This is a genomic window from Pelodictyon luteolum DSM 273 (assembly GCF_000012485.1).
Classification (GTDB): domain Bacteria; phylum Bacteroidota; class Chlorobiia; order Chlorobiales; family Chlorobiaceae; genus Chlorobium; species Chlorobium luteolum.
On the sequence record NC_007512.1, the window covers coordinates 1,558,542 to 1,673,884 of the forward strand.

The 115,343-nt window shown below is 55.9% G+C and carries 113 protein-coding genes and 1 riboswitch (2 of these 114 cut by a window edge); of the genes, 71 read left to right on the top strand and 42 right to left on the bottom strand.

Going from position 1 to position 115,343, the window contains the following annotated elements; genetic code table 11:
* The 6 genes in view from PLUT_RS07145 to PLUT_RS07170 are tightly spaced (at most 57 nt apart) and all read left to right on the top strand, a layout consistent with a single transcriptional unit that may run on beyond the window.
* On the top strand, positions 1-644 hold the 3' portion of the coding sequence (locus PLUT_RS07145; protein ID WP_011358109.1) for a glycosyltransferase family 2 protein. It extends 547 nt beyond the left edge of the window; 644 of the gene's 1,191 nt are visible here — the last part of the coding sequence; its start codon lies beyond the left edge, outside the window; the stop codon is at positions 642-644.
* Positions 645-656: 12 nt separating this feature from the next.
* Positions 657-1,406: a hypothetical protein gene (locus PLUT_RS11145; RefSeq protein ID WP_011358110.1), complete on the top strand. Its 750-nt coding sequence runs from the start codon at positions 657-659 to the stop codon at positions 1,404-1,406.
* A 35-nt stretch (positions 1,407-1,441) separates the two neighbouring features.
* Positions 1,442-2,500, top strand: a complete 1,059-nt coding sequence (locus PLUT_RS07155; RefSeq protein WP_081423690.1) for an acyltransferase family protein — start codon at positions 1,442-1,444, stop codon at positions 2,498-2,500.
* An 18-nt stretch (positions 2,501-2,518) separates the two neighbouring features.
* Positions 2,519-3,244: a glycosyltransferase family 25 protein gene (locus PLUT_RS07160; RefSeq protein WP_011358112.1), complete on the top strand. Its 726-nt coding sequence runs from the start codon at positions 2,519-2,521 to the stop codon at positions 3,242-3,244.
* Entirely contained in the window at positions 3,241-4,404 is a 1,164-nt protein-coding gene (locus PLUT_RS07165) for a glycosyltransferase family 4 protein (RefSeq protein ID WP_011358113.1), read from the top strand. The genes PLUT_RS07160 and PLUT_RS07165 overlap by 4 nt, the downstream gene beginning before the upstream one ends.
* Before the next feature lie 57 nt (positions 4,405-4,461).
* Positions 4,462-6,252, top strand: a complete 1,791-nt coding sequence (locus PLUT_RS07170; RefSeq protein ID WP_041464140.1) for an ABC transporter ATP-binding protein — start codon at positions 4,462-4,464, stop codon at positions 6,250-6,252.
* Here the strand turns inward: PLUT_RS07170 and PLUT_RS07175 are convergent, their stop codons facing one another.
* Positions 6,253-6,747, bottom strand: a complete 495-nt coding sequence (locus tag PLUT_RS07175) for a metal-dependent hydrolase (RefSeq protein WP_011358115.1) — start codon at positions 6,745-6,747, stop codon at positions 6,253-6,255. It abuts the gene before it with no gap.
* A 56-nt stretch (positions 6,748-6,803) separates the two neighbouring features.
* Here PLUT_RS07175 and PLUT_RS07180 point away from each other — a divergent pair, with 56 nt between their 5' ends.
* The 12 genes from PLUT_RS07180 to PLUT_RS07235 all read left to right on the top strand — a co-directional run bounded on the left by PLUT_RS07180 (position 6,804) and on the right by PLUT_RS07235 (position 19,006).
* Positions 6,804-7,790 (top strand): acyltransferase family protein, encoded by a 987-nt coding sequence (locus PLUT_RS07180; RefSeq protein ID WP_011358116.1) that lies wholly within the window; start codon positions 6,804-6,806, stop codon positions 7,788-7,790.
* A 236-nt stretch (positions 7,791-8,026) separates the two neighbouring features.
* Positions 8,027-8,806, top strand: coding sequence for a WecB/TagA/CpsF family glycosyltransferase (locus tag PLUT_RS07185; RefSeq protein WP_011358117.1), 780 nt, complete (start codon positions 8,027-8,029; stop codon positions 8,804-8,806).
* A gap of 371 nt (positions 8,807-9,177) precedes the next feature.
* Complete coding sequence (locus PLUT_RS11765; RefSeq protein ID WP_157858164.1) at positions 9,178-9,723, top strand: DUF4114 domain-containing protein; 546 nt, start codon at positions 9,178-9,180, stop codon at positions 9,721-9,723.
* A 12-nt stretch (positions 9,724-9,735) separates the two neighbouring features.
* Positions 9,736-10,497 (top strand): PEP-CTERM sorting domain-containing protein, encoded by a 762-nt coding sequence (locus tag PLUT_RS07195; RefSeq protein WP_011358119.1) that lies wholly within the window; start codon positions 9,736-9,738, stop codon positions 10,495-10,497.
* Positions 10,494-12,449 (top strand): tetratricopeptide repeat protein, encoded by a 1,956-nt coding sequence (locus tag PLUT_RS07200; RefSeq protein WP_157858165.1) that lies wholly within the window; start codon positions 10,494-10,496, stop codon positions 12,447-12,449. Before PLUT_RS07195 ends, PLUT_RS07200 begins: the two co-directional genes overlap by 4 nt.
* Positions 12,446-13,258 (top strand): archaeosortase/exosortase family protein, encoded by an 813-nt coding sequence (locus PLUT_RS07205; protein WP_011358121.1) that lies wholly within the window; start codon positions 12,446-12,448, stop codon positions 13,256-13,258. Before PLUT_RS07200 ends, PLUT_RS07205 begins: the two co-directional genes overlap by 4 nt.
* On the top strand, positions 13,258-13,737 hold the full coding sequence (locus PLUT_RS07210) for a hypothetical protein (RefSeq protein WP_011358122.1): 480 nt from the start codon (positions 13,258-13,260) through the stop codon (positions 13,735-13,737). Before PLUT_RS07205 ends, PLUT_RS07210 begins: the two co-directional genes overlap by 1 nt.
* A complete protein-coding gene (locus tag PLUT_RS07215; protein WP_011358123.1) occupies positions 13,734-14,324 on the top strand; it encodes an exosortase-associated EpsI family protein in 591 nt (196 codons plus the stop codon). The genes PLUT_RS07210 and PLUT_RS07215 overlap by 4 nt, the downstream gene beginning before the upstream one ends.
* A gap of 135 nt (positions 14,325-14,459) precedes the next feature.
* Positions 14,460-15,602, top strand: coding sequence for a PAS domain-containing sensor histidine kinase (locus PLUT_RS07220; protein WP_011358124.1), 1,143 nt, complete (start codon positions 14,460-14,462; stop codon positions 15,600-15,602).
* The gene (locus PLUT_RS11155) at positions 15,599-17,959 is read left to right on the top strand and encodes a GAF domain-containing protein (protein WP_011358125.1); all 2,361 of its coding nucleotides are present in this window, start codon (positions 15,599-15,601) and stop codon (positions 17,957-17,959) included. Before PLUT_RS07220 ends, PLUT_RS11155 begins: the two co-directional genes overlap by 4 nt.
* Entirely contained in the window at positions 17,956-18,561 is a 606-nt protein-coding gene (locus PLUT_RS11160; RefSeq protein WP_011358126.1) for a chemotaxis protein CheD, read from the top strand. Before PLUT_RS11155 ends, PLUT_RS11160 begins: the two co-directional genes overlap by 4 nt.
* 67 nt (positions 18,562-18,628) lie before the next feature.
* Positions 18,629-19,006, top strand: a complete 378-nt coding sequence (locus PLUT_RS07235) for a response regulator (protein WP_011358127.1) — start codon at positions 18,629-18,631, stop codon at positions 19,004-19,006.
* Positions 19,007-19,961: 955 nt separating this feature from the next.
* Here the strand turns inward: PLUT_RS07235 and PLUT_RS07240 are convergent.
* The gene (locus PLUT_RS07240) at positions 19,962-20,492 is read right to left on the bottom strand and encodes a recombinase family protein (RefSeq protein WP_011358128.1); all 531 of its coding nucleotides are present in this window, start codon (positions 20,490-20,492) and stop codon (positions 19,962-19,964) included.
* 485 nt (positions 20,493-20,977) lie between these two features.
* Between PLUT_RS07240 and PLUT_RS07245 the strand changes: the two genes are divergently transcribed.
* The gene (locus PLUT_RS07245) at positions 20,978-21,460 is read left to right on the top strand and encodes an AlbA family DNA-binding domain-containing protein (RefSeq protein WP_011358129.1); all 483 of its coding nucleotides are present in this window, start codon (positions 20,978-20,980) and stop codon (positions 21,458-21,460) included.
* Here the strand turns inward: PLUT_RS07245 and PLUT_RS07250 are convergent, their stop codons facing one another.
* On the bottom strand, positions 21,461-22,252 hold the full coding sequence (locus PLUT_RS07250; RefSeq protein ID WP_011358130.1) for a hypothetical protein: 792 nt from the start codon (positions 22,250-22,252) through the stop codon (positions 21,461-21,463).
* Between the two features lie 18 nt (positions 22,253-22,270).
* Positions 22,271-23,284, bottom strand: a complete 1,014-nt coding sequence (locus tag PLUT_RS07255) for an NAD-dependent epimerase (protein WP_011358131.1) — start codon at positions 23,282-23,284, stop codon at positions 22,271-22,273.
* 272 nt (positions 23,285-23,556) lie between these two features.
* Here PLUT_RS07255 and PLUT_RS07260 point away from each other — a divergent pair, with 272 nt between their 5' ends.
* From PLUT_RS07260 to aroB, 7 genes are all read left to right on the top strand, one after another.
* Complete coding sequence (locus PLUT_RS07260) at positions 23,557-25,005, top strand: circularly permuted type 2 ATP-grasp protein (RefSeq protein WP_011358132.1); 1,449 nt, start codon at positions 23,557-23,559, stop codon at positions 25,003-25,005.
* 26 nt (positions 25,006-25,031) lie between these two features.
* A complete protein-coding gene (locus PLUT_RS07265) occupies positions 25,032-26,114 on the top strand; it encodes an alpha-E domain-containing protein (protein WP_011358133.1) in 1,083 nt (360 codons plus the stop codon).
* Between the two features lie 12 nt (positions 26,115-26,126).
* A complete protein-coding gene (locus tag PLUT_RS07270) occupies positions 26,127-26,945 on the top strand; it encodes a transglutaminase family protein (protein WP_011358134.1) in 819 nt (272 codons plus the stop codon).
* A gap of 98 nt (positions 26,946-27,043) precedes the next feature.
* The gene (gene tgt / locus PLUT_RS07275) at positions 27,044-28,174 is read left to right on the top strand and encodes a tRNA guanosine(34) transglycosylase Tgt (protein ID WP_011358135.1); all 1,131 of its coding nucleotides are present in this window, start codon (positions 27,044-27,046) and stop codon (positions 28,172-28,174) included.
* 2 nt (positions 28,175-28,176) lie between these two features.
* A complete protein-coding gene (gene rimO, locus PLUT_RS07280; protein ID WP_011358136.1) occupies positions 28,177-29,499 on the top strand; it encodes a 30S ribosomal protein S12 methylthiotransferase RimO in 1,323 nt (440 codons plus the stop codon).
* A 121-nt stretch (positions 29,500-29,620) separates the two neighbouring features.
* Positions 29,621-30,229 carry a shikimate kinase gene (locus PLUT_RS07285; protein ID WP_011358137.1) on the top strand — a complete coding sequence of 203 codons (609 nt, stop codon included), beginning with the start codon at positions 29,621-29,623 and terminating at the stop codon, positions 30,227-30,229.
* Positions 30,226-31,314 carry a 3-dehydroquinate synthase gene (aroB, locus tag PLUT_RS07290; RefSeq protein ID WP_011358138.1) on the top strand — a complete coding sequence of 363 codons (1,089 nt, stop codon included), beginning with the start codon at positions 30,226-30,228 and terminating at the stop codon, positions 31,312-31,314. Before PLUT_RS07285 ends, aroB begins: the two co-directional genes overlap by 4 nt.
* Here the strand turns inward: aroB and PLUT_RS07295 are convergent.
* Both PLUT_RS07295 and PLUT_RS07300 read right to left on the bottom strand, forming a co-directional pair.
* Complete coding sequence (locus tag PLUT_RS07295) at positions 31,301-32,113, bottom strand: type III pantothenate kinase (protein ID WP_011358139.1); 813 nt, start codon at positions 32,111-32,113, stop codon at positions 31,301-31,303. The two genes, aroB and PLUT_RS07295, sit on opposite strands and share 14 nt — an antisense overlap.
* A 23-nt stretch (positions 32,114-32,136) precedes the next feature.
* Complete coding sequence (locus tag PLUT_RS07300; protein WP_011358140.1) at positions 32,137-32,643, bottom strand: hypothetical protein; 507 nt, start codon at positions 32,641-32,643, stop codon at positions 32,137-32,139.
* A 110-nt stretch (positions 32,644-32,753) separates the two neighbouring features.
* Between PLUT_RS07300 and PLUT_RS07305 the strand changes: the two genes are divergently transcribed.
* Entirely contained in the window at positions 32,754-33,173 is a 420-nt protein-coding gene (locus PLUT_RS07305; RefSeq protein ID WP_011358141.1) for a secondary thiamine-phosphate synthase enzyme YjbQ, read from the top strand.
* Positions 33,174-33,266: 93 nt separating this feature from the next.
* Positions 33,267-33,662: a VOC family protein gene (locus PLUT_RS07310; RefSeq protein ID WP_238974570.1), complete on the top strand. Its 396-nt coding sequence runs from the start codon at positions 33,267-33,269 to the stop codon at positions 33,660-33,662.
* Positions 33,663-33,762: 100 nt separating this feature from the next.
* On the opposite strand, the gene PLUT_RS07315 is transcribed toward PLUT_RS07310, so the two are convergent.
* The 3 genes from PLUT_RS07315 to PLUT_RS07325 form a co-directional block, all read right to left on the bottom strand.
* Complete coding sequence (locus PLUT_RS07315) at positions 33,763-34,638, bottom strand: alpha/beta fold hydrolase (protein WP_238974571.1); 876 nt, start codon at positions 34,636-34,638, stop codon at positions 33,763-33,765.
* A 111-nt stretch (positions 34,639-34,749) separates the two neighbouring features.
* Entirely contained in the window at positions 34,750-36,894 is a 2,145-nt protein-coding gene (locus tag PLUT_RS07320; RefSeq protein WP_041464147.1) for a glutamine synthetase III, read from the bottom strand.
* 94 nt (positions 36,895-36,988) lie between these two features.
* A complete protein-coding gene (locus PLUT_RS07325; protein WP_011358145.1) occupies positions 36,989-37,513 on the bottom strand; it encodes an Lrp/AsnC family transcriptional regulator in 525 nt (174 codons plus the stop codon).
* A gap of 250 nt (positions 37,514-37,763) precedes the next feature.
* Between PLUT_RS07325 and PLUT_RS07330 the strand changes: the two genes are divergently transcribed.
* From PLUT_RS07330 to PLUT_RS07345, 4 genes are all read left to right on the top strand, one after another.
* A complete protein-coding gene (locus tag PLUT_RS07330) occupies positions 37,764-37,955 on the top strand; it encodes a hypothetical protein (protein ID WP_162010068.1) in 192 nt (63 codons plus the stop codon).
* A 142-nt stretch (positions 37,956-38,097) separates the two neighbouring features.
* The gene (locus PLUT_RS07335; protein WP_011358146.1) at positions 38,098-39,459 is read left to right on the top strand and encodes an FAD-dependent oxidoreductase; all 1,362 of its coding nucleotides are present in this window, start codon (positions 38,098-38,100) and stop codon (positions 39,457-39,459) included.
* A gap of 163 nt (positions 39,460-39,622) precedes the next feature.
* Positions 39,623-40,288, top strand: coding sequence for a chlorosome envelope protein H (gene csmH / locus PLUT_RS07340; RefSeq protein WP_011358147.1), 666 nt, complete (start codon positions 39,623-39,625; stop codon positions 40,286-40,288).
* A 139-nt stretch (positions 40,289-40,427) separates the two neighbouring features.
* Positions 40,428-41,888, top strand: a complete 1,461-nt coding sequence (locus PLUT_RS07345; protein ID WP_049752375.1) for a sigma-54-dependent transcriptional regulator — start codon at positions 40,428-40,430, stop codon at positions 41,886-41,888.
* 16 nt (positions 41,889-41,904) lie between these two features.
* Here the strand turns inward: PLUT_RS07345 and dut are convergent, their stop codons facing one another.
* Positions 41,905-42,351: a dUTP diphosphatase gene (gene dut, locus PLUT_RS07350; protein WP_011358149.1), complete on the bottom strand. Its 447-nt coding sequence runs from the start codon at positions 42,349-42,351 to the stop codon at positions 41,905-41,907.
* A gap of 97 nt (positions 42,352-42,448) precedes the next feature.
* On the opposite strand from dut, the gene bshB1 reads away from it, so the two are divergent.
* From bshB1 to PLUT_RS07375, 5 genes are all read left to right on the top strand, one after another.
* The gene (gene bshB1, locus PLUT_RS07355) at positions 42,449-43,198 is read left to right on the top strand and encodes a bacillithiol biosynthesis deacetylase BshB1 (RefSeq protein WP_011358150.1); all 750 of its coding nucleotides are present in this window, start codon (positions 42,449-42,451) and stop codon (positions 43,196-43,198) included.
* Between the two features lie 14 nt (positions 43,199-43,212).
* Positions 43,213-44,895 (top strand): ABC transporter substrate-binding protein, encoded by a 1,683-nt coding sequence (locus tag PLUT_RS07360; protein ID WP_011358151.1) that lies wholly within the window; start codon positions 43,213-43,215, stop codon positions 44,893-44,895.
* A 135-nt stretch (positions 44,896-45,030) separates the two neighbouring features.
* Positions 45,031-45,504, top strand: a complete 474-nt coding sequence (bchF, locus tag PLUT_RS07365) for a 2-vinyl bacteriochlorophyllide hydratase (RefSeq protein ID WP_011358152.1) — start codon at positions 45,031-45,033, stop codon at positions 45,502-45,504.
* Positions 45,501-46,505, top strand: a complete 1,005-nt coding sequence (gene bchC, locus PLUT_RS07370; protein ID WP_011358153.1) for a chlorophyll synthesis pathway protein BchC — start codon at positions 45,501-45,503, stop codon at positions 46,503-46,505. Before bchF ends, bchC begins: the two co-directional genes overlap by 4 nt.
* Before the next feature lie 10 nt (positions 46,506-46,515).
* On the top strand, positions 46,516-47,616 hold the full coding sequence (locus PLUT_RS07375) for a chlorophyllide a reductase iron protein subunit X (protein WP_011358154.1): 1,101 nt from the start codon (positions 46,516-46,518) through the stop codon (positions 47,614-47,616).
* Between the two features lie 106 nt (positions 47,617-47,722).
* Here the strand turns inward: PLUT_RS07375 and typA are convergent, their stop codons facing one another.
* Positions 47,723-49,555, bottom strand: a complete 1,833-nt coding sequence (gene typA / locus PLUT_RS07380; protein WP_011358155.1) for a translational GTPase TypA — start codon at positions 49,553-49,555, stop codon at positions 47,723-47,725.
* A gap of 154 nt (positions 49,556-49,709) precedes the next feature.
* On the opposite strand from typA, the gene PLUT_RS07385 reads away from it, so the two are divergent.
* The 4 genes from PLUT_RS07385 (at position 49,710) to PLUT_RS07400 (ending at position 53,662) form a co-directional block, all read left to right on the top strand.
* A complete protein-coding gene (locus PLUT_RS07385) occupies positions 49,710-50,555 on the top strand; it encodes a cytochrome C assembly family protein (RefSeq protein WP_011358156.1) in 846 nt (281 codons plus the stop codon).
* A gap of 121 nt (positions 50,556-50,676) precedes the next feature.
* A complete protein-coding gene (hemA, locus tag PLUT_RS07390) occupies positions 50,677-51,954 on the top strand; it encodes a glutamyl-tRNA reductase (protein WP_011358157.1) in 1,278 nt (425 codons plus the stop codon).
* A 20-nt stretch (positions 51,955-51,974) separates the two neighbouring features.
* Positions 51,975-52,916 carry a hydroxymethylbilane synthase gene (gene hemC / locus PLUT_RS07395; RefSeq protein WP_011358158.1) on the top strand — a complete coding sequence of 314 codons (942 nt, stop codon included), beginning with the start codon at positions 51,975-51,977 and terminating at the stop codon, positions 52,914-52,916.
* Positions 52,916-53,662, top strand: a complete 747-nt coding sequence (locus tag PLUT_RS07400; RefSeq protein ID WP_011358159.1) for a uroporphyrinogen-III synthase — start codon at positions 52,916-52,918, stop codon at positions 53,660-53,662. The genes hemC and PLUT_RS07400 overlap by 1 nt, the downstream gene beginning before the upstream one ends.
* Before the next feature lie 162 nt (positions 53,663-53,824).
* On the opposite strand, the gene PLUT_RS07405 is transcribed toward PLUT_RS07400, so the two are convergent.
* On the bottom strand, positions 53,825-54,367 hold the full coding sequence (locus PLUT_RS07405; RefSeq protein ID WP_011358160.1) for a hypothetical protein: 543 nt from the start codon (positions 54,365-54,367) through the stop codon (positions 53,825-53,827).
* Between the two features lie 13 nt (positions 54,368-54,380).
* Entirely contained in the window at positions 54,381-55,148 is a 768-nt protein-coding gene (gene hisN, locus PLUT_RS07410; RefSeq protein ID WP_011358161.1) for a histidinol-phosphatase, read from the bottom strand.
* A gap of 265 nt (positions 55,149-55,413) precedes the next feature.
* Between hisN and PLUT_RS07415 the strand changes: the two genes are divergently transcribed.
* The 6 genes from PLUT_RS07415 (at position 55,414) to aroC (ending at position 61,298) form a co-directional block, all read left to right on the top strand.
* Positions 55,414-56,955 (top strand): acyl-CoA carboxylase subunit beta, encoded by a 1,542-nt coding sequence (locus PLUT_RS07415; RefSeq protein WP_011358162.1) that lies wholly within the window; start codon positions 55,414-55,416, stop codon positions 56,953-56,955.
* Positions 56,956-56,976: 21 nt separating this feature from the next.
* A complete protein-coding gene (locus PLUT_RS07420; protein WP_011358163.1) occupies positions 56,977-57,345 on the top strand; it encodes an OadG family protein in 369 nt (122 codons plus the stop codon).
* On the top strand, positions 57,342-57,761 hold the full coding sequence (locus PLUT_RS07425; protein ID WP_011358164.1) for an acetyl-CoA carboxylase biotin carboxyl carrier protein subunit: 420 nt from the start codon (positions 57,342-57,344) through the stop codon (positions 57,759-57,761). Before PLUT_RS07420 ends, PLUT_RS07425 begins: the two co-directional genes overlap by 4 nt.
* Positions 57,762-57,769: 8 nt before the next feature.
* On the top strand, positions 57,770-58,906 hold the full coding sequence (locus tag PLUT_RS07430) for a sodium ion-translocating decarboxylase subunit beta (protein ID WP_011358165.1): 1,137 nt from the start codon (positions 57,770-57,772) through the stop codon (positions 58,904-58,906).
* A gap of 111 nt (positions 58,907-59,017) precedes the next feature.
* Positions 59,018-60,004, top strand: coding sequence for a porphobilinogen synthase (hemB, locus tag PLUT_RS07435; RefSeq protein WP_041463863.1), 987 nt, complete (start codon positions 59,018-59,020; stop codon positions 60,002-60,004).
* Positions 60,005-60,104: 100 nt separating this feature from the next.
* Positions 60,105-61,298 (top strand): chorismate synthase, encoded by a 1,194-nt coding sequence (aroC, locus tag PLUT_RS07440; RefSeq protein WP_011358167.1) that lies wholly within the window; start codon positions 60,105-60,107, stop codon positions 61,296-61,298.
* Here aroC and cysE read toward each other — a convergent pair.
* Positions 61,262-62,104 (bottom strand): serine O-acetyltransferase, encoded by an 843-nt coding sequence (gene cysE / locus PLUT_RS07445; protein WP_011358168.1) that lies wholly within the window; start codon positions 62,102-62,104, stop codon positions 61,262-61,264. The two genes, aroC and cysE, sit on opposite strands and share 37 nt — an antisense overlap.
* A 275-nt stretch (positions 62,105-62,379) precedes the next feature.
* Between cysE and PLUT_RS07450 the strand changes: the two genes are divergently transcribed.
* Entirely contained in the window at positions 62,380-62,817 is a 438-nt protein-coding gene (locus PLUT_RS07450; RefSeq protein ID WP_041464150.1) for a 6-pyruvoyl trahydropterin synthase family protein, read from the top strand.
* 61 nt (positions 62,818-62,878) lie between these two features.
* On the opposite strand, the gene PLUT_RS07455 is transcribed toward PLUT_RS07450, so the two are convergent.
* Positions 62,879-63,691: a cation diffusion facilitator family transporter gene (locus tag PLUT_RS07455; protein ID WP_420825873.1), complete on the bottom strand. Its 813-nt coding sequence runs from the start codon at positions 63,689-63,691 to the stop codon at positions 62,879-62,881.
* On the opposite strand from PLUT_RS07455, the gene PLUT_RS12185 reads away from it, so the two are divergent.
* On the top strand, positions 63,579-63,857 hold the full coding sequence (locus PLUT_RS12185) for a hypothetical protein (RefSeq protein ID WP_420825884.1): 279 nt from the start codon (positions 63,579-63,581) through the stop codon (positions 63,855-63,857). The two genes, PLUT_RS07455 and PLUT_RS12185, sit on opposite strands and share 113 nt — an antisense overlap.
* 46 nt (positions 63,858-63,903) lie before the next feature.
* Here the strand turns inward: PLUT_RS12185 and PLUT_RS07460 are convergent, their stop codons facing one another.
* From PLUT_RS07460 to PLUT_RS11555, 4 genes are all read right to left on the bottom strand, one after another.
* Positions 63,904-65,145, bottom strand: coding sequence for a cytochrome c3 family protein (locus PLUT_RS07460; RefSeq protein ID WP_011358171.1), 1,242 nt, complete (start codon positions 65,143-65,145; stop codon positions 63,904-63,906).
* 4 nt (positions 65,146-65,149) lie between these two features.
* A complete protein-coding gene (locus PLUT_RS07465; protein ID WP_238974572.1) occupies positions 65,150-65,665 on the bottom strand; it encodes a hypothetical protein in 516 nt (171 codons plus the stop codon).
* Between the two features lie 696 nt (positions 65,666-66,361).
* Positions 66,362-67,627 (bottom strand): hypothetical protein, encoded by a 1,266-nt coding sequence (locus PLUT_RS07470; RefSeq protein WP_011358173.1) that lies wholly within the window; start codon positions 67,625-67,627, stop codon positions 66,362-66,364.
* Between the two features lie 66 nt (positions 67,628-67,693).
* Positions 67,694-68,131 carry a c-type cytochrome gene (locus PLUT_RS11555; RefSeq protein ID WP_081423692.1) on the bottom strand — a complete coding sequence of 146 codons (438 nt, stop codon included), beginning with the start codon at positions 68,129-68,131 and terminating at the stop codon, positions 67,694-67,696.
* A gap of 450 nt (positions 68,132-68,581) precedes the next feature.
* Here PLUT_RS11555 and PLUT_RS07480 point away from each other — a divergent pair, with 450 nt between their 5' ends.
* Entirely contained in the window at positions 68,582-68,890 is a 309-nt protein-coding gene (locus PLUT_RS07480) for a DUF4282 domain-containing protein (RefSeq protein ID WP_041464154.1), read from the top strand.
* Between the two features lie 7 nt (positions 68,891-68,897).
* Here PLUT_RS07480 and PLUT_RS07485 read toward each other — a convergent pair whose 3' ends face one another.
* Positions 68,898-70,511, bottom strand: a complete 1,614-nt coding sequence (locus PLUT_RS07485) for a carbon starvation CstA family protein (protein WP_011358176.1) — start codon at positions 70,509-70,511, stop codon at positions 68,898-68,900.
* Positions 70,512-70,899: 388 nt separating this feature from the next.
* On the opposite strand from PLUT_RS07485, the gene PLUT_RS07490 reads away from it, so the two are divergent.
* The 9 genes from PLUT_RS07490 (at position 70,900) to PLUT_RS07530 (ending at position 77,908) form a co-directional block, all read left to right on the top strand.
* On the top strand, positions 70,900-71,166 hold the full coding sequence (locus PLUT_RS07490) for a hypothetical protein (RefSeq protein WP_041463864.1): 267 nt from the start codon (positions 70,900-70,902) through the stop codon (positions 71,164-71,166).
* Positions 71,156-72,244, top strand: a complete 1,089-nt coding sequence (locus tag PLUT_RS07495; protein ID WP_011358177.1) for a hydrogenase small subunit — start codon at positions 71,156-71,158, stop codon at positions 72,242-72,244. The genes PLUT_RS07490 and PLUT_RS07495 overlap by 11 nt, the downstream gene beginning before the upstream one ends.
* 14 nt (positions 72,245-72,258) lie before the next feature.
* Positions 72,259-73,977, top strand: a complete 1,719-nt coding sequence (locus PLUT_RS07500; protein ID WP_011358178.1) for a nickel-dependent hydrogenase large subunit — start codon at positions 72,259-72,261, stop codon at positions 73,975-73,977.
* A 12-nt stretch (positions 73,978-73,989) separates the two neighbouring features.
* Positions 73,990-74,673 (top strand): Ni/Fe-hydrogenase, b-type cytochrome subunit, encoded by a 684-nt coding sequence (gene cybH / locus PLUT_RS07505; protein WP_011358179.1) that lies wholly within the window; start codon positions 73,990-73,992, stop codon positions 74,671-74,673.
* Positions 74,674-74,754: 81 nt separating this feature from the next.
* Positions 74,755-75,231: a HyaD/HybD family hydrogenase maturation endopeptidase gene (locus PLUT_RS07510; RefSeq protein ID WP_011358180.1), complete on the top strand. Its 477-nt coding sequence runs from the start codon at positions 74,755-74,757 to the stop codon at positions 75,229-75,231.
* A 14-nt stretch (positions 75,232-75,245) separates the two neighbouring features.
* On the top strand, positions 75,246-75,926 hold the full coding sequence (gene cbiM, locus PLUT_RS07515) for a cobalt transporter CbiM (RefSeq protein WP_011358181.1): 681 nt from the start codon (positions 75,246-75,248) through the stop codon (positions 75,924-75,926).
* 8 nt (positions 75,927-75,934) lie between these two features.
* Entirely contained in the window at positions 75,935-76,258 is a 324-nt protein-coding gene (locus PLUT_RS11770) for a PDGLE domain-containing protein (RefSeq protein ID WP_041464155.1), read from the top strand.
* 10 nt (positions 76,259-76,268) lie between these two features.
* Entirely contained in the window at positions 76,269-77,102 is an 834-nt protein-coding gene (cbiQ, locus tag PLUT_RS07525) for a cobalt ECF transporter T component CbiQ (protein WP_157858166.1), read from the top strand.
* Between the two features lie 68 nt (positions 77,103-77,170).
* Positions 77,171-77,908 carry an energy-coupling factor ABC transporter ATP-binding protein gene (locus PLUT_RS07530; RefSeq protein ID WP_420825881.1) on the top strand — a complete coding sequence of 246 codons (738 nt, stop codon included), beginning with the start codon at positions 77,171-77,173 and terminating at the stop codon, positions 77,906-77,908.
* 22 nt (positions 77,909-77,930) lie between these two features.
* On the opposite strand, the gene hypE is transcribed toward PLUT_RS07530, so the two are convergent.
* The 9 genes from hypE to PLUT_RS07575 all read right to left on the bottom strand — a co-directional run bounded on the left by hypE (position 77,931) and on the right by PLUT_RS07575 (position 88,807).
* Positions 77,931-78,974 carry a hydrogenase expression/formation protein HypE gene (hypE, locus tag PLUT_RS07535; RefSeq protein WP_011358185.1) on the bottom strand — a complete coding sequence of 348 codons (1,044 nt, stop codon included), beginning with the start codon at positions 78,972-78,974 and terminating at the stop codon, positions 77,931-77,933.
* Between the two features lie 5 nt (positions 78,975-78,979).
* Positions 78,980-80,068 carry a hydrogenase formation protein HypD gene (hypD, locus tag PLUT_RS07540; protein WP_011358186.1) on the bottom strand — a complete coding sequence of 363 codons (1,089 nt, stop codon included), beginning with the start codon at positions 80,066-80,068 and terminating at the stop codon, positions 78,980-78,982.
* 11 nt (positions 80,069-80,079) lie between these two features.
* Positions 80,080-80,352: a HypC/HybG/HupF family hydrogenase formation chaperone gene (locus PLUT_RS07545; RefSeq protein WP_011358187.1), complete on the bottom strand. Its 273-nt coding sequence runs from the start codon at positions 80,350-80,352 to the stop codon at positions 80,080-80,082.
* Positions 80,353-80,458: 106 nt separating this feature from the next.
* Positions 80,459-82,762: a carbamoyltransferase HypF gene (gene hypF / locus PLUT_RS07550; RefSeq protein WP_041463865.1), complete on the bottom strand. Its 2,304-nt coding sequence runs from the start codon at positions 82,760-82,762 to the stop codon at positions 80,459-80,461.
* The gene (gene hypB, locus PLUT_RS07555) at positions 82,759-83,565 is read right to left on the bottom strand and encodes a hydrogenase nickel incorporation protein HypB (RefSeq protein ID WP_011358189.1); all 807 of its coding nucleotides are present in this window, start codon (positions 83,563-83,565) and stop codon (positions 82,759-82,761) included. Before hypB ends, hypF begins: the two co-directional genes overlap by 4 nt.
* Before the next feature lie 4 nt (positions 83,566-83,569).
* The gene (hypA, locus tag PLUT_RS07560; RefSeq protein ID WP_011358190.1) at positions 83,570-83,923 is read right to left on the bottom strand and encodes a hydrogenase maturation nickel metallochaperone HypA; all 354 of its coding nucleotides are present in this window, start codon (positions 83,921-83,923) and stop codon (positions 83,570-83,572) included.
* Between the two features lie 260 nt (positions 83,924-84,183).
* Positions 84,184-85,122 (bottom strand): radical SAM protein, encoded by a 939-nt coding sequence (locus tag PLUT_RS07565; protein ID WP_011358191.1) that lies wholly within the window; start codon positions 85,120-85,122, stop codon positions 84,184-84,186.
* A 35-nt stretch (positions 85,123-85,157) separates the two neighbouring features.
* Entirely contained in the window at positions 85,158-86,507 is a 1,350-nt protein-coding gene (locus PLUT_RS07570) for a BCD family MFS transporter (protein ID WP_011358192.1), read from the bottom strand.
* An 80-nt stretch (positions 86,508-86,587) separates the two neighbouring features.
* The gene (locus PLUT_RS07575) at positions 86,588-88,807 is read right to left on the bottom strand and encodes an SF1B family DNA helicase RecD2 (protein WP_011358193.1); all 2,220 of its coding nucleotides are present in this window, start codon (positions 88,805-88,807) and stop codon (positions 86,588-86,590) included.
* A gap of 102 nt (positions 88,808-88,909) precedes the next feature.
* Positions 88,910-89,006: riboswitch (TPP riboswitch) on the top strand.
* 74 nt (positions 89,007-89,080) lie between these two features.
* On the opposite strand from PLUT_RS07575, the gene thiC reads away from it, so the two are divergent.
* A complete protein-coding gene (gene thiC, locus PLUT_RS07580; protein ID WP_011358194.1) occupies positions 89,081-90,778 on the top strand; it encodes a phosphomethylpyrimidine synthase ThiC in 1,698 nt (565 codons plus the stop codon).
* A 98-nt stretch (positions 90,779-90,876) separates the two neighbouring features.
* On the opposite strand, the gene tpiA is transcribed toward thiC, so the two are convergent.
* The 5 genes from tpiA to trpE all read right to left on the bottom strand — a co-directional run bounded on the left by tpiA (position 90,877) and on the right by trpE (position 95,629).
* Positions 90,877-91,629, bottom strand: coding sequence for a triose-phosphate isomerase (tpiA, locus tag PLUT_RS07585; protein ID WP_011358195.1), 753 nt, complete (start codon positions 91,627-91,629; stop codon positions 90,877-90,879).
* A gap of 12 nt (positions 91,630-91,641) precedes the next feature.
* Positions 91,642-91,866: a hypothetical protein gene (locus PLUT_RS07590; protein WP_011358196.1), complete on the bottom strand. Its 225-nt coding sequence runs from the start codon at positions 91,864-91,866 to the stop codon at positions 91,642-91,644.
* Positions 91,867-91,954: 88 nt separating this feature from the next.
* A complete protein-coding gene (greA, locus tag PLUT_RS07595; protein ID WP_041464157.1) occupies positions 91,955-92,434 on the bottom strand; it encodes a transcription elongation factor GreA in 480 nt (159 codons plus the stop codon).
* Positions 92,435-92,574: 140 nt separating this feature from the next.
* On the bottom strand, positions 92,575-94,074 hold the full coding sequence (locus PLUT_RS07600) for a DegQ family serine endoprotease (RefSeq protein ID WP_011358198.1): 1,500 nt from the start codon (positions 94,072-94,074) through the stop codon (positions 92,575-92,577).
* Between the two features lie 64 nt (positions 94,075-94,138).
* Entirely contained in the window at positions 94,139-95,629 is a 1,491-nt protein-coding gene (gene trpE, locus PLUT_RS07605) for an anthranilate synthase component I (RefSeq protein WP_011358199.1), read from the bottom strand.
* A 142-nt stretch (positions 95,630-95,771) separates the two neighbouring features.
* On the opposite strand from trpE, the gene PLUT_RS07610 reads away from it, so the two are divergent.
* On the top strand, positions 95,772-96,209 hold the full coding sequence (locus PLUT_RS07610) for a hypothetical protein (RefSeq protein WP_011358200.1): 438 nt from the start codon (positions 95,772-95,774) through the stop codon (positions 96,207-96,209).
* Here PLUT_RS07610 and lepB read toward each other — a convergent pair.
* The 4 genes from lepB to def all read right to left on the bottom strand — a co-directional run bounded on the left by lepB (position 96,203) and on the right by def (position 100,630).
* Complete coding sequence (gene lepB / locus PLUT_RS07615) at positions 96,203-97,009, bottom strand: signal peptidase I (protein ID WP_011358201.1); 807 nt, start codon at positions 97,007-97,009, stop codon at positions 96,203-96,205. The genes PLUT_RS07610 and lepB overlap by 7 nt on opposite strands.
* A 145-nt stretch (positions 97,010-97,154) precedes the next feature.
* Entirely contained in the window at positions 97,155-98,972 is a 1,818-nt protein-coding gene (gene lepA / locus PLUT_RS07620; RefSeq protein ID WP_011358202.1) for a translation elongation factor 4, read from the bottom strand.
* A gap of 82 nt (positions 98,973-99,054) precedes the next feature.
* Positions 99,055-99,999: a methionyl-tRNA formyltransferase gene (gene fmt, locus PLUT_RS07625; protein ID WP_011358203.1), complete on the bottom strand. Its 945-nt coding sequence runs from the start codon at positions 99,997-99,999 to the stop codon at positions 99,055-99,057.
* Between the two features lie 58 nt (positions 100,000-100,057).
* Positions 100,058-100,630 (bottom strand): peptide deformylase, encoded by a 573-nt coding sequence (gene def / locus PLUT_RS07630; RefSeq protein ID WP_011358204.1) that lies wholly within the window; start codon positions 100,628-100,630, stop codon positions 100,058-100,060.
* A gap of 237 nt (positions 100,631-100,867) precedes the next feature.
* Between def and PLUT_RS07635 the strand changes: the two genes are divergently transcribed.
* Complete coding sequence (locus PLUT_RS07635; protein WP_011358205.1) at positions 100,868-101,374, top strand: Fur family transcriptional regulator; 507 nt, start codon at positions 100,868-100,870, stop codon at positions 101,372-101,374.
* A gap of 28 nt (positions 101,375-101,402) precedes the next feature.
* On the opposite strand, the gene PLUT_RS07640 is transcribed toward PLUT_RS07635, so the two are convergent.
* On the bottom strand, positions 101,403-103,586 hold the full coding sequence (locus PLUT_RS07640) for a cation:proton antiporter (RefSeq protein WP_011358206.1): 2,184 nt from the start codon (positions 103,584-103,586) through the stop codon (positions 101,403-101,405).
* A 202-nt stretch (positions 103,587-103,788) separates the two neighbouring features.
* Between PLUT_RS07640 and PLUT_RS07645 the strand changes: the two genes are divergently transcribed.
* From PLUT_RS07645 to PLUT_RS07670, 6 genes are all read left to right on the top strand, one after another.
* Positions 103,789-104,115, top strand: a complete 327-nt coding sequence (locus tag PLUT_RS07645) for a DMT family transporter (RefSeq protein WP_011358207.1) — start codon at positions 103,789-103,791, stop codon at positions 104,113-104,115.
* Entirely contained in the window at positions 104,105-105,211 is a 1,107-nt protein-coding gene (proB, locus tag PLUT_RS07650) for a glutamate 5-kinase (protein ID WP_011358208.1), read from the top strand. Before PLUT_RS07645 ends, proB begins: the two co-directional genes overlap by 11 nt.
* A 37-nt stretch (positions 105,212-105,248) precedes the next feature.
* Positions 105,249-105,587 carry a zinc ribbon domain-containing protein YjdM gene (locus tag PLUT_RS07655; RefSeq protein WP_011358209.1) on the top strand — a complete coding sequence of 113 codons (339 nt, stop codon included), beginning with the start codon at positions 105,249-105,251 and terminating at the stop codon, positions 105,585-105,587.
* A gap of 49 nt (positions 105,588-105,636) precedes the next feature.
* A complete protein-coding gene (locus PLUT_RS07660; protein WP_011358210.1) occupies positions 105,637-106,926 on the top strand; it encodes a glutamate-5-semialdehyde dehydrogenase in 1,290 nt (429 codons plus the stop codon).
* Positions 106,923-107,630: an ABC transporter ATP-binding protein gene (locus PLUT_RS07665; protein WP_011358211.1), complete on the top strand. Its 708-nt coding sequence runs from the start codon at positions 106,923-106,925 to the stop codon at positions 107,628-107,630. The genes PLUT_RS07660 and PLUT_RS07665 overlap by 4 nt, the downstream gene beginning before the upstream one ends.
* A gap of 72 nt (positions 107,631-107,702) precedes the next feature.
* Positions 107,703-108,968 carry an MFS transporter gene (locus PLUT_RS07670; RefSeq protein ID WP_049752426.1) on the top strand — a complete coding sequence of 422 codons (1,266 nt, stop codon included), beginning with the start codon at positions 107,703-107,705 and terminating at the stop codon, positions 108,966-108,968.
* A 22-nt stretch (positions 108,969-108,990) separates the two neighbouring features.
* On the opposite strand, the gene PLUT_RS07675 is transcribed toward PLUT_RS07670, so the two are convergent.
* The gene (locus PLUT_RS07675) at positions 108,991-110,103 is read right to left on the bottom strand and encodes a DegT/DnrJ/EryC1/StrS family aminotransferase (protein ID WP_011358213.1); all 1,113 of its coding nucleotides are present in this window, start codon (positions 110,101-110,103) and stop codon (positions 108,991-108,993) included.
* A 101-nt stretch (positions 110,104-110,204) separates the two neighbouring features.
* A complete protein-coding gene (locus PLUT_RS11560) occupies positions 110,205-110,825 on the bottom strand; it encodes a pentapeptide repeat-containing protein (RefSeq protein WP_011358214.1) in 621 nt (206 codons plus the stop codon).
* Positions 110,826-111,076: 251 nt separating this feature from the next.
* Between PLUT_RS11560 and PLUT_RS07690 the strand changes: the two genes are divergently transcribed.
* The 3 genes from PLUT_RS07690 (at position 111,077) to PLUT_RS07700 (ending at position 114,463) form a co-directional block, all read left to right on the top strand.
* Positions 111,077-112,504, top strand: coding sequence for a UDP-N-acetylmuramate--L-alanine ligase (locus tag PLUT_RS07690; protein WP_041463867.1), 1,428 nt, complete (start codon positions 111,077-111,079; stop codon positions 112,502-112,504).
* Positions 112,505-112,632: 128 nt separating this feature from the next.
* Positions 112,633-113,637, top strand: coding sequence for a type I glyceraldehyde-3-phosphate dehydrogenase (gene gap / locus PLUT_RS07695; protein ID WP_011358216.1), 1,005 nt, complete (start codon positions 112,633-112,635; stop codon positions 113,635-113,637).
* 175 nt (positions 113,638-113,812) lie between these two features.
* Positions 113,813-114,463, top strand: a complete 651-nt coding sequence (locus tag PLUT_RS07700; RefSeq protein ID WP_011358217.1) for a flavodoxin domain-containing protein — start codon at positions 113,813-113,815, stop codon at positions 114,461-114,463.
* 85 nt (positions 114,464-114,548) lie between these two features.
* Here the strand turns inward: PLUT_RS07700 and dnaJ are convergent, their stop codons facing one another.
* On the bottom strand, positions 114,549-115,343 hold the 3' portion of the coding sequence (gene dnaJ, locus PLUT_RS07705) for a molecular chaperone DnaJ (protein WP_011358218.1). Its footprint extends 354 nt past the window's final position; 795 of the gene's 1,149 nt are visible here — the last part of the coding sequence; its start codon lies beyond the right edge, outside the window; it ends in the stop codon at positions 114,549-114,551.

Genomic DNA, 115,343 nt, shown 5'->3' on the forward strand with positions numbered 1-115,343 from the left:
ATGTCTTCAACCACCTGCGTCTGGCAGGATCCTTCATACTCAGCGGATCAGCGGCACTGAAAGGCAACGGCATGGCATTCAGAACCCCAGTACTTGAACGGTACGGTTGGCCATGCCATTCCATCGTCGAGGATCTGGAATTCACACTTCGTCTTCTCCAGGACGGCACTGTAGTGTACTATAACCCGGACGCTATTGTGACCAGCGAAATGGTGACCAAGGGCAGCCACGCAAGCAGCCAGAGAACCCGTTGGGAAGGCGGACGGTTTGGCCTGGTCAAAAGCATGAGCATGCCCCTCCTGCGTCTCTTTATGAAGACCGGCAACCCGAAGTTTCTCCATGCATGGGCAGATCTTGCAATTCCGCCCCTCGGACTCCTTGTTCTGCTCTTCATTCCAGGAACTCTGGCGGCAATCCTGCTTAGCGGCCTCTGGATCTGGATAGGAGCGGCATACTGGCTCATCGTCATATTCTATCTGCTATCGGCCCAAATCCAGAGAAAAGCCCCATTCTCGACGTGGGTTTCACTTCTTGCGGCACCGATCTACATACTCTGGAAAATCCCGATCTACCTGAAAATGATCATCGGAAAACAGGGAAAAGGTTGGGTTCGAACCACCAGAGAAACTCTGCACAATAACTAGATCCACACCTCAATGTCTAACGAGATAAAAAAAAGCATCATTTTCATGACCGGCTGCATCGATCCCGGCGGGATGCATATGACCGTCTTGACCGATACGGCAAAAAGAAAGGTCCAGTACATCGATGCCATTCGGTTTTACCTGAATTCAGCAAGTGTTCCTGTGCTTTTTATTGAAAATTCCGGTAATGACATCTCAAGCGAGTTCAGAAAAGAAATCAACGAAAAAACGCTTGAGATCGTAACGTTCAATGGCAACGATTACGACAAGAAAAAAGGCAAGGGATACGGCGAAATGCTGATAATCGAAGAAGCCATCCGTTCTTCATCGCTCTTTGATCAGGCGGATTTCATCTTCAAGGCAACAGGTCGTTACAAAGTCCTGAACGTCCGCTCGTTTGTGGAATACGTCAATGAAAAGCCTGATGCGGCAGAGCTCATGGTAAATCTCCTGCCAACCCTCGCCGATGCCGACTCCCGCTTCTTCGGGGCCAAGCGTGATTTTTTCAGGGACTTCCTCATCGGATACCGTTCACGACTCAATGACCAGGAGTGCTTCTATTTCGAAACGGCCCTGGCAAGCGCTGTTCACATGGCCATCGTTGATGGATACCGGTACTCAGACCTGCATCACTATCCAAGATATTCCGCCGAGTCGGGAACTGGGGGTGGAGTCTATAACGACTCGTGGAGTCGATGGGTGCTTAAAGATCTTCTTCTCAAGGGACAACATCGGCTGCAGCAGGCCTTCAAAATCCGTTAACCCGTCGAGGAACCCATAAACAGCCCCCAAGCCTCATGGCAAACAAGAGAAAATTTCTTCGACACATCCATTATTTCCGTGGTTTTGCGATCGTAAACGTCATGATCGTACATATCTGGAGCGCCCCAATGGGTGAAGGTGCGGCATATACCCATGCGGCCGCTATGATCAGACTCTTCCAGCAGGTCTTTTTTCATGACAGTACCATCTACTTCATCTTTGTTTCCGGCTTTCTCGTCGAATACCTCTCCGCAACCAAGAATCCACTCGACTACTACGGAAAAAAACTATCAAATGTCATAGTGCCCTACCTCATCATGAGCACACTATGGTTTCTGTGGGAAAGTTCGAAAATCCCTCAATCAGCTGAAGATCTACCGTCTCTTGCCGGCACCTACCTCTCAATGCTGACCTATGGCAAGGCACAGATACAGTACTGGTACATACCCTTCATCGCCGTCGTCTTTCTGCTCAGTCCATTGATCCTGAGAATCCCTAACCCGGCATTCAACAGAATTACGCTTGCCGCAAGCATTCTCCCCCTGCTCGGAACACGAACCGGCACTGAAATCTCTGCATTTCAATTCATATATCTCCTTCCCGTTTATCTCCAGGGTATATATGTAGCAAGAAACCATGACAGAGTGATCAATCTTGCAAAAAAGCATCAGCCCCTTCTGGCGTTCATAGCGCTTGCCTGCACCATCGCCCTAATGTACCTACATGGAAATTCTATTATCTTCGGCCCAACAAGCCTCTCCGAATCCATACACTACATCCACAAGTCGAGCATCATGTTCATAGTGTTGCCATTTTTGGCTTCACTAGAGCAAAAAAGCATAAAAGCTCTGGACCTTTTCGCGACATACAGCTTCGCAATCTTCTTTACCCACGTAACGGTCTCCATGTACCTTGTATGGAAAATACTTCCTCCAGAAACCATCTATTCCCTTCCCCTTATCAGCGCATCATCGTATACGCTAATCATGGGCTCGATTCTCTACCTCTTCATCAAAATATTTGCAACGCTATTCTGCTGCATAGCAGCAAAAAAAGTACTAGGCTCCACATCCCGATTCCTCATCGGAGCATAACAATAGAACAAGACAGGCATGGCCATGAACTTTCCGGATCATTTTGACAGGATCTCCGTGATCAACCTTCCAGATCGAACGGACAGGAAACGAGATACACTTAACGAATTCAGCAGGGCGGGCTGGGACCCAAATGATAAAATGATATCGTTTTTCCCGGCTATCCGCCCAGAAACGGCTGGAGGCTTTCCTTCAGTTGGCGTGAGAGGCTGCTATACAAGCCACATGGAAGTACTGCGGAGGGCAAAAGAAAACAACTGCGCCAATATCCTTGTACTCGAAGATGACATCTCATTTATCCGGGAGATAAACCAGATAGGGAATGCCGTTATGGAGCAGCTCGAAGGAAAAAAGTGGGGGTTCATCTACTTTGGCCACGATCGTCCGGCAGGCGACAAAAACTCCCTTGGAATCGAACTGCTTAAAGAACCGCTTATGCTGGCGCATTTCTATGCAGTCAATGGGCCGTATCTTGAACGATTCCTCCATTTCCTTGAGCAGTTGCTGAAAAGACCTGCGGGCCATCCCGACGGGGGCCCTATGCATTACGACGGAGCCATTTCGACATTCAGGATGCAGAATCCTGACATCCCGACGTATATCATCTATCCGAGCCTCGGTTCCCAACGTAGTTCACGAACAGACCTTCACGCACTTCCCATCTGGGATCGATGGCCATTACTTGCCCCCCTGACAGGCGGAGTGCGTCAGCTAAAAAATGCATTGAAAAGGAGACTGCCATGAACTATCTGCCGGTTCTTTTCGGCTATGAAGCTTCCAATATCGGCAACAGCCATGTTGCGCTTTCTCTCTGCCGCCATTGGCATGAAAGCGGCAGGGCTGTCCAACTCACTCTACCCGGAGCAGTAAAAGGGCTCGAATACCCGTGGCTCAGAACAGCAATGAAGGGCCTCCGCCAGAAACTGACCTATAAATTCGGGACCAACATCCAAGCTCGAACCATGGCCGAACAGCTTTTCTATAAACATGAAAAGGATGCAGATATTGTCTATCTATGGGCCGGCCTGTCTCTGGAGATTTTTGAAGCCTTTCATAAGCGAGGAAGCCGCATTGTCATCGAAAGGATCAACTGCCATAGGAAAAGCTCATGGAGAATACTTGAAGCAGCCGCAGATACATGGAACATCCCCTACAGGATCAACACTGATGAAAAGGCAGCCTTGATTGAGGCAAAAAAGCTGGAAATAGCCGATGCAGTCTTCTGTCCGAGCCCAATGGTCCGAAAAAGCATGCTGGAAAACGGCGTAGAGGAAACCAAGCTCCTCTCAACCAGCTATGGCTGGGCTCCAGAACGATTTCCGGGAAGAAATGACGAAAAAAAACATGCGGAACGCCCGGTATTCCTGTTTGTCGGCAGCATCTGCCTGCGAAAAGGCATCCCGCTCCTGCTCGAAGCATGGAAAAGAGCGAAGCTCGATGCTGATCTGGTATTATGTGGCAACATTGCGCCGGAAATACAAGAACACCTCCCGCCACTCGAAACCTACCCCAATGTCCGCCACATCAGCTATACCCACGACATGGGAATGATATACCGCAGTGCGGACGTCTTCGTCTTTCCTAGCCTTGAGGAAGGTGGACCAATGGTCACCTATGAAGCCATGGCTCATGGAATTCCCTGCTTGGTTTCAGAAATGGGCGCAGGAGCAATAGTGGAAAAAGACATCAACGGCATAGTCCTTCCTGACATGGATATTGATGCATGGGCTGAAGCTCTGACATCAATGGCCTTGAACAGGCAGGCGAGAATCGACATCGGACAACATGCTCGACAACGCGCGGAGTGCTTTACATGGAAAAACGTTTCCAATCAACGTGCGGAACTTTTGGAACAACGTTATCCGATGCTGTGGAAAGATCAGGGAAATGCAACTGACCACTGAGGGATGCCGGTAACCGGACGCCTGAACAATGGAATCAAAGACAAGAAAACAACGATAATGAAGATACGAGTCCCCAATCTCAAATATCTCAAGGACATCCGCACCATTCTGTCAGAGAGGGAGCGCAGAAACAGTCTGGGGATACTTTCAATGATGGTGATTGCCGTCCTCCTTGAAACATTGGGAGTCGGCCTGGTAATACCTGCGCTTGCACTCTTCACTGAAAAAGATTTTGCCGGGAAACACCCTGTTGCCAAACCGCTCATCGACTTCTTCGGCAACCCAGACCAGACCAGCCTGGTTTTTGGCGGGCTCGGCCTGCTGTTCAGCATCTATCTCATAAAAGCCCTCTTTCTGCTATTTATGACGTGGAGACAGAACCATTTCATCTACGCGATAGGTGAAAGGCTTTCACAACAGCTCCTCAAAATCTATCTGCATCAGCCATATACCTTTCATTTAGAACGCAATTCCGCACAGTTGATAAGAAACGTCACCACGGAAGTCGAGGTACTCGCAACAAATGTACTAACCCCTATCCTGCAATTGAGCGTAGAAACCCTGACGTTGCTGTGCATTTTCTCTCTTCTACTCATCGTTGAGCCACTAGGGACCCTGAACATCCTCCTCGTACTTGGGTTGACAAGCATTTCTTTTGTCATGCTGACCCGGCAAAATGTCGCCAAATGGGGAAACGACCGCCAGCATCATGAGGGACTCCGCATGCAACATCTTCAGCAGGGACTTGGAGGAATCAAGGATGTCAAGATCCTTGGAAAGGAAGACTACTTCCTGTCCCGCTATGGATATCACAACACATCCAGTACAAAAGTAAGAAGAAAAAATACGACCATTCAGCAAGTCCCCCGTCTCTGGCTGGAATTGCTTTCAGTAACTGGCCTGATCGTCCTTGTGCTCACCATGATGATGCAAGGCAAGGATATGGACTCTATCGTTCCCAACCTTGGATTCTTTGCCGTAGCAACATTCAGGATGATGCCCTCCGTCAACCGTATCCTCAATGCGCTGCAATCACTTCAGTACTGTCTGCCTGTCGTCGATATCATCAGTAGAGATTTTTCGCTTCCCTTCCATGAAGAACCACAGGAGAAAACAGGTGCAATACGCTTCAAATCGTCGCTTCATCTCGAAAACATCACGTATGCCTACCCGCAGGCCAACAGGCAAACCATCGAAGATATCACGCTGACGATACAGAAAGGAGAATCAGTCGGATTCATCGGGCCAAGCGGCTCAGGAAAAAGTACGCTCATCGACCTATTGCTCGGACTGCTGGCCCCGAATCACGGAACGATAAGCATCGATGGAAACGACATCAGAACTAATATGCGGGGCTGGCAAAACATAATCGGCTATGTTCCGCAATCAATCTACCTGACTGATGATGACCTGGAACACAATATCGCTTTCGGTCTGTCCGACGAGCAGATTGACAGGGATAAAGTTTTGTATGCCGTCGAAGCAGCCAATCTCGCTGCTTTCGTCAAAGGACTACCTGACGGCCTTGCAACCTTCGTCGGGGAACGAGGCATCAGGCTTTCCGGCGGACAAAAACAACGCATCGGCATCGCTCGGGCACTCTACCACAACCCGGAAGTCCTTGTTCTTGACGAAGCCACAAGTGCACTCGATATGGAATCCGAAACTGCCGTCATGGAGGCGGTAACCGCGCTGCACGGCAGCAAAACGATCATCATCGTCGCCCATCGCTTAACCACCGTCGAGCACTGTGACCGAATCTATCGCCTCGAAAATGGAAAAATAACCTCACAAGGCTCCCCTGCAGAGATGCTCACACGACACAACAGAACCCTGCAGAGCTCATGATCATGAAATTTTCGAGAGTAAAACAGAGAGCTGCTCCTTTTTCCATACGATCAGCGCCCCCAATACAATAAAAAGCTCGAGAAAAAAAGGATCCCACAGACCATACTCGGCCAGTGAAATCTTTTGCCGCACGAACGAAATCGGTGCCAACAGAAAAAGGTGGCCGGTAAACATATCAAGAACGGTGTGGATGACCCCCCCAAAGAAAAACACCACGGCAAACGCTGAAGGGGTATGCTGGAACCGGGCAATCAAAAGCCAGAGGACTGAAAAAACAAGCAGTCCCAGCCATAACAGCGGATAGTGGGTGGGATACTGGTGATGGTCGCACAAGCGTTGATGAAGGTGGAAGCACCATACAAAATCGAAATCGGGAGCTATCGAACCCAGCATACCCCAGAACATGAAGGTGTTGCTCCGAAGAGGCGTTCGGCACAACCTGCCGTCAAGCAATCGAGCGGTAATATAGCCAGCAGGAAGATGTGCAAAATACATGGGCAGGTATTGGAACGGAAAGGTTCAAGCCGCTGAAACTAACACTGAAATCAGTTATGATAGAAAAAACCAGCACGCGCAATATTCCGATCGATACGCTGAGAGGCATCGCATGCATCATGCTCGTTGCCTACCATGTTATCGGCATATCACCGGAAAGCGGACTCAGGCTGAGTGAGGGACTCCTGAAAGATACGAATGAAATGTTCGCCTATATCCGCATGCCTTTATTTACGTTTCTTTCGGGTCTCGTCTATGGCTGGCGACCATTCGCTGGAACATGGAAAGCTTTTATGAATGGCAAGATCCAACGACTGATCATTCCGATGTTGTTCGTCGGAACCGGCTTTGCCATTCTTCAAGCCGTCACTCCCGGCACAAACAACCCTATTGAAGATTGGAAATATCTGCATATCAAACCAGTTGCCCATTACTGGTTCATTGAATCGCTTTTTATCATCTTTCTGATCATTCTCGCGCTCGAACACTTCAAAGTGCTCGCCACCAGACGGGGCTTTGCGCTGGCCTACCTGGGATCGGTCACAGCTTTTCTATCCAACATCGGAACAATATGGTTTTCCCTTGCCGGGGTCTTCTACCTCTTGCCCTATTTCCTTGCCGGTCTTTATTGCACCCGATTCCCCCTGAAATTCAAATACTCTCAAATAACAGGGTTCATCATCATCATAGTGACCGTACTCTTCCTGATACTGTACAGCCAGCAGTATATCGATGACCGCCGCTCTTTTCTGGCTCTTTTCGTTGGCACGGTTGCATGTATCGCACTCCTGCTTACGCAAAGCCGCTCGGAATGGCTTGCCAGCATCGGCTATTACTCTTACTCCATCTACCTCTTTCATGTATTCTTTACTGCAGCAGCAAGAATAGGGCTTATGCATATCGGAGTTTCAGATATCACATTCCTTTTTCTTGCAGGAACAGCTGCAGGAATTACCGGCCCCATACTGACAGAAACCCTGGCAAACAAACATAACCTGCTCAGAACAACACTTCTGGGAAAGAAACCCCTGCCAAAGAATTGAACATCACGAATACATGGTGTATCAAGCTCCCCGCACATCCTGATGCTCCCGGCAGGATCCCTTATTGCTCTCATTTTGAAAGTGCATGACAGCAGATCCTCTCAATACCGCTTCCGCAGCAAGAAACCAAACGACCCGAAAGCCTTTAAGGGTGAGGGTTCTGGCAGTACACACCATCGGGCACGGGATTTGCATGAGGGTGAATAGGCAAGTAGTACACAACAACCCCCATAGCCATGCCACAGGAACATACACTCATCCAAAAGAAAGCGATATCGATACTTAATATCGACATCAAAAGCATTACCGAACCAGAACTGCTTTGCAAACTTGAACGCGGCATGCTGGTCACCCCGAATATAGACCACCTTTTCCACCTCCAGAAAAACAGGAAATTTTACGAAGCGTATCAATCAGCAGAATGGGTCATCTGCGACAGCCGGATCATTTACTTCCTTTCGAAGCTTTTTCCGGAATCGCTGCCGGAAGCCATTCCAGGATCAAGCTTCCTTCGCTCATTCTACATGCATCATAAAAATGATCTGGAATGCAAAATCTTCCTTCTTGGAGCAGCAGAAGGTGTAGGCCGAAAGGCTATGGAGAACATCAACAGGAAAGCCGGAAGGAAGATTGTCATCGGAGCGCACTCACCCTCCTATGGATTCGAGAAAAATGAAACAGAATGCGATGAAATCGTCAATCTCATCAACAACTCAGGGGCAACCGTCCTTGTGGTGGGAGCCGGAGGGGTAAAACAGGAAATCTGGCTTGCACAGTACAGACATAGAATGCCAAATGTCAAACTTTTCATGGCACTCGGGGCAACAATCGACTTTGAAGCCGGAAATGTCAGGAGAGCGCCCATGATGATTCGAAAAATCGGCATGGAATGGCTCTATCGACTGATGATGGAACCGAAAAGAATGTATAGGCGCTACCTGGTCAACGACCCGATATTCTTTTTTCATTTCGCAAAACAATTGCGAGGCACCTATATCAATCCGTTTAGCGCATAACGATCGGAGAACTATACATACAAACAACGATGCAGCAAGTCATTGTCACATCTGAAACAAAAACAGACCGCACAGCAAAAAGGTCAATCATAGCAGCCATGGCCATGATCTTGATTTTGGCCATGGCTGGGCCACGAGCCGCCAATGCAGCGGAAGAATCCAGCATTCAGTCAGACGCCCGGCCGTTCGGGCTGGACATTGCCTCGCCAGTTTATGCGTCAGGGTCGGATGAGAATGCGACGACATTCTTGGAATACTACTCAGAGACGCTGGTTCCCTGGGTCAGCACGAACCTACCCGAGTACACAAACAACTATACCACGAGCCTCCGCATTGACCCATCGTTGCTCACTCTTGCAACAGACTCTGATGTGAGAATATATTTTGTAGGAGAGGGGGCCGGATATGACAACACTCTCGGATTCACCAGTACGACGGGCGATCGAAGCCTCATATTTCCCGAGGCCTCCGTCAATCCATCATACAACAACGCAACCGATCTCACAAAGGCCGCAGCCAATGTGAACTTTCCTCTCGTACCGGGAGACTTCGTCGACCTGGGCAGCTTTGAAGCAGGCGCACAACTCGACTTTTTCCTCATCGCCAACGGCGCCAACGGCGGCACGACGACCTTTTCCACAGACGCAACGACAAGTCCCGACGGCTTGACCCATGCCATATCATGGGCTCCAGCTGACAGCCCATACCTTCTGATCGGATTCGAAGACCTTCTTGGTGGAGGTGACGGTGATTTCAACGATCTGCTGTTCGCCGTTGCGATCCAGCCGTTGACAACCGCGCCAGAACCCTCGACCATGCTTCTTCTCACCAGCTTCCTGCTTGTCGTTCTCTATCTGCGGCATAGCAGCCGGTTTTCTCCGCATAGTGATCCAGAACAATACCCTCGAATCAACTAACTCCGCCCCAATATGCATCCCTCAATAGCAGCAGATGGACCGGTTCCGAACAAAGCAGTCAAGAAACTCCCCGCAACCCTCCTCCTTGCGGGACTACTCCTTGCAGGCCCGCTTTCAGCAACCGGACTCACAGCAACTGATACGGATCCCTTCAATGCGACCTATCTGGAAACATTGCAAGACAATCTTGGTCTAAACCTTTACGAGAGGGAAAGCATTGGTGACATTCCTCTCGTCAGTCTGGACCCCTCGAGTATCAGTCTGACAACGACCTCCGGTGTGAGGGTCTATTATATAGGCACGACCTCCAATTATATCAACACATTGGGATACAGCACCAATGATGGAGCTGTCGCACCCATTTTCAAGACGAGCTTCAGTACATTCGACAGAAACCGCCTGATGCCGGGGGATTTCATTGATCTGGGTAATGTGGAAGGTGGTTCACAGCTCGATTTTTACATGACCACCAATCTGGGCTTCACCCGCACCAATACCGTTTCCACAAGCGACATGATTGAGCATGCCGTCGCCTACGCAATAAGTGACAGCCCCTATCTTCTCCTCGGTTTCGAGGACACCATCAGCGACTGGATTGGAGGAGCGGACTTCAACGATCTGCTCTTCGCCGTTGATATCGGAGCAGCGAATGTCTCCGCCATGACCGCCGCGCCTGAACCCTCGACCCTGCTCATTCTCGGCAGCTTCCTGCTCATGGTGGCATTTCTCAGAAACCGCCAGCGCATCGTGGCCCCTAAATGCTCCCAGGCATGAAACAGCACCGGACCGTGCGGCTCATCATCATCGGGGCCCTCATCCTCTTGACGGGTGGCGGCGTGTATTTCGGTCTTCCCGCCATACGCGCAGTCATCAAGGAATCAAGAGACAAAACTGCATACACAGAGGCAAAAACCTTTCTCAACGACCAAAGGGCGGCAAAAGCATTCGAGATCATCCGGATGAGGGACAGCTCCGTTCCCGACAGTAACAGCGAATGGCTCCACCTCGAAATAGAGGCCCTCAGTGCACTCGGCAATGTTGGGCGCCTGAGCGCTCTGTACGATCGCCATCCCGAAGCGTTCATGCAGCACGAAAAGGGATCGATGATTGTGGCCCGCGCGATGCTTGCAACCGGGGACATGAAAAGCTATGTCACATTCAGAAAAGCATGGGAATCGCAGGAAAAGCAGCCAGAACTCTGGTTTGCTCTCGATGTCGACGCCCTCATCCTTCAACAAGACACGGCCGGAGCCCTGAAGCTCTTGCGCTCCAGATCTTTCGAAGGTCAGGCTGATGCGGCAAGGCTCAACAGGCTTGCTCTGCTAACGGCAGGCGGGAACCTGCAGCAAGCCTGGCAATATCTGGAGCAGGCCTACAGCGTAGCCCCGAAAAATCCTGATGTCCGTTCTTTCAGGGCACAGATACTGGAGCGGATGGGTAAAGAAAAGATGGCCCGGGTTGAATATGTCGCAGCCCACCTCGCCCTTCCGGACAATCCACTCTATCGGGATCAGCTCGCGGAATTCTACCGCCGCCGCGGGCAGATCGGCCTTGCAGTGCAGACATGGGCACGGGATCTCAATGAACGCTCAGCCGATTTCATCAGGCTGAAGGCTCTTTTCTGGAGCAGGGTGACGACACCGGCATCGATTGGCAAAACCGATCCTGCTGACATATATGGAGAGCTTGCGCCACTCGTCATCTACCTGCAAGAGCTTCCTGAGGGGCAATTCTGGGATGATGGCCTGTTCGAAAAAGAAGTTGCCAAAGGCCAGATGGTGCTCGAAAGGCGCCAGGAAGCCTACTGGCTGCGCATCCTGGAAGCTCTCCGGAACAAAGAGGAAGAAAAATGCTACGACATCATTCTCGTCCACCCGTTCAAACGATCGTCCTGGAACCCCGATCTCGAGAAGGCACTGGAACGGCTCCTTGCCTACCGGCTCGAGAAACCCCAGCCGATGGATGCAAATGCGTTTGGTGCAAGTGGCCGCAACACCGAACAGAGACACCAGCTGTTCGAACAGTTGGAACGGATCGCTATGAGGGAAAAACCCGACCCCAAGCTTGACCGCCTCCTGCATAGCGATGAAGCTTTTGCTGCGGTCTTCATGGCAGGCGGCTGGATGGAAGCCGCCCTGCAATTGCGGGGCAAGGGAGCCATACCGGAAGGCATCCCCGACTGGTACATTTACGGAGTGACGCAGTCTCTACGCTTCAACAGGGATGCGAAAGCAGCTCTGGCGTTTGCCCGCAGCCAGCGGCCCACACCGGAAATGACACTGCTGACCGGAGAGATCCTGCTCGCAAACAAGGAGAGAGCTGCCAGTATCGAAATGCTCGAGCCACTGACCAAGAGCAAATCTGCGATTGGCTACCGCGCAGCATGGCTGCAGAGCCTTGCCTATCTGGACCAAAAAGCGACCCTCAAAGCCCGGAATGCACTCCAGCGCCAACCCGAACTATTCAGCAGTACGGCAGGCAAAGAAATTCTGGCCCGCATCGCGCTTGCTGAAGGAGAACCCGAAAAAGCCCGCGCCATCTATACATCGCTGGCAGACCGGTCGGCCGAAGCCAAAGCCTACCTGGCCATGCTCGCATACCGCCAGAAAGACTGGAATACCTGCAAAATCCTGACCATGGAGCTGATCAAAGAGTTTCCAGACAGAATGGAGCTTCAGGCCAACCTCGCGGCCATCAACAAAGCCGAGAAGGAGAACCGGCAATGACAGCTCGCGATTACCCAATCATCGCTGCGCTCTTGATTCTGGCCCTCTTCATCTGGATACACGATCTATCATGGATGATGCAGCCGGCCGACACCCTCCCCATTCTTCTGGCCATACCCTGTATGTTCTGGCTCGGAAGCCCCTGGAAATTCCTTCCCGGAGCGTTCCGTGTGCCGACAGGAGGCCTTGCCGTCACGACAGGGGCTTTCATTACCGGCATCGTAACAGGCTGGATGTTTCTTCTGGCCATCAGCTGGACCGTTCTGCTCTGGAGCTGGCTCTCAATCCGTATCGAACCCGCGGACCGGCGACGGATCGCAAAACTGCTGATCCTGCCGATGATGGCGTTCCCATGGCTCCTGCTGGACGCTCAGGCCGTTGGCTGGTGGTTCAGGCTTTCTGGCAGCTGGGCAGCTGGAGAGTTCTTCTCTCTTACAGGGTTCCATGTGGTCCAGGACGGAACCAGGCTGCTGATACAGGGCCTGCCTGTTGAGGTGACGGCCGCCTGCTCGGGAATGCATTCCCTGCAGTCGATGCTGATTGCCGGTTCGGCACTCGCCTATATCATTCTCGGCCACCACCCGATTTACTGGATCAACCTTCCGCTGCTGGTCGTCATCTCATGGATTGCCAACACGGTGCGCATCGTAGCCATCGCTCTGGCGGCTCTTGCTGTGTCGCCCGAATTCGCTGCAGGCCTGTTCCATGAATGGGGCGGCTGGGGCGTACTGATCCTAATGTTCGGGCTATGCTGGGCTATCTTCACCCTGCAGAGAACCCTTCTGAATAATAAAACCGCACAAGCATAATGCGAGACCACTGGATCATCGCACCGCGACTTGCCATCACGCTCTGGTGCATATGGCAGGCACGCGACCTTCTTGCGGCATGGGAGCACTCCGGATACGACCAGTATGGATGGATAACGTTGCTCGTCTGGTGTCTTCCGGTCTTCATGTCAGGGACCTCGGCACTGTTAGGTGCAGGAGCGCGCCAGTATGGTACAGCCATGCTGACAGCGGCACTCCTTCTTGCCCTTCTCGGTCAGGCCGGATCGCTCCACATGCTCCAGCATGCCGGACTGGCCCTGGCTCTTGCGAGCTGGACTCCATTCTCACCGCATCAGTTGCTGTGGCTGCTCTCATCGATATCATGGATGCCCGCCTTCGGCTGGATCGGCAGCCGCCTCTTCTTCGGCCATATCCTTCCGGCAAGGCTCCTATTGGCCCTCACCGCAGCGGGCTGGCTTGCCGCTGTACTTAGAGGCAGGAGGATGGAACGGCGATGAACGACAGGCACAACAACACGATGCTCTGGGCGCTTCTGGCCATGGCGGTACTCTTCGGCACTGCGGCGGAATGGCACACTCCAGGGGTCAGCACGGATCGGCTAGCAGCACTCCGCAAGAATGGATCGCTGTTTGCATCCCGCCCCCTTCCATTCTCCCCTGAAGAAACCGCATTCTACGGAACGGTTCGCGTTCTCAAACGTTTCTATCAGTGCTGGAACGGAGCGTTCATCCTGATTGCCATAGATGGATCGGCGAACCGGCATGCCGTTCATGATCCACTCTACTGCATCAAAGGGGCTGGGTGGGAGATTACGGAAAGCAGACGACTCGTTGTCGACGGAGGAACGGCAACCCTGCTCTCTCTCACCAGGAAAGGACAACAGAGAGAGGCCGTCTTCTGGTTTTCCGACGGCTCATCCCGCCATAGTTCCGTCCTCCGGTACTGGCTTCAGACCACTCTCCGGAGACTGACCTTCGGCGCATCGGGCAAGGAACCGGTCTTGTTGATCCTGCAGTCCATCGAGCATGATCGTCCTGACTGGCAGTCGCTCTTGGAGCGATGTCTTTTCCTTTTTGAAGTTTAACCCGCAACGCGCATAAAAACGAGATCCATGTTGTTATATTACAGCCATATATCGCACAAAAATGATCCACTTTAACCCCGAATCGAAACCGATACCACCCTCATTTCTGAAACATTACATCTATACGACAGCGCCATGTCACAAGAAACCCAATCAAAACCCGACACCATTCTGTTCAAGCACGCACCGGCGCCGATGTGGCTGCAGCAGGGCAGCATAGTCATTGATGCCAATTCCCGGGCGCTAGACCTGTTTCAGGGACCCGGCAGTGAAGGACTCATCGGGACCGACATCACCACTCTTCTTTCCGACTGCGGACAGGATGGAGGCGATGCATCTCTTGAAGCTTTGGCGCTGTTCAGGGATGTTGAAAACGGAAATGATGCAACCGCAGACTGGCGCTGCCGGAAGCCGGACGGAAGCCAGATGGATCTCCACACTGAAATGAGCCCTGTCGACCTTGATGGCCAACGATTCATCCTGATCGTAGCGTTCGATCAGACCCGACTGAACCGCGACCGGGAAGCGATGCAGACACAGCGGCGGCAGATGCAGGACTTTATCGGGAATTTCTCTCATGAACTCCGCACATCGCTCTTCAGCATTCTCGGCTTTACCAGTGTCCTCCGTCAGGATGAAGCCGTGCTGGACACGGGACAGTTCAGGGAGTTCCTATCCATTCTCAACATCGAAACCCTGAAAATCTCATCCCTCGTAGAGGATGTACTCTCTCTTTCCCGCATCACTGCCGGTGCGGGCGTACTGAAAAAGAGACCGGCAGATCTCATAGCCATCCTTGAGGAACTCGCTGGCACCATGGCCGGACAGGCTACCCGCAACGGCGTCACCCTGAACCAGAAGTTACCCGATGGCCCACTGACACTCTTCATGGATCCCGATGCCATCAAAAGGGTATTTTTCAACCTGATCGACAATGCTGTAAAACACACACCGATGGGAGGCTGGATTGAGTTACGCGCTGATGCAGATACCTCCCGTTCCTCCATCATCGTAAAGGTCATCGATTCAGGACTCGGGATTCCTGCACGCGACCTGCCGCATGTTTTTGAACAGTTCTACCGCGTCGAGCGATCCGGATTCACCCCTAACGGCTACGGCCTCGGACTCTCTATTGCCAAGCAGATCGTCGATGCCCATGAAGGCTCCATTGCCATCGAGAGCGATGAAGGTGCCGGAGCGACCACAACAGTCGTAATCCCCTTCAGCAATGGCATCGATGGCATGGCCTCGTTACCCATAAGCGAAAGTGTTTCATGATCTGCACACCCCCCGAAGCACCCCGAAGGCGCTCCTACGCTTTCCTTCAGGAAACCATTTCGTCGCTCTGCGCCTCATTCCCGGAAAACATGCGCAGCCTGACACGCAGGGCATGTGAGATGAGCGACTGCCCGGCATCTCTCTACATCAGGATCAGGGAAGATGGCAAAACCCGGTACCTGGCTGCAGGCCATGCTGTCAGCAAAGGGCTTTTGGGCATAACGATGCCGCAGGAGCACGAAGGGCCTGCCATGGACCACTGGATCCTTGAACATACAGGCTTTGAACATACATTGAGCTTTCCCGTCTCGCTGAGAAGCGGAAGGTATGCATACCTGACCATGCTCGCAGATAAGCCCCGTCGGCTCACCATCAAGCAGTATGATGCTCTTGAAGTCATCACCCTTGCGCTCACGCACGCCGAAGAGCTCCAGGATGCTTCGCGGGGAAACCTCACCCAAGAGCTCTTCAGCAGTAGCCAGGAACGCGCCAGAGAGCAATGTGGCGAAACCCTGCTGACGAGCGTATGCCGGGAACTGGTTGAACAACACGGAGCCGAAAGTGCCTGGATAGCCCTTGTTGACCGTACACGGGTTCCCGATGGCCGATTCTTTCATGCAGGGTTGACGACCGATGAAACCGCCCGCCTCGACACCATGCTTAAAGAGGGCAAGATCTCCGGGTGTGCGTCACGTTCCATGAACACCGCAGACGGGCAGGTTATCAGTTCACCCCGCTTGAAATGCAGTGCATGCCCCATGTCGGAAGACTTTGACGGATTCGGACACCTGAGCATCGGGATCTGCTTTAACGATCAACCGTACGGATGGCTGACAGTATCGGTTCCGAGCAGATACATTTCAGACCATATCCAGCATGCCGTACTTCAGGACCTTATCGCTTCACTCGGTATAAGCCTGCATTCGAGAGAGCTTGACCGACAGAACCTCGAAACCCAGAAAAGCCGGGAACGCATGCTGAAGCACTTTGAGCGGCTTTCGGCATTCCGGATAAAACAGGTGGAAATGATGAAGAACGCTTCCGTCAGGAAGATCCTTCAGGCAACAATCGACGAAGCTGAAGAGTGGACGGAAAGTCGAATCGGTTTTTTTCATTTCATCGAAGCGGAACATGAAACCATATCCATGCAGGCCTGGTCAACGAGGACGATTGAATCCATGTGCCGCATGAAAGACATGTACGGGCATTACCAGCTCGACCATGCCGGAATATGGGCCGATGCCATCCGTGAAAAGCGCACCGTCACCCATAACGATTACGCCTCAGCTCCGAATCGTAAAGGTCTGCCGGAGGACCACGCAGAGCTTTTGCGGGACATGGCAGTTCCAATCATCCGAAACGGCAGGGTCATGGCGATCCTCGGCGTTGGCAACAAATCGCGATACTATGACGAGGATGATGCCTTCTGGGTAGCAGCCCTTGCTGACCAGACCTGGGAGATCATCGAAAACAAACTCTTTGTTGAACATCAGGAACTGATGCGGCATCAGCTTGAGCATGCAAAGAAAATGGAGATGATCGGCAACCTCGCATCAGGTCTTACCCACGAAATCAATAATCCACTTAATTTCATCCGCCTGAATATTGCAAACCTCGATGAGGACTTCCCCAACCTTACCAACCTTGTCACCCTCTACCGACAGTTGCTTGAGGGTATGGAAAGCATAGATGCATGCAGCCCTATAACCAGAGAAATCCGTTCCCGGGAAGAAGCCATCGATATTGATGGCCTGATGGAAAACCTTTCAGCAGTAATTGCATCGACACGGCACGGGGTGGAACGCATTACCGGCATTACCCGGAGCATGCGAAACTTCTCCTTCAAGAACCTGACTGATACACACATCAACTCAAACATCAATAAAACAATTCAGGACACCCTGTTGATCGTCAACCATGAGAGCGCCGACACCGCCGATATCCGGACTGACCTCGGTAAAATCCCCGCGGTGGCGTGCAATCCGTCTCAAATCGGCCAGGTTGTCCTGAACCTCCTGATGAACAGCCTGCAGGCCATCAGGCAACAGAAAAGAACCGTCAAGGGACAGATAGGAATAAAAACCTGGGCTGACACCACACGGATCTACTGCTCGATTACCGATGACGGTCCGGGCATCGAGCAGTCGGTTAGGCAGGAAATCTTCACCCCGTTTTATACGACAAAGGAACGCGGAATCGGTACGGGTCTCGGACTGAGTATTTCCTATGACATCATTGTTCATAAGCATCAGGGACAGCTCGACTTTGAATGTCCCCCGGAAGGGGGAACGGTCTTCACCATGGCATTACCGCTGCAACAGGAAACTGCCTCCAATCAAAGAGAGGTCCAATCATGAAGAAAACTGCGAAGACAGATACGGAGGACGCCTTCAAGTTCCGGAGTACATTTGGAGAACATTATTATGACGGATACGGTGCCCGGCATGAAACACCGCACATCGTCGCCTATACCGGCGAGGTTACAGCGGCAGGTCCCGGCAGAGTGCTGATTTCCAGCCCCCTTGGCTCATGCATAGCCGTCTGTGCATACGATCCGGGAACTCGAGTCGGAGGACTGGCGCATGTCATGCTGCCGGGAGTCCCTCCGGCACATGCTGAGACAGGAAAGGACCGCTATGCCGCCCATGCCCTCGAAACGCTCTTCAGCGTAATGCAGAACGAAGGGGCAGACCCGGGAAATCTTCTCATTTGCCTTATCGGCGGTGCCAATGTCCTAAGGCGCGAACACGATACCATACATATTGACAACCTACGATCACTGACCAGCCTCATCCTGCAAAGAAATCTCCCAATCTGTCGAACCATGACAGGAGGCAGTGAGCGGATGATGGCTAGAATGGAGACAAAAACCGGCAGAATTTTCCAGACCACAGGAAACAACCCCGAAGAGATGCTTTTCGATTACTTCACCCACAATATCGAGAACCCCGACAATTAGGATTTTCATCACGGCATCGTTAAGTTCAATTAAATTATGCAGTAAGTATCACAAAGACATCATTACCATGGCCCAGCAAACAATCCTTCTCGTTGAAGACGAACCACATACAAAAAGGCTGATTTCCTACGTCCTTGAGTCAAAAGGCTTTCATGTCATGGTCGCAGAAAACGGCAGTGTAGCCCTTGATATATGTAAAAACAACGTGCCCGATCTCATTCTCTCTGATGTAATGATGCCGGTTATGGACGGACTTGAGCTCCGCAGAAAAGTGCTTCAGGACGCAGCACTGTCCGCAATTCCGTTCATCTTCCTTTCCGCCAGGGCACAGACGCATGAAATCATCAATGCAGAGAAACTCAACCCGATTGCATATATCACGAAGCCTGTCGAACCGGATGAAATCACTAATATCATTAATGGTATCCTCAAAAAAAATTCATGATGGGATGCATTGAATGGGGAGGGCTTAAGCCAGGATTAAGTATGATCGGGTAACAGCGGCGTATTACTACGCCACCGTCCCCTCAGAACCCGGCGTACGACTTTCACCGTACCGGGCTCAAGCCTCGCAAAAGCACACAAGTGCACCCAGTAAGGATATAGTCCTTACCTCTACAGTAGAACCGCAGCCTGCTTGATCACAATGATCTTGATGGCGCACACATGGATATAAATCCACGTACATTTGCTTTCCATCATAATGCAGGTTCTCCGGCATTTCTGTAGCGCGAGACCTCAAGGAAGTCTGCCTGCTTTCGCATGGGGTGATGTTGCAACCCCTATCTGGTCCATTACAGGCCAGCATTCGCTTTCTCCTTGATCTTCTGCCCACAGCTCCATGGTCATTCCTTGCGGTTTGATTGCCTTACAAATTGTAAGGCGGAACTATGGGTTTACCGTGTTCCGCAGATTGAACATGCGAACGAGTTAGGCCCCGTCTTTCCGCCGGCGGGAGTTATCGACCGTGTAGAGGAACACCGGTTACCTCTATCCAACCCGCTTACCTTTTGGTTCGAGTGTTACAGTAGCTTTCACTCGTCACACTTTACGGCAGTTACGACGATTCACATATGTTGGCCATATCGCGCTCCCTCTTGCCCCTCTCCGCCTGCTACTGGCAGATTCAGCGTTCCCTCACGGGTCGGCCTACAGTTTTTCTGCGGGTACGTTTATCCGAGAGCTTCACACAAGTTGGTTACCCTGCTTGCATGTCTCGGTGAGGGCAACAGACGGCACTGCTGGTTCAAAGAACAGTTCAATTCTGCGACTTCACGTCGCACCCGGCGCAAGTGTACTAACGCCTCTTATGCGGACCGGCAAGGTTCTAAACTTTAGGGATGAGCGGGTTACGGCCTATGACGAGAAGGCTGGCAGGAGGTATACCGTCAGTCAGAAGCTCACCCGACACTGATGCTGAGGTTCTTGCTCATTTTCTTTGCCATCTGCACCTTCGGATCATCAGCAGTGATCTTCGGCCGCCCCCCCTTCTTGCCTTTTGACCGGGCGGCCTTCAACCCTGCCTGCGCCCGCTCCTGGATCAATCGCCGCTCGAATTGCGCCAGGGTAGCGAAGATGTTGAACACCATCTCGCCGGACGCGGTGGTGGTATCAATACCGCCGTCACTGATTGAGCGGAACCCTACTCCCCGGCCCTTCAGCTCTTCGACGATCTCGATGAGGTGTTTCAGGGACCGGCCGAGTCGGTCCAGCCGCCAGATGACGAGCGTATCCCCTGCCTGCAGTTCCGTCATGCAGGCTGCGAGACCCGGCCGTTCCGTTTTTGCTCCACTTGCCTTGTCGATGAAGATGAGTTTGTCAGGTATGCCGGCTTGCTTCAGGGCATCAAGCTGCAGGTTGAGTTCCTGACCGGTAGTCGAGACTCGGGCATAGCCTATCTGCCTTCCGGTTTTTGTTGTTGTATCGGTCATTCTTTAAAACGGCTTGTTTTTATGGGTAGATGGACTATAGAAATACAGTACGCATTTATAAGACAGATGCGGCCCGGAAAAGGGGGCATTTCTACCCCCTTACCAGCTGTCTCATAACACGACCGCTTCGCAATGACACTGCTCGGCATTTGAGGGGCCTTCCAAAGGCGCCTGAAAATGTCGCGAAACTCATTCATCACATAAAAGTCCGGAAGGCAGAGGCTTTGTAAATTCAATGTACGGGCTCATCACGGGCTTATTTGACCCTCATCCGGGTCACAGGCACAAAAAAAGACAACGCCAAAAGCATCACCGCCGCCGCGTGAGGGCCAATCGTGTCTTTTCTGCAACAATGAAGGTGGCGGTTCAGGGATTCAGGCTCCCAGCTTGTTTTTCTCAAAAGCCCTGCGTATGATGAAGGAACAGGTAGGGAAATGCCGCCGCCCGCGGCAGGAATTCCACGAACCCCAAGACGGAGGAGCACCATGCATCTCATCCGCCGCCCGCATTCCGCACGCCCCCTTCTCGAGCTCGTAGGAGAAGGAGAGGGACTATACACCGAATTCAAGCGGAAAGTCCACTCACCCCAGAAAATCGCCCGTCCAATAGCCGCATTCGCCAACACCGGCGGAGGCGTCATGCTCATCGGCATTGACGATGACGGAAGCATTGTCGGCATCCAGAGTGAAAAAGAAGCGCTTGAAGTCGTCTATGAGGCAATCCGCCACCATATCGACCCCGTCCCCGACGTCGACGCCTACATTGAAATGCACCGCCGGCGTATGGTTCTGGCCATTGTCGTCCCCGAAAGCGCCCGGAAGCCCCACTTCCACCTCAGCACGGCCATCGACAGCAACACGGGGAAATCCTGTACGGTACGGAAGGTCTATTTCAGGGAAGGGAGCCGCAGCAGGGCGATGACAGACGAAGCCGCCTTCCGCATGAAGTCAGCGGCCGGCTGCAGGTGATCAGGCACCGACCATGGCTTCAAAAAAGGAGATGGACTGTTGCAGGCAGGCAAAGTTATGCTGTTCAAGAGGCGGTTCGAGGGTCAGGCGGAACAGCATGAACCGGCCTGCAACCGTCGTCAGCTGAAGCACGCTGATGGCATCGCCGACTGCATATACTTTCGCCAGGAGGCCTGGCTTTGAAATGTCCCTGATCACCCTCGCATCTCCATAGATCCTTGCCATATCCTCCGTAGCTGCATTGAACTCCTGATGGACCGGTTCAGGGGTCTGCCGGATATCGAGCGCCACCAGTTCCTTGTCGTAGACAAAGAGGGTGCCCCTCATCTGGGGCCCATCATAGGAAACGCTCACCCCGAGACCGGGATTTTCCACCTCGTTGTCGATCATGCCGGTATAGTGAACCCAACCGATTTCGTAGGGAAGAGAGAGGGCTGCCCGATCCCCCAGATAGATCATCGGGATCGGCGTCTTTTCGGATGGAGAAACAGCTCTGGACACATCAAAGTAAACGCTGCGCGTTTCGATGATTACCTGTTCTCCCTCGACACGCTTGACCTCATAGTCCAGCTTCTCCACGTCGCCATGAAGCCCTCTGGCAACCTCTTTATGGACAGTATTCCAGTACAGCCCGAGTTTGGAGGAAAGCGCGTGGACCACTTCCATCTCCACCCTCGCTGCCACCATGGAATCCGTCACATCGACAATCACCGGATCGTCATAAGCCATACCGGACCCTCCCGATATGGGGAGGTCGCGTCCGGTTGCGTTCTTAATGATTTCCCTCAGCATGCAGCAGCACTTGAATTGTCAGCCGTTGATGCCGTAGTACTCACGATACCATGCAACAAACCGCCTGATACCGTCATCAACGGTGGTTGAAGGCTTGTACTGCACATCCTCGATCAGCTGGTCCACATCGGCGTAGGTGTCGGGCACGTCACCGGGCTGGAGCGGAAGCATCTCCTTTTCAGCAGTCCGGCCGAGCTCTCGCTCAAGGGCTGCGATATAGTCCATCAGCTCGACGGGTTTACTGTTGCCGATGTTGTATACCCTCCAGGGCGCGCGGCTGGAACCGGGATCGGGTTTTGCCCCCGACCACAGCGGGTTCGGCTCTGCCACATGGTCGAGGGTACGGATGACCCCCTCGACGATGTCGTCGATGTAGGTGAAGTCGCGACGGTGTTTGCCGTAGTTGAAGACTTTGATCGGCTTGCCCTTCAGGATGGCGTCGGTGAAAAGGAACAGCGCCATGTCGGGCCTGCCCCACGGGCCGTAAACGGTAAAGAAACGCAGGCCGGTTGTCGGGAGCCGGTAAAGGTGGCTGTAGGTGTGGGCCATCAGCTCGTTGGCCTTCTTGCTTGCGGCATACAGCGAAAGAGGGTGGTCGACATTGTCATGCACCGAGAACGGCATGGTTTCGTTGGCGCCGTATACCGAGCTCGATGAGGCATAAACCAGATGCCGGACACCGTTGTGCCGGCACCCTTCAAGGATGTTGATGAACCCGACGATGTTGCTTTCGATGTAGGAGTGCGGGTTGGTGATCGAGTAGCGCACGCCGGCCTGGGCTGCAAGGTTGACGACCCGGTCGAATTTCCCCCGGGCAAACAGTTCCTCCATCGCCTTCCTGTCGGCAATATCGGCCTCAACAAAGGTGAATGCCTCGTGCGGGGTAAGCTGTTGGAGGCGGGCCTCCTTCAGCGAGACCTCATAATAGTCGTTCATGTTGTCGACCCCCGTTACACAATCGCCTCGCTCGAGCAGTCTCCCCGAGACGCTGGAGCCTATAAATCCGGCAGCGCCGGTCACCAGTACATTCATTGCAATGCAGTCGTTTTGTGCGTTATGCCCCGTCGGGCGGAGTGATCGGCCAGTACTCAAGTATAGGAACAATTATGGGGCCCTACAAGGCAAAAAAAGCCCCGAAACAATGACCGGAGAGGGCAAAAAAAGATGAACGCTGTCGAGAGAGCATCATATTTTCTTCATAAATGTAATTTTTTAAGGCTCATAATATTTATTTCCATAAAAAATTAAGTATATATAGGGCGAGGGTTGCAAAAGTCCCCGCAAACAATAGTAAACAGACGGACATGAAGCGTTTTTTCGACAACTACGATGCTGATGCATCCCGGTTTTTCGACGAGCTTGTCGCGCGGGAGGGAGGGCCGAGGCCCCATTATGAAAAGCTGCTCCGGCGGTTCGCCATGTTTTCACAGGAGGATGTGAAAACAAGGAGGGAGATGACGAACATCTTCTTCCGCAGCCAGGGCATCACCTTCACCGTCTACGGTCTTGAGGAGGGCATTGAGAGGATCTTCCCCTTCGACCTCATTCCGAGGGTCATCCCGGCGGCGGAATGGGCGCTTATCGAACGGGGGCTCGCCCAGAGGATTGCGGCGTTGAACCTCTTTCTCTACGACATCTACCATACCCAGAATATCCTGCGCGACAAGGTCATTCCGGCAGAACTCATACTCGGCAGCCAGCATTTCCGCCGCGAGTTCGTCGGCGTCACCCCGCCGCAGGGCATATACATCCACGTTGCCGGCAGCGACATCATCCGGGACGGGGAAGGCCGGTATCTGGTGCTTGAGGACAACCTCCGGACCCCGAGCGGTGTCTCCTACATGCTGCAGAACCGTCAGGCGATGAAACGGGCCTTCCCGGTTCTTTTCAGCCAGTACAAGGTGCGCCCCGTGGAAGACTACCCGCAGGAGCTGCTCCGCACCCTTCAGGAAGTGAGCCCGCCGCTCCAGAGGGAACCCAACGTCGTGGTGCTCACCCCGGGCATCTATAACTCCGCATACTTCGAACACAGCTTCCTTGCCCGTCAGATGGGCGTGGAGCTCACCGAGGGCCGTGACCTCGTCGTAAACGACAATGTCGTCTACAAACGGACCACACGGGGACTTGAACGGGTCGATGTGATCTACCGGCGCGTCGACGATGCCTATCTCGATCCGCTCTGCTTCAGGCCCGACTCCAAGCTCGGGGTCGCAGGGCTCATCAATGCCTACCGGAAAGGCAATGTGACTCTGGCTAATGCCATCGGCACCGGCATTGCCGACGACAAGGTCATATACAGCTTCGTGCCGAAGATGATCAAATACTACCTCGGGGAGGACCCCGTGCTCGAAAACGTCCCGACCTGGCTGCCGGGAACCCCGTCCGACATGAAGTATATCCTTGAGCATCTTGACGAGCTGGTGGTCAAGTCCGCCAACGAATCCGGCGGATACGGCATGCTGATCGGACCCGAGTCGACTGCGCAGGAGCAGGAACAGTTCAGGGAACTCATCGTGGCAAATCCCCGCAACTACATCGCACAGCCGACCATATCGCTCTCGCGCCATCCGAGCCTCCTCAACGACTCTGAGATGTACGGATGCCACATCGATCTGCGCCCGTATGTGCTGACCGGAAAAAAGACCACGATCGTACCCGGTGGGCTGACCCGCGTGGCGCTCAAGCGAGGTTCGCTGGTCGTCAACTCCTCGCAGGGCGGGGGCAGCAAAGACACCTGGGTCGTCGACGAATAAACGGAACACCAACCAACCACCCCATTATGCTGAGCCGTGTCGCCGAATCACTTTTCTGGATGAGCAGGTACGTTGAACGTGCAGAGAACACTGCGCGCTTTCTGGACGTGAACTTCAACCTCCTGCTTGACCTCAACCGCATCACGACGGTTGAAACCCCCGACTGCTGGATCGCCCTTATACTCGTCACCAGCGACCGGGAGAAGTTCGACAGCCTGTATGGCCAGTACGGAGCCGAAACGGTCACCGACTATCTCGTCTTCAACCGCAACAACCCGAACTCCATCATCTCCTGCATCGGTCTGGCCAGAGAGAACGCCCGGAGCGTGATTGAGAGCATTTCAAGCGAAATGTGGGAGCAGATCAACAACCTCTACCACTACCTGCAGACCGTCACCCCGCAGAGCGTGCAGAACGATCCGTTCAGCTTCTACCGTGAGATCAAGAACGCCTCGCACCTCTTCCAGGGCATCACCGACAGTACCTTCCCGCGAAACGAAGGCTGGGACTTCGTGCAGATCGCCAAATACCTGGAACGGGCTGATAACGCCGCCCGGTTGATCGACGTGAAATACCACATGCTTGAAACAAGCCATGCCGGCCACGGTGACGTGGTCAGCGGATCGGTGGACATCATCCAGTGGATGGCGGTCCTGAAAAGCTGCAGTGCGCTTGAAGCCTTCCGGAAAGTATATTTCGCGCGCATAAAGCCGCAGAGCATCCTGGAGTTCCTCATTCTCGACCGGACCTTCCCGCGCAGCATCAACTTCTCCGTCTGCGCCGCAAAAGATGCGCTCTGGCGACTCTCGGGCGGCTCTGCGGGACGCTCGTTCAACAGTGCAGACCGGCTCATCGGAAAAATGGAGGCGGAGCTGAGCTACACCACGATGGACGATATTGCCTCTAAAGGCCTCCACAGCTATCTTGCAGGACTTGAACAGGGAATCATGGATGTCGGCGAGCAGACCCACCTTACTTATTTCGCCTACCACACCCCGGAAATAGAACCGGTCGAGGAGGGGCTCCGCACCACATTCAGCGGCAACGGAGGAAAACGGGCCGAATGGAGCCAGGCCCAGCAGCAGCAACAGCAGGCATACTGCCGATAACAAGAGAGGACTATGATACTCAAAGTCGAACACAGGACGCTTTTCGAATACGACGTCCCCATCTATGAAACGGCAACGGAGGTTCGCCTGCACCCGCACACCGGACAGACCTCGAGGCAGCGCTGCACCAGCTTCACCCTGCAGCTTGACCCGCCCGCGCCGATTTTCGAGTACACCGACTTCTATGGCAACAAGGTTCACCACTTCAATCTCCTGCAGAGCCACAGACGGGTCAGCATCTTCGGCACCTCGGTCGTAGAGACCGGAACCGGACGGGCAGGAAGGGAGGAAAACGAAGAGATCCTCCTTCTGGACTTTTCCGCCGAGAGCCGGTTCGTTCACTTCGATGCCGCAATACGCTCCTTCATAGAAGCTCTGCCGCACACCGATGAGCCTGAAGCCCTTGCCGCATCCATCTGCCGCAAGATCAACGACACGTTCATCTATGAACCCGGAGCAACAGACGTCCACAGCACCAGCACCGTAGTGATGGCGCTCGGCCGGGGCGTCTGCCAGGATTTCGCACACATCATGCTCGCCGCATGCCGGAGTCTCGGCATTCCTGCGCGCTATGTGAGCGGCTACCTCTACGGCGGAAGCACCCCTGAAGGGCATGACGAAGCCAGCCATGCATGGTGCGAGGTCTGGTGCGGGCCCGAAAAAGGATGGGTCGGCATGGACCCCACCCACAGCTCGATCATTGCGGACGAACGCTACATCAGGATCGGCTCGGGCCGTGACTATGCCGACGTCCCACCGGTGCGGGGAACATGGAAAGGCAATGCCAGGGAAACGCTCGGCGTATCGGTTCGGGTGACGGAAATCGGGTAGCCGGAATAACCGGGGGCATTTCCTATTTTATTTCTCTCTTCGGCTGGTTACCTTCCTTGGTAACCAGCAACAGGCCCATACGACCAGCCCCCTCCTCCATGAACTTCCGCCTCCAGAGCACCGACCCCCGATCCGCCGCCCGGACGGGCATCCTTTCCACCGGCCATGGTGATATCCCGACCCCCGTCTTCATGCCGGTCGGAACCCGGGCAAGCGTCAAGTCGGTCGAGCCGCATGAACTGCTTGAACAGGAAGCGCACATTATCCTCACGAACACCTATCATCTCTACCTGAAACCCGGCAACCACATCATAAGGAAAGCCGGAGGGGTGCACCCGTTCATGGACTGGCATGGACCGCTGCTCACCGACAGCGGCGGCTACCAGGTCTACTCGCTCTCAGAACTTCGCAGAATCAGTGAAGAAGGGGTAACATTCAAATCGCACCTCGACGGCAGCATGCTGCAGTTCACTCCTGAAAATGTCGTTGACACCCAGCGCATCATCGGCAGTGATATCATGATGCCCCTCGACGAATGCCCCTCATCCAAGGCGGATCGTGAGTACATCCGCAAATCAGGCGAACTGACCATACGCTGGGCCGAGCGTGCGCGGCGCCACTTCAGTGCAACTGCCCCCCTTTACCATCACCCGCAGATGCTCTTCGGCATCACCCAGGGAGGCACGCACAGTGACCTGCGTGCCCTGTCAGCCAAAGCGCTTGTCGACCTCGACTTCGACGGCTATGCCACCGGCGGCATGGCGGTCGGCGAACCGGCCGAAGAGATGTATCGCATCCTTGAGCTCTCCCATACGCTCCTACCGGAACACAAGCCACGTTACCTGATGGGAGTCGGCACCCCGGAAAATATCCTCAACGCCATTGAGCGGGGCATCGACATGTTCGACTGCGTCATCCCAACCCGCGAAGGACGCAACGGAAGAGTCTACACCCGAAAAGGCAAAATGAACCTCCGCTCGGCAAAATATGCCGAAGACTTCTCCCCTGTTGACGAAGGGTTCGGCAACCATGTGTGCAAACATTACAGCCGCGCCTATATCCGCCATCTCCTGAACGTGGGCGAAATCCTCGGCCTCAAGCTCTGCACCCTGCAGAACATCTCGTTTTTCATGTGGCTGACCAGAACCGCCCGCCAGCGGATTGAAGAGGGATCGTTCCTCGAGTGGAAGGCCGGGTTCCTTGAAGAGTTCAACAGAGGAGAAGCATAGCAATGCCCCACCCCGAACACAACACCAGCGTCTTCCTTCTCAGCCTCGGCTGTTCGAAAAACACCGTCGACAGCGAACGGCTCCAGGCACAGGCTGAAGCTTCCGGAATCACCTTCACCCAGCAGGCGGAGGAAGCCGAAGTCATTCTCATCAATACCTGCGGGTTCATCGAAGATGCCAAGGAGGAATCAATCATGGAGATCCTTGCAGCCGTCGATATGAAAAACGCAGGAACCGTGCGGCAGGTCTATGTGATGGGCTGCCTCACCGAGCTCTACCGGAACGAACTGCAGGAGGAACTCCCGGAAGTTGACCGGTTCTTCGGCACGAGAGAACTGCCGGCAGTGCTTGACGCCCTCGGCGCCCGCTACCATCAGGAACTTTACGACCATCGCTCACTCCTGACACCGCCCCACAGCTCATATCTCAAGATCGCCGAAGGGTGCAGCCGCGCCTGTTCGTTCTGCTCCATACCCAAAATCCGGGGCCGCTACCTGAGCCAGCCAATGGAGCAGCTCCTGAGGGAGGCCCGACTGCTCCAGGAGAACGGGGTAAAGGAACTCAACCTCATCGCCCAGGATATCACCGTCTACGGCGTGGACCTTTACGGAAAACAGATGCTCAACGACCTGCTCATGCGGCTATCCGACATGGAGTTCCGCTGGATCCGCCTGCTCTATGCCTATCCGGTCGGCTTTCCGCTTGAGGTCATCGACACCATCGGGAACCGAAGCAATATCTGCAACTACCTCGACCTCCCGCTCCAGCACTGCAGCGACCCCATCCTCCGCTCCATGAACCGCGGCATCACCAAAGAGCAGTCTCTCCGGCTTATTGAGGAGATCCGCAACCGGAACCCAGACATCCGCCTCCGCACCACCATGATTGCCGGTTACCCCGGCGAAACCCGCAAAGAGTTCGAGGAGATGCTGGAGTTCGCCGGAAGCGTGCGGTTCGACCGTCTTGGCTGCTTCCCTTATCGCCACGAGGAACACTCCCCCGCATACAGCCTCATAGACACCGTACCGGAAGAGGAGAAACAGGAAAGGGTGAGCGAACTCATGGAGCTTCAGGAAGAGATTGCCCGAAAGAAGAACGAGGCCTTTGTCGGCAGCCTCATGACCGTCCTTGTCGACCGGCCTGAAGAGGGCGAAGAGGGGCTGATCCTCATCGGGCGCACAGAGTTCGACGCACCCGAAGTCGACAACGAGTGCCTGCTCGAGTCTGGATCCCCGGAGCCCTCACCCGGAACGTTCGTTCAGGCCCGCATCACCGGTTCAACTGCCTACGAGCTCCACGGAACAGTCGAATCGCTTATGGAGTAGGGCTCCCTCAGCCGCTCCCTGAAGGGCTTTTTCACCATTTTTGACTATATTTGCCGCTAAGTACGCGCCCGAACGGGCGCAACCGGAACGCGTCGCCACACGCAGAATCGAAACCGTTGGGATGGGACAGGACACGATAACAAAACAGCACTCGTTGATTTTCCTGACCGGTTTCAGCGGTTCGGGAAAGTCGACCATAGGCCCCCTTCTGGCCAACTCCCTCGGGTACGAGTTCCTCGATGTCGATCAGGCGGTTGAACAACGTGCAGGCAAACCCATTACCCGCATTTTCGCAGAAGAGGGTGAAGCGGCATTCAGGGAGCTTGAGCTCCAGACCCTGAAAACCGTAGCCGGAGAAAAGGAGATGGTCGTCTCGCTCGGCGGCGGAGCACTCCAGTATGACCCGTCCCATGCATTCATTGCCGGAGCCGGCACTCTGGTTTATTTGAAATCATCAGCCGCGAACCTTGCAAAAAGGCTGGTCAACAAACGCGACCGCCCCCTGCTCCGTGGAGAGAACGGAAGAAAGCACTCCAGGGAAGAGCTTGAAGAAAAGATCCGCCGGATTCTCGAAGAACGGGAACCCCGTTACCAGCAGGCAGCCCTCACCGTACAGACTGACCAGAAACGGATCGGCTCGACAGTGGAGGAACTGACAAGGAAAATAGAACGGCTTGTCCGCAAAGCCCCGCAGATCGGGGAGGACGGCCAGCAACCAGAACAGCCGTGAGCACCATCATCGTTTCGAGTCCGGTGACCGCCGGACTTGCATCACGCTTCAAAGCCCACGGGCTGAAGCTGAAAACCGTCGTCCTTTTCGACACCAACACCCGGAAGCTCTTCGGTGAGCAAGTGCTACGAACCCTCGCCGATGAGGGATTCATGGTCCACGAACTCGTTGTCCCCGCCCGTGAAGCATCGAAAAGCTTCAGCACGGCCTATAAGCTATACGGCGGCATGATTGAAGCCGGTGTCGACCGGAGCTGGAACCTGCTTGCCGTCGGAGGCGGCGTGGTCGGAGATCTCGGAGGGTTCATTGCAGCCAGCTACTACCGCGGCATCCCGGTCATCCAGCTCCCGACCACCCTTCTGGCCATGACCGACAGTTCAATCGGAGGAAAGGTTGCCATAAACCATCCGCTCGGCAAAAACCTCATCGGTTTTTTCCATCTGCCGGAACTGGTGCTGATCGACCCGTCGTATCTCGGGACCCTGCCGGAACGGGAGGTCTACTCCGGCCTGTCGGAGGTCGTCAAATACGGATTCATAGCCGACTCAGCCCTCCTTGAACGGCTCCGCTCACACTTCAGCAGCATCGTCGCGCTCGAAGAGCCCTATCTGACCGACGCCATCCGGCGCAGTGCGGAAATCAAAGAGGCAGTGGTACGGGAGGATTTCAGGGAGATGAGCGGGCTTCGTGCCACCCTGAACTTCGGGCATACGTTTGCCCATGGACTCGAAAAACTTGCCGACTACCGCTTCATCCGCCACGGGGAAGCCGTCACCATCGGCATGGCTGCTGCGCTTTCGCTCTCCCGCCGCCTCGGGTTCCTGGACCGGCCTTCGCTTGAACAGGGGCAGTCCATCATTGCAGAATTCCGCTTTCCCCGCGGACTCCTGAAAAAGCGGTTCCTCGACATCGACGCTCCGGCGCTTCTGGAAAACATGCTCTCCGACAAGAAAAAGCTAGACAGCCGCCTCCGCTTCGTTCTCCTGAAAGCACTCGGAGAAGCATTCCTCCTCGAAGAAGACGTGGATGACCGGGAAGTGCTCGGGGCGATTGAGGATGCGAAGACGTTCTTCAGGAAACAGTAATCCGGTTCAGCTCGAAGAGGTAGCGGGCACCTCTCGATACGGCATGGGGATCAAGCAGTGGCGGCATCTCCATCATGGACACGATGAGCGGTGCACGGCCACCGGTGGCCACAACCCGCGCGTAGCCTTCTCCATGTTCACTGCGGAGCCACCCCCGGATCTTCCGCACGAGGCCTTCCACCTGCAACACGCACCCCCATACCACGCCGCTCCGGATGCAGTCAGCCGTAGAGAGGCCCATGAGCCGTTCAGGCCTTGAGACCTCAACCCTCGGCAGCTGGGCCGTGCGTTCATGAAGCGCCGAGGCCATCAGCTCCAGACCAGGCATGATGAGCCCACCGAGGTAGCTGCGGTCTGCTGAAAGCACGTCGAATGTGATGGCGGTTCCGATGTCAAGGGCTATGACGGCGGCCTCTTCTTCAAGCATGCAGCATCGGGCACAGAGCGAAAGGCGGTCGGCACCGAGCGCAGAGGGGGGATCGTAGCTGATCCTGAAGGGCAGATTGAGGGTCGAATCGACAGCAAGCACCCTGCCGGGAAGTATATCCAGAAGCCAGCGGCCGGCAGCTTCTCCGGCACGGGGAACGACGGAACTGATGACGGCGTCAGCCGCAAGGGAATGGCGGGCGAGAAGCGGCTGAAGAAGTTCCCCGACCGCTTCGGGTGAAGAAAGAGCTGCGGTCGCAACCTGTAGAGAGTCGATAGGGTCAGTGCCGCTGAAGACGGCAAACATGGCCGTGGTGTTGCCGATTTCGGCAACAAGCAGCGGCGTGGAGGAGGGATGCGCCATCTGTTCCATGATTGGCCCCGTTCCGGGAAACACTACCGTAGTTCGGCCTTTACGCCGGTTTTTCGGGACAGCTCATGAAGGAATCGCCGGTAATCGGGCAGTTTTTCCGTCACATACACGGAATCACGGCCTGTAGGGGTTGTGGCGACAATGAAGATTTTAGGGGGCGGATTGTAGGTCACCCCCTCCTGCCGGATGGCCTCTATTTCCGAAAGAGGGAACGTCATCACCCTGCCCTTCCGGTCAAGGTACTGCAGCCGGTCCCCTTCAATGCGGACCGAGTCGCCGTCCTGGCCGTGCTCGGCAGCAAACTTCGTATTGTAGTACATCGGCAGGCCGAGCGTCACGGTGAACAGGAGAAGCATCATGGCCGTTTTCCAGAAACATCCGAGGTTGATGGCGTAGGTGAACCTGCCATAACGGAAAAACAGCCCCCAGCCGACAGCAAGAATGAGCATGGAGAGAAACCATGACGCGTAGTAGTAATAGTCCAGCCAGAGGGCCGGATAGGACATGGGGTACTGGAACGCTTCGGCCATATCGACTCGGGATCTTGTGTTCGTTGATGCTGGTGCGACAGTGAAAATAAGTCTTAACTTTCTCTATCCAATAAAATACAGAAAATCACCCGAAACCGATCCTCTGCATCATGAAAGCCTATCATAAAGAACTCTGGCTGAATATCCCCGAACGGATGGGGTTCCGGAACATCACACGCGACGTCGAAGGTGCGCTCCAGGAAAGCGGCATCAAGGAAGGTCTCTGCCTCGTCAACGCAATGCACATCACCGCCTCCGTCTTCATCAACGATGACGAACCGGGCCTGCATGAGGATTACCGCCAGTGGCTTGAAGCGCTCGCCCCGCATGAACCACTCAGCCGATACCGCCACAACCGGACTGGCGAGGATAACGGTGATGCCCACCACAAACGCCAGATCATGGGGCGGGAGGTCGTAGTTGCCGTGACCGGAGGGAAACTGCACTTCGGCACATGGGAACAGATTTTCTACGGGGAGTTCGACGGGCGGAGGAAAAAACGGGTGCTGGTGAAAATCATCGGAGAATGAACATCCCATCCTCCCTCGAATTATTCACTCCCCGATGGTGTTGGTCGGTAAGGAAGCAGAATCATCCCCCGTCAACGATGAAAAAAGGAGGACATGATGGTTACCGAGAAAATGGAACACAATCCGGTTGGATGGTTCGAAATCCCCGTCCACGACATGGAACGGGCAAAGACCTTTTACGAGGCAGTCTTCAACATGCCCATCGAAGTACATAGCATGGATGACGGCATGGTGATGGGATGGTTTCCGATGAGTGAAACAGGCTCGGGCGCCTCCGGGTCGCTGGTAAAAGCAAAAGGCTATATCCCGACGCATGAAGGGACACTCATCTATTTTTCAGAACCCGCCATCGAAACAGCGCTTGAGCGGGTACGCAACAATGGGGGCAATGTCCTCAAGGAAAAAACCGACATTGGCGAATACGGTTTTATCGCCTACATCGAAGACACTGAAGGCAACCGCATCGGCCTGCACAACATGACGTCGTAGCGGCTCGTTCCCGGCACACCGGTTCACTCAAAGGAACCCAGAGGAGTCAGGCGATGCATGCGGCCGGCAGCATACACAGCAGGGGTCTTCTCCGATTTCCTCAGCAAACCCTCTGCATGAAGGCCTTCACTGCTGCGACAAAGGCTTCCGGCTGCTCCTCATGAGGCAGGTGGGCGGAGTCGCCGATCACCTCAAGGTCGGCAGTGGGAACCTCACGGGCAAGACGGAGGCTTTCCTCAACCTTCACCGTACGGTCAAACTCACCGGTGACCACCAGCACAGGAAATGTGATCGAGCCGACCTTTTCATCAAGGTGAAGATGGTGCGTCTCAAGAAATACCTCCCAGAACCCTCTCCCCCAGTTCCCGGCCATCATGTCGGCGCGATAGGCCGAGAGGGTTTCGACGGGCAGCATGGACGGGTTATGCCAGAAACTCAAGAGCAGGCGGTCGAAAAACTTTCTTATGAGCAGCTTCATCAGTCGGGAAAAGACGGGGCTTGCGGCCTTCAGGAAGGGCTTCATAACAGGCGGGATGCCGCTGGCTGCATAGGCGCTGTAAATCATGGCATCAACGAGCACGAGCCCGGAAACCTTATCTGGATGGCGGAGCGCCATGAGCATGGCGAGTGTCCCGCCGGTCGAGTTGCCGACGATGACCGCCTTATCGATACCAAGCTGTTCGAGGAAGGCTGCGGCAAGATCGCTCTGCGCTTCGGGTGCGTAACTTACACCATTCAGCTTCGTCGGAACCGGGCGGGAGGTACGGCCGAATGCCGGCCTGTCGAGAGCGATCAGCGTCGCCATTTCAGAAAGAGGGCCGACCACATTGCGCCATGAACGCATACTGAGGAAACTGCCATGAAGGAGAAGCATGAAGGGCGGCTCCCCGCTGCCATGGATCCTGTAATGCAGTCTGAACCCACGGCAGTCAAGGAACCGGCTGTCGGAATCGGACTGAAGGGATGGATGACTCATAGTAAGTGACATAGGGTTGACTTGCTGCAATAAGAAAAAGCACCTGAGTCGCTATAATACAGAAAGGCCCGGAATACGGGCCTTTCTGGTTTACTTCTTACGAACGGCGGATCAATGTTCGAAGAGCATTTCCGAGTAGGTCGGAAGCTGCCAGCGACTGCGGTCTACCATAAGCTCGAGGCGGTCGGCCACTTCGCGGACCTTCAGCATGAAGGGCAGAATGGTGTCGGCACAGTAGTCAGCCTTTGCGAATTCGCCATCAAGCGTTTCGAGCTTCTCGACCACCTCATCCAGTTCGGACGTGAGGTCGATGAGGAGCGAAAGGTTCTCTGCAAGAGTCCTGTAGTGACCAGCCTGACTCTTGAGGGCAGCCTTCGAAAGACCGATCTCGTCCGAAGCCGAGAGCAGATTGTTGAAGGAGCTGCCGATGTCGCCCTGGTACTCGCTAACATCGGGGATGACAAGGGTTTTCAGCATGAGCTGCAGGGTGCGGGCCTCGATGTCCACGCCCTTCACATACCGCTCGAGGCGGATGTTCAGACGCGACTCGATCTCCTCGACGCTGAGCACGCCGTATTTGACGAACACCGACTGCACGTCCTTGCTCTCCAGTACTCTGAGAGCCTCCGGGGTGTTCTTCAGGTTCGGCAGACCACGCTCTTTTGCTGCCTGCTGCAGAGCATCGCTGTAGTTGTCACCCGGGTAGCGGATCGCTTTGGTTGCGGTGATTTCCTCGCGGAGGGTTTCAAGGATTGCCGAATCGCGGTCTTTTCCGGCCTTGATCTTGGCTTCAATCGTGTCGGCCATATCGTCGACGGCTTCGGCCATGAGGGTGTTGAGCACCATGTTCGGCACGGAAACAGCCTGGCTGGAACCGACGGCCCGGAACTCGAACTTGTTGCCGGTGAAGGCGAAGGGCGAGGTACGGTTTCGGTCAGTGTAGTCCTTGTTGACCACTGGAACCTGCGAGAGTCCGAGGTTCAGCACCTGCTTTTCCGTCTTCAGATCTATCTTGCCGCTCTCAATCGCATCAAGTACTCGCTCAAGCAGGTCGCCAAGGAAGACGGTGACGACTGCCGGAGGAGCCTCGTTGGCACCAAGCCGGTGGTCGTTGCCGATGCTTGAGATGGACATGCGGAGCACGTCGGCGCGTTTGTATACGCCCTTCAGGACGGCGACGAGGAAGACGAGGAACTGGATGTTCTTTTCGGGGGTATCACCCGGATCGAGCAGGTTGACGCCGGTATCGGTACCGATGGACCAGTTGTTGTGCTTGCCCGAACCGTTGATGCCGGCAAACGGCTTTTCAAGCAGAAGAAGCGCAAAGCCTTTCTTCTCTGCGATCTTGCGCATCACCTCCATGATCAGAAGGTTGTGGTCTGTGGCAACGTTTGCCTCCTCGAAAAGCGGAGCGATCTCGAACTGGTGCGGAGCCACCTCGTTGTGGCGGGTCTTGGCGGGAATGCCAAGCAGGTAGAGCTCATGCTCGACCTCCTGCATGAACTCGAGAACGCGGTCCGGAATGGCGCCGAAATAGTGGTCCTCAAGCTGCTGGCCCTTCGGCGGCATTGCACCGAGCAGGGTGCGGCCGCACATGATGAGGTCGGGACGCTCGCTGTAGAACTTCTTGTCGATGAGGAAGTATTCCTGCTCGACGCCGGCAAAGGTCTTGACGCGGGAAACGCCCTTCGTACCAAGCGTTTCGAGAAGACGAAGGGATGCCTTGCTGACGGCATTCATGGAGCGCAGGAGCGGGGTCTTGGCATCAAGTGCCTCTCCGTTATAGGAGATGAAGACAGTCGGGATGCAGAGCGTCACGCAGTTGCCGCCCTTCATGAGGAAAGCCGGGCTGGAAGGATCCCATGCGGTGTAGCCGCGGGCTTCGAACGTGGTGCGCATGCCGCCGGAGGGGAAACTCGAAGCATCAGGCTCGCCCTGGATGAGCTGCTCACCGGAAAAACGCTCTATCGGGGTACCGTCGCGATCGATGGAAAGGAACGCGTCATGCTTTTCAGCCGTCGAGCCTGTCATCGGCTGGAACCAGTGGGTATAGTGGGTGGCGCCGTTGTCCATCGCCCACTCTTTCATGCCGTGGGCTACGACGCCCGCAATCTCTTCAGTAATCTCCCTGCCGGCCCTGATGGTATCCTGCAGTGCGGTAAAGACCTCTTTGGGGAGTCTGGCCCGCATGGCTTTCTGGTCGAAGGTCATCGCCCCGAAATAGGACGAAACCACATTTTTATTCTCGATGCTCAAGAGAACCTCCTTGTTGGTTTGCTTGGTGTTGCCTGTCAAAATCGAATACGTAAAACAATAAATGAATGCTGCCTAAAGGAATGCTGCCCTCCGCCTATTTCCTCGACTTCTTCTCGTCGTAGGTGATCAGCACCTGGCGGTCCTGCAGATTGTTGCGGATGATGTCCGCTCCTATTTTCCTCGTCTTCTTCAGCTGGGAAAGCACAAAGCTCGTATTCGTGCTCATCACTCCCGGCCAGCTCTGTATGCGTGAAAGGAACTTCTCGAGCGATCCGGTGTTGTGGGTCATGACCCGGAGGATATGCGACCCCTCGCCGGTGACGGAATAGCACTCCATGATCTCGTCCTCCTTCATCACATGCTCCATGAAGGACTTGTAATGCTTGGAGGAATCAACCCGGACCCGCACGAACGCCTGGATATCGAAGCCGAGCTGGCGTTCGTCAACATCCATCGTAAAGCCCTTGACAATGCCGTTTTTCTGCAGCTTGTCAAGCCGTTCACTGACGGACGGGATGGAAAGGCCCACGACCTCGGCGAGTTCGCTCAGCCGGATCCGTCCATTCTCCCCCATGGACTCGATGATTTTCAAGTCGATCAGATCAAGATGTCCCGACATAACGGTGGCGGATTAAATTCAATTTTGTAAGAAAATTACACATTTCTAAGAAATAAGCAATGATTTTCTTAAAAAGAAGGCATATGATCGCATTATTTCTTAAATAATTTAGGGATGGGAGCGTAAAACACATTTCCCGGGAACAGGAAAAGCGCGTATCGGGTTGTTTCGTATTGCTTTCCTTCAAGTGATTGTGCAATTTATTCAATTCGCCGAAAGAGTCCACTGAAAAATGACACACCCCCAGGTAATGAGCAACTATCAGATAGAGCGGCCGAACCCTCGCCCGGAAGAAAGAAAAACAATAGAAAAAAAAGTGTTCATAGAGCCCACCGCGAGAGTGGCGGCCGATGACCTGCGCTTCGTCGTCAAAGAGGGACTGAAGCTCGGCGTGCGGATCATTTCGGAAATTGACAGGGCACTGCGGGCGCTCACTCGCTGAGGGCCTAAGGCAGAAGCGTCAGCATTGCCGAATCCCGTCTCAAATCCCTATATTCACGTTTGAATTGCAGTGCACGGACGACAAAGAGCGACCGGAGAGAGAGAGAGAGAGAGTTTCCAACCATTTAGATATCTGTTGAACGGTGAAAATTGCCATTTTCGGCGCAGGAGTCGCAGGGCTCTCAGCCGCCATAGAACTTGTTGAACGGGGCCACAGCGTTGAAATCTATGAAAAGCGCAAGGTGCTCGGCGGAAAGGTCTCGGTATGGAAAGACAGTGAGGGTGACTCCATCGAATCGGGCCTCCATATCGTCTTCGGCGGATACAGCCAGCTGCAGGAGTACCTGAAACGGGTCGGAGCTGAAGACAACTACCTCTGGAAGGAGCACTCCCTCATATACGCAGAACCCGACGGGGCCCAGTCATTCTTCAGGAAAGCCAACCTGCCGAGCCCCTGGGCCGAAGTGGTGGGCGGCATGCAGGCCGACTTCCTCACCATGTGGGACAAGATTTCACTCATCAAGGGCCTCTGGCCTGCACTGGCCGGAAACGAGGAGTATTTCCGCAGCCAGGACCACATGACATACTCGGAATGGCACCGGCTGCACGGAGCCTCTGAGCACTCTCTCCAGAAACTCTGGCGGGCCATCGCTCTGGCAATGAACTTCATCGAGCCGAATGTCATCAGCGCACGGCCGATGATCACCATATTCAAGTACTTCGGCACCGACTACGCAGCGACCAAGTTCGGCTTTTTCCGCAAAAACCCCGGCGAGTCGATGATTGAGCCGATGCGGCAGTATATCCAGAGCCGCGGAGGGAGGATATTCGTGGACGCCCGCCTCAGCCGCTTTGAGCTTGAAGGCGACGAGACAATCAAGAGCGCCGTGCTCCGCGACGGCCACACCATCGAAGCCGATGCCTACATCTCCGCCCTGCCGGTCCACAACCTGAAAAAGGTCCTCCCGGACGAATGGCTCCGTCACGACTACTTCCGCAACCTCCATCAGTTCACCGGAAGTCCGGTCATCAACTGCCAGCTGTGGTTCGACCGCAAGATCACCGATACTGACAACCTCATGTTCTCTGAAGGCACCATTTTCGCCACCTTCGCCGATGTCTCCCTGACCTGCCCCGACGACTTCCAGGCCGGCATGGGCACCGCAAACGGCGGCAGCGTCATGAGCCTCGTACTCGCCCCCGCGCACCAGCTGATGGACATGCCGAACCATGTCATCACGGACATGGTGATGAAAGACATCCATAACCGGTTCCCGAAATCCCGCGATGCGAAACTCCTGAAATCGACCATCGTGAAAATTCCCCAGTCCGTCTACAAGGCCGTTCCCGATGTCGACCGGTACCGCCCAGACCAGCTTGGCCCCGTGAGAAACCTGTTTCTGGCAGGAGACTATACCGACCAGCACTATCTGGCGTCCATGGAAGGCGCCGCCCTCAGCGGACGGCAGGCGGCAGAAAAGCTGATGGCGAAATTCGGGGGCTGAGACGGTTTGCGGCCAAGGGGGGACAGGCCCCTGGATGTCATGAAAAACAGTGACGTGATATGACAACGAATTACTGCCGTCACTTAATGACTTGGTGCTGGGATTGCGTATATTGCGAAAATACCACTAACACCAACAACCATCCATAAAACAATACAGCATCATGGCAGAAGAGCTCAACAAACCGGCGGCACCGGCAAAACAGGCAGACATGCAGGGAGCCAATGTCGGCAATGGCGACATGGCACATCTCATCGGCAATATGGGCCTGCTCATCGATTCCACCATCGAATCGGTGCAGGGCGTGATCAATTCGGTCAGTTCGGCCACCGGCCAGCTGATTGAGGGAGTCACCACCACCATAAACTCCGACCAGGTCAAGGAAATGATCAGCACCGTCAGCTCGGCCACCGGCCAGCTCGTCGACGGCGTAACATCCACCATGAACTCCGACCAGGTCAAGGAAATGATCAGCACCGTCAGCTCGGCTACCGGCCAGCTCGTCGACGGCGTCACGGCAACCCTGAACTCCGAGCAGGTCAAAAGCTCATTCCAGGAGCTCGGCAAGCTCTGGACCAACATCCTCGAGAGCCTGAACACGACCGTTGCGACCGGTCAGGTTCAGGACCTGTTCAACAATGTCAGCGCCGGACTCGGCCAGCTGATGGGCAGCGTCATGCCTGGCGGCATGCCGGGCGCCATGCAGATGGGCGGAAGCGGTGACAAAGCGAAAAAAGAGATCAAGCAGATCCCCTTCTCGCAGAAAGAAACCGCCGCACCTGCGGCTCCTGCTGCACAGCTGCCCGGTACGCCCGGCCAGCAGAACTGAAGAACCACCCCCTCTTATAGTCGCCTGCCAGAATAGCGGCAGAACTGAATGCTGAAAATCCCCCGAGATCCCCCAACAGGGGGGTTTTCAGCCTTCCTTTACCGGAAATCTTCCCCCCGGCTTGAAAAGGAATACTGCAGTGAAAAAGACATGCCATACCATCCCGCCGTCGGACAGGAAACCGGCAGCGCGAAAAAATACCGTGCTCATTGCCGATGATGACGAAACCTCGCGGAGGATCTTCAGTCATTTCGTCAGGAAAATGGGCTACACGGCTCTGGTCGTGCAGAACGGCATGGAGTGCATCGAGAGCATCACGGAACAGTCGCCCGATGTCATCCTGCTCGACATCAACATGCCGGGCAAGGACGGATTTGAAGTGATGCTGCACATGAAGACAGAGCACATCAAAACCCCGGTCATCATCATCACGGCTTCGCACGACATTCCCCAGGCGGTCAAATGCATCAAGCTCGGCGCCTATGAATACCTGACCAAGCCACTGAACATCGACCGGCTTGAAATCGTCATGCGCAACTCCCTTGCCGAATCGGCGCTGCAGATCGAAGTCAAAAACCTGAAGAAGGAACTCCGGACGCGTGACATCTTCCAGCACATCATCGGCAGAAGCAGGGCCATAAAGGCATCCATGGAACAGGCCGTCCAGGTCATGGAAACCGACCTGAACGTCCTGATACTCGGGGAAAGCGGCACAGGCAAGGAGCTCTTCGCCCAGGCGATCCATCAGGGCAGCAGAAGAAACTGCGGACCATTCGTCTCGGTCAACTGCGCCGCCATATCCAGCACGCTGGCCGACAGCATACTCTTCGGCCACGCAAAGGGGTCGTTTACCGGCGCAGCCACCGACCACACCGGTTTTTTCGAGCAGGCTGACAAGGGCACCATCTTCCTCGACGAGATCGGTGACATGGAAGCAGACATCCAGGCAAAGGTGCTCAGGGCAATACAGGAGAGGAAAATCCGCCGGGTTGGTGAAAAACACGAGCGTTCGGTCGACTTCCGGGTCATTTCGGCAACCAACAGGAACTTCGCCGATGCCATACGCTCAAACCAGTTCCGCGAGGACCTCTACTACCGGCTGGAAGAGTTCCCGCTCTTCCTTCCGCCGCTCAGAGAAAGGCCCGAAGACATCCCTTTGCTGGCGCGCCATTTTCTGGATGAGTTCGCCAGTGCCAACAACATCGAAAAGCTCAGCTTCACCGATGAAGCGCTCGCGGGGTCCAAAGAGTATCACTGGCCGGGGAACATCCGTGAGCTCAAAAACGCCGTCCAGCGGGCGGCCGTTACAAGAAAAGGAGATGAGGTCGATTCCCTTCGCCCGATCCTCAAGCACGGAAACGGCAGCACAGCCGGACACCCCGCATCTGCGCTCGCGGGTTCAGCCGCACAGCGCTCGGCTGGCCATGGACCCGACATGCAGTCCTACTCGCTTGAGGAGCACGAACGGGAAGCGATACTGAAAGCATACAAGGCCTCGAACGGCAACCTCACCAAAACTGCACGGATGCTCGGCATCGGAAGGGCAACCCTTTACCGCAAACTCGACAAGTTCGGCCTGGAATACCTCAAGACCGGCTGAAAATAGGGATCGACCCTTACCCTTGCCCCATGCCGGTGTGACCGAACCCGCCCTCACCGCGCTCCGTATCGCCGAGCGTGTCGACTTCAACGAAGGAAACCTGCTCGACACGGGCGACGACCATCTGCGCAATGCGGTCACCGTGGCTGACCTTGAACGGGTCCCTGCCGTGATTGACGAGAATCACCTTCACCTCACCTCGGTAATCAGCATCGATCGTTGCCGGAGAATTGGGAAGGGATATGAGGTTACGCAGAGCAAGCCCGCTGCGCGGTCGCAGCTGGGCCTCATATCCTTCGGGAAGCTCTATGGCCAGTCCCGTCGCAATAAGCTCCGCCGAGCCCGGCGCCACAACAACCGGAGCCTCAAGGCAGGCGGAAACATCCATGCCTGCGGCGTGTCGTGTAGCATAAACCGGCAGAAACGCTTGTTTGTTAAGCCGCACAATCTTTACTTTCAGCATCTGCAGTACTTTTTATCATTACTGGAACAGTCCATCAGGCCGCCCGGTACACGGGAAACTCCTCGAGGGCGCATCCAGAGCCCGGAGGCAATATACGATGCAAATGGAAAGTGACGGCTCCCGTGTTTACGCCCTGGCCTTCGGCGCCCATCCCGACGATGTCGAACTCTCATGCGGTGCGACGCTGCTTAAAATAATGGGCGAAGGCAGCAAGGTCGCCGTCTGCGACCTCACCCGCGGGGAAATGGGCACGCTCGGCACTCCCGAAACCCGTCGGAAAGAGGCCGCGGAAGCCGCGAAAGCCATGGGCTACCGTGAACGCGTGCAGCTCGACCTCGGCGACTCGAAACTTTTCTACAACGAAGAGAACCTCCACGCCGTCATAGCAGTCATCCGCCGCTTCCGCCCGCAGGCGGTCTTCTGCAATCCGGCCGAAGAGCGCCACCCCGACCATGTGAAAGCCTCGAAGCTGGTGACTGACGCCTGTTACTATTCCGGGCTCCGCCAGCTGAAAACCACTGACGGGGGCACCCCGCAGGAACCGCACCGGCCGCGCCACATTTTCCACTATATCCAGTTCAGGGACCTCGCTCCGGACATGATCGTCGACGTGTCCGATACTTTCGAGGCCTCACGCCATGGGCTCCTCTCCTTCACCTCCCAGTTCTGGCAGGAGGGCGAGAGCGGTTCGCCGGCCACACTGATCAAACGCAAGGAGTTTCTCAGCGGCCTTGAAGCCCGGGCACGCGCGCTCGGCGAACAGATCGGCGCCCAATACGGCGAAGGGCTCATAGAAACCACAACCCCGGCCGTTCGAACCTTCACGGCCTGCTTCCCCGACATCTAACACCTCTTCCCCCCATGCAGAGAACCATCACCGCACTCCTCGTTGTCCTGCTCTTCCTCGGCACCCTCACCTCCTGCCGGCAGAACAATGCCGAAGCCCGGAAAGAAACCATCATCGCAGCGGTATCGGCAGATTTCGACCATCTGAACCCGCTGCTCATCCAGCTTTCGATGTCGCGTGAAGCCTGTGCCCTCATCTACCCCTCACTCGTCAAGCCGTCCTATGACATCGAAAAAGGCACCATCACCTTCCTGCCTTCAGCGGCTGAACGCTGGGAGTTCTCGGCGGATGGCCGCACGGCGACATTCCACCTGCAACCCGGAGCGGTCTGGGAAGACGGGGAAAAGCTGACAGCGGAAGACTTCAAATATTCCTACACCCTTTATGCAAATCCCGCAACGGCCAGCACAAGGCAGCACTACCTTGAGGATCTGCTTTTAAACGCCGATGGCTCCCCCGACATCGCCCGCTCGGTCGAAACCCCGAATGATTCTACCCTGGTGCTCCGTTTCCGCCGTCCACTCTCCCCCGCCATCATCCTCGACCACTTCAACGACCTGATGCCGGTGGCCGAACATGTGTTCCGGAAGTACAGCCCCGACGAGATCCGCAGCCGTGCCGCAGAGATCCCGATTGTCGGAGCAGGGCCCTACAGAGTGCTGAAATGGGCGCGACAGGAAAAGCTGGTGCTGGAAAGCAGTCCCTCCTCAACCCTTCCGCACCCCGCCGTGACACGCCAGCTGATCTTCCTCGTGGTCCCCGAATACACGACGCGCCTGGCCATGCTCCGCTCCGGCCAGGTTGACGCGATGCTCTCCGCCGGAGGCATCAACCCGAAAGATGTCCCGGACCTCTCCACCATGGCAAAGGACGTCGTCATCCGGCCGGTGAAAGACCGCTACTTCGACAGCATCGTCTGGCTGAACATCGACGGCGAAGTATGGCGCCGGCAACATCTCGTAAAACCCAACCCGCTCTTCGGAGACAAAATGGTCCGCCGTGCGCTCACGCTCGCCATCGACCGCCAGTCGATCATCGACGGGTTCATGGGTCCAGAACATGCCGAAATCGTCAACACATCGCTCTCTCCGGCCTACCGCCAGATCACCGACACATCGCTCGACCCGTATGCCTACGACCCGGGCAAAGCCTCGGAGCTGCTCACCGCGGCTGGATGGACACCGGGCCCGGACGGCATCCTCCGGAAAGCAGGCAGAAGGTTCACTTTTGAACTTGCCGCACCTGTTGGCAACCCAAGGCGGAACTACGCGGCCACCATCATCCAGCAGAACCTCCGCCAGATCGGCATCGACTGCCGCCTCCGGTTCGATGAAAGCCTCATTTTCCTGAAGAACCAGAACGAGTTCCGCTATGAAGCGGCCCTGTCGGGGCTGGCTGCCGAAACCCTTCCCTTCCAGCTGATCATCTGGGGGTCCGACTTTGAAAAACGCACGTTCAACTCATCGGCATTCCAGAACCAACGGCTTGATGCAGTCATCGAAGCACTCAGCGGCCCGCAGCAACCAGCCCTCGAACTGGCTCTCTGGAAAGAATACCAGCAGATCCTCCACCGCGACCAGCCGAGAACATTCCTGTACTATTATGACGAACTTGAGGGGTTCAGCAGTCGGGTGGAGAACGCTGACGTCAACCTCATCGCAACCCTCTGGAACGCCTATGACTGGAAGCTTCGCTGAATGAGCTGAGAGACCCGGCCATCCGACATTGGCCAAGGTATATTTTCATCGAATTGCTATATTTACCTGCTTTCCGGGGAAGGGGCCGAACGGCCCGTTTCCCCTGTTCCCTATACCCGTGAAACCATTCGTCCCATGCCCCGTTATACACCCGAGCAGCTCCAGCGCCGCAACGCCTCCGTCTGGACAACCGTACAGGCCATTCTGGCGCCCATCCAGTTCGTCATGTTCCTTCTGGGCGTCACCATCACCTACCTCTACAAGTACGACATCTGGATAGACAACTTCGCATGGGTCACCTTTTTCGTGACCCTGAAAACCTTCATGCTCTTCCTGATATTCATCACAGGCGGCTTTTTTGAAAAAGAGGTCTTCGGAGCGTTTGCCTTCGCTCCTGAATTCTTCTGGGAGGACTTCGGGAGCTCCATCGCCATGGTGGTCCATGTATCCTACTTCATTCTCTTCTACATGGGCCTCGATGAGTCGATCCTGCTCTGGACGGCACTTGCCGCCTACCTCAGCTACCTCATCAACGCTCTGCAGTTCGTCATCCGCCTCTTGCTTGAAAAGCGCAATGAAAAGAAAATGAAGGCAGGGGAGGCCGCATGAAATCAAAAGCCATCGTCTTTACCGGCGTGCGGCAGATAGAGCTCCGGGAAGTGACCCTCAAACCGCTCTCCTCGACCGACGTCCTTGTTGAAACCTGGTGGTCATCCATCAGCACCGGAACGGAAAAGATGGCCTTCAATGGCCTCATACCCTCCCCGCCCTTCATCTATCCGTTCATTCCGGGCTATGAAACCGTCGGCAAAATCACCGAAGTCGGCGCTCATGTCAACCGTGAACTCATCGGCAGGTACGCCTACATCGCAGGTTCGTTCGGCTATGAAGGGGTGAACGCCGCTTTCGGGGGAGCGTCGCAGTTCGTTGCATGCCCGGTGGAGAGCCTCACCGTGCTTGAGGGCATAGAAAACCCGCAGTGCGGCATCGCCCTTCCGCTTGGCGCAACGGCTTTGCACATCGTAGATCTGGCAGCCGTAAAAGGAAAGAAAGTGCTGGTGCTCGGCCAGGGGGCAGTCGGGCTCCTGGCCGCGGAACTTGCAAAACTCATGGGGGCTGCACTCGTTGCCGCCACGGAACCCTCCCAGAACCGCCTCCGCCACTCACCGGCCGACATCAGAATCAACCCTGACACCGAGGACGTGATGGCTGCGCTAGCAGGCCATGAGTTCGACGTGCTCATCGACAGCACCGGCATCATGAGCGCGATCGACACCGGCCTGCGCTTCCTCAAATTCCATGGGCAGGTCATATTCGGCGGCTACTACCAGCGCATGAACATTGATTACTCGCAGGCTTTCCAGAAGGAACTCTCCTTCATTGCCGCAAAGCAATGGGCCAAGGGCGACCTGGAACGTGTCCGCAAGCTCATAGCCGAAGGGCGGCTCAACACCGAAAAGATCTTCACCCACCACCACCCGGTGGACGATGCCATCACAGACGCCTACATGCAGGCATTCAACGACCCCGACTGCATGAAGATGATCCTCACATGGAAAAAAGAAGCCGAAGAGGGCGGAACACCCTGCCACACTGCCCCGAAACCCTGAGCACACCCGAATGGCAGCACGCACTCTGGCGATATACGGAAAAGGTGGCATCGGCAAAAGCTTCACGACGACCAACCTTGCAGCAACATTCTCCCTCATGGGAAAACGGGTGCTGCAGCTTGGCTGCGACCCGAAGCATGACTCCACGACCTCGCTCTTCGGCGGCATCTCCCTGCCGACAGTCACCGAGGTGTTCACTGAAAAGAACGCCCGGAACGAGGAACTTGAGATCAGCGACATCGTCTTCCGCAGAGACATTCCCGACTTCCCCCAGCCCATATACGGTATCGAGCTCGGCGGCCCCCAGGTTGGTCGCGGATGCGGCGGGCGCGGCATCATATCGGGATTCGATCTGCTTGAAAAGCTCGGGCTGTTCAAATGGGACCTCGACATCATCCTCATGGACTTCCTCGGTGATGTCGTCTGCGGCGGCTTTGCCACACCTCTGGCCCGTTCGCTCAGCGAAGAGGTCATCCTGGTCACCAGCAATGACCGACAGTCGATCTTTACGGCAAACAACATCTGCCGTGCAAACAACTATTTCAGGACGATTGGCGGGCGCTCCCGTCTGCTTGGGCTCATCATCAACCGCGACGACCAGAGCGGTATGGCTGAGAAATATGCCGCGGCGGCGGGCATCAACGTGCTCTTGAAAGTGCCCTACAACATGGAGGCGCGCGACCGTGACGACAGTTTCGACTTCGCTATCCGCATACCCGAAATCCGCAGCTCTTTTGAAAAGCTTGCCGACGACATCATCCATGGGCGCATCACCCCGTCAGAAGGTGCCGGACTTGAATTCCATGACTTCGTCAACCTCTTTGGCGAAGTAAGCACGTCTCTTCCCCTTGCGGCAACCGCCGGTGAACTTTTCGGCAGCAGCCTTGAACCCACAGGGAACAATGCGGCTGCAGGCACCGGAGACGAAGCGAGAATGGAGAAGTGCATCGATCAACTTGAAGAAAACCTGCAGGCGGTATGGCGGATGCATGAAGAGGAGGGCAGAGAAACCGATGCCATTGCCGAAGCACTGCACTGCAGCGAACCCGAAGCCGGGGAGCTGCTCAGGAAGGCCCGCAAGGAACTCAAACGGCTCTTTTTCAACACATAGGATGCTCTCTTCGGCAGCCTGAGCGGCTGAAGGACACGAAACAGAAAACCCCTGCACATCACTGAAGGATATGCAGGGGTTCTCCATTTTCTACCGGGGTGGTGGGTTACTCCCCCACTTTGGCGCGCTTGACGGCCTTGGCCCTCATGTCAGCATCGAGAATCTTCTTGCGGATCCTGATGCTCTGGGGGGTCACCTCGAGGAGCTCATCGTCGTTGATGAACTCAAGGGCCTGCTCAAGGGAAAGAATCCTTGGCGGAGTGAGCCGCAGCGATTCGTCAGTACCCGAAGAACGCATGTTCGTCAGCTTCTTGGTCTTGCAGACGTTCATGGTGATATCAAGACCTCGCGTGGATTCACCGACAACCATGCCTGCGTACACCCGGGTGTTCGGAGAGACGAAGAAGGTGCCGCGATCCTCAAGGCTGCTGAGCGCATAGGCGACGCAGACGCCGGTTTCAGCGACGACCAGGGCGCCGGTTTCACGGCCGGGAAGCTTGCCCCTGAACGGCTGGTACTCGTGGAAGACGTGGGCCATGATGCCCTCGCCCTTGGTATCGGTGGTGAACTCAAGGTTGTAGCCGATGAGGCCGCGGGTCGGGATCTCGAACTCGAGACGAACCATGCCGCCGCGCAGCGTGCCCATATGGGTCATTTCCGCCTTCCTGCGACCCATCTTTTCAATGATGACACCGGTGTACTCATCGGGAATGTCGATGGTGACGTGCTCGATCGGCTCAAGCACCGCACCGGACTCGTCCTTGTGCAGGATCACCTGCGGTCGGGCAATAGCCAGCTCATAGCCTTCGCGGCGCATGGTTTCAATGAGTACGGAAAGGTGGAGTTCGCCCCGTCCTGACACGCGGAAGGTATCGGCGCTCTCGGTCTCTTCGACATTGAGGGCGACGTTGGTCATGACCTCCTTCATCAGGCGCTCGCGGATCTTGCGGCTGGTAACCTCTTTGCCCTCCTGGCCTGCAAACGGCGAATCATTCACCGAGAAGAGCATGGAAAGGGTCGGCTTGCTGATCACGAACGACTCGAGCACTTCCGGGGAATCGGGAGCGGTCAGGGTAAGGCCGACGGATGCATCGGAAATACCGGCAATGGCGACGATGTCGCCCGACGATGCCTCCTTGACCTCCACGCGCTGCATCCTGTCGAACTGGAACAGCTTAGTCACCGTCCCTCTGCCGACGATGCCCTCGGGCTCGACGACGACCAGCTGGCTGCCGGGAGAGACCTTGCCGCGGTAAATGCGGCCGATGGCGATTTTACCGATATAGTCATTGTAATCAAGGCTGGTGACAAGCATCTGGAACCCGCCCTCGTCGTTGTCCGCCGGCGCAGGAATCTCCTTGATGATAATGTCGAGCAAGAGATCCATGTTGCCATCGGGGTCATCCATGCTGTACTTGGCGATGCCGTTTTTGGCGGAGGTGAACAGGTAGGGAAAATCGAGCTGATCCTCATCGGCTCCGAGAGCGATGAAAAGGTCGAGCACCTGGTCGTGGACCTTGACCGGGTCAGACTGCGGGCGGTCAATCTTGTTGATGACGACGATAGGCTTCAGCTTCAGCTCAAGCGCCTTGCGCAGCACGAACTTGGTCTGCGGCATGGGGCCCTCGAAGGCATCGACAAGCAGAAGGACTCCGTCGACCATCTTCAGGATGCGCTCAACCTCGCCGCCGAAATCGGCGTGGCCGGGGGTATCGACGATATTGATCTTATGGTCTTTGTAAATAGCGGAGGCGTTCTTCGAAAAGATGGTGATACCGCGCTCACGCTCCTGGGGGTTCGAATCCATCACACGGACATCGACCTGCTGGTTATCCCTGAAAACGCCGGTTTTCTGGAATATGGAATCGACCAGGGTGGTTTTGCCGTGGTCAACATGGGCGATGATGGCAATATTGCGGATATTCTTTTTCCTGTTCATCTTTTTATCCTTGTAAATAAGTATATTTATGTTCCGTGACGGGCGGAATATACATCTTTTTCTTTGCTTTCCGAACACACTTGAAGGCCGCACGGATTCCCCCTGCAATTTTGGCCGATCCACTTAACGACCGGGCTCTACCGCATAGCGCACGATGAATAATATAATCCTCGACAACACCCCGCTTTTCATCCTGACGCAGGTCGTCTCGATGCTCTATATCGTCACCACCATCCTCTACGGCGCCCACTTTTTCAAAGATTCGCAGTCCGCAAAGAAATACAAACAGCCGGCCCTGGTGCTCACCGTGCTCACGCACCTCGTCTACCTCGGCCTGTTGACCTCGATAGCCGGATACCGGATCGGCTACTCTACATTCAACATCATGACCATGGTGGCCCTCACCCTGACCACCACCTATTTCTTCATAGAATTCACCACAAAAAGCGACAAAACCGGCTTTTTCGTCATCGCCTTCGCAACAGGTGCAGAGTTGATCTCATCCATCATGACTGCCCAGACGTCATCCACAAGCCCCAGTTTCACAGGCATCGGTATGGGAGTCCACCTCATCGCAGCCATTTTCGGATTCAGCGCCATCGCCATCGCAGGGCTCTACAGCTTCCTTTACCTGCTGCTCTTCCGCCAGATCCAGCGAAACCGTTTTGAGCTGCTGTTCCAGCGCCTTCCGAACCTCGAGGTGCTCGAACGCCTCATCATGCACGCGGTCGCATTCGGGTTCATTTTCCTCTCCGTCACACTGTTTGCAGGCATGGTGGAGCAGAACGCTACGGGCGGTGTCATCAACATTTCAGACCCGAAACTCGTCACGCTCGGCCTCATATGGCTCATCTACGGCACCAGCATATTCATCCGCCCGCTGCTCGGATGGGATATCAAGCATATGGCATACCTCCTCATTTTCCTCTTCGTTTTCATCACGCTGCTCATCACGCTGATGGCCGTATTTTCACCGACCTTCCACAGCATCTCCTTATAAAATGCCCCTATATTTGAAAATATGGGGCTGTTGCGATATATTTAAGACTCAGCAATATGCCGGCACCGGAGGATTACCTACCCTCCTGCAAGCATAACCGGTTCACTTAAACAGCCCTGCTATGAACATCATTTCAGTTGGTGTCAATCATAAAACTGCACCTATTGAAATCCGGGAAAGAATCTCTCTTTCAGAAGTTCAGAACAAGGAGTTCATCACCGGCCTCATTTCCGGAGGGCTGGCACACGAAGCGATGGTGCTCTCGACCTGCAACCGCACTGAGCTCTATGTCGTACCCGCCATGCACGAAGTCACCGGCGAGTATCTCAAGGACTATATCATCTCGTTCCGTGACGCCCGCAAGGATGTCCGCCCCGAACACTTTTTCAGCCGCTTCTACTGCGGTACCGCACGCCATCTTTTTGAAGTCTCCAGCGCAATTGATTCCCTGATCCTCGGAGAGGGACAGATCCTCGGCCAGGTCAAAGAGGCCTACCGGATCGCTGCCGAAGTACAGGCGGCCGGCATCCTCATCACCCGCCTCTGCCATACGGCATTCAGCGTCGCCAAGAAGGTCAAGACAAAGACCAAGATCATGGAGGGCGCCGTTTCAGTCAGCTACGCCGCCGTCGAACTGGCACAGAAGATCTTCTCGAACCTCTCCATGAAGAAGATCCTCCTTGTCGGCGCAGGTGAAACCGGCGAACTGGCGGCCAAGCATATGTTCGCAAAGAACGCGCGCAACATCGTCATCACCAACCGGACCCAGTCGAAAGCCGAAGCACTTGCAGAAGAACTCGGAACCAACCGGGTCCTTCCGTTTGAAAGCTACAAGGAGCATCTGCACGAGTTCGACATCATCATCACCGCAGTCAGCACCAAAGACTACATCATCACCGAGGCCGACATGCACGGGGCCATGCAGAAGCGCCGCCTGAAGCCGGTCATCATCCTCGACCTCGGCCTGCCTCGCAACGCCGACCCGGAAATAGGCAAGCTCCAGAACATGTTCCTGAAGGACATCGACGCACTCAAGCACATCATCGACAAGAACCTTGAGCGCCGCAGCCTTGAGCTCCCGAAAGTCCACTCCATCATCGACGAGGAACTTGTCGCATTCGGCCAGTGGATCAACACCCTGAAGGTACGGCCGACCATCGTCGACCTCCAGTCGAAGTTCATTGAAATCAAGGAGAAGGAACTTGAGCGCTACCGCTACAAAGTCTCCGAAGAAGAGCTCCGCAGAATGGAGCACCTGACCGACAGGATCATGAAAAAGATCCTGCACCACCCCATCAAAATGCTCAAGGCGCCCATCAGCACCTCTGACAACATGCCGAGCCGGGTTGATCTGGTCCGCAACGTTTTTGATCTTGAAGAGCCCAACCAGTCCCACTAATTAACAAATCCGTAACCGCCTTGAAAAAACAGCTTATCATCGGCACCAGGTCCAGCCCCCTCGCTCTCTGGCAGGCAGAGTTCACCAAAGCGGAACTCTCCAGGCACTTTCCTGATCTTGAAATCACACTGAAACTGGTCAAGACCACGGGCGACGTGCTTCTCGACTCTCCCCTGTCAAAGATCGGCGACATGGGACTGTTCACGAAAGACATCGAAAAGTTCCTGATTGCCAAGGAGATCGACCTTGCCGTCCACAGCCTCAAGGATGTTCCGACCGCAACCCCTGAAGGGCTGATCATCAGCGCCTTCACCGAACGCGAAGACACCCGCGACGTCATCATATCCAAAACGGGCGCCAAACTGCTCGACCTGCCGAAAAACGCCAAGGTAGCGACCAGCAGCCTTCGTCGCATGTCACAGCTCAAAAGCCTCCGCCCCGACTTCGAGATCTGCGACATCCGCGGCAACCTCAACACCCGTTTCAAGAAGTTCGACGAAGGCGAATTCGATGCAATGATGCTTGCCTATGCCGGCGTCTACCGCCTGAACTTCAGCGACCGCATCTCCGAGATCCTGCCGCATGAAATCATGCTGCCTGCCGTCGGTCAGGGTGCGCTCGGCATAGAGACCCGTGTCGACGACGAACAGACCCGCGAGATCGTCAAGGTCATGAACCACAGCACCACCGAGTACTGCTGCAAAGCAGAGCGCGCGCTGCTCCGCCACCTCCAGGGAGGATGCCAGATCCCGATCGGCGCCTACGCGTCGTTCAAGAACGGCACCCTGCACCTTCTGGCGTTCGTAGGCTCCACCGACGGCACCATCGGCATCCGGGACGAAATCACCAAAACAGGACTCACCTCGCCGAGCCAGGCTGAAGAAGCCGGCATTGAACTGGCCAAGGAGCTCCTGAAGCAGGGCGCCGAAAAGATCCTTTCGGAAATCCGCAAGAGCTGCTGATGCCAAACGTCCTGGTAACCCGCCCGGAACATCAGGCAGCAGCATTCGTCAGAGAACTTGCAAGCCACGGTCTGGATTCGGTTGTCTTCCCGACAATCGAAATCAGGCCTGTCGGCGGCTGGACTGTACCCGACCTCTCGCCCTTCAGCGGCATCTTCTTCACGAGCCCCAACAGCGTCGGAGAGTTTATGCGGCGCATGATGGAGGAACGCCCTTGCGAGCTTGAAAACCTCAGGAAGGCAACAGTCTGGGCTGTTGGAAAGACTACGGAAAAAGACCTCGCCGCCTACGGGGTAACGACAGAACCTGTCCCGAAGATTGCTGATGCCGTGAACCTCATGGCAGACATCCAGAGTGAAGACATTGAAGGCAGGACATTCCTCTTTCTTCGCGGGAACCTCTCGCTCGGCGTCATTCCAGACGTCATACAGAAGCGGGGAGGAACCTGCATTGAACTTACCGTGTACGAGAACCATCCGCCGTCTCTGGAAGACTCGGCGAAGATACGCATGATGCTTGAGGGCGGCCAGCTCGACTGCCTCTCCTTCACCAGCCCATCAACTGCCGTCAATTTCTTTGAAGCAATGGGCTCGACGGCACTGCCCGAAGGCAGCCTCGTTGCAGCCATCGGCACCACAACGGCCGGAGCGCTCAAAAAGCTCGGCGTGAGGGTGGACGTCATTCCTGAATACTTCGACGGGCCGAACTTCGCAAAAGCTATCGCAGAAGCACTGAAGCAGCGCTGATGCCCCGATAGAGTAGCCGCGAAAAGGCAGTTACCCCCTTACTATACCCCTTTCAGCAAACCTACCACCGGAACTCCAAACATACGCACCTGCAACAACAGATGCGCATTGAGGGCATAACGCTCAATGCGTGTATCCGGAATCTGTCGGCTGTACTATCGGCTAGTCGACATCAGGAAGGTCATCGGCAGCATAGACCCGAATCATGTCCTCCTCAGGAGGGGGAACAGGATCCGGATGCACAAGGCGCAAAGAGAGCGGAGCAGCGGCAGCGGGTTCGGCAAAAAGCGCCAGCTGGCCGCGGTCTTCTTCACGGACCTGCATGGGTTCATCCCCATCGTCGACAGAAGTGCTCTCAGGGAGGACAGCGGAAGGCTCTCTCTGGGCATCTCCGGTGTCAATGGAAGGAGGATTGCTGATGCTGTGCGGGGCCTGGCCTTTCCGCCCCTGCGACCGGCGCTTTGTACCTGCTGCGGCAAGAGAGCTGACCTCCTGCTCAATGGATTCACGCAGCGACTCTTCAAGCTCGATCTTCATTGCGTGGAGCAGCTGCATGGAATCAACACGCTGCTGCGCCATCTCGCGGCGAAGTTCACGGCCGATTTCTTCGACCGCCTTCCGCTCACGGCCCGGCCAGCCGGTGAAAAGCATCACGAAGATGGCAAGGAGAAGGCCAAGAGCCAGGAGAAGCAGAATGAGAATCATGGCGGAAGCGGGTTCAAAGCGTTTCGCTTATGGCTCGGAGAAGTGAAGAACCGATGGGTCCGTTCGCACTCACAAGCCCCTCTCCCGAAATGGTGGCCATGCCCCGGTAATCGAAAGAGCGGCCTCCGGCCTCCTCTACAATGGGAATGACGGCGGCGCAGTCCCATGGGCTCATGATCTTGTCGACGGCCACTTCAGCCCGGCCTGAAGCCACCAGCATGTGGCCGTAGCAGTCGCCCCACCCGCGGACAAGTCCCGCCTCAAGGCGCAGCATGTCGACCGGATGGGCCGAAGGGGGATCAAGCAGATACTCTTTCTCAGTGAACACTATCGTGGCGGACGACGTATCGGCAATCGAGGAGACCGAGACCGGATCATCGTTCATGAACGCACCGCCACCCCGTTCTGCGTGGTAGAGCTCCCGGAGCGCAGGGAAATTGATGACCCCGAGCTGCATTTTTCCGTCCACCTCAAGCCCTATCATGACGCCGTAGAGCGGGACACCGTGGATGAAGGCGCGGGTACCGTCAATCGGGTCGATGATCCAGCGGCGGCCGGTACCGGAAGGCTGCTCATCGAACTCTTCCCCGAACAGTCCGTCATGCGGATGCTGTGCCGCAATCCCCCGCCGGATGAGTTCCTCCGCTCTCCGGTCCGCTTCCGTGACCGGTGAAGAGTCCCGCTTGGTATCAACCTTGAGCGACTTGCGGGAAAAATATTCAAGCGTCAGATCCCCCGCCTCACGGGCAAGGTGCATCGCCAGATGCAGGTCAGAATGCATAGGTTTTCACGGCTGTTTGACAGCAAAAAAAAGAAAAATATAAGATTATTCGCCCCACTGCGGCAACAAAGGCGGTTATTCCCCTTTTTTTTTGAATATTCAATGCAACAGAGCGGAACCGCCATGGAACCGCGAACCCCTCATGCAGCGACTCTGCAAACCCGGAACACCAGATGGCTCCCCAGTCCACCATGTTCAGCATCAACGGTTGTGCAGATCTCACGGCACCTGCCATAGAGCATCTCAATCATTATCCCACAACACCATGAAACGCTTGATTGCCGAACGCGAAAAAGCCCGCCTCGGAGGCGGTGAAAAGCGCATTGAAGCACAGCACGCCAAAGGGAAATTCACGGCCCGCGAGCGCATAGCAATGCTCCTGGACGAAGGAAGCTTCGAAGAGTACGATATGTTCGTCACCCACCGCACCACCGATTTCGGCCTTGACAAACAGCACTACCTCTCCGACGGCGTCGTCACGGGGTACGGCACCATCGACGGCCGACCGGTCTATGTCTTCTCACAGGACTTCACGGTCTTCGGCGGCTCCCTCTCGGAAACCTATGCCGAAAAGATCTGCAAGATCATGGATCAGGCCCTGAAAGTCGGCGTGCCGGTCATCGGCATCAACGACAGCGGCGGAGCCAGAATACAGGAGGGTGTGCGCAGCCTTGCCGGCTACGCAAGCATCTTCCAGCGCAACATCATGGCATCCGGCGTGATTCCGCAGATTTCAGCCATTTTCGGCCCCTGCGCCGGCGGTGCGGTATACTCCCCCGCACTTACCGACTTCGTCCTTATGGCCGAAAAAACCAGCTACATGTTCGTCACCGGCCCGAAGGTGGTCAAAACCGTGACGGGTGAAACAATCACCGAAGAGGACCTTGGCGGAGCTTCAGTCCATGCCACCAAATCCGGCGTCACCCATTTCGTGGCGGCCGATGAAGAGGAAGGCATCCTGCTCATCAAAAAACTGTTGAGCTACCTGCCACAGAACAACCTCGAAGAACCCCCGCTGGCAATCTGCGACGACCCTGCCGACCGCCTCGAGGAGAGCCTGAACACCATCATTCCCGAGAAACCGTCCCAGCCATACGATGTAAAGGACGTCATCCAGGCCATCGCCGATAACGGGGAGTTCCTCGAAGTGCAGCGCCAGTACGCCCGCAATATCGTCATCGGGTTCGTCACCTTCAACGGCATTTCGACCGGCATCGTGGCCAACCAGCCCAAGTACCTCGCCGGATGCCTCGACATCGACGCGTCAAGGAAAGCCGCCCGCTTCATCCGCTTCTGCGATGCCTTCAACATACCCATCGTCTCCCTCGTCGATGTTCCAGGGTTCCTGCCCGGCAGCGCCCAGGAGTTCGACGGCATCATCAGTAACGGCGCTAAACTCATTTTTGCATACGGTGAGGCCACCGTACCAAAAATCACCGTCATCCTCCGCAAAGCGTATGGCGGAGCATACTGTGTAATGAGCTCCAAGCACCTGCGCGGAGACGTGAACTATGCCTGGCCGAATGCCGAAATCGCCGTCATGGGGCCGGCAGGCGCCATTGAAGTGCTCTACAACCGTGAACTGAAAGCCATTGAAGACCCTGAAGAGCGGGCCCGGTTCGTCGCCGAAAAGGAATCCGAGTACAGGGAGAAATTTGCCAACCCCTATGAAGCAGCAAAGTACGGGTATATCGACGACGTCATCGAGCCCCGCAACACGCGGTTCCGCATCATCAGGGCCCTGCAGGTACTCTCAACAAAAAAAGACGGGAACCCCCCGAAAAAACACTCAACGCTCCCGCTCTGACAACGGAAAACAGCAAAACCCATGTTCCCAGCAGTTTCATTCAACCTTTCGGCAATACAGGCTGATCACCTCATGCTCGCAGCCACGGGCTACGGGGTGGTGTTCATGTCGCTGATCATTCTCTATCTCGTCTTCAGCGTACTTCCACACCTGCTTGAGGCCCGGTTCGGAAAAAAAGCCAACGACACGGAGCCGGCATCGGCCAGAGCTCAGGTGGCCAGACAGAGCGGAGAAGTCAATGCATCCATCGCCATGGCTCTGCACATGTACTTCACCGAGCTCCATGATCAGGAAACCGCCATCCTCACCATCAAAAAGGCGGCAAAAAACTATTCCCCCTGGAATTCCAAGATTTACAATGTCATCAATTTCAAAGGCACAGTGAGATGAGGCGATACACCTTCAAGATAAACGGAAACAATTACAGCGTTGAGATCAAGTCGATTGAAGAGAACACCGCTGAAATCGAGGTCAACGGAACAGCGTACCAGGTAGAGCTGGGTCGTGAAATGAAAGCCCCGCAGCCGCCAAAGCTCGTCCGCTCCGCGCCGAGCGCACCGCCAAAGGCACCCACACCGCTGAACACGTCCGGACTGAGCCAGATAAAGGCTCCCCTGCCGGGAACCATCCTGCAGATCATGATTGCACCCGGAACAGCGGTAAAACGCGAACAGCCGCTGCTGGTGCTCGAAGCCATGAAAATGGAGAACAATATCCTTGCCGAAAAGGACGGAACGGTCAAGACCGTAAAGGTCCGGGAAGGCGATACCGTCATGCAGGGCGACGTCCTTGTTGAAATAGATTAACCACCACCATGCAGGGAATACTCCGTTTTCTTGAATACTCCGGGTTTATGAACGTCACGCCCGGACACGTGCTGATGATCCTCATCGGCATCCTTTTCATCTATCTAGCCGTTCGGCACGAATACGAGCCGCTGCTTCTGGTGCCGATCGGGTTCGGTATCCTCATCGGCAACACGCCCTTCCTTGAGAACGCCGGACTGCAGCTCGGCATCTACGAACAGGGCAGCGTCATGAACTACCTTTATCAGGGTGTGCTCAAAGGCATCTTCCCTCCGCTCATCTTCCTCGGCATCGGGGCCATGACCGACTTCTCCACACTGCTCTCGAACCCGAAGCTCATCCTGCTCGGCGCGGCTGCCCAGCTCGGCATCTTCCTCACCTATCTCGGTGCCATTGCCCTCGGGTTCACGAACCCGGAATCGGCTTCGATCGGCATCATCGGCGGTGCTGACGGTCCGACGGCCATCTTCATCTCCTCGCGACTGGCTCCGCACCTCATCGGATCCATCGCCATCGCCGCCTACTCCTACATGGCCCTCGTGCCGGTCATCCAGCCGCCCATCATGAGGCTCCTGACCACTCCGGAAGAGCGCAAAATCAAGATGAAACCGCCCCGCTCCGTCTCTAAAACCGAAAAGGTTGTATTCCCGATTGCCGGTCTGCTCCTGACCGGGTTCATCGCCCCCGGCGCTCTGCCGCTCCTCGGCATGCTCTTCTTCGGCAACCTCCTGAAAGAGTCGATGGTCACCAAACGCCTTGCCGACACGGCCCGCAACGCCATGATCGACACTGTCACCATCATCCTCGGCCTCACCGTCGGAGCATCGACCCAGGCCACAACGTTCCTTACCCCGCAGTCGATCCTCATCTTCGTGCTCGGCGCCCTGTCGTTCATGATATCGACCGCCGGCGGTGTGCTCTTTGCAAAACTGATGAACCTCTTCCTCAAGGGCGACAACAAGATCAATCCCCTCATCGGCGCAGCCGGAGTATCGGCTGTTCCCGACAGTGCCCGTGTAGCTCAGATCGAAGGACTGAAGGCCGATCCCACGAACCACCTCCTCATGCACGCCATGGCACCCAACGTAGCCGGAGTCATCGGTTCAGCAGTGGCAGCGGGCATCATGATCAGCTACCTAATGTAAGCCGACAGAGGCCCTGATTTTCGATCGGGGCACTTCGCAGTGTCCACGGATTTTTTTATTTTAAGGTTTTTTGAGCCGCACTGCATTGTCAACCATAATCCGTCATCATTCATGAGCCAGCTCGACCTCCTCAATATCCCCCAACGCCCCAGAAGGCTCCGCAGGACTGCGGCCATCAGGAACCTTGTACAGGAACGGACCCTCACCGTCAACGATCTCGTCTACCCGCTCTTCGTCATGCCCGGCACGAACGGCAAAGAAGAAGTAGTATCCATGCCCGGCAGTTTCCGCTACACCATCGACAATGCAGTCCGTGAGTGCCAGGAACTCTGGGATCTCGGCATCCAGTGCATCGACCTGTTCGGCATCCCCGAACAGAAGACCGAGGACGGCAGCGAATCCTACAATGACAAGGGCATCATCCAGGAAGCCATCCGCGCCATCAAGGCCAAGGTACCCGATCTCTGCATCATGACCGACGTCGCCCTTGATCCGTTCACACCCTTCGGCCACGACGGCCTCGTCAAAGACGGCATCATCCTCAATGATGAAACCGTCGAGGTGCTCTGCAAGATGTCCATTTCGCATGCCAACGCAGGCGCAGACTTCGTCTCTCCCAGCGACATGATGGACGGCCGCATCGGCGCCATCCGCGAATCGCTTGACGATGCAGGCTTCTCCGACGTCGGCATCCTCTCCTATGCGGCCAAATATGCATCCAGCTTCTACGGCCCGTTCCGCGACGCGCTGCACAGCGCCCCTCAGTTCGGCGACAAGAGCACCTATCAGATGAACGCCGGCAATACCGATGAGGCGATGAAAGAAATTGAGCTCGACATCATGGAAGGCGCAGACATCGTCATGGTAAAGCCCGGTCTGGCCTACCTTGACATCGTCTACCGCACGAAAGAGCGCTTCGATGTACCCGTGGCCATCTACCATGTCTCGGGTGAATATGCCATGGTCAAGGCCGCTGCAGCCAAAGGCTGGATCGACGAAGAGCGCGTGATGATGGAATCGCTTCTCTGCATGAAGCGTGCAGGCGGCGACATGATCTTCACCTACTACGCTAAAGAGGCCGCCAAAAGACTCCGCTGAGCCTCTTTCACCCGAGCAACCGTCAGGACCACAAAGAAAGGCCCGGCAGGATGTCACAGAAGGCACCGGCCGGGCCTTTTTCCAAGATAACACGAAGCCCATGATACGATACTTTACCGCAGGAGAATCCCACGGCCCGGCGCTATCGGCCATTATTGACGGCATTCCGGCCGGTGTTGCCATTACGAAAGAGGACATCGACCGCGAGCTCCGGCGCCGCCAGCAGGGCTACGGCCGCGGGGGGCGCATGAAAATAGAACAGGACAGTGCCGAGGTGCTCTCCGGCATCCGCTTCGGCAAAACCATCGGCTCCCCGATTGCCCTCGTCATCCGGAACCGCGACTGGGAAAACTGGACCGACAAGATGGCACAGTTCAGCTCGAATGAAGAGACGACGGAAAAAATCAGCATTCCACGCCCCGGACACGCCGACCTTGCCGGACGCCTGAAATACGGCTTCAACGACATCCGCCCCGTCATCGACCGTTCTTCAGCGCGAGAAACCGCTGCCCGGGTTGCTGCGGGCTCACTTGCCCGCACCTTTCTGCGTCAGCTCGGCATCGAAATCGGCAGCAGGGTCGCCTCCATTGGCTCCGCGGAGGATACCGGCTCTGAAGGGCCCTTACGTTCACTGCTTGAACATGGTGCTGAAACCCTATCGGAAGCTGCGGACCGTTCGGAAGTCCGCATGATCGGGGAAGCAGCTGGAATAGAGGCGATGGCCTCTATCGATAGAGCGAAGGAGCAGGGCGATACACTAGGCGGTGTCATTGAAATCTTCATTACCGGCGTTCCGGTCGGGCTCGGCAGCTATGTCCAGCATGACCGCCGGCTCGACAGCCAGCTAGCTGCAGCCGTCATGGCTGTTCAGGCAATAAAGGGAGTGGAGATCGGCCCTGCATTCGACAATGCGCGCAAACCCGGCTCCGAAGTGCACGATGCGTTCACCCTTATGAAGGGAGAAGGCGTGAGGAGACCGACCAACCGGTCGGGAGGCCTGGAAGGAAGCATGTCGAGCGGCGAGGTCATCCATATCCGGGCAGCGATGAAACCCATCTCGTCACTGCAGTCGCCGCTGCAGTCGTTCAACCTCGACACGCTTGAGCCGGTCCTCTCGCGCTTCGAGCGCAGCGACACCTGCGCCGTCCCGGCTGCCGGCGTCGTGATCGAAGCCGTAGTGGCACCGGTCATCGCCAATGCCCTGCTCGAGAAACTCGGCGGCGACCATATGGATGAGATCCGGGAACGGCTCGAGCGCTACCGCGAAGCCTTGCGGTCTGCTTTTACCGGCTGATTGCCATCACTCTCGTTATAGCGGCCGACCAGGCGCTGGTTCATGTCCAGTGAAGGCTCCTGCACCTCCGTACGGCCCACTATCTGGGCCGGCACGCCGGCTACCGTGTAATGCGGCGGAACATCGTCCAGCACCACGCTGCCCGCACCGACCTTTGCCCCCTCGCCGATGACCACGTTGCCGAGGATCTTCGCACCGGCACCGATCAGCACCGATTTATGCACCTTCGGATGGCGGTCGCCCGTCTCCTTGCCGGTACCGCCGAGGGTCACCTCATGCAGCAGCGACACGTTGTCGTCAACGACAGCCGTTTCGCCGATAACAAGACTTGTGGCATGGTCAAGCAGTATCCCCTTGCCGATTACCGCCGCAGGGTGGATATCGACGGCAAAGACCTCTGAAATGCGGTTCTGGATGAAGTAGGACATGGTCTTGCGGCCGTTTTTCCACAGCCAGTGTGAAAAACGGTAGGCCTGAAGTGCCTGATAGCCTTTCAGGAACAGCATGGTTTCGAAATAGTAGACAGCCGCAGGGTCACGGTCCTGGGTTGCAACAAGATCGCACACCGCATAATCCACCCTGTCGGGGCAATCCCTGTAGAAATCCTCGAACAGTCCCTGCAGGACCGGAGGAGGAAAGTGCTTGGAACCCAGCTTCACGGCAAGCAGCATCGCCAGCGATGAGGCGAAATCGCTGAACTGAAGGATATGCTGCTCAAGAAACATGCTGATGTCAGGATCGCGCCTGCATTCAGCGGAGGCTTCCGAAACGATGATTTTCCAGATTTTGTCAGCATCTGACTGCATGGCGGAAAACGGCTTTGGCCGTGGAATAATTTACTGAAAATGACGGGACCCGGTGGAGCATGAGGAACAGTCAACAACCTTACCCCCCTAAAAGGTCCGCAGGCATGCACCGGGGAACCGGCAGCAGGCGTCACCTAATGTAGGAAAATTATCCGTTCCTCAGCCCGGCAGGATGCATTCATCCACTACGAGTGAATGGCCAACACTTTTGAAACAGGGATTTTTTGTGTACACTTTTGCTTGCTGACCTGAGCCAAACCCCATCGCTGACCACCATGCAGATATCACGGAAAATCGAAATCGATTACGGACACACCCTTCCGAACCACTTTTCGTTCTGCAACCAGCTGCACGGCCACCGCGGTGTCGTTGTCGCCACCGTCGAAGGACCCGTCATTGAGCGCAGCGGGGACTCTGAAGAGGGTATGGTGATGGACTTCCGGTTCCTGAAGGAGATCATGGTGGAGCACATCCACAACCGGCTCGACCACGGGTTTGCCGTCTGGCGTGAAGATCATGAAGATCTTGAGTTCATCCTGAAACGCAACACCCGGGTGCTTGTCACCGACGACCCCCCTACTGCTGAATACCTCGCCAAATGGGCTTTCAACGAGATCCGCACCCATCTGCCTGAAGGCATAAGCCTCCACAACGTGCGCTGGTATGAGACGCCGAACAACTGGGCTGATTATGATGGGCAGATAATTAAGTGATTGTTTAATAAAGCCATATAGGCCGAGCCCCGCCTATGATGTACATTCATCCCTGACCAAGTCACTGGTCTGAGGGTTCGAGGTGAGTCGTCACGTAGGTATGAGGCAAAATCTTATGCAGATGAGCCTCTATAGATTCGCAACAGTCATGGCCCTGCTGAACGCTCCAATTTCCAGGTACCATGACATCCAGTGTTATGAAAACAATGCTCCCACCCATACGCGTTTTCAGGTTATGGCAGCTCACCCCGTCCAGGGATATATCCTTCAATGCCGTCTGGATCTCAGAAAGCTGCTCGGGAGGCAATGATGCATCCATCATCCCCTCCGCAGTCCGTTGCAGCAGGTGCCAGCCGGTTCGGAGGATATTGATTGCGACCGCCAGAGCGATGACAGGATCGAGCCAGGTCCATCCGCTCCACCAGGCCAAAGCAACACCGGCAATCACTCCGACCGATGTCCAGACATCGGTCATGAGGTGGTGGGCGTCGGCTTCCAGCGTGATCGAATGCTCCCGCCTGCCCACGGTCAGCAGGGTACGTGCCGTAAAGTAGTTGACCATACTTGCGCCAGCCGATACCAGAAGCGCAAAACCTACAGCCTCAAGTTCCCGAGGGTGAAGCAGGCGATCGACAGCACTGAATCCGATAGACAATGCGGCGATGAGGATCAGCAGTCCTTCGAAGCCGCTTGAAAAATATTCCGCCTTTCCGTGACCGAACGGGTGCGAATCATCTGCCGGTCGTTCAGCCAGAGTGATCATGGCCAATGCCATCATGGCGCCAGCAAGATTCACGAATGATTCGAGGGCATCTGAAAGCAATCCCACCGACCCGGTCAACCGCCAAGCCAGCATTTTCATTACAATGGTCACGATTGCTGCGGTAATCGACAGCAGGACGAAAGGTTTCAGGGATTTTTTTGGGCGAGAAATGGAATGCATTACTGATGTATTGAATTTATGCAAGGCGATTGCATCCGGTAAAGTGGGTAGATATCGCCATAATGCGTTGAAGGGGCCTCATGTTGTATTACAATAAGATGGTACTCCAGGTAACAGATTCAAGCCTTTGGCCCCACGGAGTTTCAGTCTTCATCACTACCGCTTTTATGGCATCGCATACAGTTCTGATAGTTTCTGATTCCTTCCTCACGATGCTCGGAGGCAATGTTCGACGCAGTGTGCTCATGGCATCCATAACAGGTGTACTTCTTAAAATCGGAAGAATCATTATGGCAGGTACTGCAGCTTGCCCTATGGTCGCGGTCGAGACGGAAATATCGGTCATGATCGAAGCTTGCGGGCTTCCATGCCATGGTGCCATGGCAGGTGCTGCAGTTGGCGCCAGCGCTTGAGTGGAGGCGGTCTTTGGGCACCTCTCCTTTATGGCAGTCGATGCAGCGTTGAGCTGATGCAACTGTCTTGTGATCGAAGCTTGCCGGTTTCCAGCCGCTGGTACCATGGCAGGTGCTGCAGTTGGCACCGGCGCTTGAGTGGAGGCGGTCCCGGGGCACATCTCCTTTATGGCAGTCTATGCAGTTTGTACCGGATGCCAGCGACTTGTGATCGAAGCTTGCGGGTTTCCAGCCGCTGGTCCCATGGCAGGTGCTGCAGTTGGCACCGGCGCTTGAGTGGAGGCGGTCCCGGGGCACATCTCCTTTATGGCAGTCTAGGCAGCGTTGAGCTGATGCAACTGTCTTGTGATCGAAGCTTGCCGGTTTCCAGCCGCTGGTCCCATGGCAGGTGCTGCAGTTGGCACCGGCGCTTGAGTGGAGGCGGTCCCGGGGCACATCTCCTTTATGGCAGTCTAGGCAGTTTGTACCGGATGCCAGCGACTTGTGATCGAAGCTTGCGGGCTTCCAGGCTCTGGTTGAATGGCATTCTCCACAGCTCCGGGTTGCGTAGTCGTGGAGTTTATCCTTTGGCTTTTGAACATCATGGCAAGAGTTGCAGTTGGCTCTGAGGTCAAAACTGATGCCTTCGTGCTTGAATGCGCGGACGGCTCTTGTCGAGTCACGACCCTTGTGATCGGTATGGCATCCGATACAGCTGTTCGCAGGCAGCCCCCTGTGGAACGATATTTTGCTGTCCTTCCGGAGAAGAGCCATTCCTTTGACGTTTTTGATGCCTATTTCCTCAGGCTTATGACAGCTCGTGCATTGCATAGCGAGTGCCCCCCTGAAAGGCCGGTGACATGAGAGGCAGTTTTTCTCTATATGAGCATGCCCCTGCATCAAAGGTCCAGGATTGAGCAGGTAATCCGGAAATGCAAGGACGAGGCCGACGACAATGGCGAAGAACGCAATGACAAGGATAACCAGTTTCATTTTTTCACATCCAGTTTGCCCGGTTTGAGAAAAACAGGATTGAAACTACATGCACGAGAGTCAGGATTATCAGGAATGCGACCAGGGGCATATGCACCATTCTCCACTGGTTAAGGGCTTTCAGGGTCACTGCATTCCAGAAAAGTTGGCGGTCAAGGGCATCGTCTGGAGGGGTGAGGATACCGAGTTGCTGCTTTTTCAGCTTCGCCTCGTTCCTGAATCTCCGTACGAGATGCTGTCCGACATGGCCACTTGCTGTCACAATCATCATAAGTACCGTCGCTGCCCAGGGCAGAAATGCGTTGAAATGGATTCCGGAATGGACCAGTATCAATAGTGTTGCTATCCAGCCGGCGTGGCAATGCAGCTGGAGGAAGCGCTTCAGAGGTCCTTTCGGTATGATCTGTTTTTTTCTGGCCGAATAGAGGAAAGATAGCAGGAAAAATATGGTTCCAGCAACACCGAGGTACCGGCCGGCCAACTCTATTTGCAACTGGTGCAGCAGATAGTCGAGAGCCATCGATGCGACGATAAGCAGCAGATATGAAGCCGTCAGGGGTAAGGCTTTCCGGATCAGGATGGATTGCCCACATTGGCGGATCAGGTTACTGGTTTTTTGATTCCAGTACAAAGATATCCCTGATTCCTTAAACGAGCCTTAAGCCCGGCTTAAAAGTGTCTTAAAACAGCCCAGCCAACGGGTGCTATACATCCAGAAGGAAAGACCCGCTTGAACGGGACCCATTCCCACTCGTTCCAGAACGAAGGGCAATCGAGCAGAAATTTTTGATTTTGCTGACAATAGAGAAGGGATCACTCACACCCGGAAGACCCTGCCGAAATTGCCGGAAGCTATTTCTCACTGAAACCGAATCTGTTGTTTTCAGCACTGCACACTTCGAATTTTTTAATCCGTTCGCCGTCCATGAATCGATCAAAGTGCCTTCGAGCGAATGCTTGATGGAATTGGAAAAGAGATGCATCAACATGATTTCAAGCAGTGACGCATCGAAAACAATCAATCCCGAAGAGGGCGACGGCAAGAATAAGAGGGGGGACGGCAGAGGAAATAAAAGAGCCGGCCCCAATCCTGTTCCGCCACACACACAAACGGAACCAGACCGGGGCCGGCATAAAAGCAATCAAGAGATAAACGGGGGGCTTACCTCCTGACTACCGCTGAATAAACCCGCCGGAAAGCGGGAATGCTACTCCATCAGAATGCGCTGTACAGCATCACTGTTGTCAGGTTGTCGCCCTTCGCATCAAGGTTGGCGTCATACGAGTAGAAGCTGTGGTTGATCTGCACGGTCACGTTCTTAGCAACCAGATAGTTCATGCCGAGCGTCACAGCATCTTCCCCATCCAATGTTGCTTTTCCATTGCTGGCCGAACGGTATGCAGCACCAAGGGTGAGTTTGTAGGGAATAACACCCAGTTCCGCAGCAAGAGTCAGTGCTTCGGCACCTTTTGTATAAATATTGGTGGCAGCGTTGTCTGCCGATCCATAAGTCAGATAGACGCCAAGCGGCAGTTCACCCACATTACCCTGAGCCTGCGCGTCGACTGCCCATGCATTGGCGCTTTGGCTCGTTTCTGGATAGGTTGTCGTAACCGGATCCGTAGTCGCATCCACAACCGCTTCTGTATATCTGGCGTCACCGTTCCACACCTGGAAACCGGCAGCAAGATCCCAACCGCCGATGGTCGGCGTCACCGCACCACGGAGATAACTGAACATCTGTCCGGAAGAAAAGATAGGATCCGCATTCGATCCTCGCTTGACATACGGCGAGAAGTTCAGGTAACCATACTTGTGGTAGGCTACCAGCGCTGCGCCTGTAGCTGCTGTAGCAGTGCCGATGTACTGCTGGGCAGATGTTTCAGTCCGGTTTTCGAAGGCGCGGCTGAACCTGACCGCTCCGGTATTGAGGAGTTCAAAACCGTAGGCCGGGCCCTGGGTATCGGTGGTGAAGGGAATGACGTTGGCGATGAACTCCTTTCCCAGGTCGAACACGAAAGGCATCTTGAAGGCAGCGAACACGCCGCCGGTACTCACGTTGGCAAGGTTGAGTTCAGTCTGGAATCCGATATTCTCAGCCACCCTGCCTCCTACGGACAGAAATGCCTCGTCGGGGATCTGGAACTCTCCATCATTGAGCATACCATCTGGGCCCGTTGTCGTGGTGCCGTTCTTCTTCTGGTAACGCAGCTTGGTCACCAGTCCAAGATTGAGGCTAGAAGGAATGGACAGATCCTTGTCCTCGATGGTCTGCTGGGACCCCTTCATGACATAGCCCCTCGCCTTGAAATCACGACCGAATGCGTTGAGCATAGGGAAGCGCTGGAAATGGCATGCGGTGCAGGACATGCCGGTCTGCCGTGCAAAAACCGGCGTTGCCTCGGCATCCTGAGGGAGTGCAAGCAGCAGGGCGGAAACCGCCCCGCCAGCAAGCACCCCAAGTGCATTTTTAAACTTCATACGGTACTCCTTGTTGTGGTTGGTTGGTTGGTTGGGAAAAACGGGACGAATCCCGTCAATGCAGCATCAGAGGCTTTTGGTCACCATGAAGGCAACAGCATCTGCAATCTGGGCGTCAGTCAACGACTGCTTGCCTCCACGGGCAGGCATTCCTTTGAACCCCTTGATGGAATTAGCCAGCACGGGAGCAAAACCACCCGCAACTCTGGCACTCCATGCCACCTTGTCGCCGGGTTTTGGTGCGCCCATGATGCCGTTATTGTGGCAGACCGCACAGGTGGAATTGTAGATCGCAGCTCCTTTGACAAGATCATGCTGCGCCTTCAGGGCTGCAGGATCGGGAGACGCTGCCTGAAGGGGCTGCTGAGACAGCAACAGGGAACAGGCGAATACTGCTGAATAAAAGATTCTTTTCATGGGGATGATCTCCGGACAGGTTAACAAATGCCTTTCGTGAATTGGGTCACGAAAGGTGAAGAGTGTGCTGGTGATAATGACTTCCATGACAACGGAACATCAACAAAAATCTACCGCACTGCGATATTCCGTGAATTGCATATGGATAAAAACCGTGGACGATATTAACAATCGTTAATCCTCCCCATAAAAAAACAGGGAGGTTATCCCTGCATCACCTGCATCACCTGCAACATATGCAATATAACAATTGTTTACTCTTATCAAAAAAAAACACCGGCCTCGGACGGTGACAACCGGGCAGTTCCCGACAGAATTCCGATAGAGATGGGAGTCCTTGACATTTTGCCGCCATCATTCAGTCACTGTCCGGATTGCAGCATACAGGAAAATGATCCAAAACGTCCCGCTTTGGCATACATTCCCTACCCCATCCATGCGCATCCAGAACAATCGTACTGAAAACTCCCAGTGATGGCATAGGACTTGCGGATTATTATGATAACAGAGTCAATCAACAACAAAAAAGGAGCTACCATGCAGAACGGATCGCTAATGGGCAAACTGTTCGACTTTTCATTCAAGGAGTTCATCACCCTCCAGATCATCAAATACCTTTACATTATGGGGATCGTCTTTGCCGCCATCACTGCCCTCAGCACAGTCGGGGCAGGCTTTGCCACGATGCAGTACAGCTTCTGGAGCGGCCTTGGCGGAATACTGATGGCGCCAGTCGTCTTTTTCCTTCTCCTGCTTATCGTCAGATTACTTCTCGAAGCGCTTGTGGCGACGTTCCGCATCGCAGAGAACACCACAATCCTCGTTGAGCGGAACGCAAAGCTGTAAGGCCGCTTCAGGCGGAGGCTTTCTTCCGGACCACGCGGATGCTCTGCAGAAGCATAAAGAGCGCAAGGGCGATAAGTACGATGGCAATTGCAGCCAGCAGGTCCTTGCGGGGATCGGCCGTCATGAACTCCCATGTTTTTACCACGAGAGCGCTGAGGGTGGTGAGAAGCATCAGGACCGCCGGTACGGCCGTCAGCTTCCAGTTCCCGCCTCTCCTGAAGAGCCATACGCTCGTGACGATGAACACCACGCTTGCGACCAACTGGTTGGCTGAACCAAAAATGGGCCAGATTGCCTGCCAGTTGCCGAGGGCAAGCATGGCGGCAAGAAACCCGATCAGGAGCGTAATGCCATATTTGTTTTTCATGCCGGGGAGGCCGAAGGTTTCCCCAAGCAGTTCTGATCCGACATAGCGCGTGATGCGGGTGGCCGAGTCAAGCGTCGTCATGACAAAAGTCTTCAGCATGGTGATGCCGACAAGGGCGCCGAAGGTGCCGAGCACCGGCTTTGTCACCTCACCGTAGCCAACGCCGAAGGTTTTGATCCACCCACCTTTCTGAAACACCTCCTGGTAAACGAACCCGTGCTGTCCGACTGGCAGCTCTTTCCAATAGAGACCTGCCGTAACGGAAACGATTGCAAGAACAGCAAGAGCCGATTCGGTGACCATGGCGCCGTAACCGACCGCCCTGACATCCTTCATGGTTGGCAGCTGTTTTGCTGTAGTGCCGCTGGCAACAAGACTGTGAAAACCCGATACCGCTCCGCAGCCGATGGTAATGAACAGCATCGGGAACATCCAGCCCTGATCGCTTGAAAAAGCCACCACCGGAGGGGCATGAAGCTCCGGACGCGAGAGCAGGAGGCCGAGAAATCCGAAAAACATCCCTGCAAAAAGAACGAGAGCGGCCAGATGGTCACGAGGCTGCAGGAGAAGAGTGACGGGCGTCACAGAGGCCGTCATGCCATAAAAAATGAGGATCACCGTCCACCACTGCTCAGGGTTCGGTACCGGAAGGCTCAGGGGGTAGCGGTAGCCAAGAACGATGAGACCGAAAAGCATGGCAACGCCGAGCAGCGAGGAAAGCGGAATGGAAAAGCCCCGATGATACATCAGCCAGCCGATGAGCGATGCCACGGGGATGAGGCCGATGGTCGGCAGTACCACTTCAGGCGTATTGGCAAGCGTCTGGCCGGCAATGGCGGCAAACACCGCGACGATGAGGATGAGGGTCAGGAAAACAAAGAGGCTGAAAACAATCTTGGAGTTCCGGTCGAGGATGTTCTCAGTCAGGTCGGCAATCGATCGGCCCTCGTTTTTTGCCGAAATAGCCAACGAAGCGAGGTCGTGGACCGCACCCATGAAGATGCTTCCGAAAACGATCCATGCAAGAGCGGGCAGCCATCCCCAGTAGAGACAGGCTATGACAGGACCGATGATGGGAGCCGCACCGGCAATTGAGGCGAAATGATGACCAAAAAGGATCAGCCAGTGCTTGGCAGGCACAAAGTCGACGCCGTCATTCTGCTTTACTGCCGGAGTCTCCTCAGCCTCGTCAATGCCAAGCTGCCGGGCGAGAACCGGGCTGTAGTTTATTGGAAACCCGTTTCGCGACATCATCCAAAAATCACGCCGGTGTTCATTGAAGGAGAGGGAGAAGTTGAGGGTTAATTAACAGAAAAGTAATCAATTCCGTCGATATCTTCCATATTACACCGCAGGAAGCCGTACCGACTGGACGTCAAAAAAAGAAGTACCGTACCGTCGCCAACACTCAACCATTATAAAACAGGAGAGGATATGACCAGAAAAGTTCTTGTAGTGTGCCTGCTGATGCTGATGACCGGATGTGCAGTCCACCTTCGTAACAACCATGACAACCGTGACGAACGCAACAGGACAGAAGAAAAACGCGACAGGAAATCCAGAGACACCGACAGAGAGAGGCAGGATGATCATGATAGAAACTATTATTACCAAAGGTGATTGAGAGCCGGATGGACAACAAATGAAAGAGAGGGTAATTGTTACTGCTGAAAAATTAAGTGCTGAAGCGTTTTTTCTGATTAGCTTATTTATAAACAACAAGAATACGATGAAATCCGGACGGGGCGGGTCTGGAAAAATCATGCGCTTGTTTTTTTTTGTTGCTATATTAGTAACAATCGTTATGGTGGCGGCAGAGCGCCAGACTCTTCGTTTTCCAGCAGTACAGTACGATGTGCTTTCTCACAATCCGGTTTGCTTAAAAGGGAGGTTGTATGATGCAGTGTAAACAGACCTTTGAAGAAGTATTGAACGAAAGGGGGATCAGCCGCAGGAGCTTCCTGAAATATTGTGCACTTACGGCTGCCGCTCTCGGGCTCTCTCCGCTTATGGCCTCAAAAATCGCCCACGCCATAGAAACCGGACCAAGGACACCCGTTCTCTGGCTTCATGGTCTTGAATGCACATGTTGCTCAGAATCCTTCATCCGCTCCTCCCATCCCACCATTGAAGACATCCTCTTCAACATGATTTCTCTCGATTACGATGATATCCTGAGTGCCGCGGCTGGTACCCAGCTGGAGGAGGTGCGAAGAAGGATCATGAAAGAATACAAGGGAAAGTACATCCTTGCCATCGAGGGCAACATTCCGACAAAGGATGACGGTGTTTACTGTCTGGTAGGCGGGGACTCCTTCCTCAACACCGTAAAAGAGACCGCAGCTGATGCGGCCGCCATCATCGCCTGGGGAAACTGCGCCTCGTTCGGCTGTGTACAGAATGCCCATCCCAATCCAACAGGAGCGGCTCCTGTTTCAGACATCATAAAAAACAAGCCTATTGTCAAAGTACCGGGATGTCCGCCCATAGCAGAGGTGATGACCGGTGTTATAGCACACTTCCACACTTTCGGAACGCTCCCGGAACTGGATCGCCTCGGCCGCCCAAAAGCATTCTACAACACCCGCATACACGACAAATGCTATCGTCGCGCGTTTTTCGATGCAGGAATGTTCGTGGAAAGCTTTGATGACGAAGCAACAAAAAAAGGCTGGTGCCTCTACAAGATGGGGTGCAAGGGGCCAACGACCTACAACTCATGCTCAAAAATCCAGTGGAACGGTGGCACCAGCTTCCCCATCGGCTCCGGGCACCCCTGCATCGGATGTTCCGAGCCAGGTTTCTGGGATAATGGGCCCTTCTATGGAAGGCTCGCAAAAGTACCATTCCTCGGCAGTGACAGCAATGCAGACAAGGTTGGCATAGTCGCCGTTGGGGCCGCAGCTGCCGGCGCAGCGGCGCATGCGACCGTTACAGCCCTGAAAAAGGCAAAACAAGGCGGTGAAGAAAATAAAGATAATGCTTAATCCGGGAGCATCTCATGGCAAGAAAAATAGTTATTGATCCAATCCCCCGCATCGAGGGACACCTGCGTATAGAGGCAACACTCAACGACAGCAACGTCATCGAAAACGCCTACAGCACCGGCACGATGTGGCGGGGCATAGAGGTCATCCTCAAAGGACGAGACCCGAGGGAGGCATGGGCATTCACCGAACGCATATGCGGTGTATGCACAACCGTACATGCTCTTGCGTCCGTGCGCTGCGTTGAGGATGCCCTCGGCATAACAGTCCCTAAAAATGCCCAAATCATCAGGAACCTGATGAACGCAACGCAGGTGACGCAGGACCATCTGGTCCACTTCTACCATCTGCATGCGCTCGACTGGGTTGATGTAACGAGCGCCCTGAAAGCCGACCCGAAACAGGCTTCTGTCATAGCCCAGAGCCTTTCGGCATGGCCGAAATCATCACCGGGCTACTTCAAGGACCTCCAGAAGCGGCTCGGGGGCTTTGTCGAAAGCGGTCAGCTCGGGATCTTCTCCAACGGATACTGGGGCCACCCGGCTTACAAGCTCCCGCCTGAAGTCAACCTCATTGCTGTAGCCCATTACCTTGAGGCACTTGACTTCCAGAAGGAGATCGTCAAGATCCATACGATTTTTGGAGGTAAAAACCCCCACCCGAACTATCTGGTAGGCGGCATGGCATGCGCCATCGACCCTGAAAAGGATACGGCCATCAACATCGAACAGCTTGCAATGGTCAAGAAGATCATTGATGACACCATTACATTCATCGATCAGGTATACATTCCCGACCTCATTGCCATTGCGGGATACTATAAGGGCTGGCTGCATGGCGGCGGTCTCGGCAACTATCTCAGTTATGGAGACTTCCCCGAAACCACGCTTGAGGATTTCCGGACACTTCTTTGGCCGAGAGGCGTCATCCTCAACAAGGATCTCTCCACGGTCCTCGATGTTGACCCCAGAGATGTGTCACAGATTACCGAGGAGGTAAGCCACAGCTGGTACACTTACACCGGCGGGGATGCAAAGGGGCTTCATCCATGGGAGGGTGAGACCAGCCCGGCCTACACCGGCCCCAAACCTCCTTTCAAGCACCTCGACACCGACAAGAAGTACAGCTGGCTGAAAACACCGCGATGGAACAACCATGCCATGGAAGTCGGACCGCTGGCACGCGTCCTCATCGCTTATGCAAAGGACGACCCGATGATCAAAGACACCGTCGGCCTTGTGCTCAGCAAGCTGGCGGTCGGCCCCGAAGCGCTCTTCTCGACCCTTGGCCGGACAGCCGCGCGCGGCATAGAGTGCAAACAGACCGCCGGCTTCATGCGCCACTACTACGATCAACTGATTGCCAACATCAAGACCGGAGATTATCAGACATTCAACAGTGAGCGCTGGGAACCGTCTAGCTGGCCTAAAGAGTGCAGGGGATTTGGTTACACCGAGGCCCCGAGGGGTTCGCTCGGTCACTGGATAGAGATAGAGGACCAGAAAATCAAGGAGTACCAGATTGTCGTACCATCCACATGGAACGCCTCACCCCGAGATGCAAACGGCGTTGCCGGAGCATACGAATCCGCACTTGCAGGCACTCCGATGATCAAGCCTGCCGAGCCCCTTGAGGTGCTCCGGACCGTGCACTCATTTGATCCCTGCCTGGCCTGCGCATCGCATCTCTTCGACATGAACGGCAACGAGATCACAACGGTTACAATCGTTTAAACGGAGTCTGCCATGGGGAGAATCATTGAAGAAATCTATGTCTGGAGGCTGCCGGTAAGGCTCTATCATTGGATTAATGCGATCTGCATCACGGTACTTTTTGCAACCGGTATCTACATAGCATCTCCGGTTCTTGTTCATCCGCCGGGTGAAGCTGTATGGCAGAAAGGTATGGCCTGGTGGCGATATGTCCATTTTGCGTCAGCCTTCATCTTCATCGCCAACTTCCTCTTCCGCATGTACTGGGCTGTGTTTGGCAGGGACACTTACGCCCGCTTCGGCGGTTTCAGGCCGTGGTCGCCTTCGTGGTGGGGCAAACCCTTCCGTGAACAGCTTGAATCGTATCTGTTCCTGCGTTCCGACGAACCTAACTATGCCGGGCACAACCCGGTAGCCGCACTGGCACACTTTCTCTTCATCTTCTGCGGCTCCGTGTTCATGATTCTCTCCGGTCTGGCCATGTTCGGCGAAAACAATCCCGGCGGCGCCATGTCCACTTGGTTCGGATGGATGCTGCCGCTCTTCGGCGGCAGCTACGGACTGCATTACGCACACCATATAGTCACCTGGATTTTCCCATTCTATCTTGTCGTGCACCTGTATGCCGTGCTCCGTCACGATGTGGTCGACCGCACCAGTGTAACATCCTCCATCATAACCGGATACAAGCACAAGGTAGAGGAAGAGCCCACCTGAAGGAGGCCCTGAAGCCCGCTACCGAACCGGCAGCGGGACATTTCCCGCGGCGAACGCCAATGAAACAATTCCCCATCCAGCGTGAAGTACGATCGCATAAACATCCTCGGACTCGGCAACATCCTCCACTCTGACGAGGGATTCGGCATCGCCGCCCTCAACAGCTTGAGGGACTCCACCGATTTCCCTAAGCAGGTATGCACCATCGATGGAGGAACTCAGGGGATTTACCTGCTTGACCACATCCAGTCATGCGATGCACTTCTTGTATTCGATGCCCTTATCCCCGTCGAATACGACAGCAGGGTCTACGTCTACCGTAACGATGATCTCCCCGACTTCATCCACCGTAAAATGTCCTCCCACCAGATGGGCTTCAGCGAACTCCTCGGAGTTGCCAGGCTTCAGGGGAAAATCCCCCGGGAGATCGTCCTGATAGGAGTCCCCCCCCGAGACCTTCAACTTCGGATCGGCCTCAGCCCGGAGGTATCCTCCCTCCTTGGCGAGACCGTCGAACGGGCAACTTTGGTCGTTGAGAGCTGGCTGAACGAAAAATAATATCCGGAGAACCCATGCACATCCCTGACGGATACCTGAGCCCGGCAACCTGCGCGGTATTCGGAGCAATCATGGTACCGATATGGACCGCTGCTTCGCGCTCTGCAGGCAAAACCCTGAAGGTCCGGCAGGTCCCCTATCTGGCAATCGGCGCCGCCTTCAGCTTCGTGATCATGATGTTCAATGTGCCCATTCCAGGGGGTTCGACAGGCCATGCGGTCGGGGGGGTACTGGTGGCAATACTTCTGGGGCCGTGGGCGGCCTGCATTGCTGTTACCGTTGCCCTGTTGATACAGGCGCTCCTCTTTGGAGACGGGGGCATCACCGCCTTCGGCGCAAATTGTTTCAACTTGGCGTTTGTGCTCCCCTTTACCGGCTATTATGTATACCGGTTCATTGCATATGACAGCACAACAAGCTCTGGACGGCGTATCATTGCAGCCGGTGCCGGAGCATATGCCGGAATATGCATGGCCGCTCTAACGACAGGAATCCAGTTCGGAGTTCAACCTGCATTATACCATACATCAAACGGTCAGGCGCTCTACTCTCCCTACGGCCTTCACATTGCCGTTCCGGCAATGCTTGTGGGACATCTTGTATTCTTTGGCTGGGTCGAGGCTATCGTAACGGCGCTTGCCGTGAAGTATCTGCAACAGGAGGGCACAGTGCTGTTCAATGGAGATCAGCGATGAAACTCGCCATGAAATTATGGATCGGCATCGGGATTTTAGCCCTCATGTCCCCCCTCGGCTTGATCCTTCCCGCTTATTTCAGGGCTGAAGCAGCATGGGGAGAGTGGGGAGCTGACGAGATCCGCCAAATGAATGGCTATCTTCCGGAAGGCCTTGCACGGCTGACCGGGTTATGGAAGGCTATGATACCCGACTATGCTTTTCAGGGATGGGAGGAAAAAGGCTTGCTTCTCACAAGCATTGCCTATGTATTTTCCGCCATAACCGGCATTGCGCTCATAACCGCAACAACCCTGATTATCGGCAAGATCCTTGCGAGAGGTTATGATTAAACCGACCCGGATGAAACGGGATTTCATTGCGAGTTCAATGCTGAGAGCCCTGGCTTTCCTGAAAGACGCAACCCTGTCAGAAGAACATGCCAACCGCCAAGGCTTTCTGCAGTCGCTAGACCCCAGAATCAAGACCCTGACGATGCTGGCACTCCTCGTAACCGCCGTCTCGCTTAAAAGCGCCGGCCTTATTGCCCTCATCTATCTCTCGGTTTTGGCGCTCGCCATCTTTTCGGCAATTCCGGCCACCTACTTCCTGACCAGAACCCTGCTCTTCATCCCGCTCTTTTCGCTGCTGATTGTGCTGCCGACAATCTTCAGCCAGATAACACCGGGCCAGACGGCATACTCCATCCAGCTTCTGGGGTTCCATGCCATCATCACCCGTCCAGGTCTGGATGGAGCCATACTCTTCGTCACCAGAACAGCCACATCGGTTTCGGTAGCCGTGCTACTGTCGTTGACGACAAGGCACGCCGAGCTGCTGAAGGTCCTGAGGATATTCAGGATCCCTCAGGTGTTTGTTCTGACGGTTGCAATGTGTTACCGCTATCTTTATCTTTTTGCAACAATGGTGGAAAATATATTTACCGCACTCAGAAGCCGTGTCGGCATCGTATCCCGGAGCCGTCATGGACGGCATCTGGCAACAGGGAATATCGCCACAACATGGAACCGCACGACTGCAATGAGTGAAGGGGTATACATGGCGATGCTTTCCAGAGGATATACCGGTGAACCGCGTCTCCTCACCCGGCTTCATGCAACTCGAAAGGACTGGGTCTGGCTGCTGGCAACAGCGACCGCCTGCGTTGCCCTGCTCCACGAAGGGGGAATCCCGTGAGCAGCAATATTTTCGAACTGAACGATGTCAGTTATGCCTATGCAGGTAAATTCCCGGCACTAGATGGTGTGAATCTCGTTGTTCGTCCTGGTGAAAAAGTGGCCATCATCGGAGCCAACGGAACCGGTAAGTCAACACTGCTGCACCTTCTCGACGGGCTTGTATTTCCTGACCATGGTGATGTTCTGGCCTTCGGGGAGCCGTTGCGGGAAGTGTCCCTCTGCGAAGTGGAAGCAGCACACCGGTTCAGGAGGAGGGTAGGCCTTGTTTTCCAAAATGCGGACATCCAGCTCTTCTGTCCATCGGTGAGGGAGGATATCGCCTTCGGACCCTTACAGCTTGGCGTGGATGAAGAAGAGGTGCTGCATCGTCTCGACGCAGTTGCCGGAATACTCGCTATAGGCCATCTGCTTGACAGGGTCCCGCATCAATTGAGCATCGGAGAAAAAAGAAGAGTAGCCATAGCATCAGTGCTTGCCATCGACCCGGAAGTCTACCTGTTCGATGAACCGACGGCTGGACTTGATCCGTCGACCGTCCGTCAAGTCATCGATTTCATCCTCAAGGCCAACAAGCGAGGCAAAACCATCATCACGGCTACCCATGACCTGCATATCGCAGGCGAAATCGCCGATACAGTGCATGTGTTTGGGAGGAACAGGCGCATCGAACGAAGCGGCACGCCTGAATCCGTGCTCTCCGACACCGCTTTCCTTGAAAAGCATAATCTGGTACACAGCCATCAGCATCGCCATGATGGATCCTCACACACCCACACTCACCGGCCAACCGAACTGCACGGCTGAACCAGCTGAACGTTGAGGAGGGTCAGCAGATCCTCGGAAGCTGCTCACCGGGAGGAAGGTCAATGATGCGGCGGCTTCCTAATGCTGTCTGCATTACTACCATGCAGGGATGCTCTTCGACGATGCGCCCGATAAGGGCTGCATCCCGGCCCTGTTCGCTTGAACGCATCACCGCCAACACCTTCACAGCATCATGAGCCGCAACCACAAGAACCAGTTTTCCCTCATTGGCCACATGCAGCGGATCGATGCCAAGCAGTTCAGCGGCCCCCCTGACATCGTCCTTGACAGGAATTGCAGCTTCATCAATCTCGATGCCAACCGATGAGGATGAGGCCAGTTCGTTGAGGGTGGCGGCCACGCCGCCACGTGTGGGGTCTCGCATCGCATGGATTGAGGGAACCTCATCGAGAATTGCTGCAATCATGGCGTTGAGCGGAGCGGAGTCGCTGGTGATGCGCGAGTGGAAAGACAGGCCTTCGCGCGAGGTCATTATGGCCATACCGTGATCCCCGACCGTTCCCGAGAGGATGACAGCATCGCCCAGCTGAAGGTTCCTACAGGAAAGAGCCGTATTATTGCGGATGAGGCCGATGCCTGATGTATTGATAAATATCCGGTCGCACTGTCCCCTACCAACCACCTTGGTATCGCCGGTCACAATCATCACCCCTGCTCTGCGGGCGGCCGCAGCCATGCTCCGGACAATCGCCTCCAGTTCCGTGAGCGGCAATCCCTCCTCAAGCACAAAGCCCGTACTGATGTAGAGTGGTGTTGCTCCACCGACAGAAAGATCATTGACCGTGCCGTTTATGGCGAGTTCACCGATATTGCCGCCAGGGAAAAAGACCGGACTCACCACATAGGTATCAGTGGTAAAGGCTATTTTGCCTGGAGGAAGGTCAAGCTTGGCCTGGTCGTCCAGTATGTCGAGAAAAGCATTCTGGATATGCGGCATGAATACCCGCTGCATAAGTTCCTGTGACAATCTTCCGCCTGCGCCATGCGCCATCTGGACGGTTTCATGCTGCATAAGGGGTGCAGGGCAGGCCGAAAGAATGTTCATGGACTTCAGAGGTTGCGGTGATAGTTGTAGTATGCGGCACATGCCCCTTCTGAAGAAACCATTGTCGCACCAAGGGGGTGCTGCGGGGTGCACTCCGCGCCGAAGGCGGGACATCCATCAGGTTTCATTACCCCCTGCAGGATGCTGCCGCTCATGCAGAGGGGCGACTCCTCGGTGCTCATATGGGAGAGGTGAAACCTTTTCTCAGCATCGAATCCGGCATACTCCGACCTCAACCCCAGACCGCTTTCCGGTATAAGGCCGACGCCTCGCCACTGACGATCAACAACCTCAAAAACCTTGTCGATTGTCCCACGCGCAGCCAGGTTGCCCTCCCGGCTCACAACCCGGCCGTAGCTGTTCACCACTTCCGGCTGACTGTCCTCAAGCAGTTCAACCGTTTTCAGTATCCCGGCAAGCAGGTCAACCGGCTCGAATCCGGTAGGGACAATGGGCACATGGAATTCGGCCGAAAGAGGCAGGTACTGCTCATATCCCATGACGGCGCACACATGGCCGGCAGCAAGAAAGCCCTGGACGCGGTTGGCCGGCATTCGGAGAATGGCACGCATCGCCGGAGGAACCATGACCTGGCTGACGAGGATGCTGAAATTGCCGATACCTTCGCGCGCAGCCTGATGGACCGCCATAGCATTGGCAGGTGCGGTGGTTTCAAACCCTACAGCAAAAAAAACAACCTCCCGAGAAGGATTGTCTCGGGCAATCTGGAGTGCGTCAAGCGGAGAGAAGACAACGCGGACGTCACCCCCTTCGCTGCGAACCATGAAGAGGTCACGGGAGCTGCCCGGAACGCGAAGCATATCGCCGAAGCTTGTAAAGATCACCTCTTTCTTTGAAGCAAGAAGAAGCGCCCGCTCAATGGACTCGAGCGGCGTGACGCAGACCGGGCATCCCGGTCCATGTACCAGCTCTATGGTATCCGGCAGCAGCTGGTCTATCCCGTTGCGGATGATCGAGTGGGTCTGACCTCCGCAGATCTCCATAATGGTCCAAGGTCGGCTTACCCGTCTCCTGATCGCCTCAAGAAGGGTCCGCGCAAGCCTGGGATTGCGGTACTCATCGATATATTTCATAAGATTCCGCCTTACATGGCAAGAGGGGACGGAGGATCCCCGTCAATGTCGAAAGCGCCACGGTCGATCAATTCCGTCCATAGCCGGAGACTCTCGGCAGCCTCCTCTTCGTCAACAATCTTCAACGCAAAGCCCGCATGGATAATGGTATACTGGCCAACCCGAATATCAGGGAGATATTCCAGGCAGACCCTTGTTGTTGTGCCGTTCACATCAACAAGACCCATCCTGAGACTGTTTTCATCGAAAATCTCAATGAGTTTTCCTGGGATTGCAAGACACATCTCTCATCACTTTTTCAGGTTAGGGGCTGAGGGCTCCATACGGTTCACCACTGCTGCGGCTGCGGACATGAATGAAAATAAATATAGCGAGAAAAAAGAGCCGTGCCTAACCGACACCCTCATAGTGACCTGCAAGATAACGGCGCCCGATGATCGCCTGGCCGAGAGATATGCCGCCATCGTTTGCAGGCAGCCGCGAATGGGTCAGGACCCGGTATCCTGCCGCTTCAAGTTCAAGGGAGAGTGTTTCAAAAAGCAGCGGGTTCTGCCATACGCCGCCGCTCAGGGCAACAGTCCTAATGGCGCTCGCCCTGCTGGCTTCAGCTATGGTAGCCTTGAAGCAGTCAATGAGGGTACGGTGAAAACGGCGGCTGATCTCCCGGGATGGACAGCTCTGCCGCACTGCGGCAGCAACATCCTGAATGATGGGAGAAACAAGCATCAGCCATCGACCATGATGCTCCTCCAGGCCGAACCGGAATGCCTTCTTGCCGGTCTCCCCTCCCGCGGCTTCCGTCAATGCAATGGCAGCTTCGCCCTCAAAGCTAATAGTTCCGCATAGGCCGGCAATAGCGGCAACGGCGTCAAAAAGCCTGCCGCAGCTGGATGTTTCATAACTGCCTACCCCCTTCTGCAACAGTTCAAGCACCTGAAAAACCTCCCGTCCCTGCATAAACGGCAGCTCCGGCAGGACGGGGCAGCTACGGAAGAGGTAGCCGATGCCGGCACGCCATGGCTGTTTGATGGCAGTCTCGCCACCGGGCAGGGGCATCGGCTCCAGAGAGGCAAAACGAACGGCGCCCTGAGCGTCACCGATCAGCACCTCGCCACCCCACACCGCACCGTCGGTCCCATAGCCGGTCCCGTCAAGCAGCAGCCCGATGGCAGGACCATCCTCCATGTTTTCAGCGAGACACGACGCAAGGTGGGCATGATGATGCTGCACGCCGAGAATCGGCACATCCTGCCTCATGGCCCACTGCGTGCTCATGTAGGAAGGATGCATGTCATGTACGATCAGTTCGGGCACCGCCTGGAAAAGATGCTGCAAATGGGAGGCAGTCTGCTCAAAATGAAGATATGCCCCATAGTTTTGCACATTACCGATATGCTGGCTCACCAATGCCTGCGATCCCTTGAGAAGGGCAACGGTGTTTTTCAGCTCGCCACCCGTCCCGAAAACGACCGGCCCATCGTTGCTGATGGAAATCGGAGCCGGGACATATCCCCGACTCCTCCTTATCTGCCGCAACGTTCCCGACAGGTGGATGGTAACGGAGTCATCGCATTTCGTCAGAATCGGCCGGTTATGCATGAGGAACAGATCCGCCATCCCTTTCAGGCAATGCAGGGCTTCATCATTGTCGCTGACGATAGGCTCCTCACTGACATTGGCGCTGGTCATCACGAGAACTTCAGGACCCTGCTCAAAAAGAAGCTTATGCAGCGGGGTATAGGGCAGCATGACCCCCAGCCTGTCATTGCCAGGAGCTACGCTATCTGCGAGGTGGCTTCCCGCCCTCTTTTTCAAAAGGACGATCGGTGCCTCGGCGGATTGCAGTGCAATAAGCTCCGCCTCGCAAGCGTCACAGTAGTGCAGTACGGTGGCAGTACTGGGCATCATGACGGCAAAGGGTTTCGCCTCCCGTCCCTTGCCATCCCTCAGCCGCTTTACAGCTGAATCGTTGAGGGCATCGACCGACAGATGGAACCCCCCAAGACTCTTGATTGCCACAACCGCGCCGTCGCGAAGGCGGGATGCGGCAAGAGCGGCTGGATCGGGATGCGGATCAACAGAAAGAGGATCCCCGTAGGCATCAAGAAGAGAGAGGACGGGGCCGCATGTGCTGCAGGCGTTCGGCTGTGCATGAAATCGCCTGTTCAATGGATCGCTGTACTCCCGTTCACACTCTGGGCACATAGTAAAGCCCTGCATCGATGTCCAGGGGCGATCGTAGGGGAGGCGATCGACAATGGTGTATCGGGGGCCGCAGTTGGTGCAGTTGATAAAGGGGTAACGGAAACGGCGGTCCCCGGGATCAAGAAGTTCACGGCGGCAGTCGGAGCAGAGGGCGATATCAGGAGGAATGAGTGTTTCGACTTCATCAGCTGCAGCAGAACACCCTATCACAAATCCATCTTCCCTCTCAAGAGGGATTGAGCTCTCCTGCATGGATGCAATCCTGGAGAGCGGCGGAGCATCATCCAGCAGGGCATCAGAGAAAAGTAGAAGGCGGGAAAGCGGGCCCTGAACCTCAATCAGCACGCCGGAAGGGGTGTTGCGGATGAAGCCTTTAAGGGCATGGCTGTTGGCCAGACGATAGACAAACGGACGAAACCCTACCCCCTGGACGATCCCATTGACCAGAATGCGCTTCCGTTCCTCGGGGCTGTAATCGCTGAAGCTCAGTGATCTTTCAGTTTATGTTCAATCCACTCCTGCAGTGGAGCCATACCCGCTCCGGTTTTCGCCGATACCTCGAACCACTGCAGATGGTGGTTGACCTGCATGGCGTTCTGTCGGCATTTGAGTGCATCAAACTCGACATAAGGAAGCAGGTCCGTCTTGTTCAGGATGCAGACATCCGACTCATGGAACATATTGGGATATTTCAGCGGCTTGTCGTCACCTTCCGTAACACTGATGATTACGACCTTCAATGCCTCGCCAAGATCGAACATTGCCGGACAGACAAGATTGCCGACATTCTCGATACAAAGCAGGGTTCCATCGGGAAGCGGAAGTTCCCTGATGGCCCGGTTGACCATCATGGCGTCAAGGTGGCACCCCGAACCGGTATTGATCTGGATGACCGGCACGCCAAGGGCATGGATACGGTCGGCATCATTGGTAGTCTGCTGATCACCTTCTATGACAGCAACAGGAGTGCTGGCCTGAAGCGCCGGAATGAGTGCTTCAAGCAGTGAGGTCTTCCCCGAACCCGGAGAGCTCAGGAAATTGAGAGCAAAAATGTTCCGCGCCTCAAAAAAGCCCCGGTTCCGCTCGGCAAGCAGGTTATTCTGCTGCAGCACATCCTGCTCAAGAAGAACCTTCCTGCTGCCGGGATGGTCGTGGTTATGGTCATGCGGATGGTCGCCGGAGGCATGCTCATGACTGTGACTCTTCAGGTCCATATGGATATGTCCCCCGGTCTTACCCGGCATGCGAAGTACAGCTTCGCCCTCTGTTGAACAACCGCAGGTATCGCACATGTTCTTATTCCCCCTCTTCGTCAATAATGATGGATTGAATCAGAAACTCTTCGCCCGACACTATCACAATGCGAAGAGAGCCACACTCAGGACAGCGGGCGTAATAGAAGTCAACAGAAAATTCATGTCCGCAATCACTACACCTGCCACGTCCATCAGGCTCATCAATCACCAGTTGTGCCTGCCCGGCAAGACTCCCTGTCGCAGCTGCTGAAAAACAGAACCGCAAAGCCTCAGGCAGAATGCCGGCAAGTTTTCCAATCTTCAGTTCAATCAACGAAATACGAACAGCGCCCTCCGCCCTCGCCTTTGCATCAACGGCGTCGACAATAGACATCGCAATACTCATTTCATGCATGTATGCTACCTTCTGTATTACACCACTGCTTCATCAAGAGAAGGCCTATTCATACCGTGCGGGTGGACATGACCCCCTCCGGAGGAACATGAACGAACGGGAAATACGGACGGGAAATAATGCTGTACATATCACAATAATAACAAATTCCGTCTCTATACGCCGCTCTTCGGCAAAGAAAGAATGCGGGATAGGAGTCAGAAGGAAAGACGAAGCAACTCAGCGCGACATCTACCGCTGAAAAGGAACGTAGCGGCGTATCATGCCTCTCTTTTCGTCCAGTAAGGCTCTCCTCCCTGCTCGATGAGGCTGAACCTCCCGGTGGCGAACATTGCACTGAGGGTTTCGGCGGCTTTGTCCGGCAGGTCGGGAAAACAGGCTTCAAGGGCCGAGAGAAGTTCTCGCTGCTGGACGGGATGGCGAAGGGTGATGGCCGTCACAGCTTCCAGAAGGTCAGCGGATCGGGTGAGGTCCATAGAGCCTTTCACCGGATGGACCAGCGGTGCGACCTCAGCAAGGATGGCGGCTGCACGCTCTATACGCTCTTCGTCCGGCAGAAGAACGTCCTTCTCGGTCGATGGCCGGGTAGGAATGACGAGATGCACCATGTCGGGATTGATGCTCCTGAGCGCAGAGGCGATATCCTGCAGGGCCTCATCGCTGTCGTTCACCCCGCCGAGCAGCATGACCTCCACCCAGAGACGGCCGCTGTACTCCCTGCGGAACTGGCGAAGCCCTTCGAGATGAAGCGAAAAAGTAAACCCCGGAGCCGGACGGCTGATTCTTTGGTGCAGTTCCTCCGACCCGGCATTGAGCGAGGGCAGGACAGCATCGGCATGCAGCAGTTCGCTGCGGACTTCGGGTAAAGAGAACAGCGAGCCGTTGGTGATCACCGCCACGGGAATATCCGTCATCTTTTTTACTTCGTCAATAAGGCGACCGATGCCCTGGTAGAGCATGGTCTCCCCTGAACCGACGAAGGTGATCCAATCGATCCGCGCTCCGGAGTGAAGCGCCTCCTGTATTTCAAGCAGGATGTCTTCAGGCGGGTAGAACTCCTTCCTCTCCAGCGTGTACGCCCTTGTACGACCGAGCTGGCAGTAGATACAGTTCCAGGTACAGCTCTTAGGAGGCAGAAGGTCGACGCCAAGCGACTGGCCGAGGCGCTTTGAGGATACCGGTCCGAACACATGCTTCATGGGCGTTAGGCTGCTGGTTGCAGGGTTAAGGAGGGCTAGTCGATGCCGCTGTTTTTGAGCACCTCAGAAAACTTCACCCGGCTCTCCTCTTCAAACTCCTCCTTTGAAATCCTCGGCAACAGCAGGCTTGCCAGACCGAAAGCAAGGATTTCAAGTCCGAAAATCGCACTGTAGGCCATCATGTAGCTTCCACTGAAGGCGTGCACCACATCGCGGATGACGCCCGCGCCGAAATGACCGAGGAACATTGCAAGGCTCTGTGCCGTCCCCCAGAGACCGATGTAGACACCGCTGCGTCCCGCCGTCATGGTCATCATCATGGTGATGTTCGACACGCTTGACGCGCCGAGGCCGATACCGGTGACCACCAGGCCGATGCGGAGCAGTGACTCATCCCGGGCAAAGCCGGAGAAGATGATGATGGAAAAACCCGCCATGCAGAACAAGTTGCCGATGAGGGCCCCGTTCTTATTGCCGATGCGGTTCAGGAGGAAGCCCGTGATCAGCATGAAGACCAGCTGCATGCCGCCCATGGTGGGACGGAACAGTTTGGTTGTCACTCCGACCGGCATACCGAAAACATCGGCACCGAAAGGCTCCATGACGATCTCGTTGGAAAAGAGAGCAAAGATGGAAAGGAAGATATAGAACGCGAAAAACATCGTTTTCGGCGACTGCGAGAGAAGGCGGATCGACTGAACAAAGCCGAGCGACTCCTCCGCGTGGCCTTTCTTCCCGACGGCGTTTCGCTCCTCGACACCCACAAAGGCAATAAGGCCGAGGACCAGTGCAACAAGGCCGCCGGCAATGCCCACGTTGATAAGCCGTTCCGGCGTATAGACATCAAGATAGGTGCCGACGACACGGGCAGAAATGATCGTGGTGAGCACCATGAGGGTCCAGCTCGAAGAGGTGACCTTGCCGATGTGCTTGTCACCTACATAATCGGCGATGAGTGCGTAATAGGCGGTGGTTGCAACCTGAAGACCGAAACCGAAAAGGAGGAACACCACCATGAGCTGCCAGAGACCGATATCAAACAGGACAGCCGGAAAGAGGGTGGCGAAATCCGTTCCGCGGACCTGCACGTGGTAAGCCGCCACGGGTGCATACATGAAGGCCACGACACAGCTCACGAGCCCGAGAAGAATGTAGGGCGAACGGCGGTAGCCGAGAATCTGTGAACGGTCGGACAGGCTACCGGCCCATACCTTCACGCCGAACACGGCCAGCAGCTCCTTGAGGCTGATGAGCCCGAACACGATAGTGGAGGCAATGCCGAGCTCCTTGACCATCACCCGGTTGAGGGTATCGTGCAGAAAACCCAGCATGATGCCGAAACCCATCTGGAAAAGTGCGAGGCGGACCAGATTGAAAATGCGCATTGCAGCAGAAAAGAATGTTAGGGAAACGGGCGGACTTCGGGCCGGTGCACGGCGGGAAATATAACAAAAAGGAGTATCAATCAGTGCACATGCCCCTTGAGGGCATCGGCGAGGCCGGTGAGGCGACCTTTCGAACTGCACTTCCCCACCGCAAGGCGGAGGGCCTTTTCCTCCCCAATGACCATGACCAGCTTCCGCCCTCTGGTGAGCGCCGTGTAGATGAGGTTGCGCTCCAGCATCGGGTAGTGCAGCATCGAGAGCGGGATGACCACCGCTGGGTATTCCGATCCCTGGCTTTTATGGATGGTGATGGCCCACGCAGGAGCCATTTCATCAAGTTCACCCGTCTGGTAGCGCACTTCGCGGCCGTCAAAAAGCACCTGAAGCTCTCCCTCTTCGTGGTCGATGGCCGAAATGATTCCGATATCGCCGTTGAAGACCTCTTTTTCGTAATTGTTCACGGTCTGGATCACCTTGTCCCCCCTGCCGTAGGCGACCCCGAACCGCTCGATCCGCTTCCCGCCTCCGCCGTTCAGCCGCTCCTGAAGGAGGACATTCAGCGACTCTGCACCGAGAGGTCCCCGGTTCATGGGGGTCAGTACCTGAATGTCATCCAGCGGGTCGAGCCCGAAGCGCTCAGGGATCCGTTCCGCGACAATCTGCACCAGTTTTCTCCGGATGTCGTCGGAACTCGAGGACTCCACGAAATAAAAGTCACCGAGCCCCGGGCCCTCATGACGAAGGAGCCCCTCCCCCCGGTTGACACGGTGAGCGTTCTGGATGATGAGCGAAGTTGCCGCCTGGCGGAAAATCTCTGTAAGGCGCACCACCCGTACCGTTCCGGAACTGATGAGGTCACTGAGCACGGCACCCGGGCCGACAGGCGGAAGCTGGTCCACGTCGCCGGCAAGGATGAGGGCGGCGTTCTTCGGTATGGCCGGAAGCAGCCGGTTCATCAATACCACGTCGATCATGGAGGCTTCATCGACAATCACCAGATCCGCCTCGAGCGGATTGTGTGCAGAGCGCTTGAAATCGAACGTTGCCGGGTCGAATTCCAGAAGGCGGTGGATAGTTCGACCCTCCCGGCCGGTCGCCTCGGAAAGGCGCTTGGCCGCCCTGCCGGTTGGTGCGGTAAGCAGCACCTTGAGGCCGAACACCTCCGGAATGGAAAGCAGGGTACGGATGATGGTGGTCTTGCCGACACCGGGGCCGCCGGTAATGATGAGCAGCTTGTTGGAAAGCGCCAGCCGCACGGCTTCCCGCTGCGACACAGAGAGTTCCAGGCGTGAACGCTCTTCAGCCTCAGTGACCGAACGTTCTACGTCCAGCCTGCCCCAGGGAAGCTTCCCTCCGGCAATCCGCCGGATGCCCTCGACCACGCCCTGCTCTGCCTTCCAGAGGTACTCCAGATAACAGTACCGCTCCTCTCCCTCCAGGACGGCTACAATGCGCCCCGCGGCACATTCAACCTGGAGAGCCTCCTCAAGGACGCTGTCGGGTATCTGCAGCAGCTGACGCGCAGCATCGAGAAGCATCGGTTCGGGAACCCTGCAGTGACCCTTGGAAGAAAGTTCCTGCAGCACCCAGCTCATCCCGGCCCGTGCGCGCAGCGGTGAATCCGCTGCAATACCGATGCTTTGGGCAATGGCATCGGCCGTCCTGAACCCGATGCCCGCAATATCTCGGCTGAGCCGGTAGGGATCACGGTTGATGGCGCCAATGGAGTCAGCGCCGTAGACCTTATAGATTTTCAACGCCCTCGTCGTACCAACGCCGTGCGACTGGAGAAACATCATGATCTCACGCACCGCCTGATGCTCGCGCCACGACTCCACGATGAGTGCCTGTTTTTTCGGCCCGATACCCGGAATGTCGCGAAGCCGTTCCGGATCGGTTTCGATTATCTGGAATACATCCGTTCCCCAGGCGCTCATCATGAGGGAGGCCAGGTGGGGCCCCACCCCTTTAAGCATGCCGGAAGCAAGATATCGCTCCATCCCCTCCCGGCTCTCGGGGGCAATCACCGACAGGCTTTCGGCCTTGAACTGCCGGCCCCAGTTCCTGTCGTCCTGCCACCGGCCGAGCGCTTCGACGTGCTGGCCCGGAGAAACGGACGCAATGCAGCCGACCACGGTCACCAACGGATCCTCTTCATCATTGGCGATGCGAAGCACCGAGAAGCCTGATTCAGGGTTGAAGAACCGGACCGTTTCAACAACTCCGCTGAGCCGCTCTGTTGCCGTGACGCCTTCAGGCTTTCCGTCTTCAGGCTTTCCGTCTTCAGGCTTTCCGTTCATGGGCTGTCCTTGAATGTAATGTGCTCGCGCGGGGGCTCTCTCTCTACCCGCACCCTTGCGGATTTGCAATTCAGGGTGAATTTAAGTATTGTGAGGCGAAGATACTCATCTTGGGGGTGCTGCTTTAAGGGCAGCTGAGATCAAACCCTTGTAACTTGATGCAGGTAATGCTGACGCAAGGAAAGATGAAGCAGGATTCCAGAGCCGTTTCTCCCCCCCGCCCGCTCCCGCTTCACCGCTTTAGCGCACCGCCTGCAGCCATAACGACCAGCCATGGCCCACTCCAATCAGGATCCGCACTGCCCCGAACACCGCCTGTACGGGAACTCGTCCAGAAAAATCCATGTCGACGGCACCCTCTGGCCCCTGCGGGTCGGCATGCGTGAAATCACCCTATCAAGACCATACCTTTCCGGCGGACAAGAGTTCACCAGCTTCCCCATCTACGATACCAGCGGGCCCTATTCTGATCCATCAGTCACCTTCGATCCTGAAAAGGGTATCCCCCCCGTAAGGGATGGCTGGGGATTCATTGCACGGGAATCCGACAGAGCCGCCGCAACCGCGCCCGAAGGCTCCATGACGACACGCATACCCAGAAAAGCCAAAGAAGGCTCAGGCATTACGCAGATGCACTTTGCAAAAAAAGGGGTCATCACACCTGAAATGGAGTATGTGGCCATACGGGAAAACCAGAGGCTTGAAGAGTGGACGCTATCCCACGGCCGCGGAGCCGTCCACGCCACACCCGTCACACCGGAATTCGTCCGGAGCGAGATCGCCCGGGGAAGGGCCATCATACCCGCCAACATCAACCACCCCGAACTTGAGCCGATGATCATCGGCCGGAACTTCAGGGTAAAGATCAACGCCAACATAGGCAACTCCGCACTCAGTTCCTCCATTGCCGAAGAGGTCGAAAAGTCGGTTTGGGCCTGCCGCTGGGGCGCCGATACCGTGATGGACCTCAGCACCGGAAAAAACATCCACACCACAAGAGAGTGGATTCTTCGAAACTCCCCCGTCCCCATCGGCACCGTACCGATCTATCAGGCACTTGAAAAAGTAGGCGGAATCGCCGAAGCCCTCACCTGGGAGCTCTATCGCGATACCCTCATCGAGCAGGCGCTCCAGGGGGTCGACTATTTCACCATCCACGCAGGAATCCTCCGCCGCCACCTGCCGCCTGCCGAAAAGCGCCTGACGGGAATTGTCTCCCGGGGCGGCTCCATCATGGCAAAGTGGTGCAAGGCCAATGGCAAAGAAAACTTCCTTTACGAACATTTCGAGGAAATCTGTGAGATCCTGGAGACCTATGACATCGCCGTTTCGCTCGGCGACGCCCTCCGTCCCGGCAGCATATCTGACGCCAACGACGAAGCGCAGTTCGGAGAACTCAAAGTGCTAGGAGAACTGACAACCGCCGCCTGGCAGCACGATGTGCAGGTGATGATTGAAGGGCCCGGCCATGTGCCGTTCCACATGATAGAGGAGAACATGCAGAAACAGCTTGAGTACTGCCATGAAGCCCCCTTCTATACCCTCGGCCCGCTTGTCACCGACATCGCCGCCGGCTACGACCATGTTAACTCATCAATCGGCGGTACCCTCATTGCCTTCCATGGCTGCTCGATGCTCTGCTATGTCACACCGAAGGAGCACCTCGGCCTTCCGGACAGGGATGATGTGCGCGAAGGAGTGGTAGTGCACCGGATTGCCGCCCACGCGGCCGATATTGCCAAGGGAAGTCCTGCGGCATGGCTGCACGATGAACTTATGAGCCAGGCACGGTACGCTTTTGCATGGGAAGACCAGTTCAACCTTTCACTTGATCCCGAAAAGGCGCGAAAGCTCCACACCGAAAGCTTGAAAGCAGCCGGCCATACTGGTGCGGACCCCGACTTCTGCACCATGTGCGGGCCCGACTTCTGCTCGATGAAAAAGTCGAAGGAAGCAAAAACCCTGCATTGAGCGGGAAAAGGAAGAAAAAAGAGCTTCTAAAGCCCAATAAAAAAAGGCGCATCACATGCGCCTTTTTTTATTGGGTTCAACTTGTCCGTTACTGCTCTTCAGCAGCCAGCCTTGACGATGGCTGCGAAATCAGCAGCGTTGAGGCTGGCACCTCCGATAAGTCCGCCGTCGATGTCCGGCATGGCGAAGAGTTCCTCGGCGTTTGAAGCCTTGACGCTTCCACCGTACTGGATGCGCACGGCCTCGGAGACTTCAGCGCCGTACATTCCCTTCACCGTATCACGGATCAGGCGGTGGACTTCCTGAGCCTGATCGGAAGAAGCGGTCTTGCCTGTTCCGATGGCCCATACCGGCTCATAGGCGATCACGAGATCGGTAATGTCTGCAACGCCTTTCAGCCCCTCGGTCACCTGCCGTGAAACCACGGTGCCGGTTACCCCTTCTTCACGCTCAGCAAGCGTTTCGCCGACGCAGAGGATAACCTTCATGCCGGAAGCGAGCACTTTCTTGATGCGGAGATTGACGGTCTCGTCCGTCTCCCCGAAATACTGGCGGCGCTCGGAGTGGCCGATGATGACGTAGCTGCAGCCGACTGCCTTCAACATGCCGGTTGAGACCTCTCCGGTGTATGCCCCGTCGTCTTCATAGTGACAGTTCTGGGCCACAAGCGCGATGCCGCTGCCCTCTAAAGCACGCCCGACGGCGTCAAGTGCGGGATAGGTCGGGGCAATGCCGGCCTCGCAGGCCGAACACCCGTCACCAAGCGCAGCGATGACCGCCGTGGCAAGTGCAGTCGACTCTGCGACCGTTTTGTTCATTTTCCAGTTGCCGACAACGATTTTTCTGCGCATAGCTGTATGTGGTTAGTACTCTGTTTTGATATCTGAATAGATTTTCTCAATCTCGGTGATGCTGAAGCGGTGGCGGCCGGAACGGGCATCCTTCAGTTCGACTTCCGAGGCGCCGACCAGGGTCAGGATACCGTGCCAGACCCTTGCTTCACGGGTGACCAGGTTGACTTCACGGTTCACCAGTTCCTGGTTGTTGGCAATCCGGTCCGGACGATAGATGATTTGACGCTTGCCCATGAGAGAAGTGGTTGAAATTGATTGTTGCAGTTAACAAAAATCCGTGTCGATTTCCTATTGCTATCGTGTTACAAATGCCTGAGGGCAGTTACTTTACGAAGATTTTAAGGATTTCATAGTGCAGTTCGCCCTTCGGAACGACGATGGTGACCTTGTCACCGGCTGTTTTGCCGATAAGCGCTCTGCCGACTGGAGAGCGGACGGAGATCTTTCCGAGGTCGCTGTCGGCCTCTTCTGAGGAGACAAGGGTGTACTCTATGATTTCCTTAGGAGCGTCGAGGTTGCGGAGCTCAACGGAGGTGAGGATGTAGACTTTGTCGGTCTTGATCTGCTTCGGGTCAAGGATGGTAGCCGATGCCAGCTTGTTTTCAAGGTCGGCGATGCGGGACTCGGTCTGGGACTGCTCCTCCCTTGCGGCATCATATTCTGCATTTTCGCTTAAATCCCCGTGTGAACGGGCCTCGGCGATCTTTTCGAGGACCTCTTTTCTGGTTTCCTGCACCAGCACCTGCAGCTCCTCTTTCAACCGGTTGTATCCATCTCTGGTCAGGTACACTCTCTCACTCATCTCTAGGCTGTTTGTCGTTGGGAAGAAACCGATGGCCATGCTGCAGTGCATGGAAAACAAAAAAAAGTAAAGTCAGCTGCTCTGGGGCTGACTTTACTTAAGGAAATGTACAACACGGAAGCGCTTAAGGCAAAAAAAACTTACAGGTTGAAGGCAAAATATATCTTGTTCCCCTGGCGGTCGACGAGAAGAAACAGCAGTTCTCCCTCTTTGATGCTCCTGACTGCGGTGCCGAATGCAGCGAACGATTCCACAGGCTTACGGTTGACGGCAAGGATCACGTCACCCTTGCGCAGACCTGCCCGGTAAGCGTTGCCGGCCTGTTCGACAGAAGTTATGACGACCTTGCCCGACCCGGGGCCGAGCCTGCGGGCCTGTTCCGGGGTGAGCGGAGCAGCGGTGAACCCGAGAGCACGGTTGGACTGCCCGGGGGCACCCGTAACGACCGGTTCGGGTGCGGGCTGCTGACCCAGGCGCACGCGGACGGTGCGCTTCCGGCCCTCGCGCAGGAACGTGAGGGATACCTCGGTTCCCGGCGCCAGGCCGGCGATGGTGTTGCGAAGCTCCACGCTTCCTTTGACCGGAGCACCGTTGAAGGTGGTGATCACATCTCCGGTCGCGATTCCCGCCGCGGCCGCAGGGCTCGAAGCGACAACTGTTCCGACGAGCGCACCATCCGCCCGCTCAAGCTGCATCGCTTTGGCGAGGTTGTCATCGATATCCTGTATGCTGACCCCGAGGTAGCCGCGGGTCACCTTACCGTTGGTGATGAGGGCGGTCATGACCCTCCTGGCCATGTTCGAAGGGACGGCAAAGCCGATGCCCTCGAACCCGCCCGTCCGGCTGGCGATGGCGGTATTGATGCCGACGAGTTCCCCGTTGATGTTGACGAGAGGTCCGCCGGAGTTACCGGGGTTGATGGCCGCATCGGTCTGGATGAAGTCCTCATAGTCGGCCAACCCGACATTGGCCCGCCCCTTTGCGCTCACAATTCCCTGGGTGACGGTTCTGGCAAGGTTTTCGCCGAGAGGACTGCCGATGGCGATGACCCATTCACCGACCCGCAGCTGATCGCTGTTGCCGAGGGCAATGGGCTTCAGGTTCCCGGCTGTCACCTTTATGACGGCCAGGTCGGTCTTGGGATCAGTGCCGATAACCCTGGCGTCCAGCCGGCGGTTGTCGGAGGTTCGGATAAAGACCGTATCGGCACCGTCGATAACGTGGTTGTTGGTGAGGATGTAGCCATCATCCGTCACGATGACGCCCGAACCGATTCCATGCTGGATCTGCTTCCGACCCTCACTGCGATCCATTCCGGGGAAGCTGAAAAAGTCATCGAACTGATGGCCGAAAAAGTCGAACGGTGAGATCATGCGTCGGCTGACGGTCTTTTCAGTATAAACAGTCACCACCGACGGCGTAGCAGACTCTGCAATCTGCACAAAGGCCTCGTTGAAGCTCTTGAGGGACTGCACGGGGTAGTCCTCAATGGTGTTTTTCGCTTCAGCATAACGCGGCCCCCCCGAAAACGACAGCTCTTTTCCGGAACTGGAACCGAAGCCCGAAAAGGAGAATTCAAGGTTGCTGAAGACCATTGCGCCGATGGCGATCCCCGCAAGAACCAGCAGCAGGGGTTTCATTATAGACGGTTTCCTGTTCATCATTGGGACTGTCTTATGGTTTATCTGTACGATATTGCAGTGGTTACATAGGTGACTCGAGACGCTCTACGGCAGTGAGACCCGCCTTCATCTTGTTCATGGTTTCCTGGTACTCGGACTCAGGCGTCGAGTCGGCGACGATGCCGCCGGCCGCCTGGAAATAGATGGTATCATCATGCACCACCATGGTGCGGATGGCGATGGCGGTCGTGAGGTTCCCCTTGAAATCCAGGTACCCGACAGCCCCGCCGTACAGACCGCGTTTCTCTTTTTCGAGTTCGTAGATGATCTCCATTGCGCGGACTTTCGGGGCGCCGGTGAGGGTCCCGGCGGGGAAGCACGACCAGAAGGCGTCCATGGTACCCAGTTCGTCCTGCAACTCACCGCGCACATTGCTGACGATATGCATCACATGGGAGTATTTCTCGATGATCATCTTCTCATTGGTCTCCACGGTCCCGATCTTGGCAATCCGGCCGATATCGTTCCGGCTGAGGTCGATCAGCATGAGGTGCTCGGCGCACTCCTTCTCGTCTTTGAGAAGTTCTTCAGCGATGCGGGCATCCTCCTCGTAGGTCGCTCCGCGGTGGCGGGTGCCGGCAATCGGCCGGGTATCGACGATCCTCCGGCCGGAGGCATCACACTCCACCTTCACCAGCAGTTCCGGCGAGGAGCCGACGATCTGGAAATCGTCGAGTTCGAAATAATAGAGGTAGGGTGAGGGGTTGACGGTGCGAAGCATCCGGTAGACGTCGAACGGCCGGGTGTTGAGGTGACGGCGCAGCCGCTGCGACACCTGTACCTGGAAGATGTCGCCCGCCATGATGTGCTCCTTGGCCACCGCGACTTTCCGGAGGTATTCGTCTTTTTCAGTGTTCGAAACCACCGGCTCCGGTTTTTCGGGCCTGAAGGCGATCTCATCGCGCTCGAGCGGACGGAAAATCCGCTCTACAATCACTTCGATCTTTCCCTCCGCCGCCGACCGGTCCGTTTCGTCGAGATGATTGGAAACGATGAAGAGCCGGCGCATGATGTTGTCGAAAACGACAAGGGTGTCGCAGAAAAGGAGGCATACGTCCGGCATGCCGGCAGGATCAGGTTCCGCCGCTTTCGGGATCCTCTCGACAAGATGCATCGCATCGTAGCCGAAATAGCCGAATACACCGGAAGTGATCATCTGTGCTGAGCCGTTCTTCCGCCCCGGAATGCTTTCGGTATCGAACGCATCGAGGCACCGGTCGATCATCTGACGGAGGCCGGTTTCAGGAGCAGCGGCATCCAGCAGGCCGCTGAAACGTTGGTCGAGAACCTCCACTCCGGCCGGCCCGTCGACGGAACCGCGAAGGATGGCAACTGGATCGAGCGCGATATAGGAAAATCGTGCAAGCCGCTCTTCGCCCTCGACCGACTCAAGCAGACAGGTGTTGGGGCCCTGGAGCTTCATGTATACGGAAACCGGAGTTTCGGTGTCGGCATGGATTTCCCGGACCAGCGGTTTGAGAAAATATGGGGCACGCCCTCGGGTATCTGGCATAGATCAAAGAATGAGCGGTGGGCCTTGGAAAGAGCCCGATTGAGAAAATTTTCGTATCATTGAATCGAACTGGACAATAAGAAAGAACGACCGCAGGCACCGTCCTGAAACATTACCGGGATCCGGAATACAGAGAGAGAACATGGCCTCCCGCCCTCCCAACCCGCACGCCCTCAGACACTGGTTCAAAGCGCTCGCACTCTCACCGGGTGTCCTGTTCAGCGCAACCTACCTGCTGCTGCATCTTGGTGCCGCAATCTACCTCAACACGGCCTTCATTTCCGACCTCAGGGCACTGGTTCTGCAGCAGACGAACCGGCAGATGGAACTCACCGTGAGTTCCCTCACTGCGGGACCTTCTCTGAACTCCATCACCCTCAAGCGTATCGGGCTTCATCCCGCCGACGGCAACAGCCAGGCACGGCCGCAAGCAATCCTCAGCATGGCGTTCCCCTGCCCGGATCTCGGCCGGCTGGTCTTCAGCGGCCCGATGCGTGAGGCAAGACAGAGAGCGGTCTGCGACAGTATTCTCACCTACTGCGCTCCCCCGCCCCAACGTTCCGGCGGCCCGGCTCAGTGAATGACGAGCCCCGCCCGCTGCCATCTTATTGAGGCCAGTTTCTCAACCGGATCGGTCAGCAGCGAAAGATTGGGATTCCAGGACCAGTAGACAAGCAGTGCGCGCCCGAGGATGTCCTTTGATGGGACAAACCCCCAGAAACGGCTGTCGAGACTGTTGTCGCGGTTGTCGCCCATGGCGAAATAGTAGTCGTCCCCGATGGTGTATGACGAAGCCGGAACGCCGTCAATAAAGACTGTGCCGCTGTGTATCCCGACCGAATGTCCCTCATCGGAGATCAGCCAGGCGTACATCGGCAGCGTCTGTTCGTTAAGGGTAATGACATCGCCCTTTCCGGGGATTCTGACCGGTCCGTAATTGTCTTTGTTGAAACCCGAAAATCGCGGGAAAATCATCGAATCGCTCTCTCCAGGCTGCATCTCAATGCCGATGAACTGTCCGTCAGGGGGAAGAGCAGCCTCACTGCCGTTGACATACAGGTGTCTGTTGCGGATTTCGAGGGTGTCACCGCTTGTTGCCACGCACCGCTTGATGTAGTTGAGTGAACGGTCATGGGGATACTTGAACACAAAGATATCGCCACGTGACACGCCCTCGACACGGGGAAGCTGGAGATCGGTGAAGGGTACCCTGGCTCCGTAAATGAACTTGTTCACGAAAATGAAGTCGCCCGCCATGAGGGTTTTTTCCATCGAACCGGTAGGGATCCGGTAGGACTCGACGACAAACACCCGCAGAAGGGAAGCAAATATCGCGGCAATGATGAGCGCTTCCATCCACTCTCTCGAATGCTTTTTCATGCGGCTGTTCTCTGCTGTATTCAAGTGGCTTATTGGGTTACGATTGCTGAAATGCGGAGTAATGACACACCGATTTTTTGACGTTTTTTTCGGGACGATCCTGCGTCATACCGCTCTTTTTCATCCCTCGATCTATCGTTCCGGCTTATTCGTCGATGTTGAGGATCGCAAGGAACGCCTCCTGGGGCACTTCGACACGTCCGACCTGCTTCATGCGCTTCTTGCCCTCTTTCTGCTTCTCGAGAAGCTTGCGTTTGCGGCTGATGTCACCGCCGTAACACTTGGCAAGCACGTTCTTGCGCATCGCTGAAATCGTTTCGCGAGAAATGATCCGGCTGCCGATGGCCGCCTGGATGGCAACCTCGTACATCTGCTTCGGAATGATGCCCTTCAGCTTTCCGCAGAGCTTGCGACCCCAGTCGTAGGCTTTCGAGCGGTGCACGATGATGGAAAGGGCGTCGACCGGCTCGGCGTTGAGCAGGACATCGAGCTTCACAAGGTCCGACTCGCGGTACCCGATATACTCGTAATCCATCGACGCGTAGCCTTTCGAGATCGACTTCAGCCGGTCATGGAAATCAAACACGATTTCGGCCAGGGGGAACTCGAAGTGCATGTTGACGCGCTGGGTGTCGAGATAGTCGGTGTTCCGGTACTCGCCCCGGCGCTCCATGCCGAGCTTCATGATGTTGCCGATATAGTCCGCGAGCGTGATGATCTGCATGCTGACATAAGGCTCCTCCACATGAGCAATGCGCGTTGTATCGGGCATTTTCGACGGGTTGTCGACAATGACAGTCTCACCGTTCGTCATAATCACCCGGTACTCCACATTCGGCACCGTGGTGATGATGTTCATGTCATATTCACGCTCGAGCCGCTCCTGGATGATCTCCATATGAAGCAGGCCGAGGAATCCGCAGCGGAACCCGAAGCCGAGAGCTACGGAGGTTTCCGGGGTATAGACGAGCGAAGCGTCGTTCAGGGAGAGCTTTTCGAGCGACTCCCTGAGATCCTCAAACTCATTCGAGTTTACAGGATAAAGGCCGCTGAACACCATCGGCTTCACATCCTTGTAACCCGCAAGCCGTTTTTCGGCAGGCACTTCCGCGTGGGTAACCGTGTCGCCCACCTTGGCGTCCTTCACATCCTTGATGGAGCATATCAGATAACCGACGTCACCCGCCTCAAGCACCTCTTTGGGCTGACGTTTGAGGGCCATGGTACCGATCTCGTCGGCAAGGAAGATCTTGTCGTTGGCGAAGAAGCGGACCTTCTCGCCGCGACGAAGCACGCCGTCAACAATACGGAGGTAGACCACCGCGCCGCGGTAAGGATCGAACACGGAGTCGAAAATGAGAGCGCGGAGGGGCTGCTTCCTGTTGTCAGCCGGAGCGGGAACGCGGGCGATGATGGCCTCCATCAGCTCGGCCACGCCGAGCCCTGCCTTCGCCGACACCTGCAGGATCTCCTCACGCTCGATGCCGATGAGATCAATGATCTGGCGGGCGACGCCCTCGACATCGGACGAGGGAAGATCAATCTTGTTGATGACCGGTATGATCTCGAGCCCTGCCTCGATGGCAAGATACAGGTTCGCGATGGTCTGCGCCTCGACGCCCTGGGTAGCATCGACGACAAGCAGCGCGCCTTCGCAGGCGGCAAGGGAACGCGAGACCTCATAGCTGAAATCAACGTGACCCGGGGTATCGATGAGGTTGAGGGTATAGTCATCCCCCGCCACCGAGCAGTACTTCATCTGCACGGCATGGCTCTTGATGGTAATGCCCCGTTCGCGTTCGAGGTCCATGTCATCAAGCACCTGAGCCGAATCCATCTGTGTGCGGTCAAGGGTATGGGTCATCTCCAGCAGGCGGTCGGCCAGAGTGGACTTGCCATGATCAATGTGGGCTATGATGCAGAAGTTCCTGATGCGGCTGACTTCCGGACTGGACGGGGCCATATAAAAAACGGTTTATTCTCTGTTGTATTGCAAGGTGCAAAATATACTCAAAATAACGGTGATTGCGACATCAGCAGGACCCTCAAACAAGCTGCGGTTCCGTCACCTCCGGACGGAACCCCCGGACGAACTCCGGTGCCTCCATCGGTCGCTTGCCCTCAAGCTGCAGGAGAAGCAGTTCGATCCAGCCATCAGTGCCGCGGGCATAGAGCCTGCCATCGTCGATGAGAAGGGAGCCGGGAGCGCACGGAGAAGACGGCGACATCTGGGGCGCCGCGGCGGAGCGGAAGATCTTCACGCTTTTTCCCCCAAGGGTGGTCCAGGCAGCAGGGCGCATGGAGAGGCCTCTGATGAAGTTGTGGAGATCGGCGGCGCTCCGGTTCCAGTCGATTCTGGTGTTCTGCCTCGTCAGCTTCGGAGCCTTCGACGCCATTGATTCATCCTGAAGGGAGACATCGGCACGCCCTTCCGCTATCAGGCGGAGGGTTGCCAGGACAGCCTCAGCACCGATGAAAGAGAGCCTCAGGGCAAGTTCGGTGGCGTTCTCATCGCTCCCGACCGGGGTGCTGCGCTTCAGGATGATGTTTCCGGTATCGACCTGCTGCTGGAGGAAAAAAGTCGTGACTCCGCTCTCCCTATCCCCCTGCATCAGTGCATGGTTGATGGGAGCGGCTCCCCGGTATGCCGGAAGCAGCGAAGCGTGAAGGTTGAACGAGCCGAGGCGAGCTGCCCCGTAGACGGCCGGAGGGAGGATCCGGAACGCCGCAACAACGATCACATCGGGACGGAGCTCCTGCACCGTTGAGGCAAAAGCAGGATCCTTCACGTCCTCAACTTCAAGGACCCGAAGCCCGAGCTCCAGAGCCGCCTGCTTCACCGGGGTCGGTTCCGGCGCCGAATTCCTGCTGCGGCGCGGGCGGTCGGGACCGGTAACGACCATCACAACCTCAAATCCCGGGCCGGCACCGGCAACCGCCCTGAGCGAAGGAACGGCGAATTCGGGGGTACCCATAAACAGTATCCGCATGGCAAAGAGCTTTCTTTTCAATGAGTTGCAATGGCCGGGTCATGGCCGGCAGGCATAGTCACATGCAGGCCGGACCCTCCCCGCCCCGGGAACACTCCCGGGCTATGGGGTAGTCGGCAGGAACCAGCCCGGCAGCGATATCGTCGAGTTCCTGCTGGATCCGGCGACGGTCCCGCTTCTCCATCCTGTCAACGAAAAGCGTGCCGTTGAGATGGTCTATCTCATGCTGCAGTACCCGGGCAAGCATACCGGAAAACTCCTCAGTATGTTCCTGGAAGTTCCGGTCCCGGTATTTCAGGGTAATTTCAGACGGGCGAAGCACATCGCCCTGCACGCCGGGAACACTGAGGCACCCCTCCTCCATCAGGTTCTTTCCGCGCACAGCAAGGACGTTGGGGTTGATGACCACCATCGGCGGCACATCCTCATAAGACTTCATGCAGGAAACATCCAGCACGAGAAGCCGGATGGAACAGCCGACCTGCGGGGCGGCAAGGCCGATGCCCGAAGCGTTTTCCATGGACTCGAACATAGAATCGATAAGAGACGAGATGTCAGCGTCGACGCCTTTCAGCGGCTTTGCCTTCTGGTGAAGGACTTCATCGGAGTATGTATTGATCGGCAGAATCATGGGAGCAACAATTCAATCTTTACTGGGACAGCGGCAAAAAACATCCACACGCCGTTTCCGCTCTCTCTGTGTTTGAACCAACCTCCGGAACGTCCGTAAAGTTGCCCCGGAAGAGGCGGTACGCTGCTGTGTGAGGGGAAAATAACAATATCCTGCAATTTTCCCCGATCCCCTCCCCGCGCACCTCCGGGCCGGGGCTCAGCGATTCTTGTTTTTAGTTTGTATATTTAACCACATATGGCAGACACCGACGACAATAAACGGCAGCCGAAGGCGGCAACCCGCCAGGCAGAGACACTGTTCCGCTCGTATATGAAAGCAGAGGGGATGCGTTGCACGACGGAGCGCATCGCGGTTCTTCGTGAAGTGTACGGTTCGGGAACACATCTCGATGCCGATGAAATATACCGGCGTATGAAGGACCGGGGCATCGCCATATCGCGTGCAACCGTCTATCATACCCTCGACCTCCTGTTCCGGGTCCACCTCGTGGCCAAAATTGACCTCGGACACAAGCATACCCACTACGAACAGTCGCACGGCGTGGCAAACCACCTGCATGTGGTCTGTGAACAGTGCGGACTCGTCGTTGAAATCGCAAGCGCTGAACTTGGAGGCCTGCTTGAGCGGCTCTGCCGCGAGCAGGGATTCCAGCTTGGGAGCTTCAGTCTCCAGGTGTTCGGAAAATGCATGGATGATGCCGCAGGCAAAACCTGCCGGCGCCGCAGGAAAGCCGAAAAATAGCCGCCCGGCCTGCCCCCCCCCTACAGCCTCACTCTTTTTTCTTCGTGACCACGCCCGGCAGGTGGATCCGTCGGTACGCCCCGCCAAAGAGCCTGCCGAAGCGCTCAAGGGTATCGAGGCCTTTCTGCAGGGCATTTTCAGGAACCGGCGCCTCTTCGGCCTCGCTCTGGACGGGCCAGAGCAGGATAAAGCTGTTTTTCTGGAAGTACTTGCCGAGATGCGTGGGAATTTTTGCCATTCCCGGATGGTAGGAGCGTCCGTGCTTCCGGCTCATCACAATGATGAGGCTGTCGTCGATCTTCACCTCACCGGACAATGCGAGGAAGTCGTTCCAGTCCCTGAACTGCCGGTACTCGGCATTTGAGACTGCCGAACCCCAGCCCTCTTTCAGTACGGAAATGGTCTGGCGCGTTGAATAGACCACAAGGCGGACTCCCGTGTTTTTGACGAGGCTTGCGATCTTGCCGATCCAGAGCCTGAAACCTGCCTCGTACTCCGCACCCGCCGGCACGATGAGGATGGTGCGTTTTATAGTGTCCAGCGACTGCACGGGGCGGTAGATATAGGTCGTGACATTGCCGCGCTTGAGAAGGGTTTCGGAGGCCTCCCCGAGGAAACTGTCGCTGAGCCCGCCTCTCTTCTGGTGCAGGCCGAGAATGAGGTCGGTGATCTTGTGCTCACGGATGACACCCGATATGCCGTTGGTGATGTCGCTGTCGAAACGCAGCAGCTGGTTCAGAGCGTTATCGGTTGAGGATGCAGCAACCGCGGCTTTCTCCAGAATCTTCCGCCCGCTCTTTTCAGCAGCTTCATCACTGACGCTGTCGTCGGCGACATGGAGTGCGTAGAGGCTGCCGGGGCTTTTTGGCGACTTCAGGGTAACGCTGAGATTGATGAGCTCGTCGACCTGGTCGGGCCGGCTGAGGGGAATGAGAATCCGCTCTTCGGTCGCTGAAGAAGAGGACTCAACTGGTTTTTCCTCAACTTCGGCCGCTGCTGCCACCCTCACGGCAGCCTTCTCTCCGACGATGGAAGCGATGGTACATGTCACCAGGATGAAGACAATGGTACCATCAAGGATACTTTCGTCGAGGAGACGCACCGGCGAGCCGTCAACGGCGTACCCGGTAACGATGCCGTAGCCTATGAGAACCGTTGCAAGGGCAACTGCGGCATGCGCGCCGATAAGTCCGTAAACGAGGTTGCGCTGGTCGTTGCTCAGACGGAAGAATTTCTGGGTAAGAAAGGCCGAAAGGTATTTGGCCGAAGCGGCGGCGACGATGATGACGATGGCGACCCAAATGCTCCGGAAGTCACTGAAAAAGCCCCGGATGTTGATGAGCATACCGACCCCGATCAGGAAAAACGGGATGAAAATCGCGTTGCCGACGAACCGGATGCGGTTCATGAGGGGCGAAGTATGGGGAATCAGGCGGTTCAGGGCCAGCCCCGCGAAAAAGGCGCCGATGATGGGCTCGACACCGGCCGCCTGGGCAAGAAAGCCCGCCATGAATACCAGAGCCAGAACGAAGAGGTACTGCAGGACGCTGTCATCGAAGCGCTTGAAAAACCATCGTGCAATGACGGGAAAAGCCAGCAGTACGACAAGGGAAAAGAAACTGAGGGAGATGAGCAGCCGGATCCAGAACGCGCTTGACAGAGAGCCGGACGACATGCCGGTCACGACGGCAAGGAGAAGCAGGGCCAGGGTGTCGGTGATGATGGTTCCGCCGACGGCGATATTGACCGCGCGGTCCCTGGAAATGCCGATCCGGCTGACCGTCGGGTAGAGAATGAGGGTGTGGGAGGCCAGAATGCTCCCGATCAGGGTGGCGGAGAGCACCGAGAGCCCGAGCAGCCATACACCAGCCATAATGCCGAAGCTGAGTGCGATGAAAAAGGTGTACAGCCCGAAAAAGATGCTGTTGCGGGTATTTTTGCGGAAATCGACGACATCGATTTCAAGGCCCGCCATGAACATGATGTAAAGCAGGCCCACGGTACCGAACAGCACGATGCTGCTGTCGCGGAGCATAAGGTTGAAACCGTGCGGGCCGACGACGGCGCCGGCTATGATAAGGCTGATGAGGCTCGGAATCTTGAGGCGGCTGAGAAGCAGCGGAGCGAACAGGATGATGAGCAGTATCAGCGAGTACTGGAGCACGGGATTGCGCAGGGGCAGCGACATGTCAATGGTTCCCGTCAGGAGCATCGTCCGTACGTCGAAAGGTTCATACAACTCATATACCAAAACTAATAGGATCCGGCCGTTTCCTGTGGGGAAATATGCACATCTTTTCCCTAGCCGGCAAACCGGAAGGCACTCTGGAAAACACGCTCCGCCTCCTCGTGAGAGTTTGTATATTGAGCGCGGAAACAATCATCGGACGTTGAAACCTCCTCACCACTGAACCATGCACTGGATAGCACTATTCATGGCCATTGCCACTGAAGTGGCAGGCACGACATGCCTCAAGTTTTCCGACGGCTTCACAAAGCTGGTACCATCTGTTTTTGTCTTTATTTTTTACACCCTGAGTTTTACCTTGCTTGGACAGGCCCTGAAAGTACTTCCGATTGGCATGTCCTATGCCATTTGGGCGGGACTGGGAACGGCATTGGTCTCAATGATTGGCGTCATATGGTTTGCCGAAGCCATCAACCCCGTCAAAATCATCTCTCTCGGGCTTATCATCATCGGCGTGGCAGGCCTGCACCTCTCCCAGCAACATGCAGTATAACAGTGACATGAACCAGGCTCATCGGGTCTACAGAAAAATCGTCGTCAAGGTCGGCACCAACGTCATCACAGGCAAGGACGGGCGTCTTGATCCTGCAATCATCGCCGATCTCACCCGGGGGATTGCTGAACTCGCCTCCGCCGGAGTGAAGGTTATCCTCGTTTCGTCGGGCGCCGTGGGGGCCGGCAGGAGCATCGTCAAGCCATCCGGAAGCATGACGACGGTGGAAGCCCGCCAGGTTCTGGCCGCAACCGGCCAGATCCGCCTTGTCAACGCTTACGCCGACCGCTTCGCAGAGCACGACATGCTTGCCGCACAGATCCTTGTCACCAGGGAGGACTTCCGCGACCGCCAGCACTACCTCAACATGCGTACCTGTCTGAATGCCCTGCTCCAGCAGAAAATCATCCCCATCGTCAACGAAAACGACGCTGTCGCAGTCACCGAGCTGATGTTCACCGACAATGACGAACTGTCGGGCCTGATCGCCTCGATGATGCAGGTCGATGCCCATATCATCCTCTCCAACGTCGACGGGCTCTTCGACATGACGGGTGAAGAGAAAAAGCTCATCCGGGAAATCGAGCCTGCATCGAAAAACTTCAGCCAGTTCGTCCGGCCGACCAAGTCGGAGTTCGGGCGCGGTGGCATGCTCACCAAATGCAACATCGCCAACAAGCTGTCGCGCCTCGGCATCACCGTGCACATCGCCAACGGCACCACCCCCGGCATCCTGCAGCAGATTGCCGGCGGCGAAGAGGTCGGCACCCGCTTCCCCGCCCAGAAGCCCAAGCACGGTCGCAAACAGTGGATTGCCCACAGCGAAGGGCTTGAAAAAGGGGCCGTAATCATCAACGAAGGAGCTCAAAGCGCACTCACCTCCGGGGAACGGGCCAGCAGCCTTCTTCCCGTTGGCGTCACCGGAGTGGAAGGCTCTTTCTCAAAAGGAGATGTCATCAGGATATGCTCTGAAAACGGCAAGGTCATCGGCTACGGCATGGCCTGCTGCAGCGACGAAAAAGCCCGCGCCGCCATGGGCAAGAAGGGCGAAAAACCGATAATCCATTACGATTACCTCTACATCAAGCCCGAGTAACAACGACCATCGAATCACCATAACACACCCTATTACCATGAGCAACCTCCCGAACTGTCCGAAATGCAACTCCGAATACACCTATGAGGTCGGAGCCCTTCTCGTCTGCCCCGAATGCGCTCATGAATGGACCCGCACGGGGGATGCGGCGACAGAAGCGACCCGTGTGTGGAAGGATGCGAACGGCACGATCCTGCAGGATGGCGACACCGTGACCGTCATCAAGGACCTGAAAGTGAAAGGCGCTTCCGCACCGATCAAAGGGGGCACGAAGGTGAAGAACATCCGCCTCGTCGAAGGCGACCATGACATCGACTGCAGAATCGACGGATTCGGGGCGATGCAGCTGAAATCGGAATTCGTGAAAAAAGCCTGAACGCCGGGGACCCGGACATCGTTAGCAAGAGTTGATCCAGCCATGCAGTATGAACCCCAGTAAGGAAACCGGACACATGACCCTCTCCGACACCATCATGGAGCAGCTTGAGGCGGTTCGGCAGGCAAGCCGCAATATCGTCACCCTCAGCGACCAGAACATCAACAAGGTCCTGGAGGACCTTGCCGGCCGCATCACCTCGAGCGCCCAGGCCATCCTCGAAGCGAACCGGAAGGATCTTGAAAAAATGGAGCGCTCGAACCCGATGTACGACCGGCTGCTTCTTGATGAAAAACGCCTCGAGGGAATCGCAGCCGACATGAGGAACGTCGCCTCGCTCCCCTCCCCGCTCGACATCACCCTTGAGGAACGCACTCTTTCGAGCGGCCTCAGCCTCCGTAAGGCATCGGTGCCGATCGGGGTCATCGGCATCATCTATGAAGCACGGCCCAACGTCACCTTCGATGTCTTCGCACTCTGCCTGAAATCCGGCAACGCCACCGTACTCAAAGGCGGCAGTGATGCTGACCACTCAAACCGGGCCATAGCGGAGCTCATCCATACTGTCCTGCAGGACCACGGCATCAGCCCCGACATCCTCTACCTCCTGCCCTCAGAGCGGGAAGCGGCAACCATCATGATGGAAGCAGTCGGCAAAATCGACATGATCATCCCCCGCGGCAGCCAGCAGCTGATTGACCATGTCCGCAACACGGCCAAGGTCCCGGTAATAGAAACAGGGGCCGGCATCGTGCACACCTATGTGGACCGAGACGCCGACATGGAAATGGCCAAAGCCATCGTCCTGAACGCAAAGACAAGGCGCCCGAGCGTCTGCAATGCCCTCGACACCCTCATCATCCACAGCGACCGCCTCGGAGATCTCGCAGAACTCTGCCGGCCGCTAAGCGAGCATCAGGTCATCATCTTTGCCGACAAACGATCCTACCTCGAGCTTCTCCCCTCCTACCCGGCAACACTGCTTAAGCATGCCGAACCTGAACATTACGGAACAGAGTTCCTCTCGCTGAAGATGTCGGTAAAAACCGTCGATACCCTTGATGAGGCGCTGAGCCATATCGCGACCTACAGCTCGCGCCACAGCGAAGCCCTCATCACCCGGGACAACGCGGTAAAAGCGGAGTTTTTCAAGCGGGTCGACGCAGCGGTGGTCTACCACAACGCCTCAACCGCATTCACCGACGGAGCCCAGTTCGGGCTCGGTGCCGAAATCGGCATCAGCACCCAGAAACTCCACGCCAGGGGACCCATGGCCCTCAAGGAGCTCACCACCTACAAGTGGATGATCGAGGGTGATGGACAGACCAGGCCCCTATGAGCATGCTCTTCGAAGCCAGAGGCATCACGAAATCCTACGCACTGCCGGGCCGCCCGCCCCTGCCGATCCTCCGCGAAGCCGACCTTTCGGCGGCGGAAGGTGAGATGGTCACCATCATCGGAGCCTCGGGAAGCGGCAAGACGACGCTCCTCAACATGCTCGGCACACTCGACACGCCCGATGGCGGAAGCATCTTTTTTGAGGGGGAACCGCTCTTTCAGGACGGAAGGTACCGCATGACGAAAAAGGAGCTGGCGCGGTTCCGCAACCGGAGGATCGGGTTCATATTCCAGTTCCACCACCTTCTTTCCGACTTCACTGCCCAGGAAAACGTAGCTATGGCTGAGTTCATCGCCACGGGCAGGCTGCAGCCGGCAAAAGAGCGCGCCGCCCTGCTCCTTCAGGAACTCGGGCTCTCCGGGCGTCTCAACCATCTTCCCTCGGAGCTTTCGGGTGGAGAACAGCAGCGGGTCGCCATCGCCCGTGCACTCATGAACCAGCCGAAACTGGTGCTGGCCGACGAGCCGAGCGGAAACCTCGACAGCGAAAACAGCCAGCGCCTGTACGAACTGATGGCTGCCCTCTCGAAAGAACGCCGGACCTCGTTCATCATCGTCACCCATAATGAAACTTACGCCGGCATGTCAGACCGCTGCCTCCGGATGCAGGACGGCCGGCTTCAGCTCTGTACACCGCTGCAATAACCCCTGAACCAAGTGCACACCACCACTCCGAACGAAAAGAAAATCGGGCCGGTCATCCTTGCGCCCGAAGTCATGCCGAAAAACGCATGGACCTTCCTCTACGCCGCCTTTGTCTCTATCGGGCTCGTGACCTTCGTCTCGATCGGCCAGGCCTATATCCTCAACGAGCATCTCCACATCCCCATCGACCAGCAGGGTACCATCAGCGGCAACCTGGTTTTCTGGACGGAGGTCGTCGCCCTGCTCTTCTTCGTGCCGGCAGGGGTCGTGATGGACCGCATCGGCAGAAAACCGGTCTACATCGCCGGCATGCTGCTGCTCGCCATCTCGTACTCCCTCTACCCTTACTCCACAACCATTGCAGCCCTGACACTCAGCCGCGTCATTTACGCGCTCGGCATCGTCGCCGTCACGGCAGGCCTTGCCACAATCATGGTCGACTACCCGGCAGAACGCTCCCGCGGCAAGCTCATCGCCGTGACCGGATTCCTCAACGGGCTCGGCATCGTCACCCTCAACCAGTTTTTCGGCGGCATGCCTGAAAAGCTCATAGCCCGGGGATTCACCGGCATCGAGGCCGGCACAATTGCCCACCTTTCAATCGCCGCCCTCGCTCTTGTAACCGCGCTGGTGCTGGCATTCGGCCTGAAGGGCGGAACGCCGGTCCGCAAAGAGGAGCGGCCGCCCCTCAAAGCCCTTCTGAGGAGCGGTGTGGCGCACGCAAAGAACCCGCGCATCCTGCTCTCCTACGGTGCGGCGTTCGTCGCGCGCGGCGACCAGTCGATCATCGGCACGTTCCTTCCGCTCTGGGGAATTACGGCCGGCATCGCCATGGGCATGGCGCCGGCCGAAGCCGTCAGGAAAGGAACCCTCATCTTCATCATATCCCAAGCCGCCGCTCTCCTCTGGGCACCCGTCATCGGTCCCCTCATCGACCGTTGGAACCGTGTCACCGCACTCACTGTATGCATGGGGCTCGCCACCCTCGGCTACCTTTCGCTCGTCTTCATCGACAATCCGCATGACGGATTCTCGATCATCTTCTTCGTCCTGCTCGGCATCGGCCAGATCAGCTCCTTCCTCGGCGCACAGTCACTCATCGGCCAGGAGGCGCCGAGGGCGGAGCGGGGATCGGTGATCGGGATGTTCAATATCAGCGGTGCGGTTGGCATCCTCATCATCACCACCATCGGGGGAAGGATGTTTGACATGTTCAGCCCGAAGGCCCCGTTCCTCGTGGTCGGAGCCATCAACATGCTGGTGATGCTGGGGGGAATCTACGTACGGCTGAAAGCCCCCGGTAGAGTACCTGCCCGGGAGGAAGGACAGGCAGCCTGACCGGAGGCCGGAGGGGAGGGGTTCAGGCAAGAAGAACGGAACAGACCTGCTCTATCTCCTCTTCTTTCAGGTAGGGGTGCATCGGCAGAGAGAAGACCCGTGAGGCCATATCCTCGGTAACAGGGAAATCGCCCGCTTTGTAGCCAAGGTCGCCGTAGGCCTCCTGCAGGTGCAGGGGGATCTTGTAATAGATGACCGAAGGAATGCCCTCTTTCTGGAGGGCTCCCATCAGCTTTTCACGATCGGAGCTGTCCCGGGCGAGCACCGAGTACTGCGCCCAGGCGGAACGGTACCCGTCCGGGACCACAGGCACCTTCAGTCTGCCACCGAGGCTGCTGCTGTAAGCCTTGGCTACACGGTCTCGGAGCATCAGTTCCTCGTCAAAAATCTCCAGTTTCTCAAGCAGTACAGCCGCCTGCATTGAATCAAGCCGTCCATTCAGGCCGATGCGCACATTGCTGTACTTGTCGACGCCGCCTCCGTGCACCCGCACCGACACCATGAGCGCTGCGAGTTCGTCGTTGTCGGTGAAGATCGCACCGCCATCCCCCCAGCAGCCGAGCGGCTTGGCCGGAAAAAACGAGGTCGCACCGACAAGGCCGAAACTTCCGGCTTTTTTGCCGCCCTGCGCTCCGCCGAACCCCTGGCAGGCATCCTCGAGGATCCAGAGCCCGAGCCGCAGGGCTTCGGCCTCGAGCCGCGTGTAGTCGGCAGCGAGGCCGAAAAGGTCGACAGGAATGAGCGCTTTGGGTTCCAGACCCCGGGCCCGGGCTTCCAGCACCCCTTTCTCAAGCAGAGCAGGATCGATATTGAATGTATCGGGGTCGATGTCGACAAACACTGGCGTCGCTCCAGTGAGGCTCACTACTTCGGCCGTCGCCACGAACGTGAAGGGTGTCGTCAGCACCGCATCGCCGGGGCCGATCCCTTTGGCCATGAGGGCAATGAGGAGCGCGTCGGTACCCGAAGAGCATGAAAGGCAGTGCTTCGTACCTGCATAGGCCGCCAGCTTCGACTCAAGCTCAGCCACTTCGGGCCCCATGATGAACTGGGCACGGTCTACGATGGACTCGAGACGGGCCATCACGGCCCCGCGGATCCGGTCTTTCTGGGTAACAAGGTCGATGAATTGCATGGCAAAGTAGGGTTGAGCGGTTGATTTCTTTAAAAACTGTTGCTCAAAGTACGGATTCCCCGCATTCTTCCCCACCGAAAAAAAGCCGGCCCGGGAGGCCGTCACTCTATGCGGATGCCATAGCCCTCAAGGAGACCTGTGAGTTCCGGCAGGCAAAAGCGGGCCTTGCCGATCCGGTTGAGATCCGGACGGAAGGAGTAGTTGCGGGCCGTACGGAAATCAGCTTTTTCAAGGTTCGTGTGCATGAAGGCAGCCCGCTGGAGATCGCAGTCGGCGAACACCGCTCCCCGGAGATCTGCGTCGCTGAAGTCGGTCTCATAAAGCTCGCACCCCTCGAAACGGGTGCCGCGGATATCAAGCCCGGCAAAGGAGGCGAGGCGCAGCATAGAGGCCTCGAACGAAAACGAAAGCAATACCTTTCGGCACCGGGCGAACTGCACGCCCTCCAGACGGCATCCCTGGAACACCGTGTCCTGAAAGCTCGTGCCATCCACCTCCATGAGGCTGCAGTCGCAGTTCCTGAATACGCACTCCCGGAACGTCATTGAAGATGTCATGGAGGAGGTCATTGAAGATGTCATTGAGGACGCCATGGTGGAAAGGGTTGTAGCCCGGAACACGCACCCCACAAATGAACATCCGTCATACACCCCGGCAGAAAGAGGCGAATCGCGGAAATCCGCGCCTTCATAGATTTGTTCTTCAACGATATCGTCCGGCATAGCTCTACAGGGAATAAGGATTGCGGGGGAAGTGCTTGCCGCAGCGCCCCTCCGGAAAAGCCCTACAGAGCAATCATACGCATACGCTCTTCGTGAAACAAGACTCTGCACTTTTCACCCTCTTCCGCTCTATCCGGCATCTTTTTCAGGCACGCCATTTTTTGATTTTTCGTATATATCACCAACAGGTCCCTTACGGCAGCATGAAGCGGTTTCAGGGGACTCCTCACCCTATACGGCACCAGCAGCATATGAGCTCCATCTACTTCATCGGCATCGGCGGAACGGCAATGGCATCGGTAGCGGTTGCACTCTCCCGCATCGGTCACGCAGTCACGGGATCCGACACGGGGCTCTACCCGCCCATGAGCACCTACCTTGAAGAACACAACATCCGCTATTTCAACGGCTTCAACCCCGAGAACCTGAAACAGGTGATGCCGGACATGGTTGTGGTCGGCAATGCGGTAAGCCGGGGCAACGAAGAACTCGAATATGCCCTGAACGAAAGAATGGAGTTGGTGGCGATGCCCGATCTTGTCCGCCGGGAGCTGATCGGCCGCAACACGTCAATCGTCGTCGCCGGAACCCACGGCAAAACCACGACCACGTCCATCATCGCCTGGCTGCTCGAATCCGGTGGACTGAAACCGGGGTTCCTCGTCGGCGGCATCCCGGAAAACTTCGGGATCGGATGCCGGCCGTCGGGACGCAGCGAAGCAGGGTTCTTTGTCAGCGAGGGAGACGAGTACGACACCGCCTTTTTCGACAAGCGAAGCAAGTTCCTGCTCTACCGCCCCGACATCGCCCTTATAAATAACGTCGAATTCGACCACGCCGACATTTTCAATTCACTCGAGGAGATCAAGCGGAGCTTCCGGCTGCTCGTCAACCTCATCCCCTCAAAAGGGGCGCTCATCGTCAACGGCGACGACCCCGTCGCAATGGAGGTAGCCGCGGGAGCACGGTGCAGGCTGGAGACGTTCGGGCTCACGGAAGGCTGCGACTGGATGGCCGGGAACATAGACGTCGGAGAGGAGGGCTCCACATTCGACGTGTATTATAAAGGGAGCCTTTTGCAGCGCTTCCACGCCCCCCTGTTCGGAAACTACAACATAACGAACACCGTGGCCTCCATCGCCGTCGCCACCCTTGCCGGAATGACGCTTGAACAGGTAGAAGAAGGGCTGCCTGGCTTTCTCCGCCCGAAACGCAGAATGGAAACCATCGGTACGTTCGAGGGCAACATCACCCTCGTCGAGGATTTCGCCCACCACCCTACGGCCATCAGGGTCACGCTTGAAGCCATCAGGGAACGCTGGCCCCGGAGGCGCATCCTCACCTGCTTCGAGCCGCGCTCGAACACGACCACCCGCAACATCTTCCAAGATGAGCTGGCCGCCTGCTTCGGGCCGGCCGAGGTTGTGGTGATGGGAAAGGTGCACCGCCCTGAGCGTTACGGCCCCGGGGGAAGCCTTGATACCGGGAAGCTCAAGGAAGCACTGGAAAGAGAGGGCAAAACCGTTTTCCTCGCCGGAGCGGACCCCGATGACTACCCCGGCGACATCGTCCGCTTTCTCCATGAAAACCTGCAGCCAAACGATGTCGTGCTCATGCTCACGAATGGAAGTTTCGCGGGACTGAAGTCAGCATTCACAGAAAGTTTTCAAAAAAAATGAGGATCGGCTGAATATTTAGACAATGAAAGTATATCTTCATTCATATTTTTTGCATTGAAAAAAATTGCTCACTGCATCAGGTATTCACTCATACAGCCCATAACCAATCACCCCACAGGACAGACATCATGACTAAAGTGAAAGTCGGCATCAACGGATTCGGACGCATCGGGCGTCTGGTTTTCCGCCAGGCCATGGACAATCCGAAATTCGAAATCGTTGCCATCAACGACCTGTGCGACACCAAAACCCTCGCACACCTCCTGAAATACGATTCGACCCACAAGAAATTCAACGGTGAAATAACCGTCGAGGGCAACAACCTCGTCATCAACGGCAAGACCATCACCATCACCGCAGAGCGCGATCCCCTGAACCTCCCCTGGAAGGCTCTCGGCTGCGACCTCGTCGTCGAATCCACCGGCATCTTCACCTCTCGTGAAGCCGCATACAAGCACATCACCGCCGGCGCGAAGAAGGTCATCATCTCCGCTCCCGCAAAGGACAAAATCGACGCAACCATCGTGCTCGGTGTCAATGGCGACCTGATCACCGGCAGCGAAGAGATCATCTCGAACGCAAGCTGCACCACCAACTGCCTCGCCCCGATGGTTAAGGTGCTTGAGGACAGCTTCGGCATCGAGAAAGGGTTCATGACCACCATCCATGCCTACACCAACGACCAGAACATCCTCGATCTTCCGCATAAGGACCTTCGCCGCGCCCGCTCTGCAGCCGTGTCGATGATCCCGACAAGCACCGGTGCCGCCAAGGCAATCGGCGAAGTCATCCCGGAACTCGCAGGCAAGCTTGACGGTTTTGCTGTCAGGGTTCCCGTGCCGGACGGCTCCATGACCGACCTTACCGCCATCCTGATGAAGCCTGCCACCAAGGAAGAGATCAACGCCGCGATGAAAGTCGCCGCTGATGGTCCGATGAAAGGCTACCTCGAATACTGCACCGACCCGATCGTCTCTCAGGACATCGTCGGCAACCCGCACTCCTGCGTCTTCGACTCGCTCCTCACCATGAGCGCAGGCACGATGGTCAAGGTTGTCGGCTGGTACGACAACGAACTCGGCTACTCCACCAGGGTCACCGACCTCCTGGAGATCTACTCGAACTTCGTTTGAGCCAGTCCATCCATACGAACATGAAAAAGGCGCCTACACCGGCGCCTTTTTCATTTATGATCTCCCACCCTGCAGTAGTCTGCCAACGGGGGTGATTAGTGATTTAGGGGGTAATGTATTATAATTCCGGTACAACAATACACCGCACATTCAGCTGAAACCATCCTTTTCTCTTATGACGCAACAGAACGCCGCGCCGATGAAGGCCATCATCCTTTACGACAGCAAGACTGCGGGAGGATCGACCGACCGGCTCATTGACTCCATCGGTCTGGAACTGGCCAGAACCGGTGCCTATGTCGAAAAGGCAAAGTGCAAGGCACAGGCAGACTACAGCTTCATCCAGGAGTTCGACGTGGTCATCATGGGAGCGCCGATCTACTATCTCCTGGTCTCCTCGCAGCTGCTCGGCGCCCTCGTGCAGAGCAACCTGAAGAAAAACCTGAAGCGCAAAAAGATAGCGCTCTTTCTCACCTGCGGAAGCCCCGAACCGATGGCTACGCTGCTCTATATGCCCCAGCTGAAAATTCATCTGGTGCCGAACAAGATCCTCACCGAAAAAATCTTCTCTCCGCAGCAGCTTTCGGACCCTGCCGTGATCAAAGAGTTTGTCGACGAGCTGACCGAGGCGTACAGAAAAGCCACACGAAAGCGAAACACGTCGATGCACTGGAGCGATGAGGCCAGAGAAGAACTGAACGGGCTGCCCTCGTTCCTTCGCGGACGCATCAAAACCGGGGTAGAAGAATATGCCGAAGAGATGGGCTACAGCACCATCACCCCGGCAGTCCTCAATGAAGCGAAAGCTGACCTTGGCGGCATGTAAGAAATCACTGCCGGATCACCACAATGCAGGAAAGGCCGGATGATCCGGCCTTTCCTGCGTTTAAGTGCATCATCCCGGGAAACGTTCAGCCGAAGATGTCGCGAGCTTTTTCAAAGAAGCTCTTCGCTCCCCCTGCACTGTGAGCCTCGGGTGCGATCGAGGGTGATTTGCGCAGGTCGCGGAGAAGATCCTTATCCTGTTGGGTAAGCTCTTTGGGCACATACACATTGACCCTCACATACTGGTCGCCCTTGCCCGAGCCCCGGAGATGGCCGATGCCATGACCCGGAATGCGGAGCATGGTTTCAGGCTGGGTGCCGGCGGGGATGGTAAGCTTTACGGCGCCCTCCAGAGTCGGGACATCGACCTTCGTGCCAAGCACGAGATCGGGGAAGCTGACGGCAAGGCTGTAGATGACATCATCGCCGTTGCGTACGAAGAGCTCATGCGGCTTCTCCTCGATCATCACGATCAAGTCGCCCGGAGCTCCGCCCCGCGGTCCGGAATTACCCTGTCCGCGGAGGGTGAGGTAGTTGCCCTCCTGCACACCGGCAGGCACATTCACCTTCACCGTCACCTCACCCTGCTTTATGCCCTCACCGTAGCATGACGGGCAGCGGTCCTTGACGATCCGACCCTCGCCGCCGCAGGTCGGGCAGGCTGCGATGTTGACAAACTGGCCGAACATGGTCTTTGAGGCCTGACGGACTTCTCCGGCACCGTGGCAGGTGGGACAGGTCTCTGTGGCTCCGGTTTTTGAACCCGAACCGTTGCACTCCTTGCAGGGCACCTGCTTTTTGATCTTGATTGTCTTCTCAACGCCCTTGGCAATCTCTTCGAGCGTGAGCTTCAAACGGATCTTCAGATCAACACCCGGAAT

Bases quoted from the DNA above. Each gene is read 5' to 3' on its own strand.
- PLUT_RS11145 (WP_011358110.1), top strand. From the start codon at position 657: ATGTCTAACGAGATAAAAAAAAGCATCATTTTCATGACCGGCTGCATC.
- PLUT_RS07155 (WP_081423690.1), top strand. From the start codon at position 1,442: ATGGCAAACAAGAGAAAATTTCTTCGACACATCCATTATTTCCGTGGT.
- PLUT_RS07160 (WP_011358112.1), top strand. From the start codon at position 2,519: ATGGCCATGAACTTTCCGGATCATTTTGACAGGATCTCCGTGATCAAC.
- PLUT_RS07165 (WP_011358113.1), top strand. From the start codon at position 3,241: ATGAACTATCTGCCGGTTCTTTTCGGCTATGAAGCTTCCAATATCGGC.
- PLUT_RS07170 (WP_041464140.1), top strand. From the start codon at position 4,462: ATGAAGATACGAGTCCCCAATCTCAAATATCTCAAGGACATCCGCACC.
- PLUT_RS07175 (WP_011358115.1), bottom strand. From the start codon at position 6,747: ATGTATTTTGCACATCTTCCTGCTGGCTATATTACCGCTCGATTGCTT.
- PLUT_RS07180 (WP_011358116.1), top strand. From the start codon at position 6,804: ATGATAGAAAAAACCAGCACGCGCAATATTCCGATCGATACGCTGAGA.
- PLUT_RS07185 (WP_011358117.1), top strand. From the start codon at position 8,027: ATGCCACAGGAACATACACTCATCCAAAAGAAAGCGATATCGATACTT.
- PLUT_RS07195 (WP_011358119.1), top strand. From the start codon at position 9,736: ATGCATCCCTCAATAGCAGCAGATGGACCGGTTCCGAACAAAGCAGTC.
- PLUT_RS07200 (WP_157858165.1), top strand. From the start codon at position 10,494: ATGAAACAGCACCGGACCGTGCGGCTCATCATCATCGGGGCCCTCATC.
- PLUT_RS07205 (WP_011358121.1), top strand. From the start codon at position 12,446: ATGACAGCTCGCGATTACCCAATCATCGCTGCGCTCTTGATTCTGGCC.
- PLUT_RS07210 (WP_011358122.1), top strand. From the start codon at position 13,258: ATGCGAGACCACTGGATCATCGCACCGCGACTTGCCATCACGCTCTGG.
- PLUT_RS07215 (WP_011358123.1), top strand. From the start codon at position 13,734: ATGAACGACAGGCACAACAACACGATGCTCTGGGCGCTTCTGGCCATG.
- PLUT_RS07220 (WP_011358124.1), top strand. From the start codon at position 14,460: ATGTCACAAGAAACCCAATCAAAACCCGACACCATTCTGTTCAAGCAC.
- PLUT_RS11155 (WP_011358125.1), top strand. From the start codon at position 15,599: ATGATCTGCACACCCCCCGAAGCACCCCGAAGGCGCTCCTACGCTTTC.
- PLUT_RS11160 (WP_011358126.1), top strand. From the start codon at position 17,956: ATGAAGAAAACTGCGAAGACAGATACGGAGGACGCCTTCAAGTTCCGG.
- PLUT_RS07235 (WP_011358127.1), top strand. From the start codon at position 18,629: ATGGCCCAGCAAACAATCCTTCTCGTTGAAGACGAACCACATACAAAA.
- PLUT_RS07240 (WP_011358128.1), bottom strand. From the start codon at position 20,492: ATGACCGATACAACAACAAAAACCGGAAGGCAGATAGGCTATGCCCGA.
- PLUT_RS07245 (WP_011358129.1), top strand. From the start codon at position 20,978: ATGCATCTCATCCGCCGCCCGCATTCCGCACGCCCCCTTCTCGAGCTC.
- PLUT_RS07250 (WP_011358130.1), bottom strand. From the start codon at position 22,252: ATGCTGAGGGAAATCATTAAGAACGCAACCGGACGCGACCTCCCCATA.
- PLUT_RS07255 (WP_011358131.1), bottom strand. From the start codon at position 23,284: ATGAATGTACTGGTGACCGGCGCTGCCGGATTTATAGGCTCCAGCGTC.
- PLUT_RS07260 (WP_011358132.1), top strand. From the start codon at position 23,557: ATGAAGCGTTTTTTCGACAACTACGATGCTGATGCATCCCGGTTTTTC.
- PLUT_RS07265 (WP_011358133.1), top strand. From the start codon at position 25,032: ATGCTGAGCCGTGTCGCCGAATCACTTTTCTGGATGAGCAGGTACGTT.
- PLUT_RS07270 (WP_011358134.1), top strand. From the start codon at position 26,127: ATGATACTCAAAGTCGAACACAGGACGCTTTTCGAATACGACGTCCCC.
- tgt (WP_011358135.1), top strand. From the start codon at position 27,044: ATGAACTTCCGCCTCCAGAGCACCGACCCCCGATCCGCCGCCCGGACG.
- rimO (WP_011358136.1), top strand. From the start codon at position 28,177: ATGCCCCACCCCGAACACAACACCAGCGTCTTCCTTCTCAGCCTCGGC.
- PLUT_RS07285 (WP_011358137.1), top strand. From the start codon at position 29,621: ATGGGACAGGACACGATAACAAAACAGCACTCGTTGATTTTCCTGACC.
- PLUT_RS07295 (WP_011358139.1), bottom strand. From the start codon at position 32,113: ATGGAACAGATGGCGCATCCCTCCTCCACGCCGCTGCTTGTTGCCGAA.
- PLUT_RS07300 (WP_011358140.1), bottom strand. From the start codon at position 32,643: ATGGCCGAAGCGTTCCAGTACCCCATGTCCTATCCGGCCCTCTGGCTG.
- PLUT_RS07305 (WP_011358141.1), top strand. From the start codon at position 32,754: ATGAAAGCCTATCATAAAGAACTCTGGCTGAATATCCCCGAACGGATG.
- PLUT_RS07310 (WP_238974570.1), top strand. From the start codon at position 33,267: ATGATGGTTACCGAGAAAATGGAACACAATCCGGTTGGATGGTTCGAA.
- PLUT_RS07315 (WP_238974571.1), bottom strand. From the start codon at position 34,638: ATGAGTCATCCATCCCTTCAGTCCGATTCCGACAGCCGGTTCCTTGAC.
- PLUT_RS07325 (WP_011358145.1), bottom strand. From the start codon at position 37,513: ATGTCGGGACATCTTGATCTGATCGACTTGAAAATCATCGAGTCCATG.
- PLUT_RS07330 (WP_162010068.1), top strand. From the start codon at position 37,764: ATGAGCAACTATCAGATAGAGCGGCCGAACCCTCGCCCGGAAGAAAGA.
- csmH (WP_011358147.1), top strand. From the start codon at position 39,623: ATGGCAGAAGAGCTCAACAAACCGGCGGCACCGGCAAAACAGGCAGAC.
- dut (WP_011358149.1), bottom strand. From the start codon at position 42,351: ATGCTGAAAGTAAAGATTGTGCGGCTTAACAAACAAGCGTTTCTGCCG.
- bshB1 (WP_011358150.1), top strand. From the start codon at position 42,449: ATGCAAATGGAAAGTGACGGCTCCCGTGTTTACGCCCTGGCCTTCGGC.
- PLUT_RS07360 (WP_011358151.1), top strand. From the start codon at position 43,213: ATGCAGAGAACCATCACCGCACTCCTCGTTGTCCTGCTCTTCCTCGGC.
- bchF (WP_011358152.1), top strand. From the start codon at position 45,031: ATGCCCCGTTATACACCCGAGCAGCTCCAGCGCCGCAACGCCTCCGTC.
- bchC (WP_011358153.1), top strand. From the start codon at position 45,501: ATGAAATCAAAAGCCATCGTCTTTACCGGCGTGCGGCAGATAGAGCTC.
- PLUT_RS07375 (WP_011358154.1), top strand. From the start codon at position 46,516: ATGGCAGCACGCACTCTGGCGATATACGGAAAAGGTGGCATCGGCAAA.
- typA (WP_011358155.1), bottom strand. From the start codon at position 49,555: ATGAACAGGAAAAAGAATATCCGCAATATTGCCATCATCGCCCATGTT.
- PLUT_RS07385 (WP_011358156.1), top strand. From the start codon at position 49,710: ATGAATAATATAATCCTCGACAACACCCCGCTTTTCATCCTGACGCAG.
- hemA (WP_011358157.1), top strand. From the start codon at position 50,677: ATGAACATCATTTCAGTTGGTGTCAATCATAAAACTGCACCTATTGAA.
- PLUT_RS07400 (WP_011358159.1), top strand. From the start codon at position 52,916: ATGCCAAACGTCCTGGTAACCCGCCCGGAACATCAGGCAGCAGCATTC.
- PLUT_RS07405 (WP_011358160.1), bottom strand. From the start codon at position 54,367: ATGATTCTCATTCTGCTTCTCCTGGCTCTTGGCCTTCTCCTTGCCATC.
- hisN (WP_011358161.1), bottom strand. From the start codon at position 55,148: ATGCATTCTGACCTGCATCTGGCGATGCACCTTGCCCGTGAGGCGGGG.
- PLUT_RS07415 (WP_011358162.1), top strand. From the start codon at position 55,414: ATGAAACGCTTGATTGCCGAACGCGAAAAAGCCCGCCTCGGAGGCGGT.
- PLUT_RS07420 (WP_011358163.1), top strand. From the start codon at position 56,977: ATGTTCCCAGCAGTTTCATTCAACCTTTCGGCAATACAGGCTGATCAC.
- PLUT_RS07425 (WP_011358164.1), top strand. From the start codon at position 57,342: ATGAGGCGATACACCTTCAAGATAAACGGAAACAATTACAGCGTTGAG.
- PLUT_RS07430 (WP_011358165.1), top strand. From the start codon at position 57,770: ATGCAGGGAATACTCCGTTTTCTTGAATACTCCGGGTTTATGAACGTC.
- hemB (WP_041463863.1), top strand. From the start codon at position 59,018: ATGAGCCAGCTCGACCTCCTCAATATCCCCCAACGCCCCAGAAGGCTC.
- aroC (WP_011358167.1), top strand. From the start codon at position 60,105: ATGATACGATACTTTACCGCAGGAGAATCCCACGGCCCGGCGCTATCG.
- cysE (WP_011358168.1), bottom strand. From the start codon at position 62,104: ATGCAGTCAGATGCTGACAAAATCTGGAAAATCATCGTTTCGGAAGCC.
- PLUT_RS07450 (WP_041464150.1), top strand. From the start codon at position 62,380: ATGCAGATATCACGGAAAATCGAAATCGATTACGGACACACCCTTCCG.
- PLUT_RS12185 (WP_420825884.1), top strand. From the start codon at position 63,579: ATGGCCAATGCCATCATGGCGCCAGCAAGATTCACGAATGATTCGAGG.
- PLUT_RS07460 (WP_011358171.1), bottom strand. From the start codon at position 65,145: ATGAAACTGGTTATCCTTGTCATTGCGTTCTTCGCCATTGTCGTCGGC.
- PLUT_RS07465 (WP_238974572.1), bottom strand. From the start codon at position 65,665: ATGGCTCTCGACTATCTGCTGCACCAGTTGCAAATAGAGTTGGCCGGC.
- PLUT_RS07470 (WP_011358173.1), bottom strand. From the start codon at position 67,627: ATGAAGTTTAAAAATGCACTTGGGGTGCTTGCTGGCGGGGCGGTTTCC.
- PLUT_RS11555 (WP_081423692.1), bottom strand. From the start codon at position 68,131: ATGGAAGTCATTATCACCAGCACACTCTTCACCTTTCGTGACCCAATT.
- PLUT_RS07480 (WP_041464154.1), top strand. From the start codon at position 68,582: ATGCAGAACGGATCGCTAATGGGCAAACTGTTCGACTTTTCATTCAAG.
- PLUT_RS07485 (WP_011358176.1), bottom strand. From the start codon at position 70,511: ATGATGTCGCGAAACGGGTTTCCAATAAACTACAGCCCGGTTCTCGCC.
- PLUT_RS07490 (WP_041463864.1), top strand. From the start codon at position 70,900: ATGAAAGAGAGGGTAATTGTTACTGCTGAAAAATTAAGTGCTGAAGCG.
- PLUT_RS07495 (WP_011358177.1), top strand. From the start codon at position 71,156: ATGCAGTGTAAACAGACCTTTGAAGAAGTATTGAACGAAAGGGGGATC.
- PLUT_RS07500 (WP_011358178.1), top strand. From the start codon at position 72,259: ATGGCAAGAAAAATAGTTATTGATCCAATCCCCCGCATCGAGGGACAC.
- cybH (WP_011358179.1), top strand. From the start codon at position 73,990: ATGGGGAGAATCATTGAAGAAATCTATGTCTGGAGGCTGCCGGTAAGG.
- cbiM (WP_011358181.1), top strand. From the start codon at position 75,246: ATGCACATCCCTGACGGATACCTGAGCCCGGCAACCTGCGCGGTATTC.
- PLUT_RS11770 (WP_041464155.1), top strand. From the start codon at position 75,935: ATGAAATTATGGATCGGCATCGGGATTTTAGCCCTCATGTCCCCCCTC.
- cbiQ (WP_157858166.1), top strand. From the start codon at position 76,269: ATGAAACGGGATTTCATTGCGAGTTCAATGCTGAGAGCCCTGGCTTTC.
- hypE (WP_011358185.1), bottom strand. From the start codon at position 78,974: ATGAACATTCTTTCGGCCTGCCCTGCACCCCTTATGCAGCATGAAACC.
- hypD (WP_011358186.1), bottom strand. From the start codon at position 80,068: ATGAAATATATCGATGAGTACCGCAATCCCAGGCTTGCGCGGACCCTT.
- PLUT_RS07545 (WP_011358187.1), bottom strand. From the start codon at position 80,352: ATGTGTCTTGCAATCCCAGGAAAACTCATTGAGATTTTCGATGAAAAC.
- hypB (WP_011358189.1), bottom strand. From the start codon at position 83,565: ATGTGCGATACCTGCGGTTGTTCAACAGAGGGCGAAGCTGTACTTCGC.
- hypA (WP_011358190.1), bottom strand. From the start codon at position 83,923: ATGCATGAAATGAGTATTGCGATGTCTATTGTCGACGCCGTTGATGCA.
- PLUT_RS07565 (WP_011358191.1), bottom strand. From the start codon at position 85,122: ATGAAGCATGTGTTCGGACCGGTATCCTCAAAGCGCCTCGGCCAGTCG.
- PLUT_RS07570 (WP_011358192.1), bottom strand. From the start codon at position 86,507: ATGCGCATTTTCAATCTGGTCCGCCTCGCACTTTTCCAGATGGGTTTC.
- PLUT_RS07575 (WP_011358193.1), bottom strand. From the start codon at position 88,807: ATGAACGGAAAGCCTGAAGACGGAAAGCCTGAAGACGGAAAGCCTGAA.
- thiC (WP_011358194.1), top strand. From the start codon at position 89,081: ATGGCCCACTCCAATCAGGATCCGCACTGCCCCGAACACCGCCTGTAC.
- tpiA (WP_011358195.1), bottom strand. From the start codon at position 91,629: ATGCGCAGAAAAATCGTTGTCGGCAACTGGAAAATGAACAAAACGGTC.
- PLUT_RS07590 (WP_011358196.1), bottom strand. From the start codon at position 91,866: ATGGGCAAGCGTCAAATCATCTATCGTCCGGACCGGATTGCCAACAAC.
- greA (WP_041464157.1), bottom strand. From the start codon at position 92,434: ATGAGTGAGAGAGTGTACCTGACCAGAGATGGATACAACCGGTTGAAA.
- PLUT_RS07600 (WP_011358198.1), bottom strand. From the start codon at position 94,074: ATGAAACCCCTGCTGCTGGTTCTTGCGGGGATCGCCATCGGCGCAATG.
- trpE (WP_011358199.1), bottom strand. From the start codon at position 95,629: ATGCCAGATACCCGAGGGCGTGCCCCATATTTTCTCAAACCGCTGGTC.
- PLUT_RS07610 (WP_011358200.1), top strand. From the start codon at position 95,772: ATGGCCTCCCGCCCTCCCAACCCGCACGCCCTCAGACACTGGTTCAAA.
- lepB (WP_011358201.1), bottom strand. From the start codon at position 97,009: ATGAAAAAGCATTCGAGAGAGTGGATGGAAGCGCTCATCATTGCCGCG.
- lepA (WP_011358202.1), bottom strand. From the start codon at position 98,972: ATGGCCCCGTCCAGTCCGGAAGTCAGCCGCATCAGGAACTTCTGCATC.
- fmt (WP_011358203.1), bottom strand. From the start codon at position 99,999: ATGCGGATACTGTTTATGGGTACCCCCGAATTCGCCGTTCCTTCGCTC.
- def (WP_011358204.1), bottom strand. From the start codon at position 100,630: ATGATTCTGCCGATCAATACATACTCCGATGAAGTCCTTCACCAGAAG.
- PLUT_RS07635 (WP_011358205.1), top strand. From the start codon at position 100,868: ATGGCAGACACCGACGACAATAAACGGCAGCCGAAGGCGGCAACCCGC.
- PLUT_RS07640 (WP_011358206.1), bottom strand. From the start codon at position 103,586: ATGCTCCTGACGGGAACCATTGACATGTCGCTGCCCCTGCGCAATCCC.
- PLUT_RS07645 (WP_011358207.1), top strand. From the start codon at position 103,789: ATGCACTGGATAGCACTATTCATGGCCATTGCCACTGAAGTGGCAGGC.
- proB (WP_011358208.1), top strand. From the start codon at position 104,105: ATGCAGTATAACAGTGACATGAACCAGGCTCATCGGGTCTACAGAAAA.
- PLUT_RS07655 (WP_011358209.1), top strand. From the start codon at position 105,249: ATGAGCAACCTCCCGAACTGTCCGAAATGCAACTCCGAATACACCTAT.
- PLUT_RS07660 (WP_011358210.1), top strand. From the start codon at position 105,637: ATGAACCCCAGTAAGGAAACCGGACACATGACCCTCTCCGACACCATC.
- PLUT_RS07665 (WP_011358211.1), top strand. From the start codon at position 106,923: ATGAGCATGCTCTTCGAAGCCAGAGGCATCACGAAATCCTACGCACTG.
- PLUT_RS07670 (WP_049752426.1), top strand. From the start codon at position 107,703: ATGCCGAAAAACGCATGGACCTTCCTCTACGCCGCCTTTGTCTCTATC.
- PLUT_RS07675 (WP_011358213.1), bottom strand. From the start codon at position 110,103: ATGCAATTCATCGACCTTGTTACCCAGAAAGACCGGATCCGCGGGGCC.
- PLUT_RS11560 (WP_011358214.1), bottom strand. From the start codon at position 110,825: ATGCCGGACGATATCGTTGAAGAACAAATCTATGAAGGCGCGGATTTC.
- PLUT_RS07690 (WP_041463867.1), top strand. From the start codon at position 111,077: ATGAGCTCCATCTACTTCATCGGCATCGGCGGAACGGCAATGGCATCG.
- gap (WP_011358216.1), top strand. From the start codon at position 112,633: ATGACTAAAGTGAAAGTCGGCATCAACGGATTCGGACGCATCGGGCGT.
- PLUT_RS07700 (WP_011358217.1), top strand. From the start codon at position 113,813: ATGACGCAACAGAACGCCGCGCCGATGAAGGCCATCATCCTTTACGAC.